This window comes from Pseudonocardia charpentierae (assembly GCF_031845345.1).
Classification (GTDB): domain Bacteria; phylum Actinomycetota; class Actinomycetes; order Mycobacteriales; family Pseudonocardiaceae; genus Pseudonocardia; species Pseudonocardia charpentierae.
In genome coordinates this window covers 57,672-172,386 of the sequence record NZ_JAVREJ010000006.1, presented here as the reverse complement: position 1 = coordinate 172,386, position 114,715 = coordinate 57,672, and the positions used below count along the sequence as shown (strand labels likewise).

The following is a 114,715-nucleotide window of genomic DNA, read 5'->3' as shown; positions in this document are numbered from 1 at the left end:
CAGGTGTCCAGTGCCCGCAGGACCGCGTCCTGCACGGCGTCCTCGGCGAGCTGTAGATCTCCTGTGTGCCGCACGAGCGTGGCCAGCACACGCCGGCCCTCGTCGCGCACGAGGCGGACGAGGGCGGCGTGCGCCGGATCGGGCAGGGTCATGCGAACTCGATCACCGGCCGGACCTCCACCGCCCCGTGCCAGGCCCCGGGGATGCGGGCCGCCGTGGCGATCGCCTCGTCGAGGTCGGCGCACTCCAGCAGGTAGAAGCCGTTGAGCACCTCCTTGGTCTCGGCGTACGGGCCGTCAGTCGTCACGACGTCGCCGCCCTTGCCGCCGATCACCCGCACCACCGTGGCCGTGGACGTCGGGTAGAGGCCCTCGCCGCCGCGGATGACCGCCGCGGCGGCCTTGCTGAACTCGGCGTACTCGCTGGACATCTCGCGCGGCGAGCCGTCGCCCCGGTCGAGTTCGGCACCGTAGATGAGCGCGGCGTACAGAGTCATCGGGATCCTCCTGAGGGGGTCGGGGCCCGGCATGGTCGCCGGTGCTCATCCTGGGGACGATCGGACAGCCGCCGGAAGGACACCGACGCCAATTTTGCTGTTCTATGACCTGCATTAGTTAGCATTGGTAGTTTGATGTCCTGGCATCGGGGATGGCGCGTCCATGTCCGTTGCCGCAGGTGGAGCCGTGCGGAGCCTGATCCCGGCCCGTATCGACCGCCTTCCCTGGTCCCCGTTCCACACCCGCATGGTCGCAGCGCTGGGGGTCGCGTGGATCCTCGACGGCCTGGAGATCAGCATCGCCAGCGCCGTCGGCGACACACTCACCCATCCGGACACGCTGGGGCTCTCGTCCACCCAGGTGGGGTTGCTGGCCACCGTCTACCTGATCCTCGGCATCGTCATCATCTTCATCCGGCGGCACCTGCCCGAGAGCCCGCGGTGGCAGGTCATGCACGGCCGCACCGACGAGGCCGAGAAGTCGATCGCCTTCATGGAGCACGAGGTCCAGGAGAAGACCGGCCGCGAGCTCCCGCCCGTCGACGAGAGCAAGGCCATCGACGTCAAGGCCGGCGAGGACCACGGCTATCTGACGCTGCTGCGTGTGCTCTTCCGCGAGTACCCGACGCGGTCGATCCTCGGCGCCACGATGATGATCACGCAGTCGTTCCTCTACAACGCGATCTTCTTCACCGCGACGCTGGTGCTGGGGAAGTTCTAAGGCGTGCGTCGGAGAACACCCCGCTCTACCTGATCGCCTTCGCCGTCGGGAACCTCGTCGGCCCGCTCGCGCTCGGACACTTCTTCGACACGATCGGCCGCCGGAAGATGATCGCGATCACCTACGTGACGTCGGGCGTGCTGCTGGCGATCAGTGCGTTCCTCTTCTACGCCGGTGCGCTCAACGCGATCACACAGACCGTCGCCTGGTGCGTGATCTTCTTCTTCGCCTCCGCCGGTGGGAGCTCGGCCTACCTGACGGTGAGCGAGATCTTCCCGATGGAGGTCCGCGCCAAGGCGATCGCGGTGTTCTTCGCCATCGCGCAGTGCTTCGGGGCGATCGCCCCGGTGATCTACGGCGCGCTCATCGGCGACGGCAGCGACCCGTCGAAGCTCTTCTACGGCTACCTGATGGGCGGCGCGATCATGATCGTCGGCGGGATCGTGGCGCTCGTCCACGGCGTCAACGCGGAGGGGCAGTCGCTGGAGGACGTCGCCACGCCGCTGAACGCCGGCCGAAAGGGCACCACGCGGGCGGAGGGCGCGGGCTCGCCGCGCGCCATCTGAGCCCCGGCGTGGTTGCAGGAAAGTGGCTTTCCAAACCTCTTGGGTGACCTACGGAGGCGGCGCGCGGCGCGAACAGCGCGGACACTGTGCCCGTGACCGCCGCCGCGCTCCCCGAGCCGGTCATGCCCATGCTCGCCACCGCCGGGAAGGTGCCGGCGGGGCCCGGGTGGGCCTTCGAGTTCAAGTGGGACGGGGTGCGCGCCGTCGTCGCAGCCGCCGGCGACCAGGTCCAGCTCACCAGCCGTCTCGGCAACGACGTCACCGCCGGCTACCCGGAGCTCGCCGGGATCGTCGCGGCCAGCGGAGGCCGGCCCGTCCTGCTCGACGGGGAGATCGTGGTCCTCGACGAGCGGGGCCGGCCGAACTTCGGGCTGCTGCAGGACCGCATGCACGTCCGCCATCCGTCGGCGGAGCTGCGCGCGCGCCTCCCGGTCTCGTACTACGTCTTCGACGTGCTGTTCCACGACGGCGAGTCGCTGCTCGCCGCCCCCTACGACGAGCGCCGGGCCCGGCTCGCCGAGCTCGCCCCGGCGGAGCGGGTGCTCGTGCCGCCGTCGTATACCGACGTCGACGGGAAGCAGCTGCTCGAGATCGCCGACGGGCACGGCCTCGAGGGCGTCGTGGCCAAGCGCCGGGCCGCGCGCTACGAGCCGGGGCGCCGTTCGGCGGCCTGGATCAAGACCGCCCTGATCCGCACCCAGGAGGTGCTGATCGGCGGGTGGACCGTGGGGGAGGGCCGGCGCACCCGCACGTTCGGATCGCTGCTGCTGGGCGCGCACGACGCCGACGGCAGCCTGCGCTACCTCGGCCACGTGGGCACCGGGTTCTCCGACGCGGTGCTCACCGACCTGATGCGCCGCCTGCGGCCGCTGGCCAGGCCGACCAGCCCCTTCGACGAGGTCGTGCCGCGCGAGCACGCCCGCAAGGCCCGCTGGGTGGACCCCATCCTGGTCGGCGAGGTCGAGTACCGGCTCGTGACGCGCGACGGCCGGCTGCGGCACGCCGCGTGGCGCGGCCTGCGGCCGGACCGGGCGCCCGACGAGGTGGTCCTCCCGGCGCCCTGACGGCCGGCGCTCCGATCGGCGACGCGCTGCTGCAGGACTGGCGGCACGCCTACGCGATCGGCAGGCTGCTCCGCATGCGCGTGCGGTGGAGACGGCCGGTGCCCGCCGGAGTGACGGTGGCGGGCGCCGCGGCGCTCGTGTGGGTGGCCAGAGCCAGGGCGGCGCTCGTCCGCGCTGCGCTGATCCGCGTCGCCACTCTCGTCGAGGACGGCGTGCGGGTGCTGCAGATCGCCCTGCTGCGCCTGTTCCGTCGCTCCACGGCTCCGCTCCTGATCCCGTTCGTCGGGCACGGCTCTCCGCAGCGGGTGGAACTCGGCGCACGCGCGGTATTCGGCAGGCCCGAGGCGCGGGCCAGGACGGTGCCGGTGCCGGACGACGGCGTGCTCGCGCCCGTCCGCGAACCGGGGCAGGCGCCCGCCCGGCGATCCCGCCGCTCCACGCTGCGCACCAGCCTGGCGCGGTTCCTGAGCGTCGAGGTGGCCGATGCGGCGGTCACCGCTCGCACGCCCGGTGCCACCGCCACCGGGCGCAGTGACCGCGACGGCTACGTCGACGTCGTCCTCACCGACCCGGGGCTGTCGCCCGGCTGGCACGACGTCGAGCTCAGCCTCGCCGACGGCACCACCGTGCACACGCCCGTCCTCGTGGTGTCGCCGGACGTCTCCCTCGGGCTCGTCAGCGACGTCGACGACACGATCCTCGAGACCGGGCTGACCCGCGGGCTGGAGTTCCTCCGCATCACGCTGCTCACGGAGGTCACCGATCGCGCACCGCTGCCCGGGGCCGCCGCGTTGTACCGGGCGCTGGTCTGCCGCTCCGGCGAGGCCGGTCTGCCGGTGTTCTACCTGTCGACCAGCCCGTGGAACCTGCACGAGATGCTGCTGGAGTTCATCGCGCTGCGCGGCTTCCCGTTCGGTCCGCTGCTGTTGACCGACTGGGGCCCCGGCCGCGGCAACCTGTTCCGCATCGGCTCCCGCGAGCACAAGTCCGGGCTCATCCGGCGCATCCTCGCTGAACACCCCGGTATGGCGCTGCTGCTGGTCGGCGACACGGGACAGCTCGACCCGGAGATCTACGCGGCCGCGGCCCACGAGCACCCCGGCCGGATCCGGGCGATCTACGTCCGGCGCACCGGAGCCCTGAACCCGCGCCGCGCCACCGAGGTGGACACGCTCGCTGCCGCCACCACCGCCGCCGGAGTGCCGATGCTGGTCGTCGACGACAGCGTCCAGATCGCCGAGCACGCGGCCTCGCTGGGGCTCCTCGACCCCGCGCAGGTCGACGACGTGCGCCGCGAGACTCACCCGAACCGCCCGCCCCGCGTGCCATGGACCGTCGACGTCGCGCGCTCCGGCAGCCGCATCGCTCACCGCCTCGGGCGCCTCGACGACGACCTGTCCGACCGCCGCTCACCTTTGTGACCAGCGTTTTCGTAGCGTCGCAGGTCGACCACTGACCGTGGCGAGGTGTTTGCGACCGCGGCATCCGGGAGACCTAATCGTTACCTGAAGGGGCACTCCGGGGAGGTGACATGGCAACGCACCGTCGCGGTATGTCCGCGACGCAGTGGCCCGTGGCCGACCTCCTGCGTCGCGAGGGCCGCGCCTGGCCGACCCTGTCACCCGCCGCGCGCGGGCTGGCGGTCAGTGGTGCGCTGCTGTGCAGCACGATGGTCGCGGTGTCGATGGCGGCGGAACCGCAGGCCCCCGCGCCGCCGTCACCGCCTGAGCCCGAGTCGCCCGTCGCGGCCGCACCCGTGCCCACCACCACGTCCACCACCACGTCCACCGCCACGTCCACCGCCACGTCCACCGCCACGTCCACCGCCACGTCCACGACTGCACCGACCTCGTCCCCCGAGGCGCCCACCGCTGCGCAACCCGTCGTCGCGAACTCGAGGCCGGCCGCTCCGTCCGCGGTTCCGCGGTTGCGGCTACCCACCCCCCACCCGACGAACGACGCCCCGAGCGAGCCGGTCGACGGCGACGTCCTCGCGGCGGAGGCGCTCCCTCCGGCGACCGGCCGCCACGCGGCGGACGACATCACGTCCGACGACCGGTCCGACCGCGGGTCGGACAGCGGCAGGAGCCGTTCCAGCAATCGCGCCGTGATTGACCGGGACGACGAGAACCGGGACACCGAGCAGGCCGAGAGGTCCGACGACCGGGGCTGGACGAGGGATCGGGACGACGACAGGGACGCGGCGGATTCCGACGACGGCGACAGCGCGAACGACCGGGACCGTGCCGCTCTCAGGCGATCTCACGAGGATCGTTCCGACGACGACCGCCGGGATCGCGACGACGACCACGAGGACCGCGACAAGAAGGATCGCGACCACGAGGACCGCGTCAAGAAGGATCGCGACCACGAGGACCGCGTCAAGAAGGACCGCGACCACGAGGACCGCGACAAGAAGGACCGCGACCACGAGGACCGGGACGGCAAGAGCCGCGACCAGGGCGACCGCGAACGCTCCGACGACGGCGGCCGCCACCACGCGGACGACTCCGACTCCGACTCCGACTCCGACTCCGGCGGCCGGCACCGCGCCGACGACTCCGACGACTGACCGCCGCGCTGGTGCGCTGCTCAGAGGCGGACCAGGCCCTCCCGGACCGCCCACAGCGCGGCCTGCGTCCGCGACGACAGTTCCAGCTTCATCAGCACGTTGCCCAGGTGCGTCTGCACCGTACGTTCGCCGATCGACAACATCCGCCCGATCTCCCGGTTCGACCGGCCCTCCGCGACCAGGACGAGCACGTCGCGCTCCCGGGCGGTCAGCGCGGCGACTCCTCGCCGCGGCGCGACGAGTGAACGGGTCAGCACCCGGGCCACGGCGGCGTCGAGGTGCACCTCGCCCCGGTGCGCGGCCCGGATCGCCTCGACGATCTCGTCGACCTCGGCGTCCTTGAGCACGTAACCGGTGGCGCCGGCCTCCAGCGCGCCCTGGACGCGGTGGGCCTCCCCGAAGCTGGTGACCACCACCACGTCGACGGCCGGGTGGGCCTTCTTGACCAGTGCCGTCGTCGCGACACCGTCGGGCTCGGGCATGACCAGGTCCATCAGCACGACGTCCGGCAGCGCGTCCCGGGCCGCGAGCGCGTCGAGATCCTGCAGCGCGGACCGGCCGTCGGCCGCCTCGCCGACCACCTCGATCCCGGGCGTGGCTCCGAGGAACGCCCGCAGACCCAGCCGCACCACCTCGTGGTCGTCGACCACGAAGACCCGGATCGTCTCGCCGGTCATCCGGGATCACCCAGGACACGCGGGGCGAGCAGCCGGACGACCGTCCCACCGGCCGGCCGCCGGGCGACGACGAGCCGGCCACCGAGGCGCTCGGCCCGCTCGCGCATCGACACCAGCCCGAGCCCGGGGGTGACGACCCGAGGATCGAAACCGACACCGTCGTCGCCGACCTCGACCAGCAGCGTCTGCGGGTTGTCGTCGACCGGACCGATCCGGACGTGGACGTGCGCCGCCCGCGCGTGCTTCACACAGTTGTGGAGCGCCTCCTGCACCAGCCGGTAGGCGTCGAGTTCGGCGTCGAGCCCGAGGTCGAGGCGTTCCCGGGGCCCGTCGACGGTCACCTCCGGCCCGCCCCGCCGGGTGACCCACGCCGCCTGCTCGCGCACGGCGCCGACCAGTCCGTGCGTGTCGAGCAGGGTCGGGTGGAGCTCGAAGATCAGCGCCCGCATGTCGTCGAGTGCCGCGTGGGCCAGCTCGTCGAGGGTGCGCAGGAGGGTGTCCGGCGGGGTCCCCTCCGCACGGGTCAGCTCGGCCGCCCGCAGGTGCAGCGTGAGGGAGAACAACCGCTGGCAGGCGGAGTCGTGCAGCTCCCGGGCGAGCCGGTGCCGCTCGTCCGAGGCGGCCTGGCCACGGACCTCGGTGAGCAGGCGGGCGTTCTCCACGGCGACGGCGGCCTGGTCGGCCATCGCCGTCAGGAACGCGATCTCGTCGTCGTCGGGTTCGTGGCCGGGCCGGCAGTAGGCGTTGAGTGCGCCGACGGCGCGGTCACGGACCACCAGGGGCACGGCCACGAAGTCGTCCCAGGCGAAGCTGTCGAGCTGGTCGTGCAACGGGGCCCAGCGGGGGTCCGCGAGCATCTGTGCCTTCCTGCGCCGGGTCGCCACCGGCCGGCCGGTCCGCAGCGCCTCGAACGAGCTGAGCTCCGCCCCGCGCTGCCGTGCCTCTTCGAGGCGCAGGGTGAAGTCGGGCGGCCACCGGTCGACGGGTGCGGCTCCGTGGACCCGCATCCTGTTGCCGGAGGCGTCGACGAGGAAGATCTGTGCGCCCGCCAGGCCGGCCGTCTCCACCAGCTGGGCGCAGATCGTGTCGAGCGTGCCTCGCAGCGATCCGGCGTAGGCGATGTTCGCGGCAGCGGTCGCGAAGGCGGTGAACCGCCGCTGCTGGAGCCGGACGTCGGTCACGTCGCGGAAGGTGACGACCGTAAGCCTGCGACCGTCCACCCCCGGTACGGCACGTCGCTGGTACTCGAGTTCCCGCTCGCGCAGCGAGCCCGGCGCCCTCCACCGGACCACGCGGCGCGGGCGCGCCGTTCCGGATGGCGCGTCCTCGGATCCGGCAAAGGGCCCCGGCTGTCCCAGCAGGTCGGCGGACGGTGCGCCGAGAAGGCCGCACGCGGCCGGGTTGACGAAGAGGCAGCGCCCCTGCTCGTCGAGCAGGGCGACGCCGTCGGCAGAGGCCTCCAGTGCGGCGGCCATGACGTCCGGGCCGACCGCCGTGGCGGCGCCGCCGTTTGAGGCGGGGGCCGGCGGCATCGCCATCGGGCTCCTCCTCGACGCCACGAACGGGACGGCCGCTACCGCGGGTGCGGTGCAGATCGCAACCACACCCGCGCCGCGGGACTGTCCGGGCCGCTCAGCATTGCCTCTGCGACATCCCGCGGCAACTCCTGCGGCGTCCGGGGTAAGCGGAATGGCGGAGCTGGTCCAGGCAAATGTGCACGGCCGATCCGCGGTATCGCGCAAACCTTTCCCGGGCGATCTCACTGGCGAACCGGATGTTTTCCGGCGCACCATTCGCGCTACCCCCGTGACGCGGCTCACGCCGGGGTCGCAACGCAGCGAGGAAGGAGGAGGGGCCGATGGCGACCGGTAGCCACGACAGCGACACCGCCCGGAACGAACAGCTGCTCGACGAGGGGCGAGAGGGCCATCCTCTGTCGCCCTACAAGGCCCTGTGGGCCGTGCTGCTCCTCGGTTGGGTGGTCAGCTACGCCGACCGCACCCTCACGGGACCAGTGATCGCATGGATGATCCAGAACAAGGCGGGGTTCATCGGCGACGCGGCCAACCCTGCCACCCTCGGCGGGCTCGTGGGCTCGATGTTCTTCCTCGGCTACATGCTCACCCAGTACCCGGGCGGCCGGTTGGGCGACCGGTTCGGGCATCGGGAAATGATCATCGTCTCCCTGCTGGCCGCGTGCGTGCTGACCATCGTCTCGGGCCTGATGGCCGGGCTCGTGGCCTTCGTCGCCGCCCGCGTGCTGACCGGCCTGGGTGAGGGCGTCTTCTACTCCAACGACCGCACGCTCATCATCAACCACACCCCGGTCGCGAAGCGGACGCTCGGGCTCGGCATCGTCATCGCCGGCCTGTCGATCGGCCTGACCGTCGGCATCATCTTCACCCCGATCCTGATCGGCTGGGGCGCGTCACTGGGAATGGGCGGCGAGGCGTGGCGGATGCCGTTCTTCGTCTTCGCCGCGTTCACCTTCGTCGTCGCCGTGATCGCATACGTCTTCTTCCGGTCGAAGCTGGGCGGGGCGATGCGGCTCGGCCCGCCGCTCCTGCGGCTGATCCTGTTCTCGGCGCCGACCTTCCTCGTGATCGTCGCGCTGTTCCTGGTGGCCGAGACCTTCCGATGGCCGGAGTGGCTGACCGCGTCGGTCGCCTCGGTCATCGCGCTGATCTACATCGTGATCATCGTGCGCAGCGTCAAGCGCTCGGGTCGCGGACCTGCGCTGCTCAACCGCAACATCTGGCTGGTCTACCTGGCCTACATCGCCATCCTGTGGAACCTCTGGTTCTTCAGCTTCTGGTCGGTGCAGATCGTCCGCGAGGCCGCGCAGAGCAGCCTGCTGGCCGCGGCGCTCACTGCGGCGTTCAACGCCGGCGCAGGCATCCTCGGCTTCCCCGCGGGCGGGTGGCTCGCCGACCGGGCCGTCCGCACGGGCGGCAGCCGCAAGAAGCTGGCCCTCATCTGCACCGGCGTGTACTCGGTGCTCGTGCTGATCTTCGGCTGGAGCGTCTCCGGGGGCGAGCGGCCGTCACTCGCCCTGCTCGGGCTGCTGCTGTTCAGCTCCGGCCTGTTCTTCAACGCGCTGCAGCCGATCGTGCAGGGCATGACCGGCGACATGGTCCCGGCGAGCGAGCGCGGGTCCGCCTTCGGGATGCTCAACCTCGTCTCCGAGATCGGCGCTGTGCTCAGCCCCGTCGTCAGCGGCATCCTGCGCGACGCCACCGGCAGCTGGGCCCCGGGCGTCTTCGTCGCCGCCGGAATCATGATCGTCTCGTTCTTCCTCTACCTCGGTGTGCGCGAGGCCCCCGCGCACCACGAGGACCCGATTCCCGCCTGACCGGTCGACCCACCACGTTCCGACCCACGGCGGCGCCGGTCGGTGCCGCCGCAAGGAGAAGTGCCATGTCACAACCACAGACGCAGATGCAGAACCCCACCGCCCACGCGTCCGTCCGCCACTTCCCGCTCAACGCCTGGTATGCCGCCGCATGGGACCACGAGGTGGGGCGCAACCTGCTCGCCAAGACCGTCGCGGGCCGGCCGATCGTGTTCTACCGGACCACCGGGGGCCGCGCCGTCGCACTCGCCGACGCGTGCTGGCACCGCCTCGCGCCGCTGTCGATGGGCAAGCTCCGCGGCGACGACGAGATCATGTGCGGCTACCACGGCATCTGCTACGACGCCGACGGGCGGGCCACCTTCATGCCGGCGCAGGACACGATCAACCCCAGTGCGACCGTGCACTCCTACCCGGTGGTCGAGCGGCACCGCTACGTGTGGGTGTGGCCCGGCGACCCGGCGCTGGCCGATCCGGGCACGGTGCCGGACCTGCACTACAACGACGACCCCGCCTGGGCGGGCGACGGGAAGACCATCCACGTCAACTGCAGCTACCAGCTGATCGTCGACAACCTGATGGACCTGACCCACGAGCAGTTCGTGCACGGGTCGAGCATCGGGCACGACTCGCTGAGCGAGTCCGACTTCGAGGTCACCCACAGCGGGAACACGGTGACGGTCACCAAGTGGATGCTCGGCATCGAGCCGCCGCCGTTCTGGAAGCGCAACCTGCAGGACCGCTTCCCGGACTACGACGGCCTCGTCGACCGCTGGCAGATCATCAACTACACCGCACCCTCGACGGTCGCGATCGACGTCGGCGTGGCCAAGGCCGGGACCGGCGCGCCCGAGGGCGACCGCAGCCAGGGCGTCACCGGCACCGTGATCAACACGATGACCCCCGAGACCGACAACACCTGCTTCTACCTCTGGGCCTTCGCCCGCGACTGGTGCCTCGACAAGCAGGTGATCACCACCCGGCTGCGCGAGGGCGTGTCGAACGTCTTCTTCGAGGACGAGGTCATGCTGGAGGCCCAGCAGCGGGGGATCGAGGCCAACCCCGGCTACGACTTCTACAACCTCAACATCGACGCCGGCAGCATGTGGACCCGGCGCAAGGTGGCCGCCATGATCGCGGCAGAGTCGAGCACGGACGTCGGGTCCGACGACGAGCACTCCGGCACCGCCGCCGCCGCTCTCAGCGCCGTCACCGCGGCGGAGAACGCGCGGGTGGACAACGGCACGGGCAACGGACACTCCGCGGGCACGGGCATGGAGGCCGAGGTGTCCGACGGGGTGGCGAAGCATCGCGACCGGCCCGAGGCCGGTCTGATGGCGCGCGGGTTGTAAGCGATGGGAGCCACGAGCCACAAGCGCTGGGGCAGGGCGCGGGTGGTGGACGTCTGCGAGGTCGCGCAGCACGTCCGCCAGGTGGTCCTCGCACCCGAGCGGATGGAGGCGCCCGCGCCGCCGGGCAGCCACATCGACATCGGTGTCTACGTCAACGGCCGGGCCGACGTGCGGTCGTACTCGGTGGTCGGATCGGGCCCGTACGGCAACGAGATCATCCTCGGGGTCCAGCTCGCCCGGCAGAGCCGCGGCGGGTCGGCGTTCATCCACCAGCTGCGCCGGGGCCAGGAGGTGCAGATCACCCAGCCGCTGCAGAACTTCCCCCTCAACTACGGCCGCCCCGGCTACGTCCTGGCTGCCGGCGGCATCGGCATCACCGCGCTGGTCGCCATGGGCAAGACGCTCAAGGCCCGCGGGGCGGACTACCGGTTCGTCTACGGCGCGCGGTCGCGATCGTTGATGGCGTTCGTCGACGAGCTGACGGCCGAGCACGGCGACCGGATGGACCTGCGCGTCGACGACGAGGGCGGCAAGCTCGACGTCGACGAGCTCGTCGCCTCGGTCCCCGACGGCGGAGAGCTCTACGTCTGCGGCCCGGCCCCGATGCTCGACGCGATCAAAGCGGCGTGGGCTCGGACGGCTCGGCGGCCCTCGGACCTGCGGTTCGAGACCTTCGGCTCCAGCGGCCGGTTCGCCCCCGAGGCGTTCCGGGTCCGCATCCCACGTCTCGGGCTGGAGACCACGGTGTCCGGCGACGTGTCCATGCTCGAGGCCCTGGAGGCCTGCGGCGCGGACATGATGTACGACTGCCGGCGCGGGGAGTGCGGGCTCTGCCAGGTCAAGGTCCTCGACGTCCAGGGGGCCATCGACCACCGGGACGTCTTCCTCTCCGACGCCCAGCACGAGAAGAACGACCGGCTGCAGTGCTGCGTGTCCCGCATCGTCAGCCCGCGGACCGGCGGGCTGATGAACGGCGACGGTCAGGGCGCGGAGTACGGCTCGGTGACCATCGACGTGCCCTGAGGGGCGGGGAGGGAGGATCGGACATGGGGAGCTATCAGGCGTTCGAGCTGGAGGAGTTGCAGGCCGACCGGTCGCGGTCGTACGCGGAGTTCCTGCGGCGGCCGGGGTTGTCGATGGGCATCTACCACCTGCCGACAGGCGGCAAGGATCCGCAGCACCCGCACTCGGCAGACGAGATCTACGTCGTGCTCGCCGGGCGGGCGGCCCTCGAGGTGGAGGGGGAGCGGTTCCACGTCGGTCCGGGGAAGGTGGTGTCGGTCGACGTCGGGGCGGACCACCGGTTCGTCGACGTCACCGAAGACCTGCAGGTCCTGGTGGTGTTCGCGCCGCCGGACGACCCGGGGGCGTGATCCGGTGAGCGAGATGCCGAAGACGGACTTCCACGGCGACATGCCGAAGCGGGAGTTCTGGCGCGACCTCAAGCCGATCGATCAGGTCTTCCGGCCGGGTGCGCTGCCGGAGGCCTACATCAAGGACGCGCCGACCGACGACGAGCGGTACTACGTGCCGTTCTCCGAGACGGTCGGCTCGCGGCCGCTGTGGATCTCTCCCAGCCAGAACCGGTGGTGCGACGTGCTCTACGCGCGCGCCGCCGGCCTGGTGAACCGCCACTACCACCCGCAGGCGGTCTTCGCGTACACGATCTCCGGCAAGTGGGGCTACCTGGAGCACGAGTGGGTGGCCACAGCGGGCGACTGGGTGTACGAGGCGCCGGGGGAGGCTCATACGCTCGTCGCGTACGAGCACGCCGAGCCGATGAAGGTGACGTTCAACGTCACCGGTCCACTGATCTGGCTCGACGAGAACGGCGACCCGGACGGGACCTTCGACGTCTTCGACTACATCGCACTCTGTCGTGAGCACTACGACAAGGTCGGGATCGGCAGCTCCTACATCGACAGTCTCATGCGCTGACGATCCGCCGGTCGACGAACGCCGCGATCCGTGCCGCCAGCGCCTCCGGGTGGGTCACCGGCACCATGTGCGCCCCGACCGGCAGCGTCTCCACGGATCCCTGCGGGGCGGCTGCGGCGAGCGCCGCCGCCCAGTCGGCGGGGCAGATCGCGTCCGCACGGCCGCGGACGACCAGAACCGGACATGTCACGCCGCCGAGGGTGCGGTCGAGGCGGTGGCGCCGCGCGGCGTCCATCCCGCGCGCCATCGACACCAGTCCCGTGCGGGCGTAGGCCCGCACCAGGAGCGGGATCTGGCCCGGCCGCTCGTGCGCCGCGGTGCGCAACCAGCGGCGGACGAGCCCCGGCCAGGTCGCGGCGCGGGGGTCGGTGGTCGGCCCGACGAGCACGAGCCCGGCCACCCTGCCGGGCGCGCGGAGCGCGACCTCGACGACGATCTGGCAGCTCGCCGAGTGCCCGACGAGAACGACCGGGCACTCGGTGGGCAGATCTGCGAGCAGGAGCTCCGCAAGCGGCCCCGGTGCCACGTCCTTCCTGCGGGGTGCGCGGTGGCCGAACGCCGGGAGCAGGACCACGGTGCGGGCGATGCCGGGAATCCGGTCCAGTGCGCGCCGGGCGACGGCGACCGACAGGCCGAGCCCCGGTACGGCCACGACGGCGACCCTCACGTGGTCCTCACGGTGCGATCGTCGATCGATCAGCGGCCGGCCGGCGTCAGCAGCCGGTCCCGCAGCTCCCACCACGACGGGGCCGCGCGGTCCCGGTCGCTGACCAGAGTCGGCGGCAGCGGCCACGGGATCGCCAGGTCGGGATCGGTGAAGGCCACCGAGACGTCCTCGCTCGGGTCGTGGACGGCGTCGATCCGGTAGCAGGTGTCGGCGACGTCGGTCAGCGCCTGGAACCCGTGCAGGAACCCGCGGGGGATGTACACCGACCGCATCGACTCGTCGTCGAGCGTGAAGCTCGCCCAGCGGCCGAACGTCGGTGAGCCCGGTCTCGCGTCCACCACGACGTCGAGCACAGCGCCGTGCGCGCAACGCACCAGCTTCGCCTCGCCCCGTCCCAACCGGCCATGCATCCCACGGACCACGCCGCGGACACTGCGCGACTGGGAGTCCTGCGGGAACGTCGGATCGATCCCCGCCGCGGCGAGCACCGCGTTGTCCGAGGTACGGCTGAAGAAGCCGCGGGCGTCGCGGTGCGGGGTCGGCTCGAACAGCAGCACCCCGTCGAGTTCGGTCTGCACCACCTGCACCGGGCCACCATAATCGCGCACGTCGCGCGGCGTACCAGGCCCTGCGCGTGCTCCACCGGCAGCGGCGCCGCACACACCGCGCGAGGTGCGCATCAGGCGGCGCTACCGTGAGGGTGTGACCGCCTCGCCGCTGGCCGACGCCGTCCCCGCCCCCGCTGCCTCGGCCGTCGCCTGCCGGTTCTGCGGCGGCACCTCCGGCGAGCTGGTGCTCGACCTGGGGGAGCAGCCCTCCAGCGAGCTGTTCCCGGCGGCGGGCGACCCGGGGCCCGACCCGCTCCTGCCGCTGCGGATGTGGCTGTGTGCGGGGTGCGGGCTCGCGCAGCTGGTCGGGGCGGACGACGTGACGGAGGAGCCGCTCGGCTTCGAGCCGGCGGCGCTCGTCCGCCAGCGTGCCGCCGCCCTGGAGCGCCTGGTGGCGGACGGGGCCCTGCCGGCCCGTGGCACGGTGGCCGAGTACCCGAGCCCGCACGGCGGCACCTGGCTGCCGGAGCTGAGCGCCTACGGCCTCACGCCGGCGGCCCCCGACGCGTCTGCCGACGTCGTCGTCGACGCCTGCTTCGGGCTCATGCACTTCACCGATCAGCGGGCCGCCCTGACCGAGCGGGTCGCCCGGCTCGCGGCCGGCGGAACACTCCTGCTGCAGTACCACTGCCTGGGCGCGATCGTCGACGGCCTGCAGTGGAACGCCCTGCGCCACGGTCACTACGCGTACTACTCGACCCCGGCCATGGTCGGCATGCTCGCCGACGTCGGGCTGACCGCCACCACCGCGTACCGGTTCCCGCTCTACGGCGGCACCGTCCTGCTGACCGCCACCCACGACGGCAGCCCGACCGCCGACCTGGCCACCGTCGTCGACGGCGAGCAGGCCACCGGCGTGCGGGACCCGGCCGCCGTGTCCGCCCTGCAGGCCTCCGTGGGCCGGACGGCCGAGTGGCTGCGTGCGACCTGCGCCGCCGAACGGGCTGCCGGCCGCCGCGTGTACGGCTACTGCGCGGCGTCGCGTGCCGTGGCCCTCCTGCGGGTGGCCGGGCTCGACGCCAGCCTGCTCACCGCCGTCGCGGACGCCTCTCCGGACAAGCAGGGCCGCCGGATGCCCGGCACCGACATCCCGATCATCACGCCGGACGCGCTGGTGGCCGCGCGCCCGGACGTCGTGCTGCTGTTCGTCTCCGACCTCGCCGACGAGGTCCGCGCCGCCCTGCCCGGGATCGAGGCCGCGGGCGGGCGCTGGGTCGACGCCGGCGCCGGCCGCTGAGCGGTCACGGCATCCGCGGCACGAACGGCAGGTCTTCGCTGTCCGGACCGTCACGCACGATCAGGGCGGTCGACGGCGGGACCTCGTGCCACAGCCCCGGGAGGTCGATCAGCGGCTCGGAGACCACCACCCGCGCCTCGTCCGAGAAGTGCCGGAACCGCTCCTCCGCCGGGAGGAGCAGCCGGATGTCGTGCACCGACGTGCTGACGAACAGGGTGTTGACCTCCGGGCCGCTGGCGTAGCGGACGGCGATGACCTGTTCACCGTCGCTGAGCCCGAGGGTCATCTGCAACGGATGCTCCGTGCCGTGCCGATACCCGGCTGCCTCGATGCACCCGGCCATCCGCTCGAGCGCGCCGAGCGGATCGTCCTCCAGGCCGTAGGTCAGCGCGAGGTAGAACATCACCTCGGAGTCGGTCGAACCCTCGATGTAGGGATAGAGGTCCGGGTCGACCGCCATCGTCAGCTCGCGCCGCAGGTGCGGCCAGTCGGCGATGTAGCCGTTGTGCACGAACAGCCACTTGCCGTGCTTGAACGGGTGACAGTTCGTCTGCTGCACGGGCATGCCGGCACTCGCGGCGCGAACGTGGGCGAGGAACAGCGGTGAGCGGATCTGGGCGCTGAGCTCGCGCAGGTTCTGGTCGCCCCAGGCCGGCAGCGAGCTGCGGAACAGCCCCGGCGCGTCACTGAGCCCGTACCAGCCCAGCCCGAACCCGTCCGCGTTCGCGATGCCCGCATCCGGGCCACTGCTGCGGCTCTGCTCGATCAGCGACCGCCGCGGCTCGTAGAGCAGCTCCTCCGGGCGGATCGGATCCCCGAAGTACGCCAGCCACCGGCACACGTCCGTTCCTCACTTCCCACGTTGTCGTCGAGACGAGGACAAGGCGCGGTCCGGCGGACGACCGGACGGGCCCGCCCGGTTCTCGGTGTCGTCCCTGCGAGGAACTCTGACACGGACGTCGCATACGTCGATCAGGCGGGTAGGTCGGGGTCAGTCTGGTGGCCGGACGAAGTGGCGGACTCCGACCGGGTCTCACCGACACCGACCCCTGAGGTATGTATCGGTTAAGGACTGTGAAGAAGTCGCGTCGCAATACTCTTGTCGGAGGTAATGCCTCGACCTCGCGCGGTGTAAATTCGTGCCCACTCACGATCGCGACACGTGGCGGTCGCGCAACTCGATCAACTGTCCGACGGCGACGTCCAAGCCACAGCAAGGGTGCAGGGTGACGAAGTGGGTGTGAACTCGAGTAGGCGAAAGCCCTCGTCGGACGAACGATGGCCGGCCATGGCGATTCTTCCGAGATTCGAAGTTCCACACCTGACGAATGCAGTGGTGAACTGCCTTGAACGGCAGTCGCGGCGACGGACGTCGGACGACATCGCCGGATGTGTGCTCTACGTCCCGCGCCTCGGTGCGTCGGTGCTTCCACATGTACCTGTTGCCGGTGGGTGGCTCTGCACCTTCGTCGCTGCTGAGTCGGGCGCCCGCCTTCCGGTCGGCGCTGGGGCACTGGCAGACGTCGAATTGAGGGCTGCACTGTCGGTTATGAATCCGTGGTGCCCACACGCCTCGCTCACCGGGCACGAGTTCATCGATGTGTGGACGGTTCGGGTGTGTGACGGGGGCCCGAGGCTCAATCCGCTTCTCGTCTGGGCCATCGCGCAGAGCGCCGACCGACAGACGCTACGCGTTATGACCGGGGGTGAGAACGGCGCCCGATTGAGGTCACGTGCTCATCTGGCCTCGAAGGCAAGTCTGCGAAGTGGGTGTGACCGTCTCGTTGCCCGAGGCTTCCTGGTCAAGCTCTGCACCGAGGATCCTGCGCCCGACTACGGTCTGATCTGTCCGAAGCCGAGGTGGCCGAAGTGACCAGAACCGGTACTACCCGGTGCAGGCCGGCCGCCACATCGGTGTGAGTTGCTGTGCGCCGCCGGGCAACTCGATCGGCCCGCCGATCGGCCGAAACCCGAGCTGCTCGTAGAGCTTCTGGTTGCGTGGGCAGCTCGCCTCCAGGTAGCTCGCGGTACCGGTGGCATCTTGTATCGCAAGTCCGTCGGCCAGCAGTCGTGTGCCGATTCCACGCCTCTGGTGTCCCGGCGCGACAGCGATGAACGGCATGTACCGGTGCTTCTCGCGGCTCGGATGCGCATCATCCATCAGCGCGCTCAAGATGGCGAACCGTTCGGCGTGCACGCCGAGTGCTCGGCGCATTCGTTCGTCGAATACCGCCGCCGCGTCATCGTCAGGATCCTCTGCAGGATCGACCGACAACCATAAGGCGACACCGCGGCCGGTGTCGGTCGTGTACACCTCACCAGACTCGAACGCCAGATCAAGGAACAGTGTGAAGAAGCGGCGCTGGGTACTTTCTCGCGACTGCTCATCCGGGAAAAGCCAGATGCTGACGGGGTCCTGGTCGAACGCCGCCGCCATGAGCTTCGCCAAGGCATCGCGCTGGCCGGGCTCCGCGCGGACAACCCGGAGGGGGTGGTCATTGCCAAACTCAGCCACCCGAGGCCCTCTCCTCCGTACCGGCTCGCGCCGCTCGGCGGCCGCCACCTGAAGCCGAGCCACTGCCTAGAAGGGACGCGACAGGCTCGGCAGCGCCACCGGCTCCTCGTCCTCCGGCGCCATCGCGGTGCGTCCGATGCCCCTGTAGACATCCGGGCGGCGGGTCCGCAGGAACGAGCCCCAGATCGCCCCCGCCACACCGGCGAGCAGCACCAGTCCGGGGAGGATCCAGCGCAGCGGCGACGTCGGGTCAGTGCCGAGCAGCGCGTCGAAATTGGCGACAATCAGCAGCACGAGAGCGAGCAGGACGATGGTGGCTGCTCCGGGGGCAACAAGCCGCTGCCAAGCGGTGGCCGCGCGCGGATGGTTCCGGAAGTACCCCACAACGGCGGCGGACGTACCCGCCATCAGCAGCACGACGCCGATCGCGGCCATGCCGCTCAACCAGGTGAACAGCTGCAGGATGGGGTCGGAGCCCGCCAGGACGAACACCAGCAGGACGACCGCAGCGAGCAGCGACTGGCCCAGGGAGCCGGCGACCGGGGCCCCGGAGCGGGTGCCGACCCGGCTGAGGCCCGAGGGCAGAACCTCCTCGCGTCCCAGGGCGAACAAGTAGCGGGCAACGCCGTTGTGGAAGCTCAGCAGGGCGGCGAAGACGCTGGTCAGGAAGAGCACGTTGGCGATGTCGGCGACAACTGGGCTCCAGTGCTCCGCGAGGGCACCAAACACCAGACCGGGACCGTTCTCGGTGGCCGCAGCCTGCAGGTTCTCCGGGCCGACGGTCACGGTCATGGCCCACGCTGACAGCGCGTAGAACAATCCGGTGAACGCCAGCGCCACGAACGTCGCGCGGGCGACGGTCACCCGCGGATTGCGGCACTCCTCGCTGTAGATCGCGCCCGACTCGAACCCCACGAACGCGGCGATGCCGAAGGCGAAGACCGCACCGACGCCCGGCCCGAACAGTGCCGACGGCGAGAGACCTTCTGTCGTGATCGTGCCACCCGCGGGGTGGCCGAACGCCCCGATGTCGTAGAGCACCACCGCGATAATCTCCAGCACCAACAGGACGGCGAGCACCGACGCGTTGAGGTCGACACGCAACACCCCGAGGAAACCGACGAGCACCAGCGCCGCGAAGCCCCACACGTACCAGGGCAGTTCGATGCCGAGGCTCGACGCTGCGAAGTCGGCGAAGCCGGCGCCGAAGAGCCCGTACAACCCGATCTGGATGGTGTTGTAGGAGATCAGAGCAACGAACGCGCCCGCCACGCCCCAGACAGGGCCCAAGCCCTTGGCCAGGTACGAGTAGAACGCGCCCGCGTTGGCCACGTGCCGGCTCATCGCTGCGTAGCCCACGGCGAACAGGGCCAGCGCCAGAGCCAGGATGAGGAACGACAGCGGTACGCCGGCGTTACCTGTCACGGCGAGCGTCGTGGTGACGCCACCTCCGAGCACGGTGAGCGGCGCGGACGCGGCGACCGTGAAGAACACGAGGTGGATCACGCCGAGGCGCCGCCGACGCAGCTGTGGGACCGACTGGTGAAGCGAGGGCATGACACTCCTGGTGCGGGAGACGGCGATTCGACCGCAGAAGGTACTGCACTGCCGTGGTCTCTCGGTCCGCTCGTCGGCAATCTCTCAAGAACCATTAATGCGATCATGGAGCTTTGTCGTACTTGTCGGAGAATTCGCACTCTAAGTAGTTGATTGAACACCGTATGTCATCAGACCTCTTTCGGGTGTTCAGGATGATTGTCGGTTGTGGAGGGGTCTTACTATCGCGACGCACGCTCCGACCCGCAGGACCACCAGGACGACGGGGAACCGTATGGACCGCCACTGGCTCGCCGCCGACTTCTTTTTGATCGCCCACGACGAGTTCTCCGGCAAGCTGCGGATCAGCCTCGAACTGTTGTGTTGCGGGCTCGTCGGCGGCCAGCTCGCTGACTTGATCGTGGCAAACCGGCTGGCGGTGGAAGGCGGGCGCGTACTGGTCACCGACGACCGGAGCGAGGCCCGCGACGAGGTCGGTGACTACGTCGTCGAGAGCATTTCGCGCCAGACCAGCACGCATTCGGTTCGGGTGTGGGTGGAAACCTTGCAGGAGGTGCTCTACGAGCTCATCGGCCGCCGACTGATCAACGACGGCGTCGTCCGCCGAGAGCAGGGTGGCCGCCAGCTCATGCGCAGGCGTCCCGACCGGTTCCCCGCCACCGACCTGCTGGCCGCCGCCCGTCCGCGGCTGCGCCTCGAGCACATGCTGCGGACACCGCAGGAGTTCGACCTGCCCGGTGCAATCCTCGCGGTACTGGTCGGTGCAGTCGGTGTGGAGACCGTTCTCGATCCCGAGATCGACCGGACGGCGGCCCGCGAGCTGATGACCCGGCTCGAGGAGAACTTTCCGGCCGATCTGCGGGCATTGATCGAGGGTGTGCGAGCGGCAGCGGTGGCTGTGTCGCTCACGGTCCGTCGCTGATTCCGACGGTCTTGTCCTCAGCGCTCACTAGGCGTGGCAGGAGCTACCGGCGCTCGGCGGCACGTCCAGGGTCGGGTTGCGGTCGAAGAACCCATGCGGCCGCAGGACGAAACCGCACGTGTCGACCGGCATGACCGGCCAGTCCTCCGGGCGCGGGACGTGTGTGACACCGAACGTGTGCCACAGCACCACGTCCTCGCCGTCCAGTCCGCGGTCGCCCACCGTCCACGCCGGTATGCCGGCGCCGCCCGGGTTCTGGTTGACGAACTCGCCCGCCGGATAGCGCTCGTCCTCCGCGTACCGCGTCACCCACAGGTGCTTCGTCGCGAAGGCCGCACGCCGGGCGATCGACGAGCCTGGGTCGGCCAAAAGCGTCGGCTGCTCCTGCGGCCGCAGCACGTAGGCCACTGGGCGGCCGAGCCGGTTCGTCCGCTCGGGGTTCTCGATGCGCCATGACCGAGCCAGCGATGCGTCTGCCAGCCGGCCGCCCTCGGCTTCGGAGGCGATCCGGGTGACCGTGCGTCCGAAGGCGTTGCCGTAGGCGTTGGCCGGCCCGCTGGGCACGCGTCGCACATCGACCTCGTCGACGGCGTTGCGTATCCCGTCGACGGTCATGTCCAGCCGCGCGCAGAACAGATGCTGGTGGTACGGCGCGCCGAGGCCCGGTGCGACCTCGGTCAACCAGTCGGCGACCTTCTCGTCGTACGCCGCGGTGAACAGCACGCCGGTGGCCTTGACCTCGAGCTCGATCGTGCCGTCGAGGTAGAGGTACCAGTAGAAGCCGTAGTCGTAATTGCCGACGGTGACGAAGAACGAGATCACCAGCCGCCGCTGCCGCCGGGTCTGCGCCGAGCCGGTGAAGAGGTCGGTGTGCTTCCAGAGCACCCCGAAGTCCTCCTCGTGCATGCAGACCGCGTTCGGCACGGTGCGCGGCTCGCCCGCGGAGTCAGCCAGCACCGCGTCGAAGTAGTGGATGTGGCCCACGCAGTCGCAGCCCAGCTCCAGCGAGTTGACCTGCTGGCCGAGCAGGTACTCGCCCGCGTCGAAGTAGTTCTGCCAGAACCGCACCGGGCCGGGGTCGCCGTAGGGCACCACCATCTCGGCCACCGACGCGCGGTAGACGATCGGTCGTTCGTGCATCGCGAGCTGGTGCAGCACGAGGCCCTCGCGGGCGTCGAACCCGAGGCGGAACGTCCACCCCTCCCATGTCACCACGTCACCGTCGACCTGGAAGCTCGGACCCTCGGGCTGGGTGATCTCGATGGGGCGCTGTGAGGTGCGGTCCGGGCCGACGAACGCGGCGTCGTCGAAGTTGCCCTCCTCGACCGGCACAGGCACGACGCCGGCATCGACGATCTCGACGACCTCGCGCGTCACCAGGTCCACGTACGCGACGACGCCGTCGATCGGGTGCGCCCACGGGTGGTCCGACGGGCGGTGCTGCAGGAACGACAGCACGCGAAGCAGCCGCCGACCTTCCTCGCCCGGCAGGTCGAACGCACCAGCGGACAGCGGGCAGGCGCACACCAGATCGAGATCGGTGACACCGCGGCGGGCCATCGCGTCGCGCCATCCGGCGTCGCCCTTGACGATCGCATCGACGAGCTCGAATTCCTCGAGCATGATCGGTGGCTGCCCGTCGACGAGCGGGTCGAGGTCGGTGACGTCGTCGACCTGCTTGCGAGTCACCGACACGACGGCAGAGCGCGACGACCCGGTAGCGGTGTCGAGCAGTACCGCGCGGACCCGCCGATCGAAGTCCGTGCCTGGGGTGAAGGCGAGCACCTCGGCCTTGGGTGGCTCCTCGAGGGCGAGCACCGGGAGTCGCACCGAGTCGCCCAGCAGCTTCGAGTCGCGCAGGACGTCGGCAGCGGTTCGGATCTCGTCGGCGGTGAGGCGGTCCAACGGGTGGCCCACCGCCGTCTGTGCGCGCTCGCCTATGTGCAGGTCGGTCATCGTGTCCCTTCGGGTCCGGTCCGGCCGTGACCGAGCCGGATCGACTTCGACACTAACAATGCGTCTCCGACATTTCCGACCTGATCTTTGCCGCGCTTCTTCTCACTTGGAGTGACTGCTCGGTGACGACGCGTTCGTCTACCGGCATTATCTCGGGTACGCGAGACAGGGCTGGCGCACTGTTACTCTCCGCATTTCCGAGGTCGGGTCGCGGCCGTGTGTACGAGGAGGCCGACAATGCCGCCACGGCGAAACGGGAACTCGCACGATCCACTCGCGGGGTCGTTGTTCCTGCTGCAGAGCGCAATGCTCGACCGCAGTCGCGAGGGAGTCACACGTGCGTCACTTGAGGCTGCGAACGCAGTGGCAGCGGCCTACTGGCGGTCCGGGCGGCACGCCGAGGCGCGGGACCTCCTCGAACGCATCCTCGCCGACTGCCGGGCCGTGCTCGGGCCGCGGGACCCGGACACGTTGGTGGTCGAGGGCAACCTCGCAGTCACCCATGTCTGCTTGGAAAGCTACGAGCTCGGGCTGACGATGCTGGTGACCAACGTCGAGACGCGGAGTTCGGTGTTCGGCGACGCCCATCCACACACGCTGGTCGCTCGCCATGCGCTCGCGACCGCTTACCACACGGCGGACCTGCTGCCCGAGGCGCTCGCGTTGTTCGCCGGTGTGGCCGCCCAGCGGGCCCGCACTCTGGGCCCCGCACACCCGGACTCACTAACGTCGCGGATCGGCCTCGCACTCGCGCGGATCGACTCCGGCGACGGCGCGGGTGCTGTCTCGGTGCTCTCGGCCGCGCTGCAGGATGCGGAGCAGTCGGTCGGCCCGCTCGACGAGCTGACGGTGACGATCCGCAGCAACCTCGCCCACGGCCACGCGGCACTCGGACGCGCCGATCTGGCGCACGCCCAGCTCGAGCGGGCCGCGACCGACTGTCAGACCCTCCTGGGCGCGAACCACCCCGACACCATCGCCTTGCGGACGGATCTCGCACTGCTGGTGCGGGAGGGCGTCGGGCCGGTGGCGTCGGCTGAGGCCTGAGACGCAAGCAGGGTGGCGGTCCGGCCTCGCGACGAGGGCACTCGCACACGAGGCCGGACTGCCCTGGGCTGGTCCGGGTGTGGAGGGGACAACACCCGGGCGGCCCAAGTCCCGGGCGCGAGGCCCGCAGACGACGCGACACTACCCGTCAGTACTAGGTGATGTCACTTAGGTGTACCGGACCGGGTAGGCCGTCGCCCGTTCGTCCGAACGGGGTCACGGTGCGTCATTCCCCGTCGGTCAGTCCGTGCTCCACGGCGTACCGGGCGGCGGCGGTCCGTGAGCGCACTCCGAGCTTGCGGTAGAGCGTCCGGAGGTGTGCCTCCACCGTCCGCGGGCTGAGCTGCAGCCTCTCGCCGATCTCGACGGTGGTCAGGGCGGCGGCGAGCAGCCGGAGGATCTCGGCCTGCCGGGGGCTGAGCACCACGCCGTTGTGGGCTGGTGAAGCGCTCGGCCTGTGAGCCGGCGCGCGGGGGTCGGCCCACATGTAGCCGGGGTCCGGGCAGGTGGCGACGACCCGCTCGGCCTCCTCGCGGTGCTCGCGAGCCGCGGCCTCCCGGCCGAGGCGGTCCTCGGCCATCGCCAGCGCCGTGAGCACCTCCGCGACCTCCACCCGCAGGCCGCCGCGCTGCACCAGTTCGAGCGCGCGCCGGAAGAGGCCGACGGCCTTCCGTTGCCTCCCGGTGTGCAGCGCGACCCAGCCCTGCGCCGCCCGCAGGGTGGCGGTGTTGAAGTGTTCGACGAGCCCGTTCTGCTCTGCGACCGCTTCGGCGCTGGCGGCGAGACGGGCCGCTTCTTCCAGGCGCCCGCCGAGCGCCGCCTGCAGCGCCCGCAGCCCGCGGGCAGCCACCACGGCCAGCGGTTCGCCGCGGTCCTCCGCCACGGACTCGGCCTCGACGAGGGTGGCCCACGAGGCATCCGCCTCACCGGTCCGGAAGCGGGCGACACCCAGCGCGAGCAGCATGAAACCGCTCGGCGCTCCGGCGCCGGCCGGAAACAGGCGCAACGCCTCATCGACGTGCCGCCGGCTCGCCGCGAACTCACCCGCGAAGATCGCCGCGGCCCACCGCAACATCGCGATCTCGATGCGGGCCGCCGTCGTCTCGCCCGGAGTGAGTTGCGGACGGCCGGGAGTCGGGGAGTCGAGGGCCCGCTCGGCGGCCGCGGCCCACGAGACGATCTCGTGCGGACGTCCGGTGTGCGCACCGGTGAGCGCGCGGGCGGCGGCGAGCCGCGGGTCGGCGCGGCAGACGTCGTCCCCGAGCGTGCGGAACCAGCTCAGCGCGGTTTGGACCTGCCCGATCCGGGTGAGCACGGGAGCGTGCCGGGCCACCAGCGCTGCCGTCAGCTCCGGGTCGTCGCCCGCGAGCGCGTGCCGGACCGCGGCCACCGGCTGGTCGTGCGCCGCCAACCATTGCGCGGCCCGCGTGTGCATTTGCGGCACGAGGTCGGGCTCGGTCCGGGCGAGGTCGTCGCGCAGTACCTCGGCGAAGAGATGGTGGAAGCGGAACCAGTCGCCGCGGACGTCGAGCGGGACGACGAACAGCTGCTCACGCTCGGCCCGGGCCAGCAGGTCCGCGGCGTCCGGCTGTCCGGTGACGGCGACGGCGAGGTCGGCGCGGAAGGCGTCGAGGATCGCCGTGCGGCGCAGCACCCGGCGCAGGTCGTCGGGGAGTGGTCGGAGCACCTCGCCGCGCAGGTAGTCGACGAGGTGCCGGGCGCGTTCGTCGTCCGGTCCGGCCGTGGCCAGCGGCGAGGGTCCGGAGGGGGCGGTCGCCGAGTGCCCGCGCCGCGACAGCACGCCCAGGTGCACCCCGATGATCCAGCCCTCGGTGCGGGCGTGGAGGCGGGTGGCGTCGCCAGGAGCCCAGACAGTGCCCGTCGCGTCGGCCTCGGCGGCGAGCAGCTCGGCGCTCTCCGCGGCGGACAGCCGCAGGTCCTCGACGCCGAGCTCGGCGACTCGGCCCTGCCCACGCAGCCGAGCCAGCGGCAGCGGTGGTTCGGTCCGGCTCACGAGCACCAGGCGCAGCGTGGCCGGCAAGTGGGTGACGAGGAGCGCGACGCCGCGGTGCACCTCGGCTGAGTCGGCCAGGTGGTAGTCGTCGACGACGAGGGTGACGGGCGCGTCGAGTGCGGCGAGCTCGTCGAGCAAGGCCGGCACCACGTCGGTCGCGGTCGAGGTGCCGGGCGCGCCGAGCAGCTGCGCGGAGCGGCTGATGAGTCCGGGCACCACGCCGTCGAGGGCGGCGACGACACCACCCCAGAACCGGACGGGGTCGGAGTCGGTCGCGTCGACGGAGAACCAGGCCGCCGGACCCGGCTCGGCCCGGACCCACGACGCCACCAGCGTCGTCTTGCCCCACCCCGCCCCCGCGACGACCAGGGTGAGCCGGCCGGGAGCCGAAACGGCGCCCAGCCGGTCGGTCAGGGAGGTGCGGGGGAGGGCGTGCGGCCGTGGAGGAGGCGCGACCAGCTGGGTGCGCAGCACGGTGCGTCGCGGGCCCGGACGCGCCGCGGCGGAACCGTTCACCTCCGGTCGCCCTCCGTTCCCCCGTTGACCGGCGATGATCGTATCCGAGCGCGTCTGCGCGGGAGGGGCTCCTGCGCCCGGGGTGGCCACGGAGACCGGGGATGATCCGCCCGTACCCTGCCCGGATGCTGCGCAGGGTGCCCCGGCCGACGTTCGGTCCGCTGACCGGGCGCCGGTCGCGGGAGCGGGCGCGGCAGGCCGCCCCGGCCGCGCTCGCCAGGCTGGGCGGTCCGCACGCTGCCGGATGGCGGCTCGGCGGGCCGTTCGAGGGTCGCGGCGACACCAACGTCTTCGCCGTCGAGGCAGGCGACTGCAGCCCCGCACTGCTCAAGGCGACGGGGAGCCGGCAGGGACGGCTGCAGCTGGAGCGGCAGGTCCAGGTCCTCGCCGCCCTGCACCAGGACCCGCGGCTCGGCCCGTGGGCACAGCTGGTGCCGCGCACCCTGGGCGTCGGTGACGTCGACGGCCTGTACTTCGTCCTCGAGTCGCGGCTGCCCGGTGCGGACTCGCGGCGGCTGCCCGAGCCGGAGCGTGAGCGGGTGATCCCGATGGCGCTGGAGACGCTCGCCGAGCTGTACGCCCGCACCCGCACCGTCGCCGCGATGGACACCGCGACCGTCGACCGGTGGGTCCGCGAACCGGCCGCACAGGTGCGGGCCGTCGTCCGCGGCACCCACCGCGACGCCCTCGACGCCCTTGCAGCGCGGCTCGTCGCCGAGCTGTCCGGGCGGACGCTGGCCCGTGCCTGGGCGCACGGCGACTACAACCAGACCAACGTGCTGGTCGACCGGGGCCGGGTGAGTGGGGTCGTCGACTGGACCGAGGCCGAACCCGACGGCCTGGTCGGTGCGGACGTAGTCACGTTGCTGGTGTTCCAGCGGATCCTCGCCGGTACAGAGCTCGGGCCCGTCCTGCTCGAGTGGTTGGCCGACCCGTCTCCGGTCGCCGGCGTGGTGGCGGCGATGCAGCGGGCGGGAGCGGGGGAGGAGCTCGACGTCCGGACGATGCTGCTGCTGAGCTGGTTGCGCCACGTCGGGGGCAACCTGTCGCACTCCACCCGGTACGCGGCCAACCCGATTTGGATGCACCGCAACGTCCGGACGGTCCTCGCGGGGATCTAGTCTTTCGACGTGTCGCAACCCCGCGAGGTTCTCACCTGGGAAATCTTCGGCTCCGCCTCCCGTGAGCTGGCCGAGCAGGTGGCCGCGAGCGGCTACCGCCCGAATCTCATCTTCTCCATCGCCCGGGGCGGCCTCTTCGTCGCCGGCGCGCTCGGCTACGCCCTCGACGTGAAGAACCTGCACGTGGCGAACGTGGAGTTCTACACGGGGGTGGACGAGCGGCTCCCCCTGCCGATCATGTTGCCGCCCGTACCCGACCTGGTCGACATGGCCGAGGCGCGCGTGTTGATCACGGACGACGTGGCCGACACCGGCGCGACGCTGAAGCTGGTCCGGGACTTCTGCGCCGACCGGGTGGCGGAGGTGCGGTGCGCGGTGGTCTACGAGAAGCCGCGCAGCGAAGTCCGGTGCGAGTACGTCTGGCGGCGGACCGACCTGTGGATCAACTTCCCGTGGTCGACGCTGCCACCGGTCACGAACGGCAGCGGCGTCCGCGACGCCTGACCGCTAGATGCTCGCCGGGGTGCCACCCACAGCCGATCGCAGTGCCGGCACCGCGATGTCGAGTGCGTACGGCAGGCTCAGCGGGCTGCCGAAGCCTAATGCGCCCGCGAACGGCGTCGAGAAGTCGCCGAGGTACGCCACGCGGCCGTCGCGCACCACCCGCAGCGCCGCGAGCTGCTGGTCCGCCTCGGCGGCGGCCCGGCTCTCGCCGAGGACGACCAGCACGTCCTTGTCGAGCTCACCGAGCAGCTCCCTGCTCAGCGTGGTCGACGTGGCGGGCAGCGTGAACCCGAGGTCGGTGAACAGCTGCGTGCGCAGGTCGTCCGTGCCCAGCGCCTAGGTCTCGCCTCCGACGACGAACCCGGCGGCCAGCGTCTTCCCGGCGTACTCCGGGTTGGCCGCCCTGGCCTCGGCGAAGCGGCCCTCGGTGTCCGCGACGACCTGCTCGGCACGCTCGGTCAGGCCCAGCGCCCGTCCGGTGATCCGCGTCTGCTCCTGCCAGGTCGCCGCCACGGTCTCCGACGGCGGGGCGACGGTCGGGGCGATCCCGCTCAGTCGCTCGTACGTGGCGCGGTCGATGAACGAGTACACGTCGAGGATGACGTCCGGCTGCAGTGCGGCGATCTTCTCCAGCTCGAGCTCGTTGCCGCCGACGACCTCCGGTGTGGCTCCGCCGAGGGCCTCCTGCGCCCACGGCCGCGACTTCTCGGCGTACTCGCCGACGAAGTCCCGGACCCCGACCGGGACGACCCCGAGCGCGAGGGCGAAGTCGGCCTCCGCGGCGGCCCGTTGCGGTCGATCGTTATCAAAGGGGTTACGGCCAGACGGGGCGCGCGAGGACCGCCGACGGTTACTGTCCGCCCGTGACGGCGCCGCTGGACGTGCCCGAGTCGACGACGCAGACCCTGGCGCCCGTCGCCGGGCCCGGTGCCGTCGCGGGGCGGTCGCCGTGGCAGATCGCCTGGACGCGGCTCAAGCGCGACAAGGTCGCCCTCGCCGGCGGCGTCGTCGTCCTGCTCCTGGTGCTGGTCGCGCTGTGTGCGCCGCTGATCGTCAGGCTGCTCGGGCACCCGCCGCTGGAGTTCCACTACGAGAAGGTCGACCCCGACCTGCAGGTCCCCACCGGCCGGTTCGGCGGGATGGACGGCGAGTTCCTGTTCGGGGCGGAGCCGGTCAACGGCCGTGACATCTTCAGCCGCATCGTCTACGGCTCCCGGATCTCCCTGCTCATCGCGTTCCTGGCCACGGTGCTCTCCACCGTGCTCGGCACCGTCGCCGGCGTGACGGCGGGCTACTTCGGCGGCTGGGTCGACACGCTGATCAGCCGGATCATGGACGTCTTCCTCGCGTTCCCGATCCTGCTGTTCGCGATCGCGCTCGCCGGCGTCGTGCCGGACCAGGCGTTCGGCCTGCAGGGCGACACGCTGCGGATCCTGCTGATCGTGTTCATCACGGGATTCGTCAACTGGCCCTACATCGGCCGGATCGTGCGCGGCCAGGCGCTGGCGCTGCGCGAGCGCGAGTTCGTCGACGCCGCACGCAGCATGGGGGCGAGCACGCCCCGGATCCTGGTCACCGAGATGCTGCCGAACCTGTTCGCGCCGATCCTGGTCTACACGACGCTGCTGATCCCGACGAACATCCTGTTCGAGGCGGCGCTGTCGTTCCTCGGGGTCGGCGTCCGCCCGCCCACCCCGACCTGGGGCGGGATGCTGTCGGACGCCACGCACTGGTACCAGATCGCCCCGCACTTCATGCTGTGGCCGGGCTTGGCGATCTTCGTGACCGTGCTCGCCTTCAACCTGTTCGGTGACGGGCTCCGCGACGCCCTGGACCCCCGGTCGCGCTGACGTTTCGAGGAAGGGTGGAGATGAGGAGAACCAGGAAGAACCCCCGGCGGCTCACGGCGCTCGCGCTGGGCGCGGTCGCCGCGGTGGCGCTGGCCGCCTGTGGTGGGCCGAGCACCACGGGCTCCGGCAGCGGCGGCGGCACCGGTGGTGGCGCGGGTGGGACGGCCGACGCGGGCGGGATCCACAACCCGTCCGACGCCACCGGCGGCACGATCCGGATGGCCAACTCCGGCGACTGGGACTCGCTCGACCCGGCCGACACCTACTACGCCTACGCGTGGAACTTCGTACGGCTCTACGGGCGCTCGCTGATGATGTTCAAGTCCGCTCCCGGCCAGGAGGGCGCCACACTCGTGCCGGACCTCGCGGAGAGTGCCGGCACCCCGAACGCCGACTCCACGCAGTGGACCTACACGCTGCGTCAGGGCGTGAAGTTCGAGGACGGCACCCCCGTCACCAGCAAGGACGTCAAGTACGCCGTCGAGCGGTCGCTGGACAAGACGACGTTCCCCAACGGGCCCACCTACTTCAACGACTTCCTGGACCTGCAGGGCTACACCTCGCCGTACCAGGACTCGAGCCCGGACAAGCTGGGTCTGAAGGCGATCGACACCCCCGACGACCGGACGATCGTGTTCAAGCTGTCGAAGCCGTTCAGCGGTTTCGACTACTTCGCCCAGCTCCCGGCGACGATCCCGGTGCCCCAGGCCAAGGACACGGGCTCGAAGTACAAGGAGCACGTGGTCTCCACGGGCCCGTACATGTTCGAGACCAACGACCTGGGCAAGAGCTTCGCGATGGTCCGCAACCCCAACTGGGACCAGGCCACCGATCCCAACCGCAAGCCGCTGCCCGACCGCATCGAGGTCGCGCTCAACGTCAACTCCGACGACATCGACAACCGGCTCATCGCCGGTGACCTCGACGTCCAGATCGAGGGTTCCGGCGTCGGTCCGGCCGCGCAGGGGCGGATCCTCGCCGACCAGAACCTCAAGGCGAGCACCGACAACGCGCTGCTGGCCCGCAGCTGGTTCACCAACGTCAACGGCGAGGTCGCGCCGTTGGACAACATCCACTGCCGGATCGCCGTGCAGTACGCGGTCGACCGGACCGGCTACCAGCGCGCCTACGGCGGCGCCACGGGCGGCGACATCGCCACCAACCTCATGCCCCCGGTCATTCCGGGCGCCGAGCAGTTCGACCTCTACCCGTCGGCCGGCAACACCGGTGACCTGGCGAAGGCCAAGGACGAGCTGAACCAGTGCGGCCAGCCGAACGGGTTCACCACGGGCATCTCCTACCGGGCCGAGCGGCCGAAGGAGAAGGCCACCGCCGAGGCGCTGCAGCAGTCGCTGCAGCGGGTCGGGATCAACCTGGAGATCAAGCCCTATCCGCTGGTCGACTACCTCAAGCTCTACGCGGGCAAGCCCGACTTCGCCAAGGCGAACAACCTCGGGCTGATGGTGTACGGGTGGGGTGCCGACTGGCCCGACGGTTTCGGGTTCCTCTCGCAGATCGTCGACAGCCGGGTCATCCGCGACACCGGCGGCAACTCGAACCTGTCGGTGCGCGACCCGGCCGTCGACGCGCTGGTCGACAAGGCCGTGACGACGGGCGACGATGCGTCGCGCCAGAAGGCGTGGGTGGACGTCGACCGCAAGGTGATGGAAGACGCGTACATCATCCCGGGCATCTGGGCGAAGGGCCTGCTCTACCGCCCGGCGAACCTGACGAACGTGTTCATCACCAACGGGTTCCAGATGTACGACTACCTGGCGATGGGAACGACTCGCAAATGATTCGGCACGGAAGTAGGTGAGGGCGTGGGCGGCCCCTGCACGGGGGCCGTCCGGCCACAGCGATGCTGGTCTACGTCGTCCGCCGCCTCCTCGCGGCGGTGGTCCTGCTGCTCGTCGTCACGGCGGCGACGTTCGCGATCTTCTTCCTTGTCCCGCGGCTGGCGGGCGCGACGCCAGAGAGCCTGGCGTCGCGCTACGTCGGCCGTACCGCGGACGAGGCGACGATGCGCGCCATCGCGACGAAGCTCGGGTTCTTCGATCCCGTGTACGTCCAGTACGGCCGGTTCCTGCGCCAGCTCGTGTTCGGCGCGGACTTCAGCACCGGCCCGACCACCGTGCACTGCCCGGCGCCGTGCCTGGGCTACTCGTTCCTGACCCAGAACCCGGTGCTGCCCGACATCATCGACCGACTGCCCGTGACGATGTCGCTGGCCGCCGGCGCCGCGGTGCTCTGGCTGACGAGCGGAGTCGCGATCGGGGTGCTCTCGGCCCTGCGCCGCGGCTCGGTGTTCGACAGGGCGGCGATGAGCGTCGCCCTGACCGGGGTGTCGTTGCCGATCTTCTTCACCGGCCTGCTGTCGCTGTCGATCTTCAGTTACGGGCTGGGGATCACGGCGCCTGGCGGCAGCTACACCCGTATCGAGGACAACCCGCTGCTGTGGGCCTACGACCTGCTGCTGCCCTGGATCACGCTGGCGTTCCTGTACTCGGCGGCGTACGCCCGGCTCACCCGCGCCGGGATGCTCGACACGATGGGGGAGGACTTCATCCGTACCGCGCGCGCGAAGGGCCTGCCCGAGCGGACCGTGGTCGTCAAGCACGGGCTGCGGGCGGCGCTGACCCCGATCCTGACACTGTTCGGCCTGGACCTCGGGCTGCTGCTCGGCGGGGCGATCCTCACCGAGAGCACGTTCTCGCTGCCGGGGATCGGCAAGTACTCCGTCGACGCGGTCGTGAACAACGACCTGCCCAAGGTGCTGGGGGTCGTGATCGTCGGCAGCCTGTTCATCATCGTGGCCAACCTCGTGGTCGACCTGCTGTACGCCGTGGTCGACCCCCGGGTGCGGACGCGATGAGCGGCGACAAAGGGTTCCGCGTCCGCCAGGAAGGCCACCTTCCTGTCACGTGGCGCCCTGAAGGTGGCCTTCCTGACATCCCAGCGGAGTCGACGGCGCGGCCGTTCCTCGACGTCCGGGACCTGCGCGTGCGGTTCAGCACCGACGACGGCGTGGTCAAGGCCGTCGACGGGCTGTCGTTCTCCCTCGAGCGCGGCTCTCGGCTGGGGATCGTGGGGGAGTCGGGCTCGGGCAAGAGCGTGAGCAGTCTCGCGATCATGGGGTTGCACCGGCAGGCGCAGATCACCGGCGAGATCTGGCTCGGTGGCGAGCAGCTCGTGGGGGCGGATCCCGAGCGGGTGCGGAGCCTGCGAGGGCGCCGGATGGCGATGATCTTCCAGGACCCGCTGTCGGCCCTGCACCCCTATTACACGGTGGGCGCGCAGATCGTCGAGGCGTACCGGCTGCACCACCCCGAGGCCTCGAAGAAGGCGGCGCGGGCACACGCCGTCGACCTGCTCGGGCGCGTCGGGATCCCGCAGCCGTCGTCGCGAGTCGACGACCACCCGCACAACTTCTCGGGCGGCATGCGGCAGCGCGCAATGATCGCGATGGCCCTCGCGAACGACCCGGACCTGCTGATCGCGGACGAACCGACGACAGCGCTCGACGTCACCGTGCAGGCGCAGATCCTCGACCTGATCCTGGACCTGCAGGCCGAGTTCGACTCGGCGGTCATGCTGATCACGCACGACCTGGGCGTGGTGGCCGAGGTCGCCGACGACATCCTCGTGATGTACGCCGGGCGCGGCGTCGAGTACGGCCCGGCGACGGAGGTGTTCAGCGCTCCCGCGCATCCCTACACCTGGGGCCTGCTCGAGTCGGTGCCGCGCTTCGACCGGGAACGGGAGAGCCGGCTCGTGCCGATCCCCGGCAGCCCGCCGAGCCTGCTCGACCCACCGTCGGGGTGCCCGTTCCACCCCCGCTGCCGCTACCGCGGGCTCACCGACGGACTGGCCGAGACCGAGCGCCCCGAGCTGCACGACGTCGGGCCCGGGCACCGCGTGGCCTGTCACCTCGACGACGCCGAGCGCCGCCGGATCGTCGACGAGGAGGTGGCGGCATGGCTGTGACGGACTCCGCGCCGGTCGATCCGGCCCCGTCGACCGATCGCAGCCCGCTCCTCACCGCGACCGGGCTGGAGAAGCACTTCCCGGTGCGCCGGGGGCTGCTGCAGCGCCAGGTCGGGGCGGTGCGGGCGGTCGACGGCCTCGACTTCGAGGTGCTCCGCGGGGAGACGCTGTCGCTGGTGGGGGAGTCGGGCTGCGGCAAGACCACCACGGGCCGGCTGATCACCCGGTTGCTGGAACCGACGGGCGGTCGGGTCGAATTCGAGGGCCGCGACATCACCCACAGCTCCGTGCGCGCGCTACGCCCGCTGCGTCGCGACATCGCGATGGTGTTCCAGGACCCCTACTCGGCGCTCAACCCGCGGCACACGATCGGCACGATCGTCGCCGCCCCGTACCGCATCCAGGGCATCGAGCCGCCCGGCGGCGTCAAGGCCGCGGTGCAGGACCTGCTGTCGCGGGTGGGGCTCAACCCCGAGCACTACAACCGCTACCCGCACGAGTTCTCGGGCGGACAGCGCCAGCGGATCGGGATCGCCCGCACCCTGGCCCTGCGGCCGAAGCTGATCGTGGCGGACGAGCCGGTGTCGGCGCTGGACGTCTCGATCCAGGCGCAAGTGGTGAACCTGCTGGAGGACCTGCAGGCCGACCTCGGCCTCACCTACGTCCTCATCGCCCACGACCTCTCGGTGGTGCGCCACGTGAGCGACCGGGTGGCGGTGATGTACCTCGGCAAGATCGTCGAGATCGGTGGGCGGGACGCCGTCTACGACACGCCGATGCATCCCTACACCGTCGCCCTGCTCTCCGCGGTGCCGCGCCCCGACCCACGGCGGCAGGCGAAGCGGACGCGGATCCTGCTGACCGGCGACGTCCCGAGCCCGCTGAACCCGCCGCCGGCCTGCCGCTTCCACACCCGGTGCTGGAAGGCGCAGGAGGTGTGCCGGACCGACGAACCGCCGCTGGCGGAGCTGGCTCCGGGCCACCGCGTGGCGTGCCACTTCCCGGAGAACGCGCCGAGCGGAACGTCTGGCGGCTCCGGACCCGACTGACGACCCCGCTCGGTTGGACGCCACGACCGTCGGGCACTCCGCGGCATGGTCGTGCCGCTCGCCGAGATCTCGTCCTCGCCCGTCCCGGGTGCCGAGATCTGCCCGAAGCGCATGCACTACGGCCCGTGCGGCGGGGTGCGCGACGACCTGAGCTGCGAACTCGGCGACCGCCCGTGCCCGTTCGCGACCGCCCCCCTGCCCCCGTGGATCGGTGGCGAGCCCGCCCCTGCGCCACCGCTGCGTCCCGACGGACTGCTCGACCGTGCCCGCACCCGGCCGGTGGTGCTCACCGACCTCTCGGTCACGCCCTACGCGCCGGACTCGGTACGCCGGGTCGTGGGCGTGCTCGCCGACTCGTCGGACGCACTGCTCATCGGCGAGCACCAGAGCACGCCGGACCTGCCACCGACGCTGTTCGCCGCCGAGGTCCTCGCCGCCGGGGGCCGCCCGTGGACCACGCTGACCTGCCGCGACCGCAACCGGGTCGTGCTCGAGCAGGAGATCATGGGACTCGCCGCGGTCGGGGTCGAGGGCGTGCTGTGCGCGACGGGTGACGTCCGTGCGCCGGGGGTGCGTCCCGGCGTCACGCAGGTCTTCGATCTCGACGGCACCCGGCTCGCCGCCATCGCCTCCGCCGCGGGGCTGGTCGCCACCGTTCCGGAGGCGCCGGAGGCCGCACCGCGGCACCTGCGACCCGCGCGGGTGGCGACCAAGCAGCGCGCCGGAGCGCGCCTGTGCGTGCTCAACCACGCCGGCAGCCCGGCGGCGGTCGCCCGCTTCGTCGCCGAGGCGCGGGAGGCCGGGGCGACGCTGCCGTTCGTCGCGGGCGTCGCGGTCTACACCGACGAGCGCTCGGCCCGCGTCCTGCAGGCCTTCCCGGGGCTGCACCTCGACGGCACCGTGGTCGAGGCTGTGCTTGCGGCAGCGGACCCGATGGCGGCGGGCATCGCCGCGGCGGTCGACGAGGCGCGGGCCCTGCTCGCGATCCCCGGAGTCGTGGGCGTCAACCTGTCCGGGCTGGCGTCGGCGCGCGGCGAGGTGGCGGGCGCGGAGGTGAAGGCCGCGATCGCGGAGCGGATCCACGCCGAACACGATCAGCCACGTTGATCGTGCGGGGCCTCAGCGCGGCCGCCGGGGCCGTTTTCGTCCCGGACGATCAGCCCGGTTGATCGTGTGGGGCCTCAGCGCGGCCGCCGGGGCCGTTTTCGTCCCGCACGATCAGCCCGGTTGATCGTGCGGGGCCTCAGCCCGGCCGCCGCCGGGGCCGGTTTCGCCCCGGACGATCAGGGTGGGCAGGGTGAGCTGAGCCGGGGAAGGGGAACAGGCCCGACATGACCGCGTCCGAGCAGACCGTGCCCGACGAGACCGACGCCCACGACGTCGCCGCCCAGGAGATCGAGTTCGACCTGCTCGCGGGCTGGACCGAGGACGCCGTGCGGGAACTCGGCCCCGAGTACGCCATCCCCGCCGGCTGCCGGGGCAGCGGCAGCCCGTCGGACCTGGCCTGGCTCGCCGAGGCGCTGGTGATCGGCCGGGAGACCCGGGTCGTCGACGTCGGTTCGGGAGTCGGCGGCCCGGCCGGCTGGCTCGCCGACCACTTCGGCGCGCAGCCGGTGTGCGTGGAGCCGATGCGCAGCGCTGCGGCGGCCGGGCGGCGGCTGTTCGGCCTGCCCACGGTCGTCGCGGGCGCGGAGGCCCTGCCGCTGCGGTCCGGTGCGTTCGACGCGGTGCAGTCTCTCGGCGTGCTGTGCACGGTCCCGCGGCCGCAGCGCCCGGCCGTCGTCCGGGAACTGCGCCGGGTCCTGCGGGCCGAGGGCGACCTGGGTCTGCTCGTCTTCGTCGCGCGTGGTCCGCTGCCCGGTCCGCTGCCCGAGGGCAACGACTTCCCGACCGAGGAGGCGCTGACGGAGCTCCTCGAGGGCGCCGGGTTCACGGTGGTGCAGAGCATGGAGTCCGACGGGCTCGCGCAGGCGCCCGTGGCCTGGCAGGAGCGGGCCGACGCCGTCGACGACCTGCTGGCCCGCCACCACGGCGACGATCCGCGCTGGCAGCGTGCGCAGGAGCAGACGGAGCGGATCTCGCGGCTCATCGGTGGCGGCCACGTCCGTCCGCTGCTCGTCCATGCCCGCGCCGCCGGGTGAACGCGGTGGGCCGCATCTTCGTGAGCTACCGCCGGGCGGACGACCCGTTCGGCGCGGGACTGGTCGCTGCCGTCCTGCGGGACCGGTTCGGCGAGGACGGGGTCTTCCTCGACACCTGGGTGCTGAACCGGCGCGGGGACCCGAAGAGCGGGCTGTGCCGGGGGCTCGACGGGAGCGCGGCGGTCGTGGCGTTGATCGGCCGACGGTGGGAGGAGCGGCTCGTGGAGCGGGCGCGCGACGCGACGTCGCCCGACTGGGTCGCGTGGGAGTTGCGGGAGGCGGCGCGCAGGACGCTTCCGGTGATCCCGGTCTTCCTGCGCCGGTCACCCCTGCTGGGGACCGGCGTTCCCGACGACCTGTCGCGCATCCTCCCGCGTGAGACGGCGGTCGCCGTGCGCCAGGGATCGCTCCGCAGCGACACCGAGCGCCTCGTCGAGGTGGTCGTCGCCCACAGCGGCGGAGCGGTATCGCCGCGCCCGGCCGGCGTGACGCTGAGCGAAGAACTGGATCCGGCCACGGTCGCGATCGGCGTCGACGCGATGCTGCGGCACGTCGTCCCCGTCCCTCAGCAACGCATGGGCAACCGGCAGCTGCTCGTCACCACCTGCGCAACCGTGCTCGGCCGCCAGGACTGGCTGCGTCACGTGAGCGCCGGCGCGTCGCCCGACGGCCCGTCCGGATCGGGAATCGTCGTGGCGACCGAGGCAGCGGTGACCGTGGCGAACCTGGACGAGAGGTTCGCCGTCGTCGACCGCCCGTCGGTCACCCTCGGCCGAGGACCGGACGACCTGGAGAGCGTCGACGTGCGGCGCCGCAAGCGACTCCTCGTCCGGTCGGTGGCCGACCTGCGACTGAACCGCCGGAACGGCACCCACCTCGACGTGCAGGGGCTCTTCGCCGGAGCCGCCGACGACCTGCTCGACAACCTGCCGGCCTCCGTCGCGGTGCGGTCCGACGGCTGACCGGCCGGCTCAGGCGGGTCCGCGCAGGAACGGGTCCGACAGCGCCGGGGGCACGTAGCCCGCGTCGCCGGCCGCGATCGTCACGCCCGGCGGGACGATCTCGTCGATCGCGTCGAGGACGTCGGCCGACAGCGTGACGTCCGCCGCCCCGGGCTGCGACTCCAGCTGCTCCATCGTGCGCGGCCCGATGATCGGCGCCGTCACGGCCGGGTGGGCCAGGGTGAACGCCAGCGCCAGATGGATCAGCGAAAGACCGGACTTGTCGGCCAGCTCCGCCAGCGCGTCGGCGGCGTCGACCCCTCTCAGATCACCTCCGACTCGCCCTGGCTGTAGACGTCGGCGGTGTCGATGAAGTTGATGTCGTTGTCGAGCGCGGTGGATGATCCCGACCGACGTGTCGTTACGGCAGCACGATGCTGTAGGAGAAGTCGCCGCCGTCGGGCGCCACGATCTCCAGGTCGTCGGTCAGCACCCGGTGCAGGCGGAGCGAGTCGGCCGTCGGCGCATCCGCCGGCGTGATGACCCCGTCCGAGAACCGACAGCCCGGACCCAGGTCGAGGCGCACCGACAACCCGTCGTCGTTGGTGACGGTGGCGCTGCGCCCGTCCGCGGCCACCGTGTGTCGCTGCCGGTGGCCGTCCAGGGCCGCCGCGAGCAGGTCGACGCAGAACTCGTTGGCGACGCGGTGACCCGGCTCGGTGCCCTCGTACGAGATCTGCACTGTTCGGCCGTCGAGGGCGATGGTCTTGCGGAACTCGCCGAACTCGCCGACATCGTGGAGCACGATCCCGCGCTCCCCGGCGAGCTTCGCGTCGCGGTCGGCGGCGAGCAGCCGGTCGAGGGTCGCGACGGTGGCGGGCGGCGCCTCGCCGGTGCCGGGCCCGTACGCGAAGGTCACCGAGAGCGGGTCGGCGCCGGACACCTCGTCGTAGAGGTTGAAGTTGTCCGGGTAGTAGAGGTCGAAGCCGCGGTCGTTGGGCGGCCGGGAACCGATGGTGCCCCGGCTGGCCTCGACGTCGCAGGCCACGTAACCGTGGTTCGGGCTCCAGACGGTGTTCTGCAGCACCAGGCCGTCGCACTCCACGCCGCTGTCGCCGGCCCAGTCGACATCGACGAACTGGTAGGCCTTCGACGTGCCGCTCACCGAGACGGGGCGCCCGCCGACCATCGCGAACAGGTGCGTGATCCGGCCGCCGTTGCGGTCGGCGACGACCAGCGCGTGCTCGTTGTAGAGCACGACGTTCGTGAGCGGGTCGTGGTCCCACTGCAGCCCGGCCCGGTCCGCGCGCCACCACGTCGGAACGGCCCCGGGGACACCCGCCTGCGCGACCGCCGCCACCACCGGGCCGTCGTCGCGGTGCGTTCCCGTGCCGCCGTCGCGCACCCATCGTGCCCAGTGGCGCGCGGCCAGGTAGACGTGCGCGTTGCGCAGCTGCAGCGACTCGGCGGCGACGAAGTTCTCGCAGTGGTCGAACCCGTCGTTGTCCGGTTCGATCCGCGGCCGCTTCGACCACTGCGACTCGTGCAGACACATCAGGAAGTAGAGGCGGGCGAGCAGCAGCAGCTCGTCGGCGTCGTCCGGGTCGTCGGGTCGGCACCGGTCGATCGCCTGCTCGGCCCGGTCGGACATCGCGCGCAGCGTCTCCCCGAGCCACACCGCGTTCGTGTCGGCCCAGGCCGCGTACCAGGTGTCGTAGGCCAGCCCGTTGTCGTGGCCCTCGGCGGCGGGATTCGGGAGCCTCCACTGCTCCTCGATGTAGGGGTCGCTGGCCCGGACCAGGTCCAGCTCGCCGACGACGTCGTCGTCGGTCAGGTCGTCCGTGGTCACGACCTCGACCCACGGGTGGGCCGCCAGCCACGACAGCACCGCCTGGTAGCGGAAGTTGTTGGCGGCGCGGGTGTCGTAGCCCCCGTCGAACCAGCCGTTGCCGCTGGCCTTGTCCGCGTCGTCGCTGTAGACGAGCAGGTTGCGCGCGTGCACCACCGGCGCGCTCGCCATCTCCAGGAACTTGCACCGGATCGACTGTGCGGGCTTGCCGCGGTCCGCCGTGTCGCCGTCGGCCGCGAACAGGCCGTCCTTCATCTCGCGGTCGATGAACAGCACCTTCGTGCCGCTGCGCCGGTCGCGCCACACGTACTGCCAGTTCAGCCAGCGCCCGTCGTGCATCGCCCCCATCGGCGGCTTCGCGTCGGCGACCGCCGTGTTGCCCGGTGTCTCCACCGCCCCGTCGGGCACCGCGCCCTGCCCGGTACCGGCGTCGACGACGACGTACTCCATGCCCGCCGACCGCAGCGCCCCCGCGACGTTGTCCTTGCAGGTGGTCAGCCGCTGGTCGGGGTAGTAGACGGGCCGGGCCGCGCCGAGCACCTGCTCCAGGACCCGGGCTCCGAAGCGGATGGCGTCGACGTTCGTGTCGGCCGTGTAGTAGGGCAGGCGGTGGGCGCCGTAGCCCGCGACGACGGGCACGAGCAGGCCGGCCTGCACGTCGCGGCGCAGCGCGTCGACGTCGTCGGGGCAGTCGTGGGCGAGCAGGGTGGCCAGGCCGCCGTTCATCGCCCACATCTGCGGGATCCGGTAGCGGCGGTGCGCGTCGATCGTGAACGCGTAGCCGTCGCCGACCGAGTTCTCCTCGCTGCCGGGCCGGCTGCTGTAGCTCGCCGCCTCGTCGCGCATCGTCAGGCGGGTGTAGCTGCGTGGCGGCTGGTAGTCGTCGTCCGGCGTGGCGAACAGGTCGTTGAGGCCCTGGATGGCGAAGTTCACGAAAATCACGCGAGCGGTGCCGACGTCGACCCGGCCGGCCGGGTCGACGGTGACGGGGTCGCCGCCGCGGTACCGGACGGTCACCGGGGGCGGTGTCGCGCCGTCGGCCGGCACCGCGAACGTCACCGAGTCCGCGGCGACGTCGACCAGCGGCACGGTCGGGTAGCGGCCGGCAGGCAGGTCGATCACGGTGTCGCCCACCTGCACGACCAGGTCGGCGCGCTCGGGCGGCCCGTCGGCGCCGAGGTCGGCCACGTCGATCCGGAACTGGTCCAGCGCGGCGTCCCGCCGGTGGTGCAGCACCCACGCCCGGCCTGCCTGGAACGTGCCGGGGCTGTGGATCCGCCGGACCTCGTCGCGGGTGAAGCGCGGGTCGACGGCGTGCAGGGTCCGCGGCCCGCTCACGAGCGTCTCGGACCGGCCGCCGCCGCTCACGGTGACCGACAGCGCGTACGTCACCGTCGCGCCCGGCCGCACGCCCGGCACGCGGCACTCCAGGTACACCGCGCGCCCGGCGCGGATGTCGTCGTCGTGCAGCCCGGCGTAGTAAGGCAGGTGGTCGAAGGTGAACACGCCCGTCCGCGCCATCCGCTCGCGGATCGCGTCGGCCAGCCCGTCGCGCAGCCGCCGGCTGCGCACCCGCGACCCCCACGACCGCCCGTCCACCTCGACGTCGAGGTCCCAGCCGGTGACCGTCCGAGCCGGGTCGTCGAGGTCGACGCGGAACGGCAACAGCACGTCCAGCGTCGATGTCCCGGCTGTTGCAAGGACCACACGTGGGAGACTCTCGGTGGTGGCGTGGGCGATCGTCAGCGGCATCGCGGCTCCTCGGGCACGGGGTCGGTGGTTGCATGACGGCGCGGAAGCCCGCGTGGATACAACGGCGAGACAGACGGTGCCCCCCGAGCGGCCGGGGGTCGCCGTCGACCGAGGGGCAGCGGTGGAAGACGGCGTGACGGTCCGGGACGGGGGCGGCACCGGGGTGGGCGTTGCGGACGGGCGTGCGGGTTCCCGAGCCGTCGTCCGGGTGCTCGGCGGCTTCTCCGCGACGGTCGGCGACGACGCCGTCAACCTCGGCGGTCCCCGGCAGCGCGCCGTGCTGGCCCGGATCCTGATCGCCGGGTCCGAGGCGGTCACGGCCGAGCAGGTGCTGCACGACGTGTGGGACGAGCGCTCCGCGGAGGCGACCGTCGGAGCCGTGCAGGCGTACGTCTCGCGGCTCCGCCGTCTCCTCGGGCCCGCCGCGTTGCCCCGGCGGGCCGACGGCTACGTCCTCGACCGCGGCGTGGTGACGGTCGACGCCGACCAGTTCGTGGCCGACGTCGACGCCGGCCGCCGGGCACTGGCCCGCGGCAACGACGAAGACGCCGCGGCGCTGCTCGAGGTCGCGCTGGCCCGGTGGACGGGCCCGTGTGCGTTCGGCAACGGCGCGCAGGGGCAGATGCCGTTCCTCGCGCCGGTCGTCGCCCGGTTCGAGGACATGCGCGTGGTGGCGGCCGAGTCCCTGGCCGACGCGCATGCCCGCCAGGGTCGGGCGGCCGACGACGTGGCGCTGCTGGAGGAGCTCGCGGCACGCGACCCGCTGCGCGAATCGGTGACCGTCCAGCTCGTCCGCGCGCTCTACGCCGCGAACCGGCAGGCCGACGCGCTCGCGGCCTACGACCGGTGCTGCGGCGCGCTGGCCGACGAGCTCGGGGTCGAGCCCACGCCTGCGCTGCGCCGGGTGCGCGCCGCGGTGCTGGCCCACGACCCGCTGCCCGGCGTCGGTGGCACCGTCCTGCCCACCCACCTGCCGCCCCGGAACCGGTCGTTCGTCGGCCGCCGGGGGCTGCTCGCGGCCGTCGACGCGACCCTGGACGACGACACCCGCCGCCCCCGCGCGGTCGCGCTGACGGGGCTGGGCGGGGTGGGCAAGACCGAGCTCGCCCTCGAGCTGGCGCACCAGCGGCACCGGCACGGGCGGGTCGCCTGGTGGATCTCCGCCGAAGACCCCGCCGGCACGGCCACCGGGCTGGCGGCGCTGGCCACCGCCCTGGGCATCGCCCCGTTCGAGCGGCGGGAGGACGCCCGCGCGGCGCTGTGGGCGGAGCTGGACCGCACGCCCGGCTGGCTGCTCGTCTACGACAACGCGGACGAGCCCGCCCAGCTCGAGCCGTTCCTGCCCGCGGCCCGGCACGGCGACGTCATCATCACCTCACGCAACCCGGCCTGGCGACGGATCGCGCACCCCGTCGCGGTCGGGCCGCTGGCGCGCGGCGAGTCCCTGGCGTACGTCGCCACCCGGACCGGCGACCGTCCCGTCGAGGCGGACACGCTCGCTGAACTGCTCGGCGACCTGCCGCTGGCGCTCGAGCAGGCGTGCGCCTACATCGAGCAGACGCGGATGTCGCTGCCCGACTACGTCGACCTGTTCCGGCGCCACCGCGACGGGCTGCTCCTGCGTGACGTCGAGGGCTCCGGACGGACGGTCGCCACCACGTGGGGGCTCGCCTTCGACCGGCTGGCCGCCCGCTCGCCCCGGGCCGCGGACCTGCTGGAGACGATCGCGTTCCTCGCCCCGGACGCCATCTCCGTCGCGACCCTGGACCGGTTCGAGCGCGACGAGCTGGAGCTGCAGGAGGCGTTGCGGGAGCTGCTGCGGCTCTCGCTGGTCGACCGCGAGACCGACACCGTGCGGGTCCACCGGCTGGTGCAGGACGTCGTCCGCGCGCGGATGAGCGTGGCGGCTCGCCGCGACCGGCTCGGCACGGTGGCGCAGGCCTGCGTCGGGCAGGCGGGCGAGGTTGGCCGCGACGTCCCCGACGACCTCGCGGCGCACCTCGTCGTCCTCGCCGGGCACGCCGAGGCGCTGGGCGCCGAGCCGGACGGTCTGGTCGAGGCCTTGGAGTCCGTCGCCCGCCGTCAGGCCGAGCGCGCGCTCTACCCGGCCGCCGAACACGTGCTCCGTGCGGCGCTGCGCCTGCACGCCGCAGATCGCGACCCCGCGGTTCGCGGGCGCCTGACCTGTGCGCTCGGGCAGGTGCTCGATGCCGCGGGCCGGCTCGCGCCGGCGCTGGACCTGCACCATCTCGCGGTCGCGCTCCTGGAGGCGACGGTGCACCCCGACGACCCCGAGTACGCCGAGGTGCTCGCGCACGCCCACAACCGGCTCGGCCACGTGCTCAACTGCGCGGACGACGCCCCTGCCGCGATCACCGCGCACCGGCGCGCGCTCGACGTCCTGCACAGGGCCGGCCGTGCGGACCTGGAGCCGGAGGTGCTGATCGACCTGGGCTACACGCTGTGGGGCAGCGGCGCCTTCGAGGCGGCGGGGGAGGCGTTCCGCTCGGGCCTCGCCATGCTGGAGGAGCAGGGACGCCGCGACGAACGCGGCTGGGCGCACGCCACCGCCGGGCTCGGCATGGTCGAGCAGGACATGGGCCGGCTGGACGAGGCGGTGGCCCACCAGCGGGCGGCGATCGAGGCGTTCATCCGGGTCGGTGGCCCGGACCACCCCGACACCGCCCAGGCGCTCGACAAGCTCGGCTACGCCCTGCGGTTGCAGGGCCGGGTCGACGAGGCCATCGAGGCGCACCGGCGCGGCGTCCGCCTGCTCGAACGCGTGCTCGGGCCGGACGACTCGCGCGTCGGGATGGCGCTGACGAACCTGGGGCTGGCGCTGGCCGACTCCGGAGCGTCGGACCAGGCCGTCGCCACCCAGACCCGGGCGCGCGAGATCTTCGTCGCGGCGCTCGGCCCCGCCCACTCGAGCACGCTCCTGGCCGGTGAGCGGCTCGCCGACGCCCTCGTCGCCATGGGGCAGCCGGTCCGTGCACAGGCTGTTCGGGCCGAGGTCGACGAGGTGGCCGCCGAACGGCCCAAGAGCGAAGAGCCGGTTCGGTCGGGCTGACTCCGACGAGCGGATCAGGGCCGTCGCTCGCGCAGGCGTTTGCAAGAAGCCTGCAAGCGCGTCGGCGGACAGTGGGCCGTCCCCCCGAACGCCCGCTGTGCCAGGAGTTGCACGATGACCTGCACCGAGAAGGCCCCTGCCGAGACCATCCCTCCTGAGAGTGCTCCAGGCTCCGACCTCGTTCGCCGCGCGTGCGCGCACGATCCGGAGGCCTGGCAGGAGATCGTGCGCCGCTATCGGGGGATGGTCGGCAAGGTGGCGCGGTCGTACCGGCTGTCGGACGCCGACACGGCGGACGTCATGCAGAACACCTGGCTGCGCGCGTTCGAGCGGCTCGAGACGGTGCGCGAGCCGGACCGGCTGAGCGGCTGGCTCGCCACCACGGCGCGCCGGGAGTGTCTGGCGGTCCTGCGCCGGACGGCCCGCGAGGTGCCGGACGGGCTCTTCGAGGCCGAGGTGAGCCCCGACGCCGCCTGCCCCGAGGCCGTCGTCCTCTCCCGGGAGACGCGCGGCATGGTGCAGCAGGCGGTGGAGCAGCTGCCGCAGCGCCGCCGGGTCCTGGTCAGGGCGCTCTTCGCCGACGACGACGTGCACTACGCCGACATCTCGCAGGCGCTGGACCTGCCGCCGGGCAGCATCGGCCCCACGCGCGGTCGGGTGCTCCGCAGCCTGCGGCGCACCCTGGAGCACGTGGGCCTGGACGCCGAGTCGGCCTGACCGCGGCCGCCGGAACGGTGCCGTCGGGGGCACCGGGTCCGGCGCGGCGCGGGTGGGAACGTGATCCGCTCCGGGCGTACGGTCGCCCGGTGTCCCCCCGTGCGTCCGGGCAGCCGCACCTGCTCGCGGTCGTCGCCACCGTGGCGGTCGGCGGGGTCGTGGGCGCCGAAGCCCGCTACGGGCTGGCGGTCGGCCTGCCGCACGCTCCCGGGGCGTGGGCCTGGTCGACCCTGATCGCCAACGTCACCGGCTGCCTGCTCATCGGCGTGCTGATGGTGCTGGTCAGCGAGCGGATCCGGCACCCGCTGGTCCGCCCCCTGCTCGGCGTCGGCGTGCTCGGCGGCTACACCACGTTCTCCACCTACACCGTCGACACCCTGGCGGCGTTCGGCGGCGGCCCCGCAGGGCCCGCGCTCCTCTACCTCGTGCTCACCCCGGTGCTGGCCGTGGCCGCGGCGGCGGTCGGAGTCGCGAGCACCCGCGCCCTGCTTCCGGACCGCGCATGACCGTGCTGTGGGTGGCGTTGGGTGCCGCGGTCGGTGCGCCCGCGCGGTACCTGACCGACCGGGCGCTGCAGCGGCTCCTCCCCGGCCGGTTCCCGTGGGGCACGTTCACCGTGAACGTCGTGGGCTCCTTCGTGCTGGGGCTCGTCTCGGTCACCGCGGGGCCCGGGGTGACGGCGCTGGTCGGCGTCGGGTTCTGCGGCGCGTTGACGACCTACAGCACCTTCGCGTACGAGACTGTCGCGCTGGCGCAGCGGCGGGTGCTCGCGGTGGCGGCGGTCTACCTGACGGGCAGCGTCGCGGCGGGCCTGATCGCCGCGACGCTCGGGCGTCTGCTGGGTCTCGCCCTGCGGCACTGAGCGGCGTGCACGTGCCGGGTCGGGTGCGGGATCAGGGCTGCAGCAGGGTCTTGATGGCGCGGCGCTCGTCCATCGCCTTGTAACCCTCGGCGGCCTGGTCGAGGGGCAGGGTGAGGTCGAAGACCTTGCCGGGGTCGATCGTGCGGTTCCAGATCAGGTCGATCAGGTCGGGCAGGAAGCGGCGTACCGGGGCCGGGCCGCCGTGCAGGTGCACGTGGGAGAAGAACAGCTCCTGGCCGGGGAGCTCGACGTCGTGGGAGACGCCGACGTAGCCGACGTGCCCGCCGGGGCGGGTGGAGCGGATCGCCTGCATCATCGACTCCTGGGTGCCGACGGCCTCGATCACCGAGTGCGCGCCCAGGCCGTCGGTGAGGTCCTTGATCTTCGCGACGCCGTCGTCGCCGCGTTCGGTGACGATGTCCGTCGCGCCGAACTCCAGCGCGAGCTTCTGCCGCGACTCGTGACGGCTCATCGCGATGATCCGGTCGGCGCCGAGCTGCTTCGCGGCCAGGACGCCGAGGAGGCCGACCGCGCCGTCACCCACGACCGCGACGGTCTTGCCGGGGCCCACCTCGGCGGCGACGGCGCCGAACCAGCCGGTGCCGAGCACGTCCGAGGCCGCGAGCAGGCTCGGGACCAGGTCGGCCGGCGGGACGTCCGGGGTCGCGACGAGGGTGCCGTCGGCCAGCGGGATCCGGCAGTACTGGGCCTGTGCGCCGGTCGCGGCGCCGGGCTGCCGCTGCACGCACGAGGTCTGGTAGCCGGCCCGGCAGATCTCGCAGGTGTTGTCCGAGGCGAAGAACGAGCCGACGACGAACTGCCCCGGCTTCACGTTCCGGACATCGCTCCCGACCTCCTCGACGATGCCGACGTACTCGTGCCCCATCGGCGACGGCCCGTCCACCTCCTCGATCCCGCGGTAGGGCCACAGGTCCGACCCGCACACGCACGTGGCCGCCATCCGGATGACGGCGTCGGTCGGCTCGACGATCGCAGGGTCGTCGCGGTCGTCGACGCGGATGTCGCCGGGGGCGTAGAGGACTGCTCCTCGCATTGCTGTTCTCCTCAGGTCGATGCCGGGTGTCGGGATCGTCGATCCTCGTCCCTTCGGCGGGCGGCCGCGCCTCGGACGCCATGAGGACCCGCCCGACCGTCCCGGGCGATGAGTTTCCGCGCCGACCGCCGTCTCATCCGGTACCCGCCCCGCACGAGAGGACCGGAAAGATGACCCTCATCGACCGCACCGCCGCCCCCGCCGCCACCGCTCCCGGCCGCGCCGCCCGGATCACCGGATGGGTGCTCACGAGCCTCGTGGCGCTGTTCCTGCTCTTCGACTCGGTCACGAAGCTCCTGCAGCTGCCCGCGGTGGTCGAGGCGACGGTGCAGATGGGCTTCCCGGCCACCACCGTCCCGGTGATCGGCGGCACGTTGCTCGCCTGCCTCGTGCTCTACCTGATCCCGCGCACCGCGGTGCTGGGAGCCGTGCTGCTCACCGGCTACCTGGGCGGCGCCGTCTGCGCGCAGCTGCGGATCGAGGCCCCGGTGCTGGGCTACCTGCTGTTCCCGGTCTACACCGGCGTGCTGGTCTGGCTCGGCCTCTACCTGCGCAGCGCGGCGCTCCGTGCATTGGTCCGCGCGGGCAGCTGAGCGTCACTCCCGGTACTCGTCGACCTCGAACCGGCCCTGCGGCACATGCATGGGACGGGTGGCGTTGGCCGCGGCGCCCGAGAGCAGGCTGCCGATGGCCGCCCCCACCACGAGGTGGATGATCCCCTGCGCGAACGCCACGGCCAGACCGGCCGAGTAGGTGAACGGGATCACGGCCGCGGCCGCGGTGAGCAGCCCGACGATCCAGCTGAAGTAGGTCAGCGGCCGGGGCGCCGCCACGAGCAGCAGGTGCAGGAGACCGGCCGCCGCGATGGCGGCCGCGGCGCTCACGAGGCACAGCACCACGGTCCGCGAGTCGCCGAAGGCGCCTGCCCCGGCCGGGGCGTACACGGCGATCCGCAGCACCGCGCGGACGATGAGCACCCCGACGAGGGCGAGCAACGCGGCGACGACCGCGGTGGCCACGCCGCCCGCCCAGAGGCGGCCGACCTCCAGGCGGGGGCGGGCCGGGCCGGCGGGGAGCGGGTCGAGGGGCTCGGTCATCGTCGCCATCCGTCGGGTCGGTGCTCGTCAGTGAACCCCACCATGATGGACGACGCCGGATCGCCGGCTACGGGCCGTCCGGCGGGGGTGTCGGCCTGCCGTCATCACCTGGCGGCGGGCCGACGGCCGCGGCACTGAGCCGGGCCGTGGTGGTCGAGCCGAGGATGGCATCCGTCCAGCGCACCTTCGGGTCGATGTCGACGAGCAGCGACTTCGCGAACAGGGTCAGCGGCACAGCGAGCACCGCGCCGATCACGCCGAGCACCCATCCCCAGAACACCAGCGCGACCAGGGTGAGCGAGACCGAGATCCCCACCGCGTCGCCGACGTACTTGGGCTGGATCACCGACGTCAGCACGAAGTTCACGACGGTGTAGAGCGCGAGGACGATGCCGGCCAGCTGCCAGCCGCCGGTCAGCAGGGCGAGCAGCACCGGTGGGACGAGCCCGATCCAGAAGCCGACGTAGGGGATGTAGTTGGTGATGAACACCAGCAGCCCCCAGAGGACGGCCAGCGGCACGCCCAACAGGCCCAGCATCACCGTGTCGACCAGGCCGGTCAGCAGGCCGAAGACGGTGTTGACGCCCATGTACCGGCGGGTGGAGCCGACGAACCCGGTCAACGCGGTGGCGATCGGCGCGCGGTCGCGCGCGATCCACGCGAGCCGGTCGGCGGCTCCGGAGGCCTCGATGCTGAGGAACAGCAGCAGCGAGAGCAGGAACACGAGGTTGCCCAGCAGGCTGGTCAATCCGAGCAGGAGCCCGGAGACGACGCCGACCAGCCGGCCGTAGTCCAGCGTGCCGGCGAGCGCGCGCAACTGGTCGGCACCGACGCCGAACCGCGCCAGCTCCGCGGTCACCGAACCGAGCAGGCTGCTGAACTCGGCCGCGTAGCTCGGCAGCAGCGTCGCGAGCCGGGCGATCGACACCACGACGACCCCGGCCAGCACCAGGAGCACGCCGTACACGGCGAGCACCAGCAGGGTCGTCGACGCCCAGGCGGGCAGGCCCCAGCCGCGCAGGCGGGCCTGCACGGGGTGCACCGTGATCACGATGACGAGGGCCAGGAACACCGGTCCGACGAGCCATGCGGCGGCCTGGATGCCGGCGACGATCACCACCGCGGCGGCGAGTTCGAGCAGGATGACCAGGGTCCGGGGGAGCACCACCACGGCTACGCCGCCGGGCCCAACTGCAGCCGGATCACGCGGCCGTCCACGATCTCGGCCTCCACACGGCCGCGCCGGTCAGCCGCGCCGTCGACCCGGACCGTCCACGTCGCCCGCTCCCGGGTGAGCTGCTTGCGGGTGAGGTCCAGGCTCACCGCGGCGCACAGCTCGGCGACCTCGGTGCGGGCCGGACCGCCACGCAGGCCGTCGCGCGGGCGGAACGGCGCGGTCGAGGTCAGCTCGACGTCCGGCGCCAGGATCGACAGCACGCCGTCGACGTCCTGGCTCCGCCAGGCACGCTCGAACACCAGCATCGCGAGGAACTCCTCGGCCTGCTGCTCGCCCTGGGCCATGAGTTCACGGATGAACCGGGCGTCGCGGTTGAGCTTCGACGCCGGCCCGAGCCGCTTCGACGAGAGCGGGCGGGCGAACTCCAGGATGCGCACGGTGACGTGCTTGTACCGGTCGCCGACGAGCAGACCCTCGGCGAGCAGCCGGTCGATCACCTCGATGTGGTGCAGCTCCTGGTAGAGCGAGAGGTTGCCGGACAGCTCGTTGCGCCGGTCGGTGATGTCGAGCACCGTCTTCGGCTCGTCGGCCCGGGCCGTCGGGTTGATCTGGATGACCCACAGCTCGTCCGGGCGCGAGTCGAGCAGGTCCTGCACCGGGGGGTTCTGGGAGAACAGGCCGTCCCAGTAGGCGCCCCCGTCGACGTGCACGGTCGGGAAGACGGTGGGGATGGCGGCCGACGCGAGGATCATGTCCGGAACGATCCGCTCGCGCCGGCTGTCGAACGCGCGGAACTGACCGGACAGCACGTCGACGGCGCCGATCAGGAGCTGGGTCTGCGCGCCGTCCGGGTCGGGCTCGATCAGGCCGAAGTCGACGCGGCGCGTCAGCAGGTCCCGGAAGTGGTCGAGCCCGGTGGGTGGCAGGTCGTACGGGCTGACGGCGGGCAGGAACCCGGCGCTCTGCAGGGTGCTCGCCCAGATCAGCCACATGTTGGCGGCGGCGTCGACCGGCGTGACGGCGGAGTTGTCCGTCCAGAACCCGTCGAGCAGCTCCCGCGCCTTGTGCCGGTCGCCGTCGCGCAGCGCCGTCCAGGCCAGCAGGGCGCAGACCGCGCCGCCGGAGGTGCCGCTGAGCCCGACGATCTCGTACTCGTCGAGCTCGGGGCCGTCCAGCAGCCGGCTCAGGACGCCGGCGGTGAACGCCGTGTGGCTGCCGCCGCCCTGACAGGCGATCGCGACGCGGCGGGGCGGCGGCGACGGTGTCCCGTTGCCCGGGGTGTCGGTCATGCGAGCAGCCGCGCCTTCTGTTCGGCGAACTCCGCGTCGGTCAGCAGCCCTGCGGTCCGCAGCTCGCCGAGCTTGGTGAGCTGGGCGTGGAGCTCGTCGACCGACGGCCGCGCCGGTGCGGGAGCCGCCTGTGGGGGAGCTGCCTGCGCCGCTCCAGCCAGCCGGGCCTCGACCTGGCTGTCGATCCGGTCCTGCAGGTGCATCTGTCGGAGCTGCTCCTGCGCCGCGGCCCCCTCCTGCTGCCGCTGCGCCGCGGCCTGCTGTGCGGCGTCGACGCGACCCGCCACCGCCGTGGCCGTGCCGGCGACGACGGCGGTGCGGGCCACCGTGGCCAGCAGCCCCGGACCGCGCCGGCCCCGGCCGAACCCCCGCCTCATGCCCCGCTTCCGTCCACCGGCGCGGCCGCGACCTCGACGGCCAGGGCTCGCGCGACGTCGTCCGGTGACACCCGGTCGTGGGCGAGCACGCTGCCGCCGGCCGCCCGCACCGCGTCGGCGAAACCGGCCACCCACCGGTTCTCCCAGACCAGCACCAGCGTCGTCGTGTCGTTCGCGAGCCGATCGGCGATCGTCGCGAGGTCGGCGTGGCTCACCAGCTCCAGGACCTCGCCCTCCACCGGGTCGAAGGCCGATGTCTCGTCGGCGAGCTCGCCCTCGGTCACGGTGCCGTCGGCCGCCTTGTGCACGACCACGGCGTCCAGCACGCGGACGGTCTTCGCCTCGACGAGCTCCCCGAGAGGTGTGGCCACCCCGGTACCGAGCGTCGGCCCGGGAAACGTGATGGCCACCCACTCCACCGGTTCGGTCGGTGGCGACGTCACAGGCATGGAGGTCTCCTCGCTGGTACTCGCGCTGCGTCGTCGCTCCGGTATCACCGGTGACGTTGTCGTGGTGCAGCATCCCGCTGGATCGGACCGCGGCGATACCCCCGGACGCGGGGCGGATCCCCTCGTGCAGAGGTGATGACGCACGAGGTCTGTGGGACGGTGGGCCCACCGATGCGAAGAGGGGTCGTCATGTGTCGCTGGCTCGGGTATCTCGGTAGTCCGATCGAGCCGCGGGAGCTGCTCTACGACCCGGAGCGCTCGCTCATCGAGCAGAGCAGGCGGCACGCCCCCGACATGGCCGTGCCGAACGGCGACGGGTTCGGCCTGGGCTGGTACGGCCGGCGCGAGGTCCCCGCGATCTTCCACAGCGCCACGCCGGCGTGGGGGGACCGCAACCTGCACACGCTGGCCTCGGAGATCTTCTCGCCGCTGTTCCTGGCCCATGTGCGTGCGGCCACCGGCACCCCGGTGCAGGAGACCAACTGCCACCCCTTCGCCTGGGGCCGGTGGATGTTCGTGCACAACGGCTACGTCGACGGGTACGAGGGCCTGCGCCGCGACATGCTGCTGGCGGTGCGCCCCGACCTGTTCCCGAACGTCAAGGGGACGACCGACTCCGAGCTGCTGTTCCACCTCGCGCTCACCTTCGGGCTGGAGGAGGACCCGATCGGCGGCCTGGAGCGGATGGCCGGGTTCGTGGAGTCGCTCGGTGCGGCCGCCGGGATCGCCGAGCCGCTGCAGATGACGGTCGGCGTCAGCGACGGGGAGCGGCTGTGGGCCGCCCGGTACGCAAGTGGACCGGTCGTGAACACCCTCTACTACAGCGCGGACGTCGAGTCGCTGCGCGAGCTCTACCCGGAGAGCGAGCGGTTCGCCCACTTCGGCGCCGACTCGCGCGTCGTCGTCTCCGAGCCGCTCGCCCCGCTGCCCCGGTTGTGGCACGAGATCCCCGCCGGGACGGCGCTGGTGCTGGGCAAGGGCCAGGCCGAGCAGGTCCCGTTCCGCCCGCGGCCGCCCGCCTGAGCGCCTGGCCTCAGTAGGTCTCGAACGCGGAGAGCTGCGACCAGTCCGGCCAGGTGAGCTCGTGCAGGCGCAGGATGCGCCCCGCGCGGTACTCGGCGACGAGCACGACCTCGATGCGGTGCGCCTCCTCGCCGGGCCGCTGCGTGGTGATCCAGACCCGGGCGGCCAGGCGGTCGCCGGACTCGACCCACGACTCCTCGTCGTACTCGACCCGGTAGGTGATCGCGGTCGGGTAGACGCGTTCGTGCCCGGCCCGGAAGGCCGCGAGATCCTGGGTGAGGCCGTTCGTGGTGAGCAGGAAGTCCGGGTCGTAGTAGGCGTCGACCACCGAGGCGTCCTTGGCCTCGACCATGCGCGTGAACATCTCCCGCATGCGCTCCTGGAGAGTCATGGCTTCCTCCCTGGGGCGGCCGGGGCGGGCGGGATGTTGACGTTGAACCGGAACATGTTCCCCGGGTCCCACGCGGCCTTGACGGCCTGGAGCCGGGCGAAGGCGGCCTCGTCGAAGGCCGTTCGCGCGTCGGTGGCGCGACCGTCCGGGCGGCCCGAGAAGTTGTACAGGGCCCGTCCGCCGGTCCAGGGCAGCAGCCGCCGGTACAGGTCGGTCTGGACCGCGGCGGCTCCGGCGAAGGTTGGGCCGGGGTAGGCCGAGGTGAAGATGTTGAAGAGGGCGTCGCGATGGCCGACGGCGTTGGGTACGGCGGCCGGTCGGGCGAGTGCGCCGCCCAGGTGCCGTACCTCCAGCATGTGCGGCCGGGTGGCGCCGATGCCACCGAGCAGGACGTCGATCGCCGCGTCGTCCCACCGGGGGAGGACCGCGCCGCCGCAGCTCACCGGCTGCGGACGGACCGGATCGGCGTGGATGGTGCCGATCTCGGCGACGGGCAGGGTCCGGACGGTGTCCACGAACGGCGTCGCCACGGCGCGCAGCGGCGCGATGAGGGCCTCCGCCTCGGCCGGTGCCCCGAGGTGGGCGACCCGGAGGTGACCGACGAACCGGCCGCGGAGCGGCGGCGGGACCGCGTCGAGGTCGGGAAAGGTGATGAAGGCGATCGACAGGCTCAGCTCGTCGGGCGCGCCGGCAGTGCACCGGCCGAAGGCGGCGAGGAGGTCGGCCGCGGCCTCTCCGGGGAAGAACAACCCCCCGCCGTACAGGGCGGCGACGGGGACGAGGTCGATCTCCAGCTCGGTGGCGACGCCGACGTTGCCGCCGCCGCCCCGGACGGCCCAGAACAGTTCGGGGTCCGTGTCCGCCGTGACCTCACGCGGTTCGCCGGTCGCGGTGACCAGCCGGATCCGGCGGACCCGGTCGGCGGCGTAGCCGTACCGCCTGCCGAGCACGCCGAGGCCGCCGCCGAGGACGTAGGACACGGCGCCGACGTCCGGTGCGGAGCCGCAGAGCGGGGCGAGCCCGTACGGGGCGCACGCGGCCAGCACGGACGTCCACGTCGTGCCGGCGCCGATCGTGGCGGTGCGGCGCTCGGGATCGATCGTGACCGTCGACATCGCCCGGGTGTCGACGAGCAGGCCGCGGTCGACGCCGGGGACCGGTCCGTGTCCGGTCGCGCGGACGGCGACGGGAAAGCCGTGGTCGAGTGCCACGCGGACCGCGTCCGCCACGTCGTCCTCGCCGGCGGCACTGACCACGAGGTCGGGGGAGGGGATCGCGGACAGGTCGAACCCGGAGCGTGCGGCGTCGAAGCCGGGGGTGCCGGGACGGTGGACCCTGTCGGCGGGGATCCGGTCGAGGGGGACGGAGAGGGCGGTCATGACGGTCCTTCCGGGATCGGGGCCCTGCATGTCGGGCCCGCTCGGACAGACGATCCGCCCACCTGCTCCAACCCCACTCCAACTCCCGCCCGCAGAGGTTGGAGGCGTCAGGCTGCCATACGCGATCCCGGGGCCGGTAGGCCGAAGATCCGCCGCCGCACCGCGTCGAGGGCGGGTGCGGGCAGCTTGCTGATCAACGCCAGACGGTGCGCGAACCGCCCGGTGAGATAGACGTCCCGGGGGCGAGGTCTGGTCAGAGCCTCGACGATCGTGCGAGCGGCGACGTCGGGCGGGCTGCCCGCCTGCTCACGACGCATCATCACGGGGAGCATCGCGCTGAACGTGTCCTCGGACAGCGCCCGCGCCGCCGGTGACGCATCACGCAGGATCGCCTCGGCGTCGCGGGCGACCTTGTCGGCGGCGGCGCTGTTGATGCTCGCGGGCTCGACCAGCACGACGCGCACGTCCCACGGCGCGAGCTCCTGGCGCAGCGCGTCGGCGAGCGTGGCCGTGGCGGCCTTGGCCGCGTCCAGCGCTCCGGCGAACGGTGGGCGGAAGCGCACCCCGATCGTGCTCACGAACACGATCCGGCCGCGGGCCTGCCGCAACAGGGGCAGAAAGGCCTGGGTGACCGCGAGCTGCCCGGTGACGTTGATCTCCAGGTGGGCGCGGAGCGCGTCGAGCGGGAGCAGCTCGACCGGCGCGGCCAGGCCGACGCCCGCGTTGTTCACCAGGCCGTCGAGCGCAGTGGTGTGCGCGCCGACGGTGGTGACGGCCTCGGCGATCTGATCCGCGTCGGTGATGTCGAGGCGCAGCGGGGTGAGCCCGGGCCCCGCCTCCTCGACGAGCTCCCGAGCCGCTGCATCGCGACGAACGCCCGCGAAGACGTGGTGCCCGGCGGCCACGAGACGAAGCGCCGTGGCACGGCCGATGCCGGAAGACGCTCCGGTGACGAGGGTGTGGGGGTGTCGGCACGTCATGGTTCCTCCCTGTGGTCGAACAGGCAGCAGTCGGACGGGCGGACGACCTCCCATGTGACCGGTAGGAAATTGACTCGCATCACGTCTGCCCATGTCACGTGCGTACGCGCTGCCTCGTCCGATACCTGCGGGACGAGGTCGGGAGGGACGATGAAGGTGCTGGTGGCGGGGGCGACCGGGGCAATAGGGCGACCGCTGCTCCCGCTGTTGGAGTCGGCGGGGCACGACGTGATCGGACTGTCGCGCGCGGCCCGCCCGGGTCCGGGGCGGATGCTCGCCGTCGATGCGCTGGACCGGTCCGCGGTGTCGAAAGTGATGCGTGAGGTCGCGCCGGACGCGGTCGTCAACATGCTGACGGCGATCCCGGCTCGGCTGAACCCGCGGCGCATCGCGGCCGAGTTCGCGGCGACCAACCGGTTACGGACCGAGGGCACGCGCCACCTGCTCGACGCCGCTCGGGACACCGGGGTGCACCGGGTGATCGCCCAAGGCCTCGCCTACGCCTACGAGCCGTCCGACGCCGGGATCGCCAACGAGGACGAGCCGCTCTGGCGGCGTCCGCCAGCTGCGTTCGCCCCGGTGGTGGCGGCGTTGCGGGAACTGGAGGCGTCGACGACGCAGGCGGGTGGCACCGTTCTGCGGTTGGGGCATCTGTACGGCCCGGGCACGATGTTCGCAGGAGACGGATCCTTCGTCGCCGACGTGCGTGCGGGGAAGGTGCCGCTGGTCGGGGGTGGTGCCTCGGTGTTCTCGCTCATCCACGTGGACGACGTGGCGACGGCGGTGCTGGCCGCGCTGGACCGGAAGACCCCCGGTGTGCTCAACGTCGTCGACGACGACCCGGCTCCCATCCGCGACTGGCTGCCGGTGATGGCCGGGCTGCTCGACGCGCCGCGACCCCGGCGGATGCCGCGCGCGGTGGTCCGGCTCGTGGCCGGCGGATGGGGCGCGGCCTACCTCGGTGCGCTGCGCGGGGCGGACAACGCGCGGGCCCGGCTGGCGCTGGACTGGCGTCCGCGGCACCGGTCGTGGCGGGCGGGCCTCGCCCACGAGCTGACGGCGCAGGTCGCGCCATGACCGGGTCGCTGCCCTCGGCGGTCTTCGAGGAGCACCGCCGTGTGCTGCTGGGGCTCGCGTACCGCCTGCTGGGCAGCGTGTGGGACGCCGAGGACGTCGTCCAGGACGCCTACCTCCGATGGATGGGCGCCGATCGCACCGACGTCCGTGATCCGCGCGGGTTCCTCATGACGATCGTGACCAGGCTCGCGCTGGACCACCTGCGCTCGGCCAGGGTCACGCGCACCGCCTATGTCGGGCCATGGCTGCCCGAACCGGTGGCGACGGACGCGCTCGGCCCACTGGACACCGCCGAGCTCCGCGACACCGTCAGCTTCGCCACCGTGCACCTGATGGAGCGGCTCTCCCCGCCGGAGCGTGCCGTGTTCGTGCTGCGTGCGGCCTTCGAGTTGCCCTACGACGAGATCGCGGAGACCGTCGGCCTGTCCGCCGCGGCCTGCAGGCAGACCTTCCACCGGGCCCATGCTCACCTCTCAGGCGGGCACCACCGGTTCCCGGCTACCAGCGAGGAGCACGCCCGCCTGCTCGAGGGCTTCCTCCACGCGGCGCGGGACGGCGACCTGAACAGCCTGTCCGCGATGTTCGCCGAGGACGTCACGAGCTGGACCGACGGGGGCGGACTCGTGCGCCAGGCCCGTCGCCCCATCCTCGGTCCGCGAAAGGTCGCCGCGTTCTGGGCCGGGCTGTTCCGTCGCTACGAGATCGGCCCCACCACCGTGGTCGACGTCAACGGGCACGTCGGTGTCCGGATGAAGATCGGCAGGCAGGAGCAACTCCTGGCCCTGGACGTGCAGGCCGGACGGATCCGTCAGATCTTCTCCGTGCTGAACCCGGTCAAGCTCGACGCGCTCGGCGAACGCACATTACGCCCCTGAGCTGCGTAATTGCAGCTCAGAGGCGTGATGGCGGGCCGCTATCTCAGTCCAGGTAGTCGCGCAGGACCTGCGAGCGCGACGGGTGGCGCAGCTTCGACATCGTCTTCGACTCGATCTGGCGGATCCGCTCACGGGTGACCCCGTAGACCTGCCCGATCTCGTCGAGCGTGCGGGGCTGGCCGTCCGTCAGGCCGAACCGCAGCCGGACGACACCCGCCTCGCGCTCGCTCAGCGTGGCCAGCACCGACTGGAGCTGGTCCTGCAGCAGCGTGAACGATACGGCGTCGACCGCGACCACGGCCTCGGAGTCTTCGATGAAGTCGCCGAGCTGGGAGTCGCCCTCGTCGCCGATCGTCTGGTCCAGCGAGATGGGCTCCCGGGCGTACTGCTGGATCTCCAGCACCTTCTCCGGGGTGATGTCCATCTCCTTGGCCAGCTCCTCCGGCGTGGGCTCACGGCCCAGGTCCTGGAGCAGCTCGCGCTGGATGCGGCCGAGCTTGTTGATGACCTCGACCATGTGCACCGGGATGCGGATGGTGCGGGCCTGGTCGGCCATCGCTCGGGTGATGGCCTGGCGGATCCACCACGTGGCGTACGTGGAGAACTTGTAGCCCTTGGTGTAGTCGAACTTCTCGACGGCGCGGATCAGGCCGAGGTTGCCCTCCTGGATCAGGTCCAGGAACGCCATGCCGCGGCCGGTGTAGCGCTTGGCCAGCGAGACCACGAGCCTCAGGTTCGCCTCGAGCAGGTGGTTCTTGGCCCGCTCGCCGTCGCGGACGATCCAGCGCAGGTCGCGCCGCAGCTGCGGGGAGACCTTCTCCCCGGCCTCGATCGCCCGGCGCAACCGCTCGGCGGCGTAGAGGCCGGCCTCGATCCGCTTGGCGAGCTCGACCTCCTCCTCCGCGTTGAGGAGCGCCACCTTGCCGATCTGCTTGAGGTAGGCGCGGACGGAGTCGGCCGACGCGGTGAGCTCGGCGTCCTTGCGGGCCTGCCGCAGTGCCTCGGACTCCTCCTCGTCCCACACGAAGTCGCCCGACTTCTGCGGGGTCGAGGACGGAGCCCGCGAGATCGCGGTGCGGACGACGGGGCCTACCTCGACCTCGTCGTCGTCATCGTCGTCTTCGTCGTCGTCCGCCGCGACCACCGGCTCGACGACCGCTTCGATCTCGAGTTCGGTGTCGAGCGCGGGGTCGATCTCGACGGCCTCTTCGAGGTCGCCGACCTCCGGGGCCGCCTCGAGCTCGATTTCGCCGTCGAGTTCGGCCGGTTCGTCGTCGGTCCCGACCTTCGCCGCCGCCTTGGCGCCGGGCTTCGACGACTGGCCCGCGGCTCTGACACGCGGGGTCGCCTTCCCGTCGGCCGCCTTCGCGCCCGCGGCACGGCGGGCACGACGGGGTGCGGGACTCGTCGCCTCGTCGACGGACGGGTCGGTGCGAGTTACGGAGTCTGCGGCTGCCACCTAGGCCCTCTCGCTACGGTGCGCTCTCCGACGACGGGGATGGTCGACCCTCGTCGCCGATATGTTCGGTGCTCGCCGCGCCGGTCGCCGCTCGTGGGCCTACTCGATCATGTCGGGTCGGACCACAATGGCGGCCGTTCCCGGCGGGCACCCAACCATTGTAACGGTGGGTGTCACAGCTCATCGGCCTCGCATCCGTCCGTCGGCCGGCGATGCGCCGGACGGTCGCGCAGCAGCCGCCTCAGGCCGCCCGCAGACGTCCCACCAGCATCGATCCCGACGTGCCGCCGGTGGGTGGTCGGCGGGCGCGGTGAACGACCGCGCCGCGCCTCCCGGGTCGGCTCAGCAGCCGGCGTCGCGAGCCGTCTCCAGGACGGTGGGATCCACGGCCGGGGTCGCGGCGGTGGACGCCCCGGGGTCGGCCGGGTCCGCGTTGGCCGAGCCGTCGGTGCCGCCACCCGTGCCGATCTGGTCCAGGGCGTTGCGGACGGCCCGCGGGGGGTTGACGTCGCGGAAGCCGGTGCCGACCGCGATGTCCACGACGTCGTCGGTCCGGTCGTCACGCACCAGCTCGGTGCACGGCAGCACCAGGGAGAGGGTGCGCGCGGCGCCTTCGCCCGTCGGGCCGAAGCGCAGCTGGCCGACGCACTCCATGTTGCCGTCCGGGTAGAGCGGGTCGTTGTCCGGTGGCGCGGCCTCGGGAAAGCCCAGGTCACCCAGCTGCGCGGCGACGAGGTTGGCCTGGCCGCGCTGTCCGCCCGCGTTGAACACCCGGACCCGCGCGGCCGACGGCGGGACCGGGGCCACGGCGTCCAGCGCACCCGGGTCGACGACCTGGCCGGACGGGCCGCTCCCCGTCGGCGCGGGGCATGAGGTCACCCCCGACGAGCCGCCCGCCCCGATCAGGACGACCGTCCAGGTCGTCACCGCCAGGACGGCGAGCACGGACACGACCACCACCCACGGGGTGCGGCGGCGACGCCGGTAGGGAGGGACGCGTGCTCCGCCGTCCGGTGGCGGGGTCCTGCCGAGGATCACGAACGGCCACCCTAGTGGGAGCCCGCGGACGGGGCGGTCCGTGACCGTGCCACAGGGTCGTACGCGGGGTTCGAGACCGGTGTCCGGGGTACCCGCGGGCGCTTGCGGGCCTCAGCTACCCTTCGCGCCCCGGGGGGCAGATCAACACCGTTCGGACCTGGCGCTCGCGCCGCGGCCCGGACGGGGTCTGCGCTGTGACGCGCGTCACAATCACGGCCGGGCACAAACACCGGCACTGCGACGTTGTGCAGCGGCACGACGACGGAATATGAGTATTTTACGAGGTGGGGACGATGGCGACCGACTACGACGCTCCGCGGCGCAACGAGACCGACGACATGGCGGAAGACTCGCTCGACGAGCTCAAGGCCCGTCGCAACGAGGCGCAGTCCGCGGTGGTCGACGTCGACGAGTCGGAGACCGCGGAGAGCTTCGAGCTGCCGGGTGCCGACCTGTCGGGTGAAGAGCTGACGGTCAAGGTCCTGCCCAAGCAGGCCGACGAGTTCACGTGTGCCAGCTGTTTCCTGGTGCACCACCGCAGCCGGCTGGCCGAGAGCCACGGCACGCAGCTGATTTGCCGCGACTGCGCGGCCTGATCGATCACCGAGGATCCGCAGGGTCCGGCGCACAAGACTTGCAGGTGGAGTGACTAGCGCCGGGCCGTCGCCAGGGCCGTCAACAGGCGGTCCGGCTCGCGGACACTGAAGACCCAGTAGGGCGTGGGGTCGGCGGGATCGGTCACCTCGAGCCGGACCAGCGGCCCGATCCAGCCTCGGTGCAGTACGAAGGCTGACGGATCCAGCTCCGGGCCGAGCGCGGCCTGCTTGTCGCGCCGGTCGACGATCTCCACGCGCCCGACGTTCCGCAGCGGCAGCACCGCCGGCCCGACCCGCAGCTCCCCGTCGACCACCCGCACACGGGTGCGACGGAAGGCGACGAGCGCCGCGACCAGCAACGGGATGAAGACGACGTAGCCGATCCACGACCGTATGCCGGGGTAGCCCATGTGCACCTCTGCGCCGAGCAGCACTCCGAGCGCGACGGTTGGCACGTACCACCACCACGGCACGGACAACCGCTCGTCGAACGCGGAGACGCCGGACGTCGCAGACGGGGTGGGCGGGTGGTGATCCTGCACGAACGCCGAGGGTAACGTCGCCGGCCGTGGCAGGTCCCGTCGATGCTCCCCCGTACGACGCTCTCCCGCACGAACCGTCCGCGCGGACGGGCGAGGCGGGAGTCGACGTACTTCTCACCCGGGTGGACAGCTCCGTACCCGTGCCCGCGTACGCCCACCCGGACGACGCGGGCGTCGACCTGTCGTGCACCGCGGACGTCGTCCTCGGCCCCGGCGAGCGCGCCGTGGTCGGGACCGGGGTCGCGGTCGCGTTGCCGCCGGGCTACGCGGGTTTCGTGCACCCCCGCTCCGGGCTCGCGGCGCGGGCCGGGCTGTCGGTGGTCAACACACCCGGCACCGTCGACTCCGGCTACCGGGGCGAGATCCGGGTGTGCCTGATCAACCACGATCCACGCTCCGAGCTCCGGCTGCGCTGCGGCGACCGGATCGCGCAGCTGGTGGTGCAACGGGTCGAGCGCGTCCGGTTCGTCGAGGTCGCGGCCCTGCCCGAGTCCGTGCGCGGTGTCGGTGGCTACGGCTCCACCGGCGGCCACGACCGGCTCGACGGGGGAAGCCGGTGATGGCGCGCCGCGGACGCGGGTCGGGGTCGTCCCGGGCGAAGACGGCGACGGGCGGTCGGGGTACCGCGACGAACGGATCGGTCATCGACGATGTGGTGGAACCCGGCGACGAGCCCGGCGCGCGGACCATCGGTGCGCTCGCGTTGAAGCGCTGGGTGGCGCGCGGCCCGGGCCGCGGCGACGCGGGCGACGACACCGGCGACAGCCTCGCCACGTTCGGGCCTTTCGACGAGGGCGACCTCGACCGCGAGCACGCCGCGGCCGAGCGGGTCGACTTCGGCGCGGTGCGGGTGCCGGTGCCCCGGGGCGGCGAGGTGTCGGTCGAGCCCGAGGACGGCCGGCTGCAGGCCGTGCACGTGATGCTGCCGGCGGGCCGGCTGTCGGTGAGCGCGCTGGCCGCGCCCCGCACCGAGGGGCTGTGGCCGGACCTGGCCGCCGAGATCGACGAGTCGCTGCGCGAGGGCGGCGCGACGGTGCGGTCGTTCACGGGGGAGTGGGGCCGGGAGCTGCACGCCCGCACGGGCGACGCGTCGTCGCTGTTCGTCGGCGTCGACGGGCCGCGCTGGATGCTCTACGGCGTCGCGACGGGCCCGACGAGCTCGGCGGACGAGCTCGACGTCGCGCTGCGCGTGATGCTGCGCGGGACGGTGGTGGTGCGGGGACGCGCCCCCTACCCGGTGCGGACGGTGCTCCCGCTGACGGTCCCCGAGCAGCTGCCCCGGCCCGATCGGGTGCCGGTGCCGCGGATGCCGGCCGACCGGGTGGCGGGTCGGGCATCGGAGCCGCGCCGCGCCCGACCGGCTCCGATGGCCGACCCGCCCACGACCATCACGCCCGTCGCGGACGGCGTCGAGACCGTGCCGTACGGAATCCCCCGCCGCGCCGCCGGTGCCGGCCCCGGCATGGACGCGCCGGAAGGCCGCGGTGCCGGGCGGCCGGCGTCCCCCGAGGCGCCCGGTCCGGCGGAGCTGTCGCCCGCGGCGGACGACGACACGGGCGCGGAGCCCGCGGTGTCGCGGACCGCCTCCCGGGGCCTCTTCCGGCGCAAGCCGGAGCGTCCCGCCCGGCCCTCGAACCGGCCCCCGCAGCGGCGCGTCGCGGACCTGATCGCCGAGGCCGAGCGCCACCGCACCGCGGCGGAGCAGCCGAGCAGCGGAACCCGGCGCCCCGGGCGTGCCGGTGAGGACGATCCCGGCAGTGCGCTCGGCAGGGCACCCGGCAGGCCGGAACCCGGCCGCCCGACACCGCCAGAGCACCGCTCCCCGAACGGTCACGAGGCCAACGGGGTCCGGCCCGGCGGGTACGTGCCCCGCGAGCCGGAGTACGACCAGGCGGGCTCGCTGTTCGGCGGCTCGACGGCTCATGACGTGCCGGATCGGACGACCCAGTTCGACGCGTCGCCCCTCAACGAGATGCTCGCCAACGGGTCGCCCGTCGAACCGCCCGTCAACGGCTCGTACGCCAACGGCTCCTACGCCGACGGGTCGTCGGCGAACGGGTCGTACGTCGCCGACTTCCCTGCCGACTCCCACGTCGAGTCCCGTGCCGACGAGGCCTACGGGAACGGGGCGTACGGGTCGTACCGTGACGAGCCGGCCGAGCCTGCATGGCCCAGCTTGGGTGCGTCCGGGTACGTGCCGCCCGACGACGGGTGGTTGCTCGGGTACGGCTCGGGCTCCGTCGCCGAGCCCGACCTCGGGGTCGACGACATGCCGTGGGCGCCTGCCCCGACCGGCTTCGGTGGGTCGCACCCCTCCTCGGCGCTCGCCGCGGACGGCTCGGACGACTGGACCCTGCCGCTGCCCGTGATCCGTGCGGAGCCGCCCGTCGAGCCCGACCCCGTCCGGGATCCCGCCGGGCCGCCCACGCGCAGCGGCAGGCGGGCGCGCCGCGCGGCCGAGGAGCCTGTGCCTGGCGCGCACTCGTCGGAGCGGCCCCGGTACGCCGGCCATCGTGCACCGGACCCGGCCACCGACCACGCCGGTTGGGCGTCGCGCCGGAACGGGTCGGCCCACGCGCGGCACGCCGAGGAGTGGGACGACATCGTGGGCCCGGTCGACCGGGGACGACACCGCAGGCCCGAGCACTGACCGACCGCGGCGACCGGCGGATCGACCGGTCGCCGCCCGCACCCTGCGAGAGGCGCGCGCGTTGCACTGCGCGACGGGATCTCGGCCGATGGTCACGTGGTGGTCTCGACCCCGGTCGCGCGCCTATCCTGGGGATATTGCGACCTCGACGAGGAGGAGGCTCGCGACGGCGAGCCGGGAGAGACATGGGCAACACGGACGGCAGTGCGTTCCGCCGGATGCTTCGGAAGCTGACCAGCGACGTCGACGAACTCGACGCCGAGAACCTGTCGGGCGACGCCGAGCGCTCGGGGGCCCAGCGGGCCGCGGAGTGTGCCTGCGGTCAGGAGGTCACGGTCCTCGGTAGGCTCCGCAGCGTGGAGTACGGCCCGCAGGACGCCGCGGCGACGCTGGAGGCCGAACTGTTCGACGGCACCGAGGGAGTGACGCTGATCTGGCTGGGACGTCGCCGGATCCCGGGTATCGAACCGGGCCGGACCATGCGGGTACGCGGGCGGATCGCGGTCCGGGAGGGCAGGAAGGTGCTCTACAACCCGTACTACGAGATCTGCCCGGCCACGTGACGCCGGAGCAGCCGGCCACCACCGACCCTGCGTCCGTCGAGCCTGTGTCCGCCGGCCCCGCGCGCCCGACGATGCTGGAGCAGATGGGCGGCCTGCCCGGGATCGTCGCCTCGACGATCCCCGTCGTCGTCTTCGTGATCGCGAACCTGCTCCTCGAGCTGCGCCCGGCCGTGATCGCGGCCCTGGTCAGCGGCGTCGCGATCGCGGGATGGCGGATCATGCGACGGCAGCCGCTGCAGCCGGCGATGTCCGGGCTGTTCGGCGTCGGCATCGCCGCCTTCCTGGCCTACCGCTCGGGCGAGGCGCGGGCCTTCTACCTGCCCGGCCTGATCTACAGCGCCGCGTGCGGGCTCGCGTTCCTGATCTCCGCGCTGGTCCGCTGGCCGCTGGCCGGGGTGATCTGGCACGGCGTGAACGGCGATGGCCAAGGTTGGCGGCGCGACCCCCGGCTGATGCGCGCCTACACCTGGGCGACGCTGCTGTGGGCGCTGGTGTTCGTCGCCCGCGTCGTGGTGCAGGGCTTGCTGTACCGCTACGAGGAGGAGACGTGGCTGGGCATCGCGCGCCTGGTCATGGGCTACCCGTTGGTCGGGGTCGCGCTGCTGGGCACGATCTGGGCCGTCCGCCGCGCCCGGCGTTCCCCGCTGCCCGCCGTCTGAGCGCGGGCCGCCGACCCTCGGGTCAATGGCCCAGGGCCGCGCGGATCTCGTCCTCGACCGCCGCCGTCGCGACGAACAGCAGCTCGTCGCCGGCCTCGAGGGAGTCGTCGGCCTGCGGGATGATCACGCGGCCGCCGCGCAGGATCGTCACCAGCGCGGAGTCGTGCGGCAGCTTCAGCGCCCGCACCGGTGCGCCGGCCAGCGGGGTGTGCGACGGAAGGGTGACCTCGACGAGGTTGGCCTGTCCCTGGCGCAGCGTCATCAGCCGCACCAGGTCGCCCACCGCGACCGCCTCCTCGACCAGCGCCGCGAGCAGACGCGGGGTGGAGACGGCGACGTCGACGCCCCAGCTGTCGTCGAACAGCCACTCGTTGCGCGGGTCGTTCACCCGGGCGACGACCCGGCGCACCGCGAACTCGGTCTTGGCCAGCAGCGACACCACGAGGTTGACCTTGTCGTCGCCGGTGGCCGCGATCACGACGTCGCAGTCCTCCAGGCCGGCCTCCTCCAGGGAGGCGAGCTCGCAGGCGTCGGCGTGGACCCACTCGGCGGCCTCGACGGCCTCGGGCTCGATATGGGAGAGCTCACGCTCGATGAGCATCACCTGGTGCTCGCTCTCCAGGAGTTCGGCGGCGATGGAGCGGCCCACCGCTCCGGCTCCGGCGATCGCGACGCGCACGGCTCAACCTTCCTGCGGCGGGGCCGAGGCGGCGGCCGTCACTTCGCTCACGGTGCCCGACACCGCCGCGACGTAGATGGTGTCCTCGTGCTGGACGATGGTGTCGGCGTGCGGGAGCACCCCCGTCCCGAACCGGACGATGAACGCGACCCGGCAGCCGGCGGTCTGCTCCAGCGCGCGGACGGGGTGCCCGACCCAGTCTTCGTGCAGCGGCAGCGGCAGGATCGCGACGGTGCCGTTGGGCTCGCGCCAGGCCGAGGCGACGCCGTCGGGCAGGAGCATCCGCATCAGCCGGTCCGTGCTCCACGGCACGGTCGCCACCGTCGGGATGCCCAGCCGCTCGTAGACGGCCGCGCGCTTGGCGTCGTAGATCCGGGCGACGACCCGGTCGATGCCGAACGTCTCGCGCGCCACCCGCGCCGAGATGATGTTGGAGTTGTCACCGCTGGAGACGGCGGCGAAGGCGTCGGCCTTCTCGGCGCCGGCCTCGATGAGAACCTCCCGGTGGAAGCCCTGCCCGACGACCTGGCGCCCGCGGAAGTCCGGGCCCAATCTGCGGAAGGCCTGGGCATCCTTGTCGATGACCGCGACCTCGTGCCCGAGCCGTTCCAGGCTCGCGCTGAGTGCGGAACCGACGCGCCCGCACCCCATCACCACGACGTACACGCGCTGATCCTCCCCGCTTCGTACTGAACGCTATCGCGTCCCGCCCTGCTCGCGGGGCATCGACTCCTGCGGGGCATAGGCTTCCGATCGTGCCCAAGCTCGCCGTCGCGGTGAAGCGCATCCTGGTCGGGCGTCCCCAACGCAGCGACCGGCTCGCGCACTCCCTGTTGCCGAAGCGGATCGCGCTGCCGGTCTTCGCGTCCGACGCCATGTCGTCGGTCGCCTACGCGCCTGAGGAGATCTTCCTCACCCTGTCGGTCGCGGGCGTGGCGTCCTACGCGCTCTCGCCGTGGATCGGGCTCGCGGTCGTGATCGTGCTGCTCACGGTGGTCACGAGCTACCGGCAGAACGTGCACGCCTACCCCTCGGGCGGCGGCGACTACGAGGTGGCGACGGTCAACCTCGGCCGCCACGCCGGGCTGACGGTGGCCAGCGCGCTGCTGGTCGACTACACGCTCACGGTGGCGGTGTCGATGTCGTCGGCGGCGGCGAACATCGGAGCGTTGATCCCGTTCGTCGCGACGCACAAGGTGCTGTTCTGCGTGGCCGCGATCGCTCTGCTCACGGCGGTGAACCTGCGCGGTATCCGGGAGTCGGGGGCCGCCTTCGCGGTCCCGGTCTACGCGTTCATGGTCGCCATCGGGGCCATGGTGATCTGGGGGCTCACCCGCGTGCTGCTGCTCGGCGACGAGGTGCGGGCCGCGAGTGCGGACCTGCACCTGCTGGCCGAGGGCGACGCCTTCACCGGCATGGCGCTGGTGCTCCTGGTGCTGCGCTCGTTCACCCAGGGGGCGGCGGCGCTGACCGGCGTCGAAGCGATCAGCAACGGCGTGCCGGCGTTCCGGAAGCCCAAGTCGAAGAACGCCGCGACGACGCTGCTGCTGCTCGGCGTGTTGTCGGTGTCGATGTTCATGGGCCTGATCGCCCTCGCCCAGGTCACCGGGGTGAAGATCGCCGAAGACCCGGCCGTGCAGTTCCCCGACGCGCCCCCCGGCTACGTCCAGCAGACGATGGTGGCCCAGCTGGCGGACACGGTGTTCGCCGAGTTCCGGCCCGGGTTCTTCTTCGTCATCATCATGACGGCGCTGATCCTGGTCCTGGCCGCGAACACCGCGTTCAACGGCTTCCCCGTCCTCGGCTCGATCCTGTCGCAGGACCGGTACCTGCCCCGCCAGCTGCACACCCGTGGCGACCGGCTGGCGTTCTCCAACGGCATCGTCATCCTCGCGGCGTTCGCCGTGGTGCTGGTGATCGGCTTCCAGGCCGAGGTGACGCGGCTGATCCCGCTCTACACCGTCGGCGTGTTCGTCTCGTTCACGCTGAGCCAGACCGGCATGGTCCGGCACTGGCGCCGCCACCTCGCCACCGAGGGCGACCCGGGCGAGCGCAGGCGGATGCGCCGCGCCCAGGCGATCAACGGCTTCGGTGCGGCGATGACCGGGGTCGTCCTGATCACCGTTCTGATCACGAAGTTCCTGCTCGGCGCGTGGATCGCGATCGCGGCGATGGCCGGGTTCTACGTGCTGATGCTCGCGATCCAGCGGCACTACGACCACGTCGCCGAGGAGCTCGACGCCACGGAGGAGGTCGACACCGTGCTGCCGTCGCGCAACCACGCGATCGTGCTGGTCGCGCGCCTGCACCGGCCGACACTCCGCGCGATCGCCTACGCGCGGGCGACCCGGCCGGACGTGCTGGAGGCGGTCACGGTGAACGTGGACGACGCCGACACCCGCCGGCTGGTGCGCGAGTGGGACAAGCGCAAGATCCCGGTGTCGCTCAAGGTCGTCGAGTCGCCCTACCGGGAGATCACCAAGCCGGTGCTGGACTACGTCAAGCGGGTGCGGACGAAGAACCCCCGCGACATCGTCACGGTGTTCGTCCCCGAGTACGTCGTCGGGCACTGGTGGGAGCAGGTCCTGCACAACCAGAGCGCGCTGCGCATCAAGACCCGCCTGCTGTTCCAGCCGGGGGTGATGGTGGTCTCGGTGCCCTGGCAGCTGAAGTCGTCGGAGCGGGTGGTCGAGCGGGCCGAGGTGACCCCGGGCGCGTACCGGCGGGGCTACCCGTCGGCGCCACGGGACGACCGGCCCGCCGCGCCGTCGCCGTCCACGCCGCGGGCCCGTGCGGGTGCCGGCGCGGGCAAGCCGGACGGCAAGAAGCCGGACGACACGAAATCGACGGCCGGAACGCGAGGTGGACGATGACGACGACGGTGCCCACGGAGGTTCTCGACTGGACCGACCGGGTGCTCGACCTCCACGTCGGTGCAGTCGCGCACGGTGGGCACTGCGTCGCCCGGGTGCCGGCAGGCGACGGTCGTGAGCGTGTCGTGTTCGTGCGGCACGCGCTGCCGGGCGAGCGGGTGCGCGCGGTCGTCACCGACGACAGCGGCGGCGCGTTCTGCCGGGCCGACGCGATCACCGTGCTCGATCCCGCGCCCGGCCGGGTCGAGCCGCCGTGCCCGTGGGCCCGCGCCGGGGGCTGCGGGGGCTGCGACTGGCAGCACGCCGACGCCCCCACCCAGCGTGCGCTCAAGACAGCCGTGCTGCGCGAGCAGTTGACCCGGCTGGCCGGGGTCGACCGCGACGTCACGGTCGAGGAGCTGCCACGCCAGGATGAATCGTCCGGCCTGCTGGGATGGCGGCACCGGGTGCGGCTCGCCGTCGACGGCGAGGGCCGGGCCGGGCTGCGCGCCCACCGCAGCCACGACGTCCTGCCGATCGCCGACTGCCCGCTCGTCCCGCCCGGCGAGCTCCCGCCGGTGCTGGAGCAGCGGTTCCCGCCGGGCGGCGAGGTCGAGGTGGCGCTCGACGCCGACGGGATCCGGCACCTGCACGTGGTGGGGGCGACGGATTCCGGTCCGGCCGTGGTGCACCGGGCGGCCGGGCGCGAGTGGCCCCTGTCCGCAGGCACGTTCTGGCAGGTCCACCCGGAGCTGGCGGCGACGCTGGCGACCGTCATTGGGGAATGGGCGCAGGCTCCGGCCGGCGGCCTCGCCTGGGACCTCTACGGCGGTGTCGGGCTGTTCGCGGCGGTGCTGGCCGAGCAGGTCGGGCCCGAGGGGGAGGTGCGGGTGGTCGAGTCGGCGCCGCAGGCCGTGGCCGACGGACGAGCCGCCCTGGCCGACCTCGCGCAGGTGCGATGGACCGTGGGTCGCGTGGAGCACGAGTTGGCGGCACTGCCGGGCACCCCGGACGTCGTGGTGGCCGACCCGCCGCGGCGCGGCCTGGGCCGCGCGACGGTCGCGGCCCTGTGCGACCGCGAGCCCGCGCGGATCGTGCACGTCGCCTGTGACCCGGCCGCGCTGGCCCGCGACGTGGCCCTGTTCGACGCGCAGGGCTACGAGTTGGCGGCCCTGCGGGCGTTCGACGCGTTCCCGATGACCCACCACATGGAGTGCGTCGCCCTCTTCCGGCGCCCCTGACCCGCGAGTCGGCACGTTCGTCAGCGCGAGTCCGCGTGTTCGTCAGCGCGAGTCCGCGACTTCGTCAGCGCGAGTCCGCAGAAGACGCGGGCTCTACGCTGACCACGTGGCGGGTCGACGGAAGGCGCGGGTCGAGGACGTGCACGAGCTCGCCCTCGCGATGCCACACGTGACGGTGTACCCGGGGTCCACGGAGAACCCGGTCTACCAGGTGGGTGGCAAGTCGTTCGTCTTCTTCCGCAACCCCCGCCCGGACGCGGTCGACCCGCAGACCGGCGAGCGCTATGCCGACGTCATCGTGTTCTGGGTGGGGTCGGAGGAGGACAAGATGGCGCTGGTGCAGGACGAGTCGTCACCGTTCTTCACGACCCCGCACTTCAACGGGCACCTGTCCGTGCTCCTGCGCGGCAGCCGGGTCGGTGAGCTGAGCCGCGACGAGCTGGCCGAGGTCGTCCAGGACGCGTGGCTGGCGCGGGCCTCGAAGCGCCGCGCGGCGGACTGGCTCCGCGACCATGCACCGGCGGACCAGGACGCGGACTCGCGCTGACGAACGTGCCGACTCGCGGAGGGGGACGTGCCGACCCGGGGGTGACCGCGCACGCACCGCCCGCCACCATGGAGGGGTGACAGGTACGCAGGTCCAGCCACAGCAGTCCCCGGCCGAGAACACCCCGCCCACGGGCCCCGCGCAGGCCCGCGCCATCCAGCAACGCATCGCCGACGAGCTCGGCGTCCGCCCCGGTCAGGTCGCCGCCGCCGTCGACCTGCTAAACGGCGGGTCGACGGTCCCGTTCGTCGCCCGCTACCGCAAGGAGGCCACGGGCAGCCTCGACGACGCCCAGCTGCGCACGCTCGAGGAGCGGTTGCGCTACCTGCGCGAGCTGGAGGAGCGCCGGGCGGTGGTGCTCGAGTCGATCCGGTCGCAGGGCAAGCTCGACGCCGCGCTCGAGACGCGCATCCTCGCGGCCGACTCGAAGGCGCGCCTGGAGGACATCTACCTGCCGTACAAGCCCAAGCGCCGCACCAAGGCGATGATCGCCCGGGAGAACGGGCTCGAGCCGCTGGCCGATGCCCTGCTGGCCGACCCGACGCTGGACCCCACCGCGACGGCCGCGGACTACGTCACCGAGATCGTCCCCGACGCCGCGGCGGCGCTTGAGGGCGCCCGCGCGATCCTCGTCGAGCGGTTCTCCGAAGACGCCGACCTGATCGGCGGCCTGCGCGAGCGCATGTGGAACCGGGGCCGGCTCGTCTCCACCGTCCGCGAGGGCAAGGAGACCGAGGGCGCGAAGTTCGCCGACTACTTCGACTTCTCCGAGCCGTTCACCAAGCTGCCCTCCCATCGGATCCTCGCCGCGTTCCGCGGGGAGAAGGAGGAGATCCTCGACGTCACCCTCGACCCGGGCGACGGTTCGGACTCCGACGATCCGGTCACCGACTACGAGCGCACCATCGCGGCCGCGGCCGGCATCAGTCTCGAACGCTCAGCCCGCGAGGGCGGAAACGAGGGTCGCGCGGCGGACAAGTGGCTCACCCAGGTGGTGCGCTGGACGTGGCGCACGCGGATCCTGCTCGGCCTGCAGGTCGACCTGCGCGTGCGACTGCGCACCGTCGCGGAGGAGGCGGCGATCGCCGTCTTCGCGGCGAACCTGCGCGACCTGCTGCTTGCCGCCCCGGCCGGCACCCGCGCGACGATGGGCCTGGACCCGGGCCTGCGCACCGGCGTCAAGGTCGCGGTCGTCGACGCCACGGGCAAGGTCGTCGCCACCGACACGATCTACCCGCACGAGCCGCGCCGCGACTGGAACGGCGCGCTGGCCACCCTGACCCGGCTCGCCGTCGCGCACGACGTCGACCTGGTGGCGATCGGCAACGGCACCGCGTCGCGGGAGACGGACAAGCTGGCAGGCGAGCTCGTCGCGGCCAACCCGGGCCTGAAGATGACGAAGGTGATGGTCAGCGAGGCCGGGGCGTCGGTGTACTCCGCCTCGGCGTACGCGTCGGCCGAGCTGCCGGGTCTCGACGTCACCCTGCGCGGCGCGGTGTCGATCGCCCGGCGCCTGCAGGACCCGCTCGCCGAGCTCGTCAAGATCGACCCGAAGTCGATCGGCGTCGGGCAGTACCAGCACGACCTTCCCGAGTCGTCGCTGTCGCGGTCGCTGGACGCGGTCGTGGAGGACGCGGTGAACGCGGTCGGCGTCGACGTGAACACCGCCTCGGTGCCGCTTCTGCGCCGCGTCTCCGGGATCACCGAGGGGCTCGCGACGCAGATCGTGGCCCACCGCGACACGCACGGCCCGTTCCGGGCGCGGACCGCGCTCAGCGACGTGCCGCGGCTGGGCCCGAAGGCGTTCGAGCAGTGCGCGGGCTTCCTGCGCATCCGGGGCGGCGACGACCCGCTCGACGTCTCCGGGGTGCACCCCGAGGCCTACCCGGTGGTGCGGCGGATCGTCGCGAAGGCGGGCGGCGACGTCGCGACCCTGCTGGGCAACGCGCCGAAGCTGCGGTCGCTCAAGCCGCAGCAGTTCGTCGACGACCGGTTCGGGCTGCCCACCGTGACCGACATCCTCGCCGAGCTCGAGAAGCCCGGCCGCGACCCGCGTCCGGAGTTCCGCACCGCCACGTTCGCGGAGGGCGTGCACAAGATCGCCGACCTGCGGCCCGGGATGGTGCTGGAGGGCGTCGTCACGAACGTCGCGGCGTTCGGGGCGTTCGTCGACGTCGGTGTGCACCAGGACGGGCTGGTGCACGTCTCGGCGATGTCGCGCCAGTTCGTCAGCGACCCGCGCGACGTCGTCAAGTCCGGCGAGGTCGTGCGCGTGAAGGTGCTCGAGGTCGACGAGGCGCGCAAGCGGATCTCGTTGACCCTGCGCCTGGAGGACGAGCCGGGCGCCGCCGTGAAGCCGGACCGAGGCGGGCCCCGCCGTGAACCCGGCCGGGCCGAGCAGGGCCGCGCCGAGCAGGGTCGCGACGACAAGGGCCGGGGCGGCCAGGGACGCGACGGACAGGCCAGGGACAAGGGCCGGAGCGGGCAGGGTCGCGGCGGGCAGGGCGGCGATCGCCGCGAGGGCCGCTCGGGCCAGCCCGGCCGCGGTGCCGACCGCGGCCGTGCACCCGCGCCCGCGGCCAACAACGCGATGGCCGACGCGCTGCGCCGAGCCGGGTTCGACGTGGGCAAGAAGGGCTGACCCGCGGGTCAGCGGGCGCGGCGGATGCGGATCGGGCCCTTCGCCGTCGAGGGGTCCACCGCCCGCCCGCCCTGCACGATCTCCACCTCGCCCTGCGCGACGAGCCGGCGCGCCGCCATCCGGGCGGGCTCCATGAGGCCCCGCCAGCCCTCCGGGTCCACCCGGCGCGCGGCCTCCGACGGGCAGATCGTGGCCGTGCGGGCGCGGGCGGCGAGCAGGTCGCGGATCGCCGCCTCCAGATCGCCGTCGGAGGCGGTGAGCCCGCGCCGCCGGCACCCGGCGCTGCAGTACCGCACCTGCTCCCAGTCCCGGGCCCAGGCCTTGCGCCAGGTGATGCGCCGCCCGCACACCGCGCACGCCTTCTCGTCCACGGGCGCATCGTCGCGCTCCGGCCGCGATCGCGCGCGGCAGGCCGTTTGTGATCGCCGCGAGAGTTGCGCCACGATCCTGCGAGTCGCCACGACGCGGACGCTCGCGGCGATCAGCGCCCCGTTGCGTGGATCGTGGAAGGCCGATCTTGCGCAGTCAGGCCGTCCGGCGCAGAGTGCGCCCGGTGTGGTGTGTGACGTAACGCAGGTGCAAGCCGTCCGCGATCCTGCGGTAACCGCATCCGCGGACGATCATGCCTCTGGACGAGCCGTGGAGGTGGCGTGCGCACAGCCGGCCAGGTGGAGCCGGGCCGATCCCCGTGGTCGCGGTGGCGCGGCGCCGCGATGGCCGTCGCGGCGTTCGTGCTGCTGGTGGTCCTGTGGGAGCTGGTCAAGCTCGTCGTGCCCGCGGACGGGGTGAGCGTCGGCGGCGTCCGGGTGCTGCCGCGGACCTCCGACGCGGCCATGCCGCACGTCTGGACCGTCCTCGGCACGCTGTTCGACCCGGAGGTCGCGGGGGCGGCGCAGCAGCGGTCGGTCGGGGCCGCTGTCCTCTCCGGCGCGCTGTTCACCTTGCGGCTCTCGCTCGGCGGGCTCCTGCTCGGCGGTGTGCTGGGCGTGCTGTTGGCCCTGCTGATGCAGCGCTCCGGCCTGCTCGAGCGCGCGCTGCTGCCCTACATCGTGGCGTCGCAGACCGTCCCACTGATCGCGATCGCCCCGCTCGTCGCCGGCTGGGGCGGCAAGATCGCGGTGTTCGGCCAGCCGTGGCAGCCCTGGGCCAGCGTCATGGTGATCGCGGCTTACCTGGCGTTCTTCCCGATCGCGGTCGGCATGCTGCGCGGCCTGACCTCACCGCGAGCCGAGGACGTCGAGCTGTTCCGGGCGTTGGCCTGTGGCTGGTGGACCACCCTGATCCGGCTCCGGCTGCCCGCGTCGGTGCCGTTCCTGATCCCGGCGGCCCGGCTGGGGGCCGCCGCGGCGGTGATCGGCGCGATCGTCGCGGAGATCTCCACCGGGACCCGCGGCGGCGTCGGCCGGTTGATCATCGAGTACGCCCAGGCCGCGACGGGCGACCCGTCGCGCATGTACACCGCCATCCTCGGCGCGGCCGTCCTCGGACTGGTCGCCGCCGGCGCCGTCGGCCTGCTCGACCTCGCGCTCCGCCGCTACCAGGCGGTGGCCCGATGACCCCGGACACGGCGGCGCCGGTCGAGCTCGTCGGCCTCGACAAGACGTTCGCCGCGTCCGGCGGGGGAGCGGTGCACGCGCTGTCCGGCATCGAGCTGCGCCTGGCCCCCGGCGAGTTCGTCTCGTTGATCGGCCCGTCCGGCTGCGGGAAGTCGACGCTCCTGCGGGTGGTCGCGGACCTCGAGCAGCCCAGCTCCGGCACCGTGCTCGTCGGTGGCAAGTCCCCGCGCCAGGCCCGCTTGGAGCAGGACTACGGGATCGCCTTCCAGCAGGCGGGCCTGCTGGAGTGGCGCACCGTCGCGGAGAACGTCGAGCTGCCCCTGCACGTGCACGGGGTCGCGAAGGCCGAGCGCCGCGCGCGGGCCGCCGAGCTGCTGGAGATGGTCGGGCTCGCCGACTTCGCCGCCCACCGGCCCAGCCAGCTCTCCGGGGGCATGCAGCAGCGCGTGGCGATCGCCCGGTCGCTGGCCACCCGGCCGAAGCTGCTGCTCATGGACGAGCCGTTCGGCGCGCTCGACGAGATGACGCGCGAGCGGATGCAGGCCGAGCTGCTGCGGATCGCGGACGAGACGGGTGCCGCGGTGCTGTTCGTGACGCACTCGATCCCCGAGGCAGTCGTGCTGTCGGACCGGGTCGTCGTGATGTCGCCGCGGCCCGGCCGGATCACCGACGTGGTGAAGGGGCGGCGCCCGCGAGGAGCCGCGACGACCGGTGGGCGCGGGGTCGACGGCGCCCGTCCCGAAGACGCCGTCGACGACGTGCGCGAGTCGGCCGACTTCTTCACCGCCGTCACCGAGGTCCGCGAGGCGCTGCGCAAGGGCAGCCAGTGACGACCGCGGTCGAGGGTCCCCGCCGTCGTCTGCGCGCCGGGCGGGTGTGGCCGCCCGTGGTGTTCGGCGTCGTCGCGCTCCTGCTCTGGGAGCTGCTGGTCACCGTCTCCGGCATCCCGGCGTTCCTGCTGCCTGCGCCGAGCGCGATCGCCACGCAGGTCGTGGCCTCCTTCCCGACGATCCTCTCAACGGCGGCCGTGACGGGCGGGAACGCCCTGGTCGGACTCGTCGTCGGGTTCGTGCTCGGGGTCGGTCTCGCGCTGCTCGCCGCGCGGTCGCGGATCATCTCCGAGCTGGCGAACCCGCTGGTCAGCGCGGCCGCGGCCGTGCCGATCGTGGCGTTGGCGCCGGTGTTCACCACGATGTTCGGCTCGACCACCGAGCTGCCGCGCCGGCTCGTGGTGGCCGTCGTGGTCGTCGTCCCGGTGTTCGTCTCGACCGCGCGCGGGCTCGCGCAGGTGACGCCGGTGCACCACGACCTGATGACCGCGCTCGCGGCCACGCCGACGCAGTTCTCGCGGTTCGTCCGCCTGCCCGGCGCCGTGCCCTACATCATGACCGGCCTGCGCCTGGCCGCTCCGGCGTCGGTGATCGCCGCGATCGTCGCGGAGTACTTCGGCGGCCTGCAGAACGGCCTGGGCAGCCGCATCACCTCCGCCGCGGCCAACACCGCGTACGCGCGGGCGTGGGCGTTCGTCGTCGCCTCGATCGTGCTGGGGCTCGCCTTCTACCTCGCCGGCCTGCTCGCCGAGCGGCTGGTCACCCGGACCCCGACCAGGAGAGAACCATGAGAAGACGGATCCGTACGGGTCTCGCCGCCGCGGTGGCGGTGGTGGCCCTGGGCCTCACGGCCTGTTCGACCACGCCGCAGGCCCCGTCCAGCGGCGGTGCCGCCCCGAGCTCGGCCGGTGCGTTGACGCCGGTCAAGCTGCAGCTGCAGTGGGTGACGCAGGGCCAGTTCGCCGGCTACTTCGCCGCCGTCGACCAGGGCTTCTACCGCAAGCGCGGCCTGGACGTGCAGATCCTCGAGGGCGGGGTGGACATCGTCCCGCAGACCGTCCTCGCCCAGGGCAGCGCGGACTACGCGATCGCCTGGGTGCCCAAGGCGCTCGCCTCCCGCGAGCAGGGTGCGGGGATCACCGACGTCGCCCAGATCTTCCAGAGGTCGGGCACCTACCAGGTGTCGTTCGCGGACAAGGGCATCACCGCACCCGCCGACCTGCGCGCCAAGAAGGTCGGCAACTGGGGCTTCGGCAACGAGTTCGAGCTGTTCGCGGGCATGACGAGGGCCGGGATCGCGCCGGGCGACGTCACGCTCGTGCAGCAGCAGTTCGACATGCAGGCCCTGCTCAACGGTGAGATCGACGCCGCCCAGGCGATGTCGTACAACGAGTACGCGCAGGTGCTGGAGGCGACCAACCCGGCGACCGGGCAGCTCTACCAGCCGTCGGACTTCAACATCATCAACTGGAACGACGCGGGCACCGCGATGCTGCAGGACGCGATCTGGGCCAACACCGAGAAGCTGTCCGACCCGGCCTACCAGGACACCACGGCGAAGTTCATCACCGCGTCGCTGGAGGGCTGGATCTACTGCCGCGACAACCCCGAGTCGTGCCGCGACATCGTCGTGAAGGCCGGTTCGAAGCTGGGCGCGAGCCACCAGCTGTGGCAGGTCAACGAGATCAACAAGCTGATCTGGCCGTCGCCCGCGGCCGGGGCCGGCACGATCGACCAGGCTGCCTGGGACAAGACGGTGGAGGTCGCGCTGCAGGCGAAGAACGCCGACGGCGCGACGGTGCTGACCAAGCAGCCCGACGCGCAGGCGTTCACCAACGAGTACGTCTCCACGGCGATCGAGACGTTGAAGGGCGAGGGCGTCGACGTCGTGGGCTCGGGCTTCACACCGGAGACGGTGACGCTGAACCCCGGCGGCGCCTGAGGGTCCACCCGTGTCAGGAAGGCCACCTTCAGGGCATCTCGCGTCATGAAGGTGGCCTTCCTGACATCACCGCTCGAGCGTCGCGTAGCGCTCCAGGAAGCGGGCGATCCTCCCGGGGTCGCCGGACGCCCCGGGCTGCCACGCCTCGGGCCGCAGGACCAGCCGGTCGACGCCCAGCGCGGCGTAGCGCTGCACCTCAGCCGCGTCGACCGGCCCGAGCGGCATCGCCGTGATCTCGAGTGCGCCCAGCCGCGCCGGCCGGTCCACCTCGTCCGCGGCACGCCGCAGCCCGTCGAGGTCCCCCGCGATCTCCTCCGGTGTCCCGTTGCCGTAGAAGCCGTGGGCGCGGCTCACGGCCCGCCGGTACGCGCCGGCGCTGCGACCGCCCACGACCACCCGAAGACCGATCGGCCGGGGGTTGCGCTTCGACCTCGGCGAAGTCGACGTGGCGACCGTGGAACTCGGGCGCCAGCCGCGTCCACAGGGCGGTCATCGCGTCGAGGTACTCGTCGGTGCGTCCGCCGCGTCCGGCAGCAGGGACGCCGACGGCCGCCATCTCGGCCGCCAGCCATCCGGCACCGACGCCGAGCACGAACCGGCCGCCGCTGAGCACGTCCAGGCTCGCGGCCTGCTTCGCCAGCACGAGCGGGTTGCGCTGCGGAAGGATGATCACGGCGGTACCGAGCGTCATCCGGCTGGTGACCGCGGCGACGTGGGCTAGGTGCACGATCGGATCGACGATCGGAGTGGCCGGGTCGATCGGCGAGCCGCCGGTCGTCGGGAGCACGACGTGGTCCTGCGCCCACCACGACCCGTACCCCAGCTCCTCGGCCAGCCGGGCCAGCGGGAGCGTGGCGTCGAACCGGGCCAGCGAGTTGAGGCCCTGGACCCCGAGTTCCATCAGACCGTTCCGATCTCGACCACGGCCTTGCCCGCCACCTTCCGGGCCCGCAGCGCCTCGGCGGCCTCGACGGCCCGGTCCCACGATCCGCGCCAGCCGATCTGCGGGTCGAGCCGGCCCGCCGCGACCAGCCCCAGCAGCTCCTCGATGTCGCCGCCGAACCCGGCGTATCCGGTGTCGACGGTGAACACCTCGATCGCCCGGTGACCGCCGCGGCGCCGCTCCGCCTCGAAGTCGATCGTCGACGGCTGCCCCGACGCCTGCCCCACCGACAGGGCGACTCCGCCCTCGGCGAGCAGCGTGACGGCCGCCGTGAGCAGGGGGCCGCCGACGTTCTCGACCACCCCGCGCACCGGCGCGACCCCGTCGAGGTCGGTGATCACTTCGGCGGCACCCAGTTCACGCAGTCCGGCGCCGCGGGGGGCGGACCCCACGTGGGCCACGACGTGCGCACCGGCGAGGGCGGCGAGCTGCACCGCGAACCGGCCGACACCGCCGGACGCCCCGGTCACCAGCACGCGCCGGCCCAGCACGGTCCCGAGCCGCCGCACCGCCCGCAGCGCGGTGACGCCCGCGGCCGGCAGGGCCGCCGCGACGACGAGGTCGACCCCGTCGGGTACGACGCCGAGGTCGGCGGTCGCGACCGCCCGCCGTCCGGCCAGCGCCCCGCCCATGGCGAAGGAGGCGACCCGGGTTCCCGCCGGTGGTCCGGAACCGTCGGCCGCGGCCTCGACGACGACACCCGCGGCGTCCTCACCCGGCACGCCGCCGACCCCGTGCATCGCATCGGCGTACGCGAGGTCGAGGAAGTTGAACGCCGCCGCGGCCACCGCGATCAGCGCCTCGTGGGGACCGGGTAGGGGATCGGGCACCTCCGCACGCCGGAGGGACGAGGGGGACTCGGGATCGTGGACCAGCGCCTGCACGACTCCACGGTCGCGCTCGTCCGGCACGCCGTCCAAGACCGTTTCGCATAACCTTCCGGAATGGCAGATCGTGCCGACGTCCACCTCCGGGACCTCCGCTCGTTCCTGGCCGTCGTCGACGAGCTCAGCTTCACCCGGGCCGCGGAAGTGCTCTTCGTCTCCCAGCCTGCGCTGTCGAAGCAGGTGCGCGCCCTCGAGACACGTCTCGGCGCCGAGCTGTTCACGCGGGGACACCGCAGCATCGCGCTGACCGAGGCGGGGACGGCGCTGGTCGCCCCGGCGCGGCGGATCGTGGCGGAGTGGGACGGCGCCACGGCCGCCGTGGAGGCGGCGGGGGAGGCCGTCCGGCAGACCCTCGTCGTCGGCTTCCACACCCGCATCGGCCGCGGTCTGGTCCCGGCGATCACCACGGCGCTGGAGGAACGGCTGACCGGGTGGCGGCTCCGGTTCGGCCAGGTTTCCTGGGGCGACGGGGCGGTCGGACTGCTCGACGGGACGGTCGACGTGGCCGTCGCCTGGCTCCCCGTCGCCGGTCCGGGCATCGCCCACCGGGTCGCCGCCACCGAGCAGCGGTGGGTGGCGCTGCCCGTCGGCCACCGCCTCGCCCACCGAGCCGTCGTGCCGTTCGCCGAGCTGGCCGCCGAGCCGTTCGTCGCGCTGCCCGCCTCCGCCGGGCTGATGCGCGAGTTCTGGCTGGCCTCCGAGCACCGCGCCACGCCGGCGCTCGTCGGCGCGGAAGCCGCCACCGCCGACGAGGCGTTCGAGGCGGTCGCCTCCGGCGCCGGTGTCGCCCTGCTCGCCGCCGGGAACGCGGCGATCTACCGGCGCGACGACGTCGTCTGCCGGCCGGTGCCGGACCTGCCGCCCTGCCGGTTGGCGGTGATGTGGCGCAGCAACGACCGGCGGCGGGTGGTCCGGGTGGTCGCCGGCACCTGCTGCCGGTGCGTCGCCGCGGACCAGCCGGCCGCCGCCGCCGCGACCTGACGACGGGCAGGCGTCAGGCCCTCGAGATCGGGTACCAGAGCCGACATGGCAAGCATCGGCTACTTCCTGTCCTGCGAGCAGTTCGGTCCCGCTGACCTCGTCGACCAGGCCCGCCGCGCCGAGCAGGCCGGCTTCGAGCGGTTGTGGATCTCCGACCACTTCCACCCGTGGAACGACGCGCAGGGCCAGAGCCCGTTCGTGTGGGGCGTGATCGGCGCGCTGTCGGAGGTCACCTCGCTACCCATCACCACGGGCGTCACCTGCCCGACCGTCCGCATCCACCCCGCGATCATCGCCCAGGCCGCGGCCACCGCCGCCGTCCAGCTCGACGGCCGCTTCGTGCTCGGCGTCGGCAGCGGCGAGGCACTCAACGAGCACATCCTCGGCGACCCGTGGCCGTCGGTCGGGGTGCGCCAGGACATGATGGAGGAGGCCGTCGACGTCGTCCGGCTCCTGCACAAGGGCCAGAACGTCAGCCACCACGGCGTGTACTACGAGGTGCAGGACGCCCGCATCTACACGCTGCCCGCGCAGCCGGTGCCGATCTACGTCTCGGCGTTCGGGCCGCAGGCCGCCGAGCTGGCCGGCCGGATCGGCGACGGCATGTGCACGACGATGCCCGACGCTGAGGTGATCAAGAAGTTCCGGGAGTCCGGCGGCGGCAGCAAGCCGGTGCAGGCCGGGACGAAGGTCAACTGGGGCCGGGACGCCGACGCGGCGCTCACCGAGGCGCACCGGCTGTGGGCGAACGAGGGACTGCCCGGCCAGCTCGCCCAGACCCTGCCCCGTCCGCAGGACTTCGAAGACGCGATGTCGCTCGTCCCGAAGGAGACGATCGCGGAGTCGGTGACGTGCGGGCCGGACGTCGACGCGCACGTCGCGCAGCTGCGGGAGTACGTCGAGGCCGGCGCCGACGAGGTCTACGTGCAGCAGATCGGGCCCGACTTCGACGGGTTCTTCACCGCCTACGAGAAGGACGTCCTGCCGGCGCTGCGCGCGGTGTGACCCCCGACTCGCGGCCGGACAGCCCCCGATGGGATGATTACCCGTCGATTCGATGTTGTGAATCGAGAAAGCCCGCTGTCCGGCCGTCGGCCACCAAGTCCGCGGGCTTCGACCCGCGGGGCACCGTCCGTGCTCCCGTTCCGTTCGACGAGAGACAGACGTGACACTGAACGACGTTGTCGTTGACCCTGCCCTGCCCGAGACCGCTGAAGTCACGACCGAAGAGATCATCGAGCAGGGCCCGACCTTCGCCGACCTCCCGCTGGGCCCCGAGCTCCAGCGGGCCGTCGCCGCACTCGGCTACACCGCTCCCACCCCGATCCAGGCCGAGGCGATCGCGCCGCTGGTCGAGGGCCGCGACCTGATCGGTCAGGCCGCGACCGGCACCGGCAAGACCGCCGCCTTCGCGCTGCCGATGCTGGAGCGCCTGGGCGAGCAGCGGCCCGACCGCCGCGGCCGCACCGCCCCCTTCGGCCTCGTCCTCGCCCCCACGCGCGAGCTGGCGCTGCAGGTGTCCGAGGCGATCACGAGCTACGGCCGCGGCATGGGCGCCCGCGTGCTCACCGTGTACGGCGGTGCTCCCGTCGGTCCGCAGCTGCGCGGCCTGTCCGACGGCGTCGACGTCGTCGTGGCCACCCCCGGCCGGGCGATCGACCTGATGAACCGCGGCGCGCTGCGGCTCGACGAGCTCGAGGTCGTCGTGCTCGACGAGGCCGACGAGATGCTCGACATGGGCTTCGTCGAAGACATCGAGACGCTGCTCGACGCCACCCCGGACACCCGGCAGGGCGTGCTCTTCTCCGCGACGATGCCGCGCCGGATCGAAGACCTCGCGCGCAACTACCTGCGCGAGCCGGTCACCGTGCGGATGGGCCGCGAGGTCGTGGCCGAGGGCGCGGCGCCGCTGGTCCGCCAGATGGCGTACCTCGTGGCCCGCACACACACCACCGCGGCGCTGGGCCGTGTGCTGGAGGCCGAGCGCCCGAAGGCCGCGATCGTGTTCTGCCGCACCCGGCTGGACGTCGACGCCGTCACCGAGACGCTCACCGCGCGCGGCCTGCGGGCCGAGGCCCTGCACGGCGGCATGGACCAGGAGCACCGCTCCCGAGTCGTGGACCGCCTGCGCAGCGGGCGCACCGAGCTGCTGGTGGCGACGGACGTCGCCGCCCGCGGGCTCGACATCGACCTGCTCACGCACGTCGTCAACCACGACGTGCCGCAGTCGCCCGAGACCTACGTGCACCGCATCGGCCGGGTCGGCCGGGCCGGGCGCGAGGGTGTGGCGATCACGCTGGTGCCGCCGTCGAAGACCTACATGCTGCGCCAGATCGAGCGGCTCACCGGCCAGCCGATCGCGATCGCCCCGGTCCCGACGGCTGCGGACCTGCGCGCCGCCCGGCTGACCCGGACCCGCGACGCGCTGCGGGCCCGCCTGCTCGGCGAGGTCGACGACGCCCTCGACGGGGCGCAGCTCGACGCCGTCCGCCAGATGATCGTCGAGCTCGCCGCCGACTTCGACCCCGTGGACATCGCCGCCGTCGCGGTGGGGCTCGCCCAGGAGGTCGCGGGCGCACCCGACGACGCCGACGACATCCCCGTGGTCACCGCCCGGCCCGCCGGGCGCGAGCGCGACAGTTCTCCGCGCAGCCGCGGCGGCGCGGCGGGCATCCGTCCGCCGAAGGCCGGCGCGACGCGCCTGTTCGTCAACGCCGGCCGCGCGAGCGGCGTGCGCCCGCAGGACATCGTGGGTGCGCTGGCGAACGAGTCGGGCCTGACGGGCCGCGACATCGGCGCGATCCAGATCCACGAGCGGCACTCGCTGGTGGAGATCCCCGAGCACGCAGCGGACGACGTCCTGCGGTCGCTGCGCGGGGCGACCACGCTGAAGGGCCGCAAGGCCAACATCCGCCGCGACCGCGGCTTCGCCCCGTCCGGCGGCCCCCGCCGCGGCGGTCGCCAGGACTGACCGACCCGCTCCACCCGAAGGGCCCGCACCACTCCGGTGCGGGCCCTTCGGCGTCCCGAGGAGTCGTCCGTCCGGTACGCGCGAGTCGGCACGTTCCGGCGAGCGAATGTGCGGTTCGAGGCAGTGCCCCGGATCGTGCATTCGCTCGCCATTTCCTGCCGACTCGCGCCCGACCCGGCCGACGGCGGCCCCCGCGCGCCGCACGGGGCAGACTGTCGCCGACGCGCACGCCAGGAGGCCAACGATGACCCAGACCCACCACGACCTCAAACCCCGCTCCCGCGAGGTCACCGACGGCCTCGAGCGGACCGCTGCGCGCGGGATGCTGCGGGCCGTCGGCATGCGCGACGAGGACTTCCACAAGCCGCAGATCGGTATCGCGTCGTCGTGGAACGAGATCACCCCGTGCAACCTGTCGCTGCAGCGGCTCGCGCAGGCCGCAAAGGAGGGCGTGCACCGCGCAGGCGGCTACCCGATGGAGTTCGGCACGATCTCGGTCTCCGACGGCATCTCGATGGGCCACGTCGGGATGCACTACTCGCTGGTCAGCCGCGAGGTCATCGCCGACTCGGTGGAGACGGTCGTCCAGGCCGAACGCCTCGACGGAACGGTGCTGCTCGCCGGCTGCGACAAGAGCCTGCCCGGAATGCTGATGGCGGCCGCCCGGCTCGACCTCGCCGCTGTGTTCGTCTACGCCGGCTCGATCCTGCCCGGGTACGTGGGGGAGCGGGAGGTGAACATCGCCGACGCCTTCGAGGCCGTGGGCGCGTGCCTGCGCGGGCTGATCACCCGGGAGGAGGTCGACGCCATCGAGCGGGCCATCTGTCCCGGCGAAGGGGCCTGCGGCGGCATGTACACCGCGAACACCATGGCCAGCGCGGCCGAGGCGCTCGGCATGGCCCTCCCCGGCTCGGCGAGCCCGCCTGCCGTCGACCGCCGCCGCGACGGGATCGCCCGCGCGTCCGGCGAGGCCGTGGTCACCATGATCGAGAAGGGCATCACCGCCCGGCAGATCCTCACCCGCGAGGCGTTCGAGAACGCGATCGCCGTGGTGATGGCCTTCGGCGGGTCGACCAATGCGGTGCTGCACCTGCTCGCGATCGCGCACGAGGCCGAGGTCCCGCTCGACCTCGACGACTTCAACAGGGTGGGCGACCGCATCCCGCACCTCGCCGACGTGAAGCCCTTCGGGGCGCACGTCATGAGCACGGTGGACCGGGTCGGCGGGGTGCCGGTGGTCATGCGGGCACTGCTCGACGCCGGACTGCTGCACGGCGACTGCCTGACCGTCACCGGTGCGACCGTCGCCGAGAACCTCGCGGCGCTCGACCCGCCGGATCTCGACGGCTCGATCCTGCGCCGCCTCGACGACCCGATCCATCCCACCGGCGGCATCACGATCCTGCGCGGCTCGCTCGCCCCCGGCGGCGCCGTGGTCAAGAGCGCCGGGTTCGACTCCGCGCGCTTCGCCGGCCGGGCGCGGGTGTTCGACGGCGAGGCCGGGGCGATGGCCGCCGTCGAGGACGGCTCGCTGCAGGCCGGCGACGTCGTCGTGATCCGCTACGAGGGCCCGCGGGGCGGTCCCGGCATGCGGGAGATGCTGGCCGTCACCGGCGCGATCAAGGGCGCCGGGCTCGGCAAGGACGTCCTCCTGCTGACGGACGGCCGGTTCTCGGGCGCGACGACGGGTCTGTGCGTCGGGCACGTCGCCCCGGAGGCGACCGACGGCGGCCCGATCGCGTTCGTGCGCGACGGCGACGAGATCGTGCTCGACATGACCGCGCGCACCCTCGACCTGCAGGTGGACGCCGACGAGCTCACGCGCCGCCGGACCGGCTGGTCCGCGCCGGCGCCGAAGCACACCCGTGGGGTGCTGGCGAAGTACGCCAAGCTCGTCGGGTCCGCAGCCCAGGGAGCGGTCTGCGACTGAGCGTCCGGCGTCCGCACCCGAGCGAACGGGGCGTTCGGTAAGTCCGACTTACCCAACGCCGCGTTCGCTCGGTCCGCCGCCCGGGTCAGACGGCGCAGCTCCCGTCGTCGCACACCTCGCCCCGGCCGCCCGCCGGTGTCAGCACGGGCTGCGGGTGCGCGTCGGCCCACGCCTTGTCCAGCACCTCGAGCAGGACGTCCGCGGGCTGCGCCCCCGACACCCCGTAGCGGCGGTCGACCACGAAGAACGGCACGCCGGTGATCCCGTACGCGCGGGCCTGCTCCTCGTCCGCGCGCACGTCGTCGCGGTACCGGTCGCCGGCCAGGACCGCACGGGCCTCGTCGGCGTCGAGCCCGGCGTCGGCGGCCAACCGCACCAGCGTCGCCGGGTCGCCGATCCGCTCACCCTGCTCGAAGTAGCCGGCGAAGAAGCGCTCCTTGACCGCGTCCTGCACGCCGTGCTCGGCGGCGAGGTGCAGCAGCCGGTGCGCGTCGACGGTGTTGCCGCCGCGGGACCGGCCGAGGTCGAACGTCCAGCCCTCGGCAGCCGCGGCGTCCGCCACTCGTGCCTGCGCCGCCTCGGCCTCCCCGCGCGACATCCCGTACTTCGCGGCGAGGTGCTCGACGTTGTCGACCGTGCGCTCGGCGGGCGCGCTCGGGTCGAGTTCGAAGCTGCGCCACCGCACCGTCACCTCGTCGCGGTGGGCGAAGCGCGCCAGTGCCGCCTCGAACCGCCGCTTGCCGATCGCGCACCACGGGCACACGACGTCCGACCAGATCTCCAGCTGCATGTCGCGTGCAACGCCGGCAGCCGTCTGCGCCATCCCGGCGGCGCCCGCGGCCGTCCGAGCGCTCGTGCACGCCCTACCCTTGCCCCGTGTCCGAGCCCCTGCCCGCCGACTGGACCGCCTGGCGCCGCCACATCGACCTCGACGCCTACGAGCGCCGCTGGCAGCGCCTCGCCGAGGCGGGGGTCGACCCGCACGGCGAGGTCGGGCTGGTGCAGACCTACGCCCCCCGCTCGGTGCTCGACGCGGGATGCGGCACCGGACGTGTCGCCGTCGAGCTGGCCCACCGCGGCATCGCCGCCGTCGGTGTCGACAACGACTCCGACATGATCGCCGCGGCCCGCGCCAAGTCGCCCGACCAGCGCTGGATCGTGGCCGATCTCGCCGATCTCGCGCTGCCCGACCGGTTCGACGTCGTCGTGCTGGCCGGCAACGTCGTGCCCTACATCGCCGCCGATCGACGGGCCACAGCCGTCGAGGCCTGCGCCCGACACCTCGCCCCGGGCGGCGTGCTCGTCGCCGGCTTCGCGCTGCGTCCGGGATGGCCGGACCTCGACGCCTACGACGGATGGTGCAGGTCCGCCGGGCTCACGCTCGCCGACCGCTGGGCCACCTGGGACCGGCAGCCCTACACCGACGGCGACTACGCCGTGTCCGCACACACGATCAGTACCGGAACCCCGTCACTGTGACCGATCCGCCGGCGAAGCCCGCGGCGTCGCGCTCGATCCCGCTCAGGGAGCCCGCAGCGCGGGAACAGGGGAAGCCGTACTTCGCCTGCACCCGGTCGCTTGCGATCGTCAGCGACTCACGGCATCGGGCGACGGCGAGTAGTACGCCCGTTCCGCGCCGTCCGGCCGGCGCACGGCGAACATCATCTCGGGCACGACCCCGAAGCCAGGCCCTCGGCGTTGCGCGGAGACGACACGCGGCAGACTGCGCGGCGTGCAGGGAACGATCCTGGTGCTCGGCGGGCGCAGCGAGATCGGGCTGGCGGTGGCGCGCAGGCTCGCCAGCGGTGCCCCGGTGGTGCTCGCCGCCCGCCGCGCCGACGATCTCGACGAATCCGAGCGCCGCCTGCGCAACGCCGGCGCGACGGCGGTGCACCGGGTCGAGTTCGACGCCGACGATGTGCAGGGGCAGCGCGCGGTGCTCGACGACGTCGTGGCGCGCTTCGGGCCCCTCGAGACCGTCGTCGTCGCGTTCGGCGTCCTCGGCGACCAGGAGCGGGCCGAGCGCGACGTCGACCACGCCCTTGCCGTCGTGCACACCGACTACGTGGCGCACGTCGCCGTGCTCACCCACCTCGCTCAGCTGCTGCGGGCCCAGGGGAGCGGGACGATCGTGGTGTTCTCCTCGGTCGCCGGTGTCCGGGTGCGGCGGGCCAACTACGTCTACGGGTCGGCCAAGGCCGGGCTCGACGGCTTCGCGTCCGGGCTCGCCGATGCTCTGGCCGGCAGCGGAGTGCGGCTGCTGCTCGTCCGGCCGGGGTTCGTGATCGGCCGGATGACGACGGGCATGACGCCGGCGCCGTTCTCGCGCACCCCGGACGTGGTCGCGGACGCGACGGTGCGCGCCTTGCGCAGCGGAGCCGGTGAAGTGTGGGTGCCGTCGGTGCTCCGGCCGCTGTTCGCCGTCATGCGGCACGTGCCGCGGGCGGCGTGGCGGCGGATGCCGCGGTAGAGACCGACTCTCACACGCGAAGGCGGGGGCGCAGGTCGTCCGGGGTGGCGACGGCCGGGCCCTCGTGTTCCACCCGGGCGGCCAGTGAGTCCGCGTGCCGGACCAGGCCGTCGAGGTCGAGGTCCGCCGGTGGCGACCCGGTCCAGCCCGCCCGCCAGTGACCCACGTGCTCCGCTCCGCGGCGGAGCAGCGCCACCGCGCCGCGGGCGTTGCCCCGCTGCAGGTGGGTCAGCCCGACGGCGAGCTGCGCGAGCCCCCGCCACAGCTCGCGCTGCGCGGGCTCGGCGGCCTTCCACGCCGCCTCCAGCACCTCGTGGGCGTGGAACGGCATCCCGTCGTCGAGCAGCCGCTGGGCCTCGTCGAGGCTCTCCTGCGGGCCGAGCACCAGGTCGTCGGGCACCCGCTCCACACCGACGGCACCGCGGGGCAGGGGGCGGCCCGCCGCGTCACGGGGCCGCGCGTTGCGGGCACGGCCCGCGGCGTCGCGGTCGCGCTGGTCCGTCATGCGGTCCACGGTGCCACGGCTGGCCCCGGAGCACCGCCGGGACCCATGGAACGGGCGGAGCGGCCGACCCGCACGATCGGCCGCTCCGGAGGCGTCCGCTCAGTCCTTCGTGGTGCCCGCCGGGTCGGCGTTGATCGGGTCGTTGCAGTTCGCGTTGGCCGGGTCGTCCGGCCCCTTGGTCGCGTCGGGGTCGCGGTCGACGTCGTTGCCGACGCGGAACTGCGTCATCATGTCGTGGTCCTCGTGCGGCAGGTTGTGGCAGTGGATCATGTATCGGCCGTCCGTGGTCGGGTCGCCGGCCGTGCCGAACTTCATGATCGCCCGGATCGTCTCGTTCTCGCCCACGAAGGCGACGTCCTTGGGGCCCTGCTCGTAGTTGAACACGGGCTTGCCGTTGCGGGTGAGCATCTTGAAGTCGACGAGATGGATGTGCACCGGGTGGAACCAGCCGCCCGACTTGTTCGTGATCTCCCAGATCTGCACGTCGCCCGACGCCGGGTTGGCCACCGTCTCCTTGTAGTTGGAGGCGATGATGTCTTCCCAGGTCATCAGCTTGGTGGTGCCGTTGCCGGAGCCGGAGCTCCCCGAGCCCGAGCTGCCCGACCCGGAGCCGCCCTTGCCCGAGCCGCCCTTGCCCGAGCCGCTGGAACCCGAGCCGCCCGAGCCCGAGTTGCTCGCGGTGCTCGTGGACGTGCTCTGGATCTTCCACTCGCCGTTCTGGCGCAGGACCTCGATCTTCGTCGTGCCCTGGATCTCGGTCTCCTTGAGGTCCCAGACCTCCTTGTTGGGGTTGAGGGAGTAGAGGCCGCCGGTCGGCAGGGCGTTGTCCTTCGGGTCGAAGGCGTCGTTGACGACCTCGAACTGCATGATCTTGCCGGTGTTGTCGAAGTCCGTGGAGTTGGGCACGCCCAGGTTGAGCAGCTGAAGCTTCGTGCCGGGGGTGTACTTCGAGAAGTCGATGACGATCTCGTAGCGCTCGGCCATGCCGATCCGCAGCTGGGTGGTCTGCTGCACCTGGGGCATGAGGCCGCCGTCGGTGCCGATCACGCTCATCGGCGTGCTGTTGCTCATCTGCAGCCGGTAGCCGCGGGAGATCGACGCATTGAGCACCCGGAAGCGGTAGAGCCGCTTCTTGACCTTGAGGTTCGGCCACGGCACGCCGTTGACCAGGACGACGTCACCCCACAGGCCGGTGTGGCCCGCGTCGTCGTAGCGGAACTCGCCGTTCGCGCTGAACATCTTGTCGGCGAGGACCAGCGGAAGGTCGTACTGGTCGGTCACCGGACGGCCGTCCCATGACCACTTCGGAATGGCGAGGCCGGACTCGACGTCGTCGTGCAGGTGGTACTGCGCCGCGAGCCCCATGTAGGCGTTCTCGGCGGTGTGGTGCACGCCGTGGTCGTGGTACCAGAGCGTCCGCGCGTCCTGCTTGTTCGGGTAGACGTAGCGCTTGGTCTGGCCGACCTTGGTTATGTCGCTGGCGTACCCGTCGTACTGCGGCTTCGACGCCGAGCCGTGCAGGTGCGTCGAGGTCCACGGGTCGTAGTTGAGGAACGGGTGCGCCGCCGGCAGCCTGTTGGCCTGCATCACCGTGAGCGGTGTGCCGCGCTTGGCGTGGATCGTCGGTCCCGGCGTGGTCGGCGCCTGGCCGGGCAGGGCGTAACCGAAGATCGTGGTCTGGAAGCCCGGGATGATTCCCGCTTTCGCCAACTTCTGGTCGAGGGTGACGGTGCCGCCGGACCGGCCGTCGACCACGGGCGGAACCGCGAACGGCAGGGTGTAGGGAGCGGGAAGCTTGCTGGCCGCGATCTGGCTCACCGTCTTGGCGCGCACGACCCGCTCCAGTGGGAGCGCGACCACTGCGGCGCCCAGCGCGGAGAACTTCAACACGTCCCGACGGGACATCTGGGCTTCGATCATCGTCTACCCCTTGACTCGCCGTGGCAGTTCCTCTGCCGTCGGGCGGAACTGTCGTCGGAAACGGGGTGGGTCAGCAGACGCGGGTGGGGGGAGCGGAAACACCAAATGCGGGGGGTCGGGAAATCTCGGCTGTCCAGTTCGTGCCGATTCGAGCCTTTCGAGCAAAGCATTTCACGCTGTTTGGTCAAGTTCGAGTAAAAGTCGACGGGCGCTCAAGTCTTCGGGCCGACCCACACGTCCAACAATCCTCATGTGGCCGTCTCCCAGGTACTGACCGAGCAGGTAGGCATACTGCGCCACGTCCAGTGGGGACCCGGTGCACCGCGGACACGCGGACCGTTCGACATCGGGCGGTCGGCGGTCTCCTCGGCACCAATGCGCGACCATCGCTCGTGGAAGGCTCATTCGATCGGGCGACGTCCGTGGCGGTCAGCCCCACGGCGTAGAGGCGGCGGGCTTCGTCGACCAGTCTCGGGTGCACGAAGGAATGGTCGTGGTCGCCACCGACAATAATGAGCGGAAAGTGCCCCCGGTGGGATTCGAACCCACACTGTGCGCTGTTTGAGAGCGCCCTCTCTGCCAGTTGGAGTACGGGGGCTTGGTCCGTTCGGCCCACCAGGGGGCCGTGTCACAACTGGCGTCGAGCATAGCCCGGTACTCTGGTGGCTCCCGGTCCGACCCGTTCCGCAGAGGAGATTGCCCGGTGGCACAGCAGGTTTCCGAGGACGACGGCAGCGCGAGCCCCGCCGCCCCCGCCGCCGGACTGAAGGTCCTCGTGGTCGAGGACGAGGCGCTGATCCGCATGGACCTCGCCGAGATGCTCACCGAAGAGGGTTACGTCGTCGCGGGTGAGGCCGGCGACGGCGAGCAGGCGCTCGAGCTGGCGCGGCGGCTCCACCCCGACCTCGTGATCATGGACATCAAGATGCCGAAGATGGACGGCATCACCGCGGCGACCAGCATCGTCGAGGAGCGGATCGCTCCCGTGGTAATGTTGACGGCGTTCAGCCAGCGCGAGCTGATCGAGCAGGCGCGCGACGCGGGCGCCATGGCCTATCTGGTGAAGCCGTTCGCCCGCCACGAGCTGGTGCCGGCGATCGAGCTGGCGGTCTCGCGGTTCGCGGAGAAGCGCGCGCTGGAGGACGAGGTCGCCACGCTCAGCGAGCGGCTGGAGACACGCAAGGTCGTCGACCGCGCGAAGGGTCTGCTGATGACCCGCCAGCAGATGACCGAGCCGGAGGCGTTCCGTTGGATCCAGCGCACCGCGATGGACCGCCGGACGACCATGAAGGCCGTGGCGGAGGCCGTCGTCGAGGGGTTGGCGACCCCGCGGGCGTGACGTCGCCGCGTCGTCCACAGATCACCCAGCGTCGCCGGACACGGACGTTCCGTTCCTATTTCATCACTGTCGGCGACAATCGGATTGCGGTCCGGTAAAGAGGCCGGGGCGGTGGTGCGTCGGCTCGGGGTGTCGCCTAACGTCCGCCACGCTCTCGGCAGGAGAGAGTGTCTCGGCGGAGGTCGGACACCACCGATGCCGTTCACACGCCATGGAAGGACGTCTGGCACATGACTCGGAGGCGGACGATCGTCACCGCCGCGATCCTCGCCGGGGCTCTCGGGCTCACGGCGTGCGGCACGAACCGGCAGGAGGGCACCGGCGGCGCCGCCGGCGGCAGCTCCTGCGACACCAGCAAGGGAACGCTGGTCATCGGGATGGTGGCTCCGCTGTCGGGCGGCCTCTCTGCCCTTGGTCTGGGCATGAGCCACTCCGCGGACCTGGCGGTCGACCAGGCCAACCAGAAGTGCGCCGTCCCGGGCTACGCGCTCGCCTTCCAGGCGGAAGACGACCAGGCGACCCCGCAGGTCGCGGGACAGGCGGCCACGAAGCTCGCCTCGGACCCGAACGTCGTCGGCGTGGTCGGCACGCTGAACTCCTCGACGGCGCAGACGGTCCAGCCGATCCTGGCGGACCGCAGCATCGTCCAGATCTCGCCGGCGAACACGAACCCGACGCTGACGCTGGGCGAGAACGCCACCACGTCGCCGAGCCGGCCGTTCCCGAGCTACTTCCGGGTGGCCACCACAGACCTGATCCAGGGCCCGTTCGCCGCCCAGTACCTGGTCGAGAAGGCCGGCAAGAAGAACATCGCCGTGATCGACGACGGCAAGACCTACGGCGCAGGCCTGGCCGAGCAGTTCGCCCAGGAGGCGACCAAGCTCGGCGCGAACGTGGTCGCGCGCGAGAAGGTCGGCGAGAAGGACACCGACTTCTCCGGCGTGCTCGCCAAGATCCGCCCGCAGAACCCGGACGCGGTCTACTACGGCGGCGAGTACCCGGCGGGTGGTCCGCTGTCCGCGCAGCTGGCAGGCGCAGGCCTCAACATCCCGCTGATGGGTGGCGACGGTCTCGTCGACAAGCAGTTCGTCGCGCTCGGCGGTCGCGCGGGTGACCTGGCGACGAACGTCGGCGCCCCGGCGGAGTCGCTGCCCAGCGCCAAGCAGTTCATCGCCGACTACCAGGCGGCGAACTACGCGGAGCCGTTCGGTGCCTACGGCGCGTTCACCTACGACGCCACCAACGTGATCATCGACGCTCTGGCGAAGGCCGTGCAGGGCGGTACCTGGAGCGAGGACACCCGCAAGACGGTGGTCAGCAACGTGCAGGCGACGAACCTGCAGGGAGCGGGCGGCCCCGTCTCGTTCGACCAGTACGGCGACACCACGAACAAGGTGCTCACCGTCTACACGGTCAAGGGTGACAACTTCGAGCCGATCGAGGGCTCGACGGGCAGCTACCAGCCCTGACGTCACGGTTCGCGAGAACCACCACAAGGACTCCGGCGGGGGCGGTCAACAGCCGCCCCCGCCCGGTCTGTAACCGATCCGGCCACGACGCGTCCGCCCGGCACTCCGTGCGGGGCGGACGCCCCGCATCGGATCGAGGGAGGGGACCACTTGCTGTCCACGTTCCTGTCGCAGATCGTCAACGGGCTCATCCTCGGCTCGCTGATCGGCCTGATCGCGCTCGGCTACACGATGGTGTACGGGATCATCCAGCTGATCAACTTCGCCCACGGTGAGATCTTCATGGTCGGCGCCTACGGCGGTCTGGCCATGTTCACCTATCTGCTGCCGACCTTCGTCCAGCAGCAGTGGTACCTCGCGCTCCCCCTCCTGCTGATCGCCGGCGCGGCGATCTCCACCGGGGTCGCCGTGCTCATGGAGCGGTTCGCCTACCGTCCGCTGCGCGGTGCCCCCCGGCTCGCGCCCCTGATCACCGCACTGGGCGTCTCCGTGGCGCTGCAGGAACTGGTCCGCAACTTCTACCCCGGCGCGACGGCCGCCCTGCCGTTCCCGAAGGTGTTCGTGGCGGGCACCTGGGAGATCCCGGTCCCCGGCGGCACGGTTCCGCTGCGGTGGACCGGCCTGCTGATCATCGTGCTGTCGCTGGTCCTGGCCGCGGTCCTGACGACGTTCGTCAACAACACGCGGATGGGCCGGGCGATGCGTGCGGTGTCGCAGGACCCCGACACCGCCCGGCTGATGGGCGTCGACACCGACCGCGTGATCGTGCTGACGTTCGCGCTCGGCGCGGCGCTCGCCGGGGTCGGAGGGGTCATGTACGGGACGGACCTCGGCTTCATCAACATCGACATGGGCTTCCAGAACGGCATCTTCGCGTTCACCGCGGCGGTCCTCGGCGGCATCGGCAACCTCAAGGGTGCGGTGGTCGGCGGTATCGTGATCGGGCTCGTGAAGGCCCTCGGCGGGCAGTACCTGCCCGGTGGCACCGCCTACGACTACGTCTGGATCTTCGTCGTGCTCATCGCGGTACTGGTGTTCCGGCCGCAGGGCTTCTTCGGCGAGTCGGAGAGGGTGCGGGCATGACCACGACGACCAGCCCGGCCGGAGCCAAGTCGAACAGCCCGATTCCGGCACCCTCCGGCCGGCTGCACCGCATGGCGGCGCCCCTGGCCCCGCACGCGACGGCGGCCCGGGTGGCCGGCGGCGTGCTCACCATCATCGGCACGTACCTGCCGTGGGCGACCTTCGTGCTCAACGAGGGCCGCTACCCGGAGCAGGCGACGCTGCAGTTCTTCACGGTCCCGTTCGGGGTGACCGGGTTCCGCCTGCACCTGCTGATCTTCGGGATCGCCGCGATCGTCCTGGCCCTCGTCCGCGTGCCCGGCCGCGGTCGGATCCTGCGCGGAGTCGGCTGGGGCGTCGTCGCGGTCAGCATCCTCAACGGCCTGTACATCACGGTCGAGGGCGGTGGCCTCGGCGCGATCACGGCTGCGGGCGGTGCCGTGGCCTTCGGGGCGATCGTGGCGCTGCTCGGCGGGGTGCTGATCGTGCTCGGGGCCACGGCGGGTGGCATCGAGCGGCGCCCGGAGTGGCGGTGGCGGCTCAACCCGTGGGCCGAGCGGGGCGCTCTCGTCGTCGCCTACCTGCTGCTGCTGTTCCTGGTCGCCGCGGTGCTGACCGCCGGTGGCACGGGAGGCGCGGCGAACCCGTACTCCGGCGCGGTGTTCCTGTCGTTCCTCGGCGCGCTGGGCGGCCTGCTCGCCGCGCTCTCCGCCTCTGGCCTGCTGAACTGGGTGGCCGCGCTGGCGGAACGGCACCGGGTGTTCAGCGTCGTCGTGCTGCTGGTCGTGGCGCTGGCCCTCCCGCTCACGGCGGCCGGCAACGAGTACTGGATGACGGTCGCGGCGAACATCGGCGTGTACGCCGCCACCGCGATCGGGCTCAACATCGTCGTCGGCCTGGCAGGCCTGCTCGACCTGGGCTACGTGGCCTTCCTCGGCATCGGGGCCTTCACCGCGGCGAACCTGTCCGGCGCGGCCGCCGCGAAGTTCGACGTGCACCTGCCGTTCGCCCTGGTCATGGTGATCTCCGCGATCGTCGCCGGGCTGTTCGGCGCCGTGGTCGGCTCGCCGACGCTGCGGGTGCGCGGCGACTACCTCGCGATCGTCACGCTCGCCTTCGGCGAGATCTTCGTGCGCACCGCGCAGAACAACATCTTCGGACTCACTGGTGGTTCGAACGCCATTCCCGGCATCCCGCAGGTGGAGCTGTTCGGCACGCGGTTCTCCGACCGGATCGTGGTCGGCGGGATCCAGCTCCCGGCGGGCGTCCTGTACTACGTGCTCATCGTGCTCCTCGTGGCGCTGGTGATGCTGGTGTTCAGCCACCTCAAGGAGTCGCGGCTCGGGCGGGCGTGGATCGCGATCCGCGAGGACGAGGACGCGGCGCGGGCCATGGGCATCCGCACCGGCCCGATCAAGATCATGGCGTTCCTCTGCGGCGCCACGCTCGCCGGTTTCGCCGGGGCGTTCTTCGCACACAAGACCGGCACGGTGTCGTACGAGAGCTTCCGCTTCCTGGAGTCGGTGACGCTGCTCGCGGCGGTCATCCTCGGCGGGATGGGGACAGTGCCCGGTGCGGTGCTGGGCGCGTCGCTGTTGTTCGTGCTGCCCGAGAAGCTGCGCGAGTTCGCCGACTATCGGCTGCTGCTGTTCGGTCTCGCACTCGTCTTCATCATGCGGTTCCGCCCGCAGGGGCTCGTGCCGGACCGGCACCGGCGGGCCGAGCTGGCCCACGACCCCGCGGACGAGCCTCCGCCCGGCGGCACGCCGGCGACCCGGACGGAGGTGCCGGCGTGAACGCCCCGGTGACCGCGGAGACGCCGGATCGCACCGGCGGGAGGCCGATCCTCGCGGCGAGCGGCGTCACGATGCAGTTCGGTGGTCTACGCGCGCTGAACGACGTGTCGTTCGACCTGGACGAGGGTCAGATCATCGGGCTCATCGGGCCGAACGGGGCGGGCAAGACCACCCTGTTCAACTGCCTGACCGGCCTGTACGCGCCGACGTCGGGCACGGTGGCCCTGCGCGGCGAGCGGCTCCCGCAGGACCCCGCGCTGGTCACGGAGAAGGGCGTGGCGCGGACGTTCCAGAACATCCGGCTGTTCCCGAGCATGACCGCCGAGGAGAACGTCCTCGTCGGGCGGCACGTGCGGATGAAGCAGGGGCCACTGGCGTCGCTGCTCCACGGCCCGAAGTTCAAGCGCAGCGAGGCCGAGGCACGCGAGCGCACGCAGGAGCTGCTCGAGTTCGTCGGGCTGAGTCGGTTCTCCGACGAGCTGGCCCGCAACCTGCCCTACGGCGACCAGCGGCGGCTCGAGATCGCCCGCGCACTGGCGACGGACCCGGCGGTGCTGCTGCTCGACGAACCCACCGCCGGGATGAACGCCCAGGAGACCGAGGGCACCCGCCGGCTCATCTTCGCCATCCGGGACCTCGGCATCTCGGTCGTCGTCATCGAGCACGACACCAAGTTCATCTTCACCCTCTGCGACCGGGTCCTCGTGCTCGTCCAGGGCGAGCTGCTCGTGGCAGGGAGCCCGGACGAGGTGCGCGGCGACCCCCGCGTGGTCGAGGCCTACCTCGGGGCCCCGCCGGAGGAGGTCGAGGCGCAGCTCCACGGCGCCACCGACGGCGAGGCGCCGGGGGGCGCGCACCGGAAAGAGGACACCCCGTGAGCTATCTCGAGGTCCGCGACCTGGTCGTCGCCTACGGGGCGATCCAGGCCGTGCGCGGCGTCTCCTTCAAGGTGGAGAAGGGCCAGATCGTCAGCCTGATCGGCAGCAACGGGGCGGGGAAGACCACCACGCTGCGCACCATCTCGGGCCTGCTGCGTGCCGTGTCCGGCGAGGTGCTGCTCGACGGGGAGCCGATCCACCGGCTGCCTGCGCACGCCATCCTCTCGAAGGGGATCGCGCACAGTCCCGAGGGTCGCAAGCTCTTCGCGCGGATGACCGTGGAGGAGAACCTGCGGCTGGGCGCCTACACGCGAAACGACGACGCCGAGATCCGCAAGGACATCGACCACGTCTACGAGCTCTTCCCGGTACTGGGGGAGAGGCGCACCAACAAGGCGGGCCTGTTCTCCGGCGGCGAGCAGCAGATGCTGGCCATCGGCCGAGCGATGATGTCGCGGCCGTCGGTGCTCATGCTGGACGAGCCGTCGATGGGGCTCTCGCCGATCATGACACAGAAGATCTTCTCGACGATCAAGGAGCTGCAGGCCGAGGGCACCACGATCCTGCTCGTCGAGCAGAACGCGCTCTCGGCGCTGGCGCTGTCGGACAGTGCCTACGTCATCGACCTGGGACGGACGACGCTGTCGGGCACCGGGCGCGAGCTGCTGGCCGACCCGCGCGTGCAGGAGGCCTACCTGGGCGAGGGCGTGGGGAGCTGAACGCCGCCGTCAGGCGAAGCCCCTCGACCCAGCCGGCGGCCGGGCTCGGGAGCCGGCGAGCCTGGCGGCGGCGGAGCTGCGTCGCAGGGGTGGTGTCAGTACCCGTGAGTAACTTGTGTTCGACCTTCTAGTCTCCGCCTCATGATGACCTTCCTGCGCCAGTGGACGCTGCGGGTCGCCAGCGTCGCGTTGACCGGGCTCTACACCCTCTACCGGGCGCACCCCGCCGTCTGGCGGCTGATGGCCCGCAACTACCGGCCGTGGATGGGCCGGTTCGCGCGCCTGCACGCCTGGATGACCTGCCAGTTCGCCTGGCTCGAGGTGCCCGCGTACCGCGACTTCCTGCACCGCAGCGGCTGGGGGTTCCGCTGGTTCCGGCTGGAGTCCTACCCGCCCACGGACAAGCAGGGCTACGTCACGGCCTACCCGGAGGAGCAGCGCTGCCGGGGTGGTGAGCTCGCGGTGGTCGGCAGCGTCGTCGACGAGTCGTCGGGATCGTCCGGGCAGCCGTTCAACTGGGTCCGCAGCCGGCGGGAGCTGCGGTCCGTGCACAAGAACCTGGCCGGGTTCACGACGATGGTGTTCCCGTCGCCGCGCCGGTTCGTGATCAATGCGTACTCCATGGGCGCCTGGGCCACGGGCACGAACACCGGCATCGCGATGGCGCAGGTGGCGATGGTGAAGAACACCGGCCCGGATCTGCGCAAGATCGTCGACACGCTGCAGCACTTCGGGCCGGGCTTCGACTACATCGTCACGGCGTACCCGCCCTTCCTCAAACACCTGCGCGACCTGCTCGACGCCGAGGGCTTCCCCTGGGACCGGTACCGGATCAGCGGCCTGGTCGGGGGCGAGGGGATGACCGAGGCGCTGCGCGACTACCTGGAGGAGCGGTTCGTCAAGGTCCGCTCCGGCTACGGCGCGAGCGACCTCACGATCGGGATGGCGGGCGAGACCGACTTCAGCGTCTGGGTCCGCCGCCGGCTGCGGACGGACGCCGCGCTGCGCGCCGCCCTCCTCGGGCCGCACGAGCACCGGTTGCCGATGGTCTTCCAGTACAACCCGCTGGAGACGTACCTGGAGACGACACCGGTGGGCGAGCTGCTCTGCACGATCAACTCCACGGCGGTCCTCACACCGAAGCTGCGCTACAACGTCGGCGACGAGGGGCGGCTGCGGTCGTTCCCCGAGGTGATGGCCGCGATCCCGGCCGCAGTGCGGGCCGACGCCGAGCGGGCGTGGCGGGCCGACAGGATGCGGCTTCCCCTGCTGTTCCTGTTCGGGCGCCGCGACAGCACGATCTCGTACATGGGGGCCAACATCTACCCGCAGGACGTCGAGTACGGCCTGTACGCCGACGACGTACTGGCCCCGTTGCTGCAGAGCTTCTGCCTCGAGATGCAGGAGCAGGCGGACCTGGAGTCGCGGCCGGTCGTCCACCTGCAGCTGCGCGCCGACGCCGCCCCGGCGCCGGACGAGCGGGTGGTGCTCGCGGAGCGGGCCCGCGCGGGGGTGCTCGCGCACCTCGCGGCCGTCAGCCGCGACTTCGCCGAGTCGCTGGCGGAAGACCCGTCGGCGGGCGACCTGCGGGTGCAGGTGCACGACCTGGGCACCGGCCCGTTCACCGGCACGGACCCGAAGATCAAGAATGTGTACCTAGTGCGGTGTCCATGAACGTTGTCGGGGTGATCGCGGGATGCAGGTGGATGCATCGCAAGGCGGAGGAGCCGCCGATACCGGGGTATCGGCGGCGACGACAACGCCGCGAGGCGCCGCCTGGGCCCGCGAGGACCCGGCGAACGTCTGTGGACACCGCAGTCGTGAAGGGGGCGGCTTCGTGAGCCGGACGTCGGACTTCTCGGCGGGGCCGCCGCAGGCGCAGGCCGGGGCCATGTTCATCGGCGGCACCCGCTACGCCACGCCGTGGACGTTGGTGATGCTGTACCGGCCGTGGCGGCGGATGCTCGCACAGATGACGCGCATGCGCAGCTACCGCTGGCACAAGACGTACTACGAGTGGCCGCTCACGCTCGGCACGATCGCGTTCTTCGAGGACCGCGACGCGCTGCTGAAGTTCGCCCGCAGCAAGGAACACCGCGAGCTCATGTGCTGGCTGACCGACGACGGCACGAAGCGGGCGCACTCGGGGTTCATCCGCATCTTCGACGCCCAGCCGGAGGGCTACTCGAACGGTCGCTGGCGGGCGGAGGACGGCTCGATGGGCCACATCCCGACCTTCACCCCGCTCGCACGCGAGACCGAGGGGCCGCCGGTGCATCGCCGGTCGGCGGGCCGGTGACGACCGCCGTCGGGCCGGTGCGGGTCGCGCCGGTCGCGTCGAAGGCGGACCTGCGGGCGTTCTGCGACCTGCCGCTGCGCCTGCACCCGCGCGACCGGTACGTGCCGCTCCTGTCGTCGGTGATCGCGGGACACGCCCGTACCGCCGAGCTGCTGCTGGTCCGCGACGGCGAGGGCACGGTCGTCGGTCGCACGAGCGTGCACCGCGACGCCGGGTTCGACGCGAAGAGCGGTCCGCACCAGCTGTTCGGCCACACCGAGTTCGTCGACGACGACACCGTGTTCGCCGCGATCGTCGACGCGATCGCGGCCCGGGCGAGCGGGCTGCCGCTGTTCGGCCCGGTGGCCCTCCTGCCGAACGAGACGGGCGGTGTGATCACCTCCGGATTCACCGAGCGCGGGTTCGTCGACTCGGCCTGGAATCCGGCCTACTACCCGCAAGCCTACGAACGGCACGGCTTCACCCGCCGCTTCGAGGGCGACACGTGGATCGTCGACGTCGACGGGTCGGACGCGGGCTTCCGGTTCGACGACGCGCGGATCGCGGCCGAGCAGCTGGTCGTCCGGCACGGGTCCCGGCGCGGCTTCGCGGCACAGTTGCCGATCCTGCGGGAGATGCTGAACGCGAGCTTCGCGCAGCTGGGCTACTACACCCCGATATCGGCGGAGAAGCTCGTCGCGCAGACGGACGGGCTGGCCTTCCTGCTCGACGAACGCCTGCTGCTGTGGCTGGAGAAGGCCGGGCGCCCGGTCGCGTTCGTGGTCGTGGTGCCCGACATCTCGGAGTTCCTCATGGCTGTCGGCGGCCGGCTCGGGATGGTGAACCGGCTTCGGCTGCTCGCCACCCGCCGCCGGCCCCGGCGCGACGCCGTCCTCGTGATCAAGGGGACGGTGCCGGAGGAGCAGGGCCAGGGCTACCTGACGCTGCTCTCGCGCGAGCTGCACCGCGGCCTGCGCGACGGTGGCTACCGGAGCCTGCGCAGCACCTTCGTCGAGCGGAGCAACCCGGCCTCGGCGGCGCAGTACCGGCGGGCCGGCGGGCGGCCGCTGCACGGGCACGCGTTCTACGAGCGTCTGTGAGGGAGCGGAGCGAGCGAACCAGTGTCACAGCGCCTCGGTCAGTGCCGACCGAGCGCAGCGAGGGAGAGCGATGACGTGGGTCGAGGAGCTGCGGGCGCGGGAGGCGGTGTTCCGGCGGGCGCCCAGCGCGCACAACACGCAGCCGTGGCTGCTCTCGTACGCCGCGGACGAGGTGCGGATCGGTGTCGACCCGGCCCGGTCACTGCCCGTGTCGGATCCCACGGGCCGCGACCTGGAGCTGGGCCTCGGGGCTTTCGTCGAGAGCTGCCTGGTCGTCGCGGCGGACGCGGGGCTGGCGGTCGACGCGGTGTCCGACGGCCCGCGCGCCGTGCGGCTGGTCGCGGTGGACGCGGTGTACCGCACGGTGTTCTCGGCGGCCGATCTCGACGGCCGCAGGGTCGCCCGGGGGTCGTACGTCCCCGGGCCGGTGCCGCAGGACGTCCTCGCCGACCTGGAATCCGGCCTGGTGCACCTGCCCGCGCAGGAGCTGGCGGCCGACCTGGCGGCGGCGGACCGGTGGATGTTCGGCACGCGGGGCTCCGTGGACGAGCTGCGGGAGTGGCTGCGGCTGCGTCCTGGCCACCCCCGCTACGACCGCGACGGGCTCACCGACCGCGCACTCGCGCTGTCGCGGGTCGAGGCGCGGCTCCTCGACGCGGCGCTGCGCAGCCTCGCGGTGACCTGCCGGCTCGGGGTGCCCGCGCTGCTCGCGGCGTCCGGCCGGGGGCTGCTCCGCGGCGACGGCAGCGTGCTCGTGCTGACCGGCCGGGCGGAGGAGGACCGGGTGGCGGCCGGGCGACGGCTGCTGCGGACCTGGCTCGTGCTGGCCCGACACGGCCTCGCCGTGCACCCGCTCAGCCAGCTCATCGACTGCCCCGCCACCGCAGACCGCGTCCGGCAGCGGGTCCGCGCCGGTGGCGGTGGCGAGGTCGAACCGCTCGCCGTGTTCCGGGCCGGTCGGCCCCGCGCCGAGCCGGTCCGCTCGGCGCGTCTTCCCGTCGGTGGGTGATCGCGGGTCCGTCGACGGATCCGACGTCGGCGTCGCGTTCCGCCGCCGGAACGGCGATCACGCCGGCGGCGCGGCCGGGGTGTCGCGGTGCAGGCAGGTCAACCGGGCGGTGCAGGTCCGGCGGCCGCGGTCGTCGACGAGCACGATCTCGCTCGTGGAGGTGCTGCGGCCGACGTGCACGGGCCGGGCGGTGCCCGTCACCCAGCCGCCGACGGCGGCGCGGTGGTGGGTGCAGCTGAGCTCGAGGCCGACGGGGGTGCGCTCGGGCAGCACGTGCATCGCCGCGAGCACGGAGCCCAGCGTCTCGGCGAGGACGGCACTCGCGCCGCCGTGCAGCAGCCCGTAGGGCTGCCGGTTGCCCGTCACCGGCATCCGGCCGACCACCTGCTCCCGCGACCACTCCAGGAGCTCGATCCCCATCCGCTCCTGGAGCTGCTCGGCGCGCAGGTGCTCGGGGACGGTGAAGGGCCCGTCGGCGGCGCCGGGCACGGAGGTCACGGAGTCGGGAGCCGGATCGATCGACACACGTGCACCGTATCCCGATCCTCCGTAGGGGAGGGGCGGCTACGGCCGGCGGCAGACGAAGATCGCCGTACCCGGGAACAGGGCCCCACGGAGCGGCGACCACTGGCCCCACACGGTCTCGCGCCCCTCCGGCCACTCGGGCTCGACCAGGTCGTCCAGCACGAGACCGGCCGCGACGACGTCGCGGATCCGGTCGCCGAGCGTCCGGTGGTGCTCGACGTACGTCGGCACCCCCGCGGCGTCGATCTCGACGTACGGCGTGCGGTCGAAGTACGACTGGGTGACGGTGAGCCCGTCCGGGCCCGGGTCGTCGGAGAACATCCAGCGCATCGGGTGGTTCACCGCGAACACCCACCGCCCGCCGGGCCGCAGCACGCGGGCGACCTCGCGCATCACCCGCTCCGGCTCGGCCACGAACGGCACCGCCCCGAACGCCGAACAGGCCAGGTCGAACGTGCCGTCGGCGAAGGGCAGGCGCTCGGCACCGGCCTGTACGAGAGGAACAACGACACCCGTCGCCGCGTTGATCCGGTCAGCGTGTCGCAACATCCCGCCCGAGAGATCGAGGCCCACCGGCCGCGCCCCCTGGGTCGCGAGCCAGCGTGTGCACGGGGCGGAGCCGCAGCCCACCTCCAGCACGCGGCGCCCGGCGAGGTCCGCGGGGTCGCCCAGGAGGTGCGCGTCGGCCTCGCGCAGACCCTCGGGGCACCAGACGAAGTCGACGTCGCCGATGTCCGCGCCGTGCTCGGTCAGGTAGTCGTCGGCGTCGGCGTCCCACCACGCGCGGCTCGCCCGCTGCGACTCGCCGGACCCGACCGGTCGACGCGCGACGGCCGCGGTACCGAGCAGCTGCTCGGCGCTCGGGCCCACCGCCGACTCTCGACCGTCCACGCGGCCATCGTGCCCCTGTATCACCCCTGTTCGGAGGCGGGGCCGCGTTGCCCTGGCCACACCGGGCCGCGTAGCATCATCCACGCACTGTGGTCAACGTGGCGCCTGCTCGCAGACGGTCGTCCTGCTGTGCGCCACGCTGCACCGGAAGTCCACACGTGCTCACGCGCGTTCTCGATAACGAACAGGTGACAGCACCACGTCACAGCCAGTCCTGCATCACGGCATCAACCCCCCATCCACTACCGGAGCACCCCACTACATGTCCACCGACACCACCTTTTCCTCCACCGCCTCGACCACGCCCCAGGTCGCCATCAACGACATCGGGTCGGAGGAGGACTTCCTCGCCGCCATCGACAAGACGATCAAGTACTTCAACGATGGCGACATCGTCGAGGGCACGATCGTCAAGGTCGACCGCGACGAGGTCCTGCTCGACATCGGCTACAAGACGGAGGGGGTCATCCCCTCCCGCGAACTCTCCATCAAGCACGATGTCGACCCCGCAGAGGTCGTGTCGGTCGGCGAGTACGTCGAGGCCCTTGTTCTCCAGAAGGAGGACAAGGAGGGCCGTCTGATCCTGTCCAAGAAGCGCGCTCAGTACGAGCGCGCCTGGGGCACGATCGAGGCTCTCAAGGAGGCCGACGAGCCCGTCGAGGGCACGGTCATCGAGGTCGTCAAGGGCGGCCTGATCCTCGACATCGGCCTGCGCGGCTTCCTGCCCGCGTCGCTGGTCGAGATGCGCCGCGTGCGCGACTTGCAGCCGTACGTCGGCCGCAAGATCGAGGCCAAGATCATCGAGCTGGACAAGAACCGCAACAACGTGGTCCTGTCCCGTCGCGCCTGGCTGGAGCAGACCCAGTCCGAGGTCCGCAGCGAGTTCCTCAACCAGCTCGCCCGTGGCCAGGTCCGCAAGGGTGTCGTCTCCTCGGTGGTCAACTTCGGTGCCTTCGTCGACCTCGGCGGGGTGGACGGTCTGGTCCACGTCTCCGAGCTGTCGTGGAAGCACATCGACCACCCGAGCGAGGTCGTCGAGGTGGGCCAGGAGGTCACCGTCGAGGTCCTCGACGTCGACCTGGACCGCGAGCGCGTCTCCCTGTCGCTGAAGGCGACGCAGGAGGACCCGTGGCGCCTGTACGCCCGGACGCACGCGATCGGTCAGATCGTTCCGGGCAAGGTCACCAAGCTGGTGCCGTTCGGCGCGTTCGTCCGCGTCGAGGAGGGCATCGAGGGCCTGGTGCACATCTCCGAGCTGGCCGAGCGCCACGTGGAGATCCCGGAGCAGGTCGTGCAGGTCGGCGACGACGCGATGGTCAAGGTCATCGACATCGACCTGGACCGGCGCCGTATCTCGCTCTCGCTCAAGCAGGCGAACGAGGGCATGACGGTCGACACGGAGTTCGACCCCACCCGCTACGGCATGGCCGCGGAGTACGACGACCAGGGAAACTACATCTACCCCGAGGGCTTCGACGTCGACTCCGGCGAGTGGAAGGAAGGCTTCGAGGCGCAGCGCGAGACGTGGGAGAAGGAGTACGCCGAGGCCCACTCGCGCTACGAGCAGCACATCGCCCAGATCCGCAAGGCCGCCGAGGCCGACGTGGAGGCAGCAGAGGGTGGCGGCGCCGCCACCAACTACTCCTCGCAGGGCGGCGACGCGCCCGCGGAGAGCGGCGGATCGCTGGCCAGCGACGAGCAGCTCGCAGCACTGCGGGAGAAGCTGTCGGGCGGCGCCTGATCGAACGGTTCCCGGTCGGGCGCGTCCCGATGGGAGACTGACAGCTCTGTACGGCTGACGGCCCCGGTGACCACTCGGTCACCGGGGCCGTCTCCGTGTCCGGGTGATCAGGTGTACGGCAGGGGTCATCCCGGCGGTCACAGTTCGGCTGCGGTCGGTCACCGATTCGGCCTGCCGCCGTATTCGATCATGTGGATCCCCCTACTTTCGATGTCGTGCAGGAGTGGGTGCCGCACCGGGGGGTCGGGGCTTGAAGGTTGTACGAACCGCGTGGGGCGAGACCGCGCGGAGCAGGCGAATCGACGCGAGTGGGGCCGGCGACACGGTGATCCGCGGGAGTGGGATCCTGGCGCGCGGTATGCGTGGTGGGGGAATCTGGAGTCGTCTCGGGGCGGGCGCGGCGGTGCTCGCGCTGACGTCGTGTGGCAGCGCGGCCGGGGAGCCGGGGGCCCTTCCCGTGCCCACGTTCGCCTCCACGCCGACGGCCGCGGCGTCCGTGACCGGGGTGGCGGACCAGGGGCGGTTGCCGGACGACTGCGTACGCCTCCTCGGCGGCAACGACCTCGGCGCTCTCTTCGGGCTGCCGCTCGACTCGGTGTCGGTGCGCACGACGATCGGCACCCCGGCCCCGGCCGTCGGCCGTACCGAGCGGCTGAGCTGCTCGTACACCCGCACCGGTGCAGCCAAGGGCGACCTGCTCGACGTGAACGTGAGCGCCTACACCGACGTGGACGCGGCCACCAAGCAGTGGCGGACGAACGCGGCCGTCGAAGACGGCCCGCACCGCGACGTCGCGCTCGGAAACGCGAAGGGGGTGCTCGTCGAGCGCCCGACGGACGCGGTGCTCCTGGTGGCGAACGGGGCGGAGACGCTCACCTTCGTCCTGCCCCAGCCGGTGCGGATCCGCGACCTCTCCGCCGCCGACACGCTCGTCGACGTCGCCCTGCGGGTGCTGCCCGCGGTCGCCGCCGGCGCGGCACCGCCCGCGGCCCCGCCCCCCGCGGCCGGGCCGCCGGCAGCCGGCTGACGCCGGGCGGCTCGGGGAGGCCCCGGTAGGGTCGCCGGATGCTACGGGTGGGGCTCACCGGGGGCATCGGGTCCGGCAAGTCGACGGCCGCGCGCCGGTTCGCGGAGCGGGGTGCGGTGCTCGTCGACTCGGACGTGCTGGCCCGCGACGTGGTCGCCCCGGGCACGACCGGCCTCGGCGAGATCGTCGCCACCTTCGGGACCGGGGTGCTCGCCCCTGACGGCAGTCTCGAGCGGCCCGCGCTGGCAGCGGTCGTGTTCGGCGACCCGGAGGCCCGCGCCCGGCTGAACGCGATCGTGCACCCGCGCGTGCGCGAACGCACCGAGGAACTCGTGGCGGCCGCGGCCGGCGACGCGATCGTGGTGCAGGACGTCCCGTTGCTCGTCGAGACCGGCTCTCCCGCGGCGTTCGCGCTGGTCGTGGTGGTGGACGCCGACCCGGAGGTGCGGGTGCGCCGCCTCGTCGACGCGCGGGGCATGGCAGAGGCGGACGCCCGGGCCCGGATCGCCGCACAGGCGTCCGACGACGCGCGCCGTGCCGCCGCCGACGTCGTCCTCGACAACGGTGGGTCGCCCGAGGCGCTGCGCGCGGCCGTCGACGACCTGTGGCACGGCCGACTCGTGCCCTTCGAGGCCAACCTGCGGGCCCGCCGCCCGGTACCGGCGCCGTCCGGAAGGCCGGTCGAGGCGGACCCCCGGTGGGCCGTGGACGGTGCCCGGCTCGCCTCCCGGGTCGCCCGCGCGGCCGGCCGGGGAGCCCATGGCGCCCACGTGGGTCCGACGGCCGTACCCGGGCTGCCCGCCGTCGACGTGCTGGACCTCCAGGTCGGCGTCGATCCGGCAACGATCGACACGGTGCGGACCGGGCTCGACGCGGCCGGCTTCCCCCGGGTCGACGGCGGGACGTCGGCGGGGGAGTGGTGGCACGGCGGGGCCGACCCCGGCCGTCCGGTGCGGGTGGTGCTGCGGCCGGCGGGTTCCCCCGCGTGGCGGGCGACGCTGCTGTGGCGCGACTGGCTGCGTGCCGACGGTGCGTCCCGGGCGGAGTACGGCGACCGGCCCACGAGTTCGTCGACCTCGTTCACCCGGGCGGAGGAATGGGCCGCATCGTCGGGGTGGACACCGTCGTTGGACGAGTAGACGTGACCCGAACGACCCGTGACGTGCATGACCCGCCCGGCTTGGTAACGCCGGGGTCTCGTCACTCGATGGAGTTGCGACACGGTCCGCCGCCCCCCGTCGATCCTCCGGTCGACGTCACCGGGCCGAAGTGCTCAGGTTTCGGTGACGGTCTGCGACCGTCCGGGGGCGTACAGGTGCAGGAGTAGGGTCGAACGACGAACGGGAGGACGAAGGGGTGAGCGTGCTGACCGACCACCGGGCCGATCCCGGCGACGACGTCCCCGCCGAGCTGTCCTCCCCGACCGACGGCGACACGGAGGTCACGTCGCTCGATCCCTCGATCGCAGAGATGACGCAGGTCGACGCCGTTCCGGCCGCCGCGGACGAGACCGAGCTCGAGCGGCCGCCGCTGCGGCCGGACGAGCTGCGCGCCGATTTCGGTGCCCACTTCGAGGCCAACTACCAGCGCCTCGTCGCCCAGCTCTACGCGATCACGCTCAACCCGGCCGAGGCCCACGACGTCGTCCGCGAGGCTTACTCCCGCGCCTGGCGGCGGTGGGCGGACGTCGGGTCGTCGGCCGATCCCACCGGGTGGGTGCGGCGGGTGGCCGTCCGCTCCACGATGCGCAGCTGGCGGCGCGTCGCCGCCCGCATCGCGCCCGGTCGCCGTCGCGGTGCGCTGGTGGAGGGCGGTGAGCCCCGCACCCGCGCCGCGCTCGCCGCGCTCGGTCGGCTGCCCGACCCCGAGCGCCGTGCGGTCGTCCTGGTCGACATGGCGGGCGTGTCGGTCGTCGAGGTCGCGATTCTGGAGCAGGTCCCGCCGGGCACCGTCGCCGCGCGCCTGTCCCGCGGGCGCCGCGTGGTGGGCGACGCCCTGTCCGACGTCGCGCCGGCTACACCGGTCCCGATCGGGCCGTACGGACATGGTGGCCGCTGGTGAGCGGAGCGCGAACGCGACGTACCGGTGCCCCGCCGAGGGATTCGTGATGAGTGTCGATGTGCAGTGGGTCAGCCGCGAGCTGCGGGCCCTGGACGACGAGCTGACCGAGGCGGTCGAACTGCCCCCGGTCGACTCGGTGATCCGCCAGGCGGGTCGGACGGCCCGGGCGAGCACCGCCGCGGCCGCCGCCGTGCTGACCGTCGGTGCCCTCGGCGGCGTCACGGCCGTTACCCAGGTCGGGGAGCCCGCGCCGGTCGCGGACGTGGCGCCCGTCGCGGCCCCGGTCGCGGCACCGTCGTCGACGACCACGACCACGACCACGACCACGACGGCGGAGACCACCACCGCCCCGGCCGAGCCGACGCCCACCACGACCGCGAAGCGAACCCGGGCGAAGGCTGTGCCGCAGGCCACGACCACCGCGCCCCGCAAGCAGACCACCGCACCGGCGCCGGCGCCCGTGACGACCAGCGCGACGTCGACCCCGGCGACGTCGACGACCAAGAAATCCGACGACGACGACAACGACGCCGAAGAGCGCCAGGTCGTGCGGTCGGGCACCACCACGACCCAGAAGAAGAACGACTAGCCGGTCGGGCCCGCACCCCAGGTCAGCGCGATGCCGAGGCCGGCGAGCCACGCGTCGAGGTCGTGGCCGTGGGCCGCGAGCCCGTCGACGGCCGCGTGCGAGCACTGCAGCGCGTGCTCGGCCCGCCGCGCGTCGAGCAGCCCGCCGCCGACCGCGGCGACGAACTCGTCGACGTCGATCACGGTCGCGTCGCGGCCCGTGCGCAGCACGATGTCGAGGTACAGGTCGGTGAGGCGCCACCGGTCGCCCTCGCGCTCGATCTCACAGACGTCGAGGTAGAAGTCCTGGTCGCGTTCGTGCCCCGGGTTCCACGAGAAGTCGGTGACGGCCAGGCCCAGCGACGGCAGGAGCCACGACCGGATCCAGTGGGCGCTGGGCCGGCCCACCATCGCCCGGCTCATGTAGAGGCCGTACGGGGTGACCCGGTACTCCTGCACCGCCCGGGCGAAGCCCTTGTTGTCGACGCTGATGCGTGCGGGGACGTCGAAGGTCACGATCTTCGGCGGGTGCATCATCGCCCCCGATCCTGGCAGAAGCGGTTTTGTCGGTGGGTGCTCGTACCCTGGATACCGTGGCATTCGCGACGGAGATCCCGGGTAGTGCAGCCAAGGTGCACAAAGATGCGGCCGGGGAGATCGACATCCCGCTCGCCCACTCCGAGCACCGCCCGGTGGGCGACATCCCGCGCAAGGGCGGGCGCTTCGAGGTGGTCAGCCCGCACCAGCCCGCCGGCGACCAGCCCGCGGCGATCGCGGAGCTCGAACGGCGGCTGCTCGCGGGTGAGCAGGACATCGTGCTGCTGGGCGCCACCGGCACCGGGAAGTCGGCCACCACGGCCTGGCTGATCGAGCGAGTGCAGCGGCCCACGCTGGTGATGGCCCCGAACAAGACGCTCGCGGCGCAGCTGGCGAACGAGCTGCGCGAGATGCTGCCGAACAACGCCGTCGAGTACTTCGTCTCGTACTACGACTACTACCAGCCCGAGGCGTACATCGCGCAGACCGACACCTACATCGAGAAGGACTCCTCGATCAACGAGGACGTCGAGCGGCTGCGGCACTCCGCCACGCACAACCTGCTGTCGCGGCGCGACGTCGTCGTGGTCGCCTCCGTCTCGTGCATCTACGGCCTCGGTACGCCGCAGAGCTACATGGACCGGTCGGTCGAGCTGACGGTCGGGGAGACGGTGGAGCGCGACGTCCTGCTGCGCGCGCTGGTCGACGTGCAGTACCTGCGCAACGACGTGGCGTTCAACCGCGGCACGTTCCGGGTCCGCGGCGACACCGTGGAGATCATCCCGGCCTACGAGGAACTGGCGATCCGCATCGAGTTCTTCGGCGACGAGATCGAGGCGCTCTACTACCTGCACCCGCTGACGGGCGACGTCGTGCGGCAGGTCGACACGCTGCGGATCTTCCCCGCCACGCACTACGTCGCCGGTCCGGAGCGGATGGAGCGGGCCGTCCGCGACATCGAGGTCGAGCTGGCCGATCGGCTGGCCGAGCTGGAGCGCCAGGGCAAGCTGCTGGAGGCCCAGCGGCTGCGGATGCGCACCCAGTACGACCTGGAGATGATCCGCCAGGTCGGGTTCTGCTCGGGCATCGAGAACTACTCGCGCCACATCGACGGCCGCGGCCCGGGCACCGCACCGGCCACGCTGATCGACTACTTCCCTGACGACTTCCTGATGGTCATCGACGAGTCGCACGTCACGGTGCCGCAGATCGGCGGCATGTACGAGGGCGACATGTCGCGCAAGCGGAACCTTGTCGACTTCGGGTTCCGGCTTCCCTCGGCGGTCGACAACCGGCCGTTGACGTGGGAGGAGTTCGCTGACCGGATCGGCCAGACGGTGTACCTGTCGGCCACCCCGGGCCCGTACGAGCTCAACCGCACCGGCGGCGAGTTCGTCGAGCAGGTCATCCGGCCGACGGGCCTGGTCGACCCGCACGTCGTCGTCAAGCCCACCAAGGGGCAGATCGACGACCTCGTGCACGAGATCCGGCAGCGCACCGAGCGCGACGAGCGGGTGCTGGTCACCACGCTGACCAAGAAGATGGCCGAAGACCTCACCGACTACCTGTTGGAGCTGGGCATCCGGGTGCGCTACCTGCACTCGGAGGTCGACACCCTGCGGCGGGTGGAGCTGCTGCGCCAGCTGCGGCTGGGCGAGTTCGACGTGCTGGTGGGCATCAACCTGCTCCGTGAGGGGCTGGACCTGCCGGAGGTGTCGCTGGTCGCGATCCTGGACGCCGACAAGGAGGGGTTCCTGCGTTCGGGCACCTCGCTGGTCCAGACGATCGGCCGCGCCGCCCGCAACGTGTCGGGCGAGGTGCACATGTACGCCGACAAGATCACCGACTCGATGCGCTACGCCATCGACGAGACCGAGCGGCGCCGGGCGAAGCAGGTCGCCTACAACGAGGACCGCGGGATCGACCCGCAGCCGCTGCGGAAGAAGATCGCCGACATCCTGGACCAGGTGTACCGCGAGGCGGAGGACTCCGAGGTGCCGGTCGGCGGGTCGGGTCGCAACGCCTCCCGCGGGAAGCGCGCCGCGGGTGAGCCGGGTCGGGCGGCCAGCTCCGGGATCGTCGCGGGCCGCGACACGGCGAACATGCCGCGGGCCGAGCTGGCGGACCTGGTGCAGCAGCTGTCCGACCAGATGCTGGCCGCGGCCCGCGACCTGCAGTTCGAGCTCGCGGCACGGCTGCGCGACGAGATCTCCGACCTGAAGAAGGAGCTGCGCGGCATGGACGCCGCGGGGGTGCGCTGACGTCGTACCTCAGCGCGCGGCGGGGCGCGGGCGAGTGAGATCGGCCGCGTCGCGGGCCGGGCGGTGCACGGTCGGGCCGCGTTCGCAGCTACCGTGTGTGGCGGCCCTGTGCGGGACCCCGCCCAGGGCAGGTCATGGTATGCACGCCAGGAGACGGCCGGAGGATCCCGCTTGACCCGCTCCAGCACGCCCCCGGCCCCGCCGCGGCGCCGCGCGGCGCTGCCCGGCGCGCGCACGGTCGCCGCCGTGGCGCTGCCGCTGCTGGCGCTGTCGGTCGCGATCCTGCTCTGGCACACCCACGGCTACCACATCGACCTCGAGGTCTACCGGATCGGCGTACAGACCTGGCTCGCCGGCGGCGACATGTACGGCCCGCTCCCGCCCACGGTCAGCGGCATGGCCCTGCCGTTCATCTACCCGCCGTTCGCGGCGTTGCTGCTCGCCCCCTTCGCGCTCCTGCCCTGGACGGCGGCGTGGGTGCTGTTGTTCGTGCTCTCGCTGACGGCGCTGGCGGCCACGCTGTACGTGACGGCGCGCCAGGCCTGGCCGGCCGGTGGCCCCGGGGGCGCGCTGTCGGTCACGGCGCTCGCGCTGCCGGTGCTGCTGTGGATCGAGCCGGTGCTCGAGACCTTCGAGTTCGGCCAGGTCAACCTCATCCTCATGGGGCTGGTCGCCGTCGACTGCCTCACGCCGCGCACCCGCTGGCCACGCGGCCTGCTCGTGGGTCTCGCCGCGGCGATCAAGCTGACCCCCGCGGCGTTCGTGCTGTACTTTCTCCTCCGCCGCGACATGCGGGCGGCCGTCGTCGCGATCGTCACCGCCGCCGTCGCCACCGGGATCGGCTTCGCCGTCGACGCAGCGTCGTCCGCCCGCTACTGGTTCGGCGGCCCGGCCTCCGGCGTGAGCGGGTCGGTGTTCTACACGAACCAGACCGTCCAGGCCGTTCTCGCGCGCGCCGAGGTGCCCGCTCTGGCGGCCCGGGTGGTGTGGTTCGTGGTGGCACTGGCGCTGCTTGCGCTCATCGTCCCCGTGGTGCGACGCGCCGAACCGGCCCTGGCGCTGGTGACCGTCGCCGGCTTCGCGCTGCTGGTGAGCCCGACCTCGTGGTCGCACCACTGGGTGTGGATCGCGCCCGCGCTGCTGGTCGCCGTGGCGGAGGCGGTCCGACGGCGCTCGCGCGGGTGGGCCGCGGCGATCGCGGTGCTGGTCGTGACGTTCTACGTCGCGCCGTTCCGCTTCCTCCCGCACGAGCAGAACCTGGAGCTGGCCTGGAGCGCGACGCAACAGGTCGTGGGGGCGACGTACGTGATCGTCGGAATCCTGGCCCTGGTCGCGGTGCGCATCGCGGCCGGCCGCCCGGAACGCGCCCCGGCCGCCGCCACACCCTGACCGGCACGGACGCTCGCGCTCAGGTGCGCGCGTCGACCTGGGCGTCGGCCTCGGCGCGCAGTGCGTCGAGCACCGCCTGCACCGCGGGCCGTTCGGCGGTGCTCGGGCGCAGCACCGCCTCGACGACCCGGGCGGCGCGTACGCCGGCCACCGGGCGGCGGGCCAGGCGGCGGCCGCCGCGGTCGTCGGTCGAGTAGCGCGGCAGCAGCGCGATGCCCACACCGGCGGCCACCAGTTCCTCCGTGACCGAGAAGTCGTTGATCCGCTGGACGATCCGCGGGGTCGTCCCGGTCTGCACCGCGATGGTCCGGAGCACGTCGTCGACCGGCCAGCCCACGTCCACGCTGATCCACGGCTCGTCGGCCAGCTCGGCGAGCCGCAGCCGGCGCCGCCGGGCGAGCGGGTGCCGCGGGGGCAGCACGACGTCCAGGGGTTCGCGCAGCAGCGGCACGACGCTGAACCGTGACGGCGGGACGGCCGCGGTGCGTTCGTCGCGGTGGGTCACCACCACGTCGTAGTCGGCGGCCAGCGCGGGGACGTCGGGCGGGGTCATGTCGACGTCGCGGCAGCGCAGGTCGACGTCCGGGACCTCGGCGAGCCGCCGCAGCAGCCCGGCCAGCAGCAGCCGGGCCCCGGATGGGAACAGCGCCATCCGCACCTCCCCGCTCGGGAGGCTGCGCAACCCGTCCACCGCCGCCTGCGCCCGGGCCAGCGCGGTGAACACCTCCTCGGCCTGGGCCACCAGCGCGTGCCCTGCCGGCGTGAGCCGCAGCCCCCGGCCCGCCGGCTCGGTGAGCGGCACCCCGACCTCCGCGGCGAGTGCCCGCAGCTGCTGCGAGATCGCCGACGGGGTGAACGACAGCGCGGCGGCCACCGCCGTCACCGATCCGCGGTCCGCCAGCTCGCGGAGCACCCGCAACCGCGCCACATCCATGAAGCCAAACTACAGAGACAGTACAGATTTATTCGCTGGTCTTCCGGATGGCGGGGACCCACGGTGGAGGCATGTCGCTCCGGGACCGCCTGCTCGCCGCTCTCGTCGCCGTGCTGTGGGGGGTCAACTTCCTCGCCATCCACGTCGGCCTGCAGCACTTCCCGCCGCTGTTCCTCGCCGCGCTGCGGTTCGCGGTGATCGCGCTGCCCACCGTGCTGCTCGTCCCGAGGCCGCAGGTGCGGCTGCGCTGGCTGCTCGGGTACGGGTTGGGGTTCGGGACGCTGCAGTTCCTGTTCCTGTTCGTCGCCATGGACGTCGGCATGCCCACCGGACTCGCCTCGCTGGTCCTGCAGGCCTCCGCGCCGTTCACCGTGGTGCTCGGTGCGGTACTGCTGCGTGAGCGGCTCACGCCGCGCCAGGGCGTCGGGATCGGGCTGGCGGTGCTCGGCCTGGTCGCCATCGCCGTCGCGCGTGCCCAGGCCGCGGCCCTGCTGCCGGTGCTGCTGACGCTGGCCGGTGCGCTGGGGTGGGCGCTCGGCAACCTGTGCAGCCGGCTCGCGGCGCCGCCCAACCCGCTCCACCTGACGCTGTGGATGTCGGTGGTGCCCCCGGTGCCGCTGCTGGTCGCGTCGTGGGTCGTCGAGGGACCGGCCGCGGGGTGGGACGCGCTGCGCGCGGCGATCACCCCCGCCGGGGTGCCCGGGCTGCTCGCCGTCGCCTACACCGCCGGCCTCGCGACGGTGCTCGGCACGGGGATCTGGACGGCGCTGATGCGGCGTCACCCGGCCGGGGTCGTGGCGCCCTGGTCGCTGCTGGTCCCCGTGGTCGGCATGGGGCTCGCCGCGCTGGTCCTCGGGGAGCGCCCGAGCGCCGTCGAGCTGGTGGCGGCGGTCGTGATCGTCGGCGGGGTTCTGCTCGGAGTACCACGTGTGGTGACCGCACCGGCGCAAAGCACGGAGGAACCGGTTCGCGCAACTGGCTGAACGGACAGTGTCATGGACCATCCACGACGTGTCAGGCTCCCTGCGGAGGTACGCCCGTGGACGAAGGGGTCTGCGCGATTCGACCCGGAACCGATGTGGGCAGGTACGCCCGCCTGCTCGCCCGCACCCATGACGCCCTGCTCTCGGGCGACCGCCCGCCGGTCGACCCACGAGGCCTCGTCGCGCGGTCCTGGCTGCGCGTACAGGCCCAAGGGGTCGATCCCGACCGCCGTGAGCCACCCGGGCCGCTCGACGCGTCCCAGGTGGAGCAGCGCCGGGCCCGTTCGCCGCTGCACCAGGTTCTGCCCGAACTGCGGGCCGCGCTGACGGCGGTGGCCGAGGACGCCCGCCACGTCATGGTGGTCACCGACGCGGACGGCGTGCTGCTGTGGCGCGAGGGATCGACCCGGGTCCGGCACCGCGCCGACGCGCTGGGCTTCACCGAGGGCGCCCGGTGGACCGAGGGTGCCGTCGGCACCAACGCGATCGGCACCGCGCTGGCCGAGGGGTCGCCGGTGCAGATCTTCTCCGCCGAGCACTTCGTCCGCACCCATCACGGCTGGACCTGCACCGCCTGCCCGGTGCACGACCCGCGCACCGGCGAGATGCTGGGCGTCGTCGACGTGAGCGGGCCCGCCGAGACGGTGCACCCGACGACCGTCGCGCTCGTCGGCACCGCCGTGAAGCTGGCCGAGGCGAGCCTGTGGCGCTGCCACGAGCAGCGGCTCGACGCCCTGCGCACCGTCGCCGTGCCGGTGCTGGCGTCCGGGTCCGGTCCCGGCCTCGTCGTCGACGACCACGGGTGGGTCGCGGCCGTCCGCGGTCTGCCGCAGGTGGACCGGGTGACCGCACCGACCGCGGACGGCCCTGTGGCCGTGCACGGGCTGGGACTGTGCATCCCCGAGCCGGTCCCGGGCGGCTGGCTGCTGCGTCCGGGGGGCAAGGGCCGGTCGTTGCGG

The 114,715-nt window shown here is 72.4% G+C and carries 107 protein-coding genes, 1 tRNA gene and 2 pseudogenes (2 of these 110 only partly in view); 69 read left to right on the top strand and 41 right to left on the bottom strand.

All coding sequences use genetic code 11. The features are described from left to right. Nucleotides 1-152: the 5' end (the start) of an RNA polymerase sigma factor gene (locus RM445_RS11505; protein WP_311556171.1), read on the bottom strand. 1,096 nt of this gene lie to the left of the window's left edge; the window shows 152 of its 1,248 coding nt (coding positions 1-152); the start codon lies at nt 150-152; its stop codon lies off the left edge, out of view. Continuing rightward, nucleotides 149-496, bottom strand: a complete 348-nt coding sequence (locus tag RM445_RS11500; RefSeq protein WP_311556170.1) for a YciI family protein — start codon at nt 494-496, stop codon at nt 149-151. The genes RM445_RS11505 and RM445_RS11500 overlap by 4 nt, the downstream gene beginning before the upstream one ends. A gap of 187 nt (nt 497-683) precedes the next feature. On the opposite strand from RM445_RS11500, the gene RM445_RS11495 reads away from it, so the two are divergent. The 5 genes from RM445_RS11495 (at nt 684) to RM445_RS11475 (ending at nt 5,419) form a co-directional block, all read left to right on the top strand. Next, nucleotides 684-1,217, top strand: coding sequence for an MFS transporter (locus tag RM445_RS11495; RefSeq protein ID WP_311556260.1), 534 nt, complete (start codon nt 684-686; stop codon nt 1,215-1,217). Between the two features lie 29 nt (nt 1,218-1,246). Then, nucleotides 1,247-1,783 (top strand): MFS transporter, encoded by a 537-nt coding sequence (locus RM445_RS11490; RefSeq protein ID WP_311556259.1) that lies wholly within the window; start codon nt 1,247-1,249, stop codon nt 1,781-1,783. A gap of 92 nt (nt 1,784-1,875) precedes the next feature. After that, nucleotides 1,876-2,847, top strand: a complete 972-nt coding sequence (gene ligD / locus RM445_RS11485) for a non-homologous end-joining DNA ligase (RefSeq protein WP_449619177.1) — start codon at nt 1,876-1,878, stop codon at nt 2,845-2,847. After that, nucleotides 2,790-4,268, top strand: coding sequence for an App1 family protein (locus RM445_RS11480; protein WP_311556169.1), 1,479 nt, complete (start codon nt 2,790-2,792; stop codon nt 4,266-4,268). Before ligD ends, RM445_RS11480 begins: the two co-directional genes overlap by 58 nt. 131 nt (nt 4,269-4,399) lie before the next feature. Beyond that, complete coding sequence (locus tag RM445_RS11475) at nt 4,400-5,419, top strand: hypothetical protein (protein ID WP_311556168.1); 1,020 nt, start codon at nt 4,400-4,402, stop codon at nt 5,417-5,419. Between the two features lie 20 nt (nt 5,420-5,439). On the opposite strand, the gene RM445_RS11470 is transcribed toward RM445_RS11475, so the two are convergent. Next, complete coding sequence (locus RM445_RS11470; protein ID WP_311556167.1) at nt 5,440-6,096, bottom strand: response regulator transcription factor; 657 nt, start codon at nt 6,094-6,096, stop codon at nt 5,440-5,442. Further along, a complete protein-coding gene (locus RM445_RS11465) occupies nt 6,093-7,634 on the bottom strand; it encodes a GAF domain-containing protein (RefSeq protein ID WP_311556166.1) in 1,542 nt (513 codons plus the stop codon). The genes RM445_RS11470 and RM445_RS11465 overlap by 4 nt, the downstream gene beginning before the upstream one ends. A gap of 320 nt (nt 7,635-7,954) precedes the next feature. Here RM445_RS11465 and RM445_RS11460 point away from each other — a divergent pair, with 320 nt between their 5' ends. From RM445_RS11460 to RM445_RS11440, 5 genes are all read left to right on the top strand, one after another. Next, nucleotides 7,955-9,448, top strand: coding sequence for an MFS transporter (locus RM445_RS11460; RefSeq protein WP_311556165.1), 1,494 nt, complete (start codon nt 7,955-7,957; stop codon nt 9,446-9,448). A gap of 65 nt (nt 9,449-9,513) precedes the next feature. Further along, nucleotides 9,514-10,800, top strand: coding sequence for an aromatic ring-hydroxylating dioxygenase subunit alpha (locus RM445_RS11455; protein ID WP_311556164.1), 1,287 nt, complete (start codon nt 9,514-9,516; stop codon nt 10,798-10,800). A gap of 3 nt (nt 10,801-10,803) precedes the next feature. Next, nucleotides 10,804-11,823, top strand: coding sequence for a PDR/VanB family oxidoreductase (locus tag RM445_RS11450; RefSeq protein WP_311556163.1), 1,020 nt, complete (start codon nt 10,804-10,806; stop codon nt 11,821-11,823). Nucleotides 11,824-11,846: 23 nt separating this feature from the next. Beyond that, entirely contained in the window at nt 11,847-12,173 is a 327-nt protein-coding gene (locus RM445_RS11445) for a cupin domain-containing protein (protein WP_311556162.1), read from the top strand. Nucleotides 12,174-12,186: 13 nt separating this feature from the next. After that, on the top strand, nt 12,187-12,738 hold the full coding sequence (locus tag RM445_RS11440) for a 2,4'-dihydroxyacetophenone dioxygenase family protein (protein WP_311556161.1): 552 nt from the start codon (nt 12,187-12,189) through the stop codon (nt 12,736-12,738). Here the strand turns inward: RM445_RS11440 and RM445_RS11435 are convergent. Next, the gene (locus RM445_RS11435) at nt 12,728-13,405 is read right to left on the bottom strand and encodes an alpha/beta fold hydrolase (RefSeq protein WP_311556160.1); all 678 of its coding nucleotides are present in this window, start codon (nt 13,403-13,405) and stop codon (nt 12,728-12,730) included. The two genes, RM445_RS11440 and RM445_RS11435, sit on opposite strands and share 11 nt — an antisense overlap. Nucleotides 13,406-13,434: 29 nt before the next feature. Beyond that, nucleotides 13,435-13,992 carry a dTDP-4-dehydrorhamnose 3,5-epimerase gene (gene rfbC / locus RM445_RS11430; protein WP_311556159.1) on the bottom strand — a complete coding sequence of 186 codons (558 nt, stop codon included), beginning with the start codon at nt 13,990-13,992 and terminating at the stop codon, nt 13,435-13,437. Between the two features lie 115 nt (nt 13,993-14,107). Here rfbC and RM445_RS11425 point away from each other — a divergent pair, with 115 nt between their 5' ends. Beyond that, entirely contained in the window at nt 14,108-15,250 is a 1,143-nt protein-coding gene (locus RM445_RS11425; RefSeq protein ID WP_311556158.1) for a class I SAM-dependent methyltransferase, read from the top strand. Nucleotides 15,251-15,254: 4 nt separating this feature from the next. On the opposite strand, the gene RM445_RS11420 is transcribed toward RM445_RS11425, so the two are convergent. The 3 genes from RM445_RS11420 to RM445_RS11410 form a co-directional block, all read right to left on the bottom strand. Beyond that, nucleotides 15,255-16,091: a class II glutamine amidotransferase gene (locus tag RM445_RS11420; RefSeq protein ID WP_311556157.1), complete on the bottom strand. Its 837-nt coding sequence runs from the start codon at nt 16,089-16,091 to the stop codon at nt 15,255-15,257. A gap of 1,044 nt (nt 16,092-17,135) precedes the next feature. After that, the gene (locus RM445_RS11415; protein ID WP_311556156.1) at nt 17,136-17,765 is read right to left on the bottom strand and encodes a GNAT family N-acetyltransferase; all 630 of its coding nucleotides are present in this window, start codon (nt 17,763-17,765) and stop codon (nt 17,136-17,138) included. Between the two features lie 66 nt (nt 17,766-17,831). Continuing rightward, nucleotides 17,832-19,322 carry an APC family permease gene (locus RM445_RS11410; protein WP_311556155.1) on the bottom strand — a complete coding sequence of 497 codons (1,491 nt, stop codon included), beginning with the start codon at nt 19,320-19,322 and terminating at the stop codon, nt 17,832-17,834. Nucleotides 19,323-19,596: 274 nt separating this feature from the next. Between RM445_RS11410 and RM445_RS11405 the strand changes: the two genes are divergently transcribed. Further along, on the top strand, nt 19,597-20,244 hold the full coding sequence (locus RM445_RS11405; RefSeq protein WP_311556154.1) for a GOLPH3/VPS74 family protein: 648 nt from the start codon (nt 19,597-19,599) through the stop codon (nt 20,242-20,244). 27 nt (nt 20,245-20,271) lie between these two features. Here RM445_RS11405 and RM445_RS11400 read toward each other — a convergent pair whose 3' ends face one another. Next, nucleotides 20,272-22,200: a primary-amine oxidase gene (locus tag RM445_RS11400; RefSeq protein ID WP_311556153.1), complete on the bottom strand. Its 1,929-nt coding sequence runs from the start codon at nt 22,198-22,200 to the stop codon at nt 20,272-20,274. Between the two features lie 237 nt (nt 22,201-22,437). On the opposite strand from RM445_RS11400, the gene RM445_RS11395 reads away from it, so the two are divergent. Further along, entirely contained in the window at nt 22,438-23,247 is an 810-nt protein-coding gene (locus RM445_RS11395; protein ID WP_311556152.1) for a tetratricopeptide repeat protein, read from the top strand. A gap of 226 nt (nt 23,248-23,473) precedes the next feature. Here the strand turns inward: RM445_RS11395 and RM445_RS11390 are convergent, their stop codons facing one another. Next, nucleotides 23,474-25,777, bottom strand: coding sequence for a helix-turn-helix transcriptional regulator (locus tag RM445_RS11390; RefSeq protein WP_311556151.1), 2,304 nt, complete (start codon nt 25,775-25,777; stop codon nt 23,474-23,476). Between the two features lie 125 nt (nt 25,778-25,902). Here RM445_RS11390 and RM445_RS11385 point away from each other — a divergent pair, with 125 nt between their 5' ends. Further along, on the top strand, nt 25,903-26,898 hold the full coding sequence (locus RM445_RS11385; RefSeq protein ID WP_311556150.1) for an aminoglycoside phosphotransferase family protein: 996 nt from the start codon (nt 25,903-25,905) through the stop codon (nt 26,896-26,898). A gap of 9 nt (nt 26,899-26,907) precedes the next feature. After that, nucleotides 26,908-27,402 carry a phosphoribosyltransferase gene (locus RM445_RS11380; RefSeq protein ID WP_311556149.1) on the top strand — a complete coding sequence of 165 codons (495 nt, stop codon included), beginning with the start codon at nt 26,908-26,910 and terminating at the stop codon, nt 27,400-27,402. Between the two features lie 3 nt (nt 27,403-27,405). On the opposite strand, the gene RM445_RS11375 is transcribed toward RM445_RS11380, so the two are convergent. Both RM445_RS11375 and RM445_RS11370 read right to left on the bottom strand, forming a co-directional pair. Next, nucleotides 27,406-27,627, bottom strand: coding sequence for a hypothetical protein (locus RM445_RS11375; protein ID WP_311556148.1), 222 nt, complete (start codon nt 27,625-27,627; stop codon nt 27,406-27,408). Nucleotides 27,628-27,738: 111 nt separating this feature from the next. After that, nucleotides 27,739-28,116: pseudogene (locus tag RM445_RS11370) on the bottom strand (ABC transporter substrate-binding protein); the annotation flags it as partial. Between the two features lie 149 nt (nt 28,117-28,265). On the opposite strand from RM445_RS11370, the gene RM445_RS11365 reads away from it, so the two are divergent. From RM445_RS11365 to RM445_RS11330, 8 genes are all read left to right on the top strand, one after another. Next, a complete protein-coding gene (locus RM445_RS11365; RefSeq protein WP_311556147.1) occupies nt 28,266-29,252 on the top strand; it encodes an ABC transporter permease in 987 nt (328 codons plus the stop codon). A 20-nt stretch (nt 29,253-29,272) separates the two neighbouring features. Then, nucleotides 29,273-31,051, top strand: a complete 1,779-nt coding sequence (locus RM445_RS11360) for an ABC transporter substrate-binding protein (RefSeq protein WP_311556146.1) — start codon at nt 29,273-29,275, stop codon at nt 31,049-31,051. 62 nt (nt 31,052-31,113) lie between these two features. Next, nucleotides 31,114-32,127 (top strand): ABC transporter permease, encoded by a 1,014-nt coding sequence (locus RM445_RS11355; RefSeq protein ID WP_311556145.1) that lies wholly within the window; start codon nt 31,114-31,116, stop codon nt 32,125-32,127. Further along, nucleotides 32,124-33,239: an ABC transporter ATP-binding protein gene (locus tag RM445_RS11350; RefSeq protein WP_311556144.1), complete on the top strand. Its 1,116-nt coding sequence runs from the start codon at nt 32,124-32,126 to the stop codon at nt 33,237-33,239. Before RM445_RS11355 ends, RM445_RS11350 begins: the two co-directional genes overlap by 4 nt. Further along, a complete protein-coding gene (locus tag RM445_RS11345; protein WP_311556143.1) occupies nt 33,230-34,288 on the top strand; it encodes an ABC transporter ATP-binding protein in 1,059 nt (352 codons plus the stop codon). The genes RM445_RS11350 and RM445_RS11345 overlap by 10 nt, the downstream gene beginning before the upstream one ends. A gap of 45 nt (nt 34,289-34,333) precedes the next feature. After that, entirely contained in the window at nt 34,334-35,395 is a 1,062-nt protein-coding gene (locus tag RM445_RS11340) for a methylenetetrahydrofolate reductase (RefSeq protein WP_311556142.1), read from the top strand. A gap of 224 nt (nt 35,396-35,619) precedes the next feature. Next, nucleotides 35,620-36,429, top strand: a complete 810-nt coding sequence (locus RM445_RS11335) for a class I SAM-dependent methyltransferase (protein ID WP_311556141.1) — start codon at nt 35,620-35,622, stop codon at nt 36,427-36,429. A 5-nt stretch (nt 36,430-36,434) separates the two neighbouring features. Next, complete coding sequence (locus RM445_RS11330; RefSeq protein ID WP_311556140.1) at nt 36,435-37,391, top strand: toll/interleukin-1 receptor domain-containing protein; 957 nt, start codon at nt 36,435-36,437, stop codon at nt 37,389-37,391. Nucleotides 37,392-37,400: 9 nt separating this feature from the next. Here the strand turns inward: RM445_RS11330 and RM445_RS11325 are convergent, their stop codons facing one another. Beyond that, nucleotides 37,401-37,697: an aldo/keto reductase gene (locus tag RM445_RS11325; RefSeq protein WP_311556257.1), complete on the bottom strand. Its 297-nt coding sequence runs from the start codon at nt 37,695-37,697 to the stop codon at nt 37,401-37,403. A gap of 94 nt (nt 37,698-37,791) precedes the next feature. Beyond that, complete coding sequence (locus RM445_RS11320) at nt 37,792-40,971, bottom strand: hypothetical protein (RefSeq protein ID WP_311556139.1); 3,180 nt, start codon at nt 40,969-40,971, stop codon at nt 37,792-37,794. 133 nt (nt 40,972-41,104) lie between these two features. On the opposite strand from RM445_RS11320, the gene RM445_RS11315 reads away from it, so the two are divergent. From RM445_RS11315 to crcB, 4 genes are all read left to right on the top strand, one after another. Then, complete coding sequence (locus RM445_RS11315; RefSeq protein ID WP_311556138.1) at nt 41,105-44,041, top strand: BTAD domain-containing putative transcriptional regulator; 2,937 nt, start codon at nt 41,105-41,107, stop codon at nt 44,039-44,041. Between the two features lie 114 nt (nt 44,042-44,155). Beyond that, a complete protein-coding gene (locus RM445_RS11310; protein WP_311556137.1) occupies nt 44,156-44,758 on the top strand; it encodes an RNA polymerase sigma factor in 603 nt (200 codons plus the stop codon). A gap of 89 nt (nt 44,759-44,847) precedes the next feature. Next, nucleotides 44,848-45,264, top strand: a complete 417-nt coding sequence (locus RM445_RS11305; RefSeq protein ID WP_311556136.1) for a FluC/FEX family fluoride channel — start codon at nt 44,848-44,850, stop codon at nt 45,262-45,264. Next, nucleotides 45,261-45,620 (top strand): fluoride efflux transporter CrcB, encoded by a 360-nt coding sequence (gene crcB / locus RM445_RS11300; protein WP_311556135.1) that lies wholly within the window; start codon nt 45,261-45,263, stop codon nt 45,618-45,620. The genes RM445_RS11305 and crcB overlap by 4 nt, the downstream gene beginning before the upstream one ends. A gap of 31 nt (nt 45,621-45,651) precedes the next feature. Here crcB and RM445_RS11295 read toward each other — a convergent pair whose 3' ends face one another. Next, entirely contained in the window at nt 45,652-46,674 is a 1,023-nt protein-coding gene (locus RM445_RS11295; RefSeq protein WP_311556134.1) for a zinc-dependent alcohol dehydrogenase family protein, read from the bottom strand. Between the two features lie 170 nt (nt 46,675-46,844). Between RM445_RS11295 and RM445_RS11290 the strand changes: the two genes are divergently transcribed. Further along, on the top strand, nt 46,845-47,267 hold the full coding sequence (locus RM445_RS11290) for a DoxX family protein (protein WP_311556133.1): 423 nt from the start codon (nt 46,845-46,847) through the stop codon (nt 47,265-47,267). A gap of 3 nt (nt 47,268-47,270) precedes the next feature. Here RM445_RS11290 and RM445_RS11285 read toward each other — a convergent pair whose 3' ends face one another. The 5 genes from RM445_RS11285 to RM445_RS11265 all read right to left on the bottom strand — a co-directional run bounded on the left by RM445_RS11285 (nt 47,271) and on the right by RM445_RS11265 (nt 51,063). After that, nucleotides 47,271-47,771: a DUF6069 family protein gene (locus RM445_RS11285; RefSeq protein ID WP_311556132.1), complete on the bottom strand. Its 501-nt coding sequence runs from the start codon at nt 47,769-47,771 to the stop codon at nt 47,271-47,273. Nucleotides 47,772-47,838: 67 nt separating this feature from the next. Beyond that, a complete protein-coding gene (locus RM445_RS11280) occupies nt 47,839-48,942 on the bottom strand; it encodes an AI-2E family transporter (RefSeq protein WP_311556131.1) in 1,104 nt (367 codons plus the stop codon). Nucleotides 48,943-48,944: 2 nt separating this feature from the next. After that, complete coding sequence (locus RM445_RS11275; RefSeq protein WP_311556130.1) at nt 48,945-50,237, bottom strand: patatin-like phospholipase family protein; 1,293 nt, start codon at nt 50,235-50,237, stop codon at nt 48,945-48,947. Beyond that, the gene (locus tag RM445_RS11270) at nt 50,234-50,614 is read right to left on the bottom strand and encodes an SHOCT domain-containing protein (RefSeq protein WP_311556129.1); all 381 of its coding nucleotides are present in this window, start codon (nt 50,612-50,614) and stop codon (nt 50,234-50,236) included. The genes RM445_RS11275 and RM445_RS11270 overlap by 4 nt, the downstream gene beginning before the upstream one ends. After that, nucleotides 50,611-51,063 (bottom strand): DUF6325 family protein, encoded by a 453-nt coding sequence (locus RM445_RS11265; protein ID WP_311556128.1) that lies wholly within the window; start codon nt 51,061-51,063, stop codon nt 50,611-50,613. Before RM445_RS11265 ends, RM445_RS11270 begins: the two co-directional genes overlap by 4 nt. 189 nt (nt 51,064-51,252) lie before the next feature. Here RM445_RS11265 and RM445_RS11260 point away from each other — a divergent pair, with 189 nt between their 5' ends. Beyond that, the gene (locus RM445_RS11260) at nt 51,253-52,086 is read left to right on the top strand and encodes a class II glutamine amidotransferase (protein WP_311556127.1); all 834 of its coding nucleotides are present in this window, start codon (nt 51,253-51,255) and stop codon (nt 52,084-52,086) included. A gap of 10 nt (nt 52,087-52,096) precedes the next feature. Here RM445_RS11260 and RM445_RS11255 read toward each other — a convergent pair whose 3' ends face one another. From RM445_RS11255 to RM445_RS11245, 3 genes are all read right to left on the bottom strand, one after another. Further along, nucleotides 52,097-52,477: a nuclear transport factor 2 family protein gene (locus RM445_RS11255; protein ID WP_311556126.1), complete on the bottom strand. Its 381-nt coding sequence runs from the start codon at nt 52,475-52,477 to the stop codon at nt 52,097-52,099. Then, the gene (locus tag RM445_RS11250) at nt 52,474-53,856 is read right to left on the bottom strand and encodes an FAD-binding oxidoreductase (protein WP_311556125.1); all 1,383 of its coding nucleotides are present in this window, start codon (nt 53,854-53,856) and stop codon (nt 52,474-52,476) included. Before RM445_RS11250 ends, RM445_RS11255 begins: the two co-directional genes overlap by 4 nt. Nucleotides 53,857-53,963: 107 nt before the next feature. Then, a complete protein-coding gene (locus tag RM445_RS11245) occupies nt 53,964-54,836 on the bottom strand; it encodes an SDR family NAD(P)-dependent oxidoreductase (protein ID WP_311556124.1) in 873 nt (290 codons plus the stop codon). 150 nt (nt 54,837-54,986) lie between these two features. Here RM445_RS11245 and RM445_RS11240 point away from each other — a divergent pair, with 150 nt between their 5' ends. Both RM445_RS11240 and sigJ read left to right on the top strand, forming a co-directional pair. Further along, nucleotides 54,987-55,913: an NAD-dependent epimerase/dehydratase family protein gene (locus RM445_RS11240; RefSeq protein WP_311556123.1), complete on the top strand. Its 927-nt coding sequence runs from the start codon at nt 54,987-54,989 to the stop codon at nt 55,911-55,913. Beyond that, complete coding sequence (gene sigJ, locus RM445_RS11235) at nt 55,910-56,788, top strand: RNA polymerase sigma factor SigJ (protein WP_311556122.1); 879 nt, start codon at nt 55,910-55,912, stop codon at nt 56,786-56,788. The genes RM445_RS11240 and sigJ overlap by 4 nt, the downstream gene beginning before the upstream one ends. Nucleotides 56,789-56,831: 43 nt before the next feature. Here the strand turns inward: sigJ and RM445_RS11230 are convergent, their stop codons facing one another. Next, nucleotides 56,832-58,247 (bottom strand): RNA polymerase sigma factor, encoded by a 1,416-nt coding sequence (locus RM445_RS11230; RefSeq protein ID WP_311556121.1) that lies wholly within the window; start codon nt 58,245-58,247, stop codon nt 56,832-56,834. Nucleotides 58,248-58,589: 342 nt separating this feature from the next. Further along, nucleotides 58,590-59,285: an envelope integrity protein Cei gene (gene cei, locus RM445_RS11225; protein ID WP_311556120.1), complete on the bottom strand. Its 696-nt coding sequence runs from the start codon at nt 59,283-59,285 to the stop codon at nt 58,590-58,592. 293 nt (nt 59,286-59,578) lie between these two features. Here cei and RM445_RS11220 point away from each other — a divergent pair, with 293 nt between their 5' ends. Continuing rightward, nucleotides 59,579-59,881 carry a DUF4193 domain-containing protein gene (locus RM445_RS11220; RefSeq protein WP_311556119.1) on the top strand — a complete coding sequence of 101 codons (303 nt, stop codon included), beginning with the start codon at nt 59,579-59,581 and terminating at the stop codon, nt 59,879-59,881. Nucleotides 59,882-59,934: 53 nt separating this feature from the next. Here RM445_RS11220 and RM445_RS11215 read toward each other — a convergent pair whose 3' ends face one another. After that, nucleotides 59,935-60,423, bottom strand: coding sequence for a DUF3093 domain-containing protein (locus RM445_RS11215; protein ID WP_311556118.1), 489 nt, complete (start codon nt 60,421-60,423; stop codon nt 59,935-59,937). Between the two features lie 26 nt (nt 60,424-60,449). Between RM445_RS11215 and dut the strand changes: the two genes are divergently transcribed. From dut to RM445_RS11195, 4 genes are all read left to right on the top strand, one after another. After that, a complete protein-coding gene (dut, locus tag RM445_RS11210) occupies nt 60,450-60,983 on the top strand; it encodes a dUTP diphosphatase (RefSeq protein WP_311556117.1) in 534 nt (177 codons plus the stop codon). Then, a complete protein-coding gene (locus RM445_RS11205) occupies nt 60,983-63,073 on the top strand; it encodes a DUF3710 domain-containing protein (RefSeq protein WP_311556116.1) in 2,091 nt (696 codons plus the stop codon). The genes dut and RM445_RS11205 overlap by 1 nt, the downstream gene beginning before the upstream one ends. Nucleotides 63,074-63,258: 185 nt before the next feature. Then, nucleotides 63,259-63,636 (top strand): OB-fold nucleic acid binding domain-containing protein, encoded by a 378-nt coding sequence (locus RM445_RS11200; RefSeq protein ID WP_311556115.1) that lies wholly within the window; start codon nt 63,259-63,261, stop codon nt 63,634-63,636. A 44-nt stretch (nt 63,637-63,680) separates the two neighbouring features. After that, complete coding sequence (locus RM445_RS11195; RefSeq protein WP_311556114.1) at nt 63,681-64,295, top strand: DUF3159 domain-containing protein; 615 nt, start codon at nt 63,681-63,683, stop codon at nt 64,293-64,295. A gap of 22 nt (nt 64,296-64,317) precedes the next feature. Here the strand turns inward: RM445_RS11195 and RM445_RS11190 are convergent, their stop codons facing one another. Together RM445_RS11190 and RM445_RS11185 are read right to left on the bottom strand one after the other, a co-directional pair. After that, nucleotides 64,318-64,974 (bottom strand): potassium channel family protein, encoded by a 657-nt coding sequence (locus RM445_RS11190; RefSeq protein WP_311556113.1) that lies wholly within the window; start codon nt 64,972-64,974, stop codon nt 64,318-64,320. Nucleotides 64,975-64,977: 3 nt separating this feature from the next. Further along, entirely contained in the window at nt 64,978-65,640 is a 663-nt protein-coding gene (locus RM445_RS11185) for a potassium channel family protein (protein ID WP_311556112.1), read from the bottom strand. Nucleotides 65,641-65,729: 89 nt separating this feature from the next. Here RM445_RS11185 and RM445_RS11180 point away from each other — a divergent pair, with 89 nt between their 5' ends. The 4 genes from RM445_RS11180 to RM445_RS11165 all read left to right on the top strand — a co-directional run bounded on the left by RM445_RS11180 (nt 65,730) and on the right by RM445_RS11165 (nt 72,255). Next, the gene (locus RM445_RS11180; protein ID WP_311556111.1) at nt 65,730-67,847 is read left to right on the top strand and encodes an APC family permease; all 2,118 of its coding nucleotides are present in this window, start codon (nt 65,730-65,732) and stop codon (nt 67,845-67,847) included. Beyond that, entirely contained in the window at nt 67,844-69,067 is a 1,224-nt protein-coding gene (locus tag RM445_RS11175; RefSeq protein ID WP_311556110.1) for a class I SAM-dependent RNA methyltransferase, read from the top strand. Before RM445_RS11180 ends, RM445_RS11175 begins: the two co-directional genes overlap by 4 nt. A 106-nt stretch (nt 69,068-69,173) precedes the next feature. Next, a complete protein-coding gene (locus RM445_RS11170) occupies nt 69,174-69,614 on the top strand; it encodes an MmcQ/YjbR family DNA-binding protein (RefSeq protein ID WP_311556109.1) in 441 nt (146 codons plus the stop codon). 154 nt (nt 69,615-69,768) lie between these two features. Further along, a complete protein-coding gene (locus tag RM445_RS11165) occupies nt 69,769-72,255 on the top strand; it encodes a Tex family protein (protein WP_311556256.1) in 2,487 nt (828 codons plus the stop codon). Between the two features lie 8 nt (nt 72,256-72,263). Here the strand turns inward: RM445_RS11165 and RM445_RS11160 are convergent, their stop codons facing one another. Beyond that, a complete protein-coding gene (locus RM445_RS11160) occupies nt 72,264-72,626 on the bottom strand; it encodes a DUF2256 and DUF3253 domain-containing protein (protein WP_311556108.1) in 363 nt (120 codons plus the stop codon). 279 nt (nt 72,627-72,905) lie between these two features. On the opposite strand from RM445_RS11160, the gene RM445_RS11155 reads away from it, so the two are divergent. The 4 genes from RM445_RS11155 to RM445_RS11140 are packed head-to-tail and all read left to right on the top strand — an operon-like array spanning nt 72,906 to nt 76,583. Further along, nucleotides 72,906-73,811 carry an ABC transporter permease gene (locus tag RM445_RS11155; RefSeq protein ID WP_311556107.1) on the top strand — a complete coding sequence of 302 codons (906 nt, stop codon included), beginning with the start codon at nt 72,906-72,908 and terminating at the stop codon, nt 73,809-73,811. After that, a complete protein-coding gene (locus RM445_RS11150; protein WP_311556106.1) occupies nt 73,808-74,641 on the top strand; it encodes an ABC transporter ATP-binding protein in 834 nt (277 codons plus the stop codon). Before RM445_RS11155 ends, RM445_RS11150 begins: the two co-directional genes overlap by 4 nt. Next, nucleotides 74,638-75,432, top strand: coding sequence for an ABC transporter permease (locus RM445_RS11145; protein ID WP_311556105.1), 795 nt, complete (start codon nt 74,638-74,640; stop codon nt 75,430-75,432). The genes RM445_RS11150 and RM445_RS11145 overlap by 4 nt, the downstream gene beginning before the upstream one ends. Continuing rightward, nucleotides 75,429-76,583, top strand: a complete 1,155-nt coding sequence (locus RM445_RS11140; RefSeq protein ID WP_311556104.1) for an ABC transporter substrate-binding protein — start codon at nt 75,429-75,431, stop codon at nt 76,581-76,583. The genes RM445_RS11145 and RM445_RS11140 overlap by 4 nt, the downstream gene beginning before the upstream one ends. A 66-nt stretch (nt 76,584-76,649) precedes the next feature. Here RM445_RS11140 and RM445_RS11135 read toward each other — a convergent pair whose 3' ends face one another. From RM445_RS11135 to RM445_RS11125, 3 genes and pseudogenes are all read right to left on the bottom strand, one after another. Then, nucleotides 76,650-76,937 (bottom strand): hypothetical protein, encoded by a 288-nt coding sequence (locus tag RM445_RS11135; RefSeq protein WP_311556103.1) that lies wholly within the window; start codon nt 76,935-76,937, stop codon nt 76,650-76,652. A 70-nt stretch (nt 76,938-77,007) separates the two neighbouring features. Further along, nucleotides 77,008-77,484 (bottom strand): annotated as a pseudogene (locus RM445_RS32365) (TIGR03619 family F420-dependent LLM class oxidoreductase); the annotation flags it as partial. Next, nucleotides 77,484-78,410 carry a zinc-binding dehydrogenase gene (locus tag RM445_RS11125; protein WP_311556101.1) on the bottom strand — a complete coding sequence of 309 codons (927 nt, stop codon included), beginning with the start codon at nt 78,408-78,410 and terminating at the stop codon, nt 77,484-77,486. The gene RM445_RS11125 and the pseudogene RM445_RS32365, both read right to left, overlap by 1 nt. 60 nt (nt 78,411-78,470) lie before the next feature. Here RM445_RS11125 and RM445_RS11120 point away from each other — a divergent pair, with 60 nt between their 5' ends. From RM445_RS11120 to ilvD, 4 genes are all read left to right on the top strand, one after another. Further along, nucleotides 78,471-79,394 carry a LysR family transcriptional regulator gene (locus RM445_RS11120; RefSeq protein ID WP_311556100.1) on the top strand — a complete coding sequence of 308 codons (924 nt, stop codon included), beginning with the start codon at nt 78,471-78,473 and terminating at the stop codon, nt 79,392-79,394. A gap of 45 nt (nt 79,395-79,439) precedes the next feature. Continuing rightward, nucleotides 79,440-80,399, top strand: coding sequence for a TIGR03557 family F420-dependent LLM class oxidoreductase (locus RM445_RS11115; RefSeq protein ID WP_311556099.1), 960 nt, complete (start codon nt 79,440-79,442; stop codon nt 80,397-80,399). A 166-nt stretch (nt 80,400-80,565) separates the two neighbouring features. Beyond that, the gene (locus RM445_RS11110; protein WP_397469281.1) at nt 80,566-82,365 is read left to right on the top strand and encodes a DEAD/DEAH box helicase; all 1,800 of its coding nucleotides are present in this window, start codon (nt 80,566-80,568) and stop codon (nt 82,363-82,365) included. Between the two features lie 244 nt (nt 82,366-82,609). Continuing rightward, a complete protein-coding gene (gene ilvD, locus RM445_RS11105) occupies nt 82,610-84,295 on the top strand; it encodes a dihydroxy-acid dehydratase (RefSeq protein WP_311556097.1) in 1,686 nt (561 codons plus the stop codon). A gap of 85 nt (nt 84,296-84,380) precedes the next feature. Here the strand turns inward: ilvD and RM445_RS11100 are convergent, their stop codons facing one another. Beyond that, nucleotides 84,381-85,118, bottom strand: a complete 738-nt coding sequence (locus RM445_RS11100; RefSeq protein WP_311556096.1) for a DsbA family oxidoreductase — start codon at nt 85,116-85,118, stop codon at nt 84,381-84,383. A 53-nt stretch (nt 85,119-85,171) separates the two neighbouring features. Here RM445_RS11100 and RM445_RS11095 point away from each other — a divergent pair, with 53 nt between their 5' ends. Both RM445_RS11095 and RM445_RS11090 read left to right on the top strand, forming a co-directional pair. Beyond that, nucleotides 85,172-85,774 (top strand): class I SAM-dependent methyltransferase, encoded by a 603-nt coding sequence (locus tag RM445_RS11095; protein WP_311556095.1) that lies wholly within the window; start codon nt 85,172-85,174, stop codon nt 85,772-85,774. A gap of 253 nt (nt 85,775-86,027) precedes the next feature. Next, the gene (locus RM445_RS11090; protein ID WP_311556094.1) at nt 86,028-86,765 is read left to right on the top strand and encodes an SDR family NAD(P)-dependent oxidoreductase; all 738 of its coding nucleotides are present in this window, start codon (nt 86,028-86,030) and stop codon (nt 86,763-86,765) included. A gap of 10 nt (nt 86,766-86,775) precedes the next feature. Here RM445_RS11090 and RM445_RS11085 read toward each other — a convergent pair whose 3' ends face one another. From RM445_RS11085 to RM445_RS11075, 3 genes are all read right to left on the bottom strand, one after another. After that, nucleotides 86,776-87,270, bottom strand: coding sequence for a DUF309 domain-containing protein (locus RM445_RS11085; RefSeq protein WP_311556093.1), 495 nt, complete (start codon nt 87,268-87,270; stop codon nt 86,776-86,778). Between the two features lie 99 nt (nt 87,271-87,369). Beyond that, nucleotides 87,370-89,190, bottom strand: a complete 1,821-nt coding sequence (locus RM445_RS11080; RefSeq protein ID WP_311556092.1) for a multicopper oxidase domain-containing protein — start codon at nt 89,188-89,190, stop codon at nt 87,370-87,372. A 524-nt stretch (nt 89,191-89,714) separates the two neighbouring features. Then, nucleotides 89,715-89,788: transfer RNA gene (locus RM445_RS11075), tRNA-Leu, on the bottom strand. Nucleotides 89,789-89,953: 165 nt separating this feature from the next. On the opposite strand from RM445_RS11075, the gene RM445_RS11070 reads away from it, so the two are divergent. The 10 genes from RM445_RS11070 to RM445_RS11025 all read left to right on the top strand — a co-directional run bounded on the left by RM445_RS11070 (nt 89,954) and on the right by RM445_RS11025 (nt 100,840). Next, on the top strand, nt 89,954-90,529 hold the full coding sequence (locus RM445_RS11070; protein WP_311556255.1) for an ANTAR domain-containing response regulator: 576 nt from the start codon (nt 89,954-89,956) through the stop codon (nt 90,527-90,529). 230 nt (nt 90,530-90,759) lie between these two features. After that, the gene (locus tag RM445_RS11065) at nt 90,760-91,998 is read left to right on the top strand and encodes a branched-chain amino acid ABC transporter substrate-binding protein (RefSeq protein ID WP_311556091.1); all 1,239 of its coding nucleotides are present in this window, start codon (nt 90,760-90,762) and stop codon (nt 91,996-91,998) included. 150 nt (nt 91,999-92,148) lie between these two features. After that, nucleotides 92,149-93,081: a branched-chain amino acid ABC transporter permease gene (locus tag RM445_RS11060; protein ID WP_311556090.1), complete on the top strand. Its 933-nt coding sequence runs from the start codon at nt 92,149-92,151 to the stop codon at nt 93,079-93,081. Then, on the top strand, nt 93,078-94,856 hold the full coding sequence (locus RM445_RS11055; protein WP_311556089.1) for a branched-chain amino acid ABC transporter permease: 1,779 nt from the start codon (nt 93,078-93,080) through the stop codon (nt 94,854-94,856). Before RM445_RS11060 ends, RM445_RS11055 begins: the two co-directional genes overlap by 4 nt. Beyond that, a complete protein-coding gene (locus tag RM445_RS11050) occupies nt 94,853-95,734 on the top strand; it encodes an ABC transporter ATP-binding protein (protein WP_311556088.1) in 882 nt (293 codons plus the stop codon). Before RM445_RS11055 ends, RM445_RS11050 begins: the two co-directional genes overlap by 4 nt. Beyond that, nucleotides 95,731-96,453: an ABC transporter ATP-binding protein gene (locus tag RM445_RS11045; RefSeq protein ID WP_311556087.1), complete on the top strand. Its 723-nt coding sequence runs from the start codon at nt 95,731-95,733 to the stop codon at nt 96,451-96,453. The genes RM445_RS11050 and RM445_RS11045 overlap by 4 nt, the downstream gene beginning before the upstream one ends. Before the next feature lie 141 nt (nt 96,454-96,594). Beyond that, complete coding sequence (locus tag RM445_RS11040) at nt 96,595-98,127, top strand: phenylacetate--CoA ligase family protein (RefSeq protein WP_311556086.1); 1,533 nt, start codon at nt 96,595-96,597, stop codon at nt 98,125-98,127. Between the two features lie 163 nt (nt 98,128-98,290). Continuing rightward, nucleotides 98,291-98,752: a hypothetical protein gene (locus tag RM445_RS11035; protein ID WP_311556085.1), complete on the top strand. Its 462-nt coding sequence runs from the start codon at nt 98,291-98,293 to the stop codon at nt 98,750-98,752. Continuing rightward, nucleotides 98,749-99,831, top strand: a complete 1,083-nt coding sequence (locus RM445_RS11030) for a GNAT family N-acetyltransferase (protein ID WP_311556084.1) — start codon at nt 98,749-98,751, stop codon at nt 99,829-99,831. Before RM445_RS11035 ends, RM445_RS11030 begins: the two co-directional genes overlap by 4 nt. A 70-nt stretch (nt 99,832-99,901) precedes the next feature. Continuing rightward, nucleotides 99,902-100,840, top strand: coding sequence for a nitroreductase family protein (locus RM445_RS11025; RefSeq protein ID WP_311556083.1), 939 nt, complete (start codon nt 99,902-99,904; stop codon nt 100,838-100,840). Nucleotides 100,841-100,897: 57 nt separating this feature from the next. Here the strand turns inward: RM445_RS11025 and RM445_RS11020 are convergent, their stop codons facing one another. Both RM445_RS11020 and RM445_RS11015 read right to left on the bottom strand, forming a co-directional pair. Next, entirely contained in the window at nt 100,898-101,287 is a 390-nt protein-coding gene (locus tag RM445_RS11020) for a PaaI family thioesterase (protein WP_397469280.1), read from the bottom strand. 117 nt (nt 101,288-101,404) lie between these two features. Beyond that, nucleotides 101,405-102,256 carry a class I SAM-dependent methyltransferase gene (locus RM445_RS11015; protein ID WP_311556082.1) on the bottom strand — a complete coding sequence of 284 codons (852 nt, stop codon included), beginning with the start codon at nt 102,254-102,256 and terminating at the stop codon, nt 101,405-101,407. Between the two features lie 262 nt (nt 102,257-102,518). Between RM445_RS11015 and rpsA the strand changes: the two genes are divergently transcribed. The 5 genes from rpsA (at nt 102,519) to RM445_RS10990 (ending at nt 107,674) form a co-directional block, all read left to right on the top strand. Beyond that, complete coding sequence (rpsA, locus tag RM445_RS11010) at nt 102,519-103,997, top strand: 30S ribosomal protein S1 (protein WP_311556081.1); 1,479 nt, start codon at nt 102,519-102,521, stop codon at nt 103,995-103,997. Between the two features lie 250 nt (nt 103,998-104,247). Continuing rightward, on the top strand, nt 104,248-105,024 hold the full coding sequence (locus RM445_RS11005) for a hypothetical protein (protein WP_311556080.1): 777 nt from the start codon (nt 104,248-104,250) through the stop codon (nt 105,022-105,024). 38 nt (nt 105,025-105,062) lie between these two features. Beyond that, complete coding sequence (coaE, locus tag RM445_RS11000; protein ID WP_311556079.1) at nt 105,063-106,163, top strand: dephospho-CoA kinase; 1,101 nt, start codon at nt 105,063-105,065, stop codon at nt 106,161-106,163. Between the two features lie 217 nt (nt 106,164-106,380). After that, nucleotides 106,381-107,085 (top strand): RNA polymerase sigma factor, encoded by a 705-nt coding sequence (locus RM445_RS10995; protein ID WP_311556078.1) that lies wholly within the window; start codon nt 106,381-106,383, stop codon nt 107,083-107,085. Between the two features lie 46 nt (nt 107,086-107,131). Then, on the top strand, nt 107,132-107,674 hold the full coding sequence (locus RM445_RS10990) for a hypothetical protein (protein ID WP_311556077.1): 543 nt from the start codon (nt 107,132-107,134) through the stop codon (nt 107,672-107,674). Here RM445_RS10990 and RM445_RS10985 read toward each other — a convergent pair. After that, nucleotides 107,671-108,186, bottom strand: a complete 516-nt coding sequence (locus tag RM445_RS10985) for a DUF402 domain-containing protein (RefSeq protein ID WP_311556253.1) — start codon at nt 108,184-108,186, stop codon at nt 107,671-107,673. The genes RM445_RS10990 and RM445_RS10985 overlap by 4 nt on opposite strands. A 59-nt stretch (nt 108,187-108,245) precedes the next feature. Here RM445_RS10985 and uvrB point away from each other — a divergent pair, with 59 nt between their 5' ends. Together uvrB and RM445_RS10975 are read left to right on the top strand one after the other, a co-directional pair. Beyond that, nucleotides 108,246-110,450: an excinuclease ABC subunit UvrB gene (gene uvrB, locus RM445_RS10980; RefSeq protein ID WP_397469276.1), complete on the top strand. Its 2,205-nt coding sequence runs from the start codon at nt 108,246-108,248 to the stop codon at nt 110,448-110,450. 171 nt (nt 110,451-110,621) lie between these two features. Further along, a complete protein-coding gene (locus RM445_RS10975) occupies nt 110,622-111,839 on the top strand; it encodes a glycosyltransferase 87 family protein (RefSeq protein ID WP_311556076.1) in 1,218 nt (405 codons plus the stop codon). Between the two features lie 19 nt (nt 111,840-111,858). On the opposite strand, the gene RM445_RS10970 is transcribed toward RM445_RS10975, so the two are convergent. Next, a complete protein-coding gene (locus RM445_RS10970) occupies nt 111,859-112,773 on the bottom strand; it encodes a LysR family transcriptional regulator (RefSeq protein WP_311556075.1) in 915 nt (304 codons plus the stop codon). Between the two features lie 71 nt (nt 112,774-112,844). Between RM445_RS10970 and RM445_RS10965 the strand changes: the two genes are divergently transcribed. Both RM445_RS10965 and RM445_RS10960 read left to right on the top strand, forming a co-directional pair. Beyond that, nucleotides 112,845-113,756, top strand: a complete 912-nt coding sequence (locus tag RM445_RS10965; protein ID WP_311556074.1) for an EamA family transporter — start codon at nt 112,845-112,847, stop codon at nt 113,754-113,756. Nucleotides 113,757-113,812: 56 nt separating this feature from the next. Continuing rightward, nucleotides 113,813-114,715, top strand: the 5' portion of a protein-coding gene (locus RM445_RS10960; RefSeq protein WP_311556073.1) for a GAF domain-containing protein. Its footprint extends 348 nt past the window's final position; only the first 903 of its 1,251 coding nucleotides appear in the window; it begins with the start codon at nt 113,813-113,815; its stop codon lies off the right edge, out of view.

Excerpts from the sequence above, each read along its gene's own strand:
- RM445_RS11500 (WP_311556170.1), bottom strand. The coding sequence starts at position 496 with ATGACTCTGTACGCCGCGCTCATCTACGGTGCCGAACTCGACCGGGGC.
- RM445_RS11475 (WP_311556168.1), top strand. The coding sequence starts at position 4,400 with ATGTCCGCGACGCAGTGGCCCGTGGCCGACCTCCTGCGTCGCGAGGGC.
- RM445_RS11470 (WP_311556167.1), bottom strand. The coding sequence starts at position 6,096 with ATGACCGGCGAGACGATCCGGGTCTTCGTGGTCGACGACCACGAGGTG.
- RM445_RS11465 (WP_311556166.1), bottom strand. The coding sequence starts at position 7,634 with ATGGCGATGCCGCCGGCCCCCGCCTCAAACGGCGGCGCCGCCACGGCG.
- RM445_RS11460 (WP_311556165.1), top strand. The coding sequence starts at position 7,955 with ATGGCGACCGGTAGCCACGACAGCGACACCGCCCGGAACGAACAGCTG.
- RM445_RS11455 (WP_311556164.1), top strand. The coding sequence starts at position 9,514 with ATGTCACAACCACAGACGCAGATGCAGAACCCCACCGCCCACGCGTCC.
- RM445_RS11450 (WP_311556163.1), top strand. The coding sequence starts at position 10,804 with ATGGGAGCCACGAGCCACAAGCGCTGGGGCAGGGCGCGGGTGGTGGAC.
- RM445_RS11445 (WP_311556162.1), top strand. The coding sequence starts at position 11,847 with ATGGGGAGCTATCAGGCGTTCGAGCTGGAGGAGTTGCAGGCCGACCGG.
- RM445_RS11440 (WP_311556161.1), top strand. The coding sequence starts at position 12,187 with ATGCCGAAGACGGACTTCCACGGCGACATGCCGAAGCGGGAGTTCTGG.
- RM445_RS11410 (WP_311556155.1), bottom strand. The coding sequence starts at position 19,322 with ATGCCCTCGCTTCACCAGTCGGTCCCACAGCTGCGTCGGCGGCGCCTC.
- RM445_RS11405 (WP_311556154.1), top strand. The coding sequence starts at position 19,597 with ATGGACCGCCACTGGCTCGCCGCCGACTTCTTTTTGATCGCCCACGAC.
- RM445_RS11400 (WP_311556153.1), bottom strand. The coding sequence starts at position 22,200 with ATGACCGACCTGCACATAGGCGAGCGCGCACAGACGGCGGTGGGCCAC.
- RM445_RS11395 (WP_311556152.1), top strand. The coding sequence starts at position 22,438 with ATGCCGCCACGGCGAAACGGGAACTCGCACGATCCACTCGCGGGGTCG.
- RM445_RS11385 (WP_311556150.1), top strand. The coding sequence starts at position 25,903 with ATGCTGCGCAGGGTGCCCCGGCCGACGTTCGGTCCGCTGACCGGGCGC.
- RM445_RS11360 (WP_311556146.1), top strand. The coding sequence starts at position 29,273 with ATGAGGAGAACCAGGAAGAACCCCCGGCGGCTCACGGCGCTCGCGCTG.
- RM445_RS11355 (WP_311556145.1), top strand. The coding sequence starts at position 31,114 with ATGCTGGTCTACGTCGTCCGCCGCCTCCTCGCGGCGGTGGTCCTGCTG.
- RM445_RS11350 (WP_311556144.1), top strand. The coding sequence starts at position 32,124 with ATGAGCGGCGACAAAGGGTTCCGCGTCCGCCAGGAAGGCCACCTTCCT.
- RM445_RS11345 (WP_311556143.1), top strand. The coding sequence starts at position 33,230 with ATGGCTGTGACGGACTCCGCGCCGGTCGATCCGGCCCCGTCGACCGAT.
- RM445_RS11340 (WP_311556142.1), top strand. The coding sequence starts at position 34,334 with ATGGTCGTGCCGCTCGCCGAGATCTCGTCCTCGCCCGTCCCGGGTGCC.
- RM445_RS11335 (WP_311556141.1), top strand. The coding sequence starts at position 35,620 with ATGACCGCGTCCGAGCAGACCGTGCCCGACGAGACCGACGCCCACGAC.
- RM445_RS11320 (WP_311556139.1), bottom strand. The coding sequence starts at position 40,971 with ATGCCGCTGACGATCGCCCACGCCACCACCGAGAGTCTCCCACGTGTG.
- RM445_RS11310 (WP_311556137.1), top strand. The coding sequence starts at position 44,156 with ATGACCTGCACCGAGAAGGCCCCTGCCGAGACCATCCCTCCTGAGAGT.
- crcB (WP_311556135.1), top strand. The coding sequence starts at position 45,261 with ATGACCGTGCTGTGGGTGGCGTTGGGTGCCGCGGTCGGTGCGCCCGCG.
- RM445_RS11295 (WP_311556134.1), bottom strand. The coding sequence starts at position 46,674 with ATGCGAGGAGCAGTCCTCTACGCCCCCGGCGACATCCGCGTCGACGAC.
- RM445_RS11290 (WP_311556133.1), top strand. The coding sequence starts at position 46,845 with ATGACCCTCATCGACCGCACCGCCGCCCCCGCCGCCACCGCTCCCGGC.
- RM445_RS11285 (WP_311556132.1), bottom strand. The coding sequence starts at position 47,771 with ATGACCGAGCCCCTCGACCCGCTCCCCGCCGGCCCGGCCCGCCCCCGC.
- RM445_RS11275 (WP_311556130.1), bottom strand. The coding sequence starts at position 50,237 with ATGACCGACACCCCGGGCAACGGGACACCGTCGCCGCCGCCCCGCCGC.
- RM445_RS11270 (WP_311556129.1), bottom strand. The coding sequence starts at position 50,614 with ATGAGGCGGGGGTTCGGCCGGGGCCGGCGCGGTCCGGGGCTGCTGGCC.
- RM445_RS11265 (WP_311556128.1), bottom strand. The coding sequence starts at position 51,063 with ATGCCTGTGACGTCGCCACCGACCGAACCGGTGGAGTGGGTGGCCATC.
- RM445_RS11260 (WP_311556127.1), top strand. The coding sequence starts at position 51,253 with ATGTGTCGCTGGCTCGGGTATCTCGGTAGTCCGATCGAGCCGCGGGAG.
- RM445_RS11255 (WP_311556126.1), bottom strand. The coding sequence starts at position 52,477 with ATGACTCTCCAGGAGCGCATGCGGGAGATGTTCACGCGCATGGTCGAG.
- RM445_RS11250 (WP_311556125.1), bottom strand. The coding sequence starts at position 53,856 with ATGACCGCCCTCTCCGTCCCCCTCGACCGGATCCCCGCCGACAGGGTC.
- RM445_RS11245 (WP_311556124.1), bottom strand. The coding sequence starts at position 54,836 with ATGACGTGCCGACACCCCCACACCCTCGTCACCGGAGCGTCTTCCGGC.
- RM445_RS11240 (WP_311556123.1), top strand. The coding sequence starts at position 54,987 with ATGAAGGTGCTGGTGGCGGGGGCGACCGGGGCAATAGGGCGACCGCTG.
- sigJ (WP_311556122.1), top strand. The coding sequence starts at position 55,910 with ATGACCGGGTCGCTGCCCTCGGCGGTCTTCGAGGAGCACCGCCGTGTG.
- RM445_RS11220 (WP_311556119.1), top strand. The coding sequence starts at position 59,579 with ATGGCGACCGACTACGACGCTCCGCGGCGCAACGAGACCGACGACATG.
- RM445_RS11205 (WP_311556116.1), top strand. The coding sequence starts at position 60,983 with ATGGCGCGCCGCGGACGCGGGTCGGGGTCGTCCCGGGCGAAGACGGCG.
- RM445_RS11200 (WP_311556115.1), top strand. The coding sequence starts at position 63,259 with ATGGGCAACACGGACGGCAGTGCGTTCCGCCGGATGCTTCGGAAGCTG.
- RM445_RS11175 (WP_311556110.1), top strand. The coding sequence starts at position 67,844 with ATGACGACGACGGTGCCCACGGAGGTTCTCGACTGGACCGACCGGGTG.
- RM445_RS11150 (WP_311556106.1), top strand. The coding sequence starts at position 73,808 with ATGACCCCGGACACGGCGGCGCCGGTCGAGCTCGTCGGCCTCGACAAG.
- RM445_RS11140 (WP_311556104.1), top strand. The coding sequence starts at position 75,429 with ATGAGAAGACGGATCCGTACGGGTCTCGCCGCCGCGGTGGCGGTGGTG.
- RM445_RS11120 (WP_311556100.1), top strand. The coding sequence starts at position 78,471 with ATGGCAGATCGTGCCGACGTCCACCTCCGGGACCTCCGCTCGTTCCTG.
- RM445_RS11115 (WP_311556099.1), top strand. The coding sequence starts at position 79,440 with ATGGCAAGCATCGGCTACTTCCTGTCCTGCGAGCAGTTCGGTCCCGCT.
- ilvD (WP_311556097.1), top strand. The coding sequence starts at position 82,610 with ATGACCCAGACCCACCACGACCTCAAACCCCGCTCCCGCGAGGTCACC.
- RM445_RS11100 (WP_311556096.1), bottom strand. The coding sequence starts at position 85,118 with ATGGCGCAGACGGCTGCCGGCGTTGCACGCGACATGCAGCTGGAGATC.
- RM445_RS11085 (WP_311556093.1), bottom strand. The coding sequence starts at position 87,270 with ATGACGGACCAGCGCGACCGCGACGCCGCGGGCCGTGCCCGCAACGCG.
- RM445_RS11080 (WP_311556092.1), bottom strand. The coding sequence starts at position 89,190 with ATGATCGAAGCCCAGATGTCCCGTCGGGACGTGTTGAAGTTCTCCGCG.
- RM445_RS11065 (WP_311556091.1), top strand. The coding sequence starts at position 90,760 with ATGACTCGGAGGCGGACGATCGTCACCGCCGCGATCCTCGCCGGGGCT.
- RM445_RS11055 (WP_311556089.1), top strand. The coding sequence starts at position 93,078 with ATGACCACGACGACCAGCCCGGCCGGAGCCAAGTCGAACAGCCCGATT.
- RM445_RS11040 (WP_311556086.1), top strand. The coding sequence starts at position 96,595 with ATGATGACCTTCCTGCGCCAGTGGACGCTGCGGGTCGCCAGCGTCGCG.
- RM445_RS11025 (WP_311556083.1), top strand. The coding sequence starts at position 99,902 with ATGACGTGGGTCGAGGAGCTGCGGGCGCGGGAGGCGGTGTTCCGGCGG.
- rpsA (WP_311556081.1), top strand. The coding sequence starts at position 102,519 with ATGTCCACCGACACCACCTTTTCCTCCACCGCCTCGACCACGCCCCAG.
- coaE (WP_311556079.1), top strand. The coding sequence starts at position 105,063 with ATGCTACGGGTGGGGCTCACCGGGGGCATCGGGTCCGGCAAGTCGACG.
- RM445_RS10990 (WP_311556077.1), top strand. The coding sequence starts at position 107,132 with ATGAGTGTCGATGTGCAGTGGGTCAGCCGCGAGCTGCGGGCCCTGGAC.
- RM445_RS10985 (WP_311556253.1), bottom strand. The coding sequence starts at position 108,186 with ATGCACCCGCCGAAGATCGTGACCTTCGACGTCCCCGCACGCATCAGC.
- RM445_RS10970 (WP_311556075.1), bottom strand. The coding sequence starts at position 112,773 with ATGGATGTGGCGCGGTTGCGGGTGCTCCGCGAGCTGGCGGACCGCGGA.
- RM445_RS10965 (WP_311556074.1), top strand. The coding sequence starts at position 112,845 with ATGTCGCTCCGGGACCGCCTGCTCGCCGCTCTCGTCGCCGTGCTGTGG.